Below are 115343 nucleotides of genomic sequence, written 5' to 3' on the forward strand. Positions count from 1 at the left end.
CGACCCAAAAGCAGCAGGGCAGCCCTGAGCCTCTACGCCGTCCTCCGGCACCTGCAATACCAACTCGCCACCTGGCTCGGCTTCTGCCCACACTGCCACCAGCCCGTCCCCACCTAACAAAGTCCTACTAGGTCAGCGTCTGCCTGCCACGTGGGCCTCTGGCTATACATGCTGCGAAGACTTGTGGTCGTCGTTGGCCAGCCGAGGTCGGCGAAGCCGCCCAGTGCAAGATCGTCTCCCAAATTTCTCCCACAGGCGGAATCCGATCGAGAGCTTGCTACCGCCACTGAACTGACGGTCTCTTCGCGCCGAATTGGACCCGGGGTCGTGGATGACCTTGCCGCTCTTCTATATGAGCTGGTGAGTGTTGCTGGTCGTTGGTCTGCGTTGGGCTTCGTCGGAGGTAGGTAAAAGATCCACTCCCCGGTCACTCCCCGATTTCACGACGGGGATCACCTGCGGCCTGTTCGGGCATCCCGTTGCGCAGGCGCGGTCTGGCTGCCTCCCGGTGTGCGACAGGTACCAGCCGGGCTTCGGCATCCCAGAGCCGCCTGGTCCAGGGCGGGTAGCCCGGCCGCCGGAGGCGCATCCCGGGTGCAGGGTCGGAGATCCTGCCCGCCGGAGGCTCGCCGGCCCGGGCCCAGACTGCGTGACAATCCAGCGGTGCATCTCGTTTGATAGATCGATACTCGTCATCTACCCCGGAGGCGCTGCGATGAATACGACTTGGGTCAACGGTGCTTTGAAGGAGCTTCGTGAGAGTAGCCAGCGGCCAGGGCAGGCAACACCAGCGCATGGCATCGCGACCGCGCAGGTGCTGGCGTTGATCGCACTTGCGGAGGAGCTAGGTCGGATCGCCGATGCCATGGAAGCAGGGAACAAGCAGGGCTAGCTTGTCACGGCTTCCTGCAACCTGACGAAGCCCCGGTCCTCTCAACGGAGGAATGCCGGGGCTTCGTGGCGTCCGGCTAGGCTTCCGCGTCTGCGCGGCCGGGTCTGCGCGTCGCCGCAGGCGTAAGCGCGGATCCCGGACCGCGCCGGGCCGCTCACTCCGTCGCCGAGGGCAGCGCACCGCCGTCCGCGGGGGATGCGGGCGGCGGCACGCTAACCGCTCCCCGGCGACACTCGTGGGAGCGCAAGAGAGTCGGGCCTGCCGAAGGACTGACGAAGTCCGGATGTGCGGGGGTGTCCCGGCGGCCGACCGGCACGGCTTGGACGACGCGGCCGAGTTGCCCAAGCCGTGCCGTGGGGCGCAGGCTGGGTAAGTGGTGGTTGGGGTTACTGCGCCTCCGGCGGGGGCACTCCGGCTCCGGGATGCCCAGCGTGCTGGCCGTGCGGAGCGTCCTATCTACCGCTCGGCGCTGTGGCGCGCTTCAGCTTCTGTCCTGAGCTCGTCGCTTCCGAGACCCGGGCGCGGGTGCTGGCCGCAGTCGATGATCTCGGCTATTTGCGCGGCCGACCAGCCGGGCAGCTCGCCTCACACTGGCGGCGCAACGGCTTCGCCACCTGGTTGTTCCAGCCCGCCACCACGGGACGGTATCCCGGGAAGGCTCCACGGCCAGTCAGCCCGGTCCCGATCCTCTCCGAACCGTGGCCGGGTGTCTCGGTGCGGGCAGGGGAGCGACGGCGAAGGCGGACGCGTGCTGGGTGCCGATCGCCCCGGGGCTGACGCCGCACGGGCTGAGGCACACCTACAAGACCCTGATGATCGAGTTGGGCACGCCCGCGACGTTGATGGATGCGCAGATGGGCCACGCCGACGGCTCCGTGCAGGCGATCTACTCCCACGTCACGCAAGGGATGACTGAGCGGCTTGTGGCCGGCCTGACCGCGAATGGGAGGGCGGCGCTGAAGGCTCGGCGTGAGCTCAGCCCGAGATCACCGGTCGCGGTGCTCGACTGGTTGCTGATAGAGCTGAGCGAATGAGCGGCCCAAGATTTTCTCCCAGGATTCTCCTGGCCACCCTGGTGACGAGAAACGGGCCCCGCTCGTGGTGAGCGAAACCCGCTGTGACCTGCTGATTCAGTTGGTGGGCGATACTGGGATCGAACCAGTGACCTCTTCCGTGTCAAGGAAGCGCGCTCCCGCTGCGCCAATCGCCCTCGGTAAACAACCTCTTGCGAGGTGGAGACGGGATTTGAACCCGTGTAGACGGCTTTGCAGGCCGTTGCCTCGCCTCTCGGCCACTCCACCGAGCCGGCCCAGCACGACTGTGAAGGCCTCTCCGAGCGGACGACGGGATTCGAACCCGCGACCCTCACCTTGGCAAGGTGATGCGCTACCAGCTGCGCTACGTCCGCACGTCGTGTCGGCCTGCCCTGTGTCAGGGCTTGCCTGGCGACGGAAGAAACATTAGCCGGTCACCAGGGGCCTTGCCAAACCGGGGTCCCCCGGCGCGTCGCGGGGCGGCGTTCACCAGGGCGTTCCGGGTTATCCACAGGCTGGAAATCAGGCGGGCGCCGGAGGGCCGCCTCAGTGTTGGATGAGTCCATGGAGATCCGACAGATCAGCGCGGCGGAGCGCACCGCGACCATGTTCCCCCTCCAGACCTATGCGTTCATGCCCTCGCCGTGGACCGAGGGCGACGAGGAGGCGTACGAGAAACGCATGCCCTTCTTCTCCACCGCGATCAGCCTGATTGCCGAGGAGCATGGGCAGACCCTGGCCTGCGCGGCCGCGCTGCGGATGCGGCAGAACGTGCGCGGCAAGGTGCACGACATGGCTGGTGTGGCCTCAGTCGCCTCGCATCCGTCCGCCCGGCGCCGGGGCATCGTGCGGGGCCTGCTCGAGCGGCTGTTGCGCCAGGCCCGCGACGACGGGAGCACGGTCAGCGCGCTCTACCCGTTCCGGCCGAGCTTCTATGCCCGGTTCGGTTATGTGGGGACGCCTCGCCACCGGATCGCGACCTTCGCCCCTGAGGGGCTCGCTCATCTCCACCGGGCCGAGCTGCCCGGTGAGGTGGAGCGGCTGTCGATGCGGGACGGCTTCGCCGAGTGGCAGCGGCTGCATGAGCGCCTGCTGGGGGAGCGGCACGGGTTCGCGGTGTACGACGAGACGCGCGCCGCCGAGTTCCGCGACGACAAGCGGTGGGTGGCCATCGCCCGGGTCGACGGTGAGGTGGTCGGTGCCGTGGATTACCGGGTGGGGTCGTATGGCGGGGACCTTTACGCCTCCGACCTGCTGGCGACCGGGCCCCTGGGGCGGGCGCTGCTGCTGCAATTCTTCGCGCGGCACGTCGATCAGGTGGCGCGGGTGCATGTGCGGGTGAGCACCGACGAGGTGCCTGAGTTGTGGGGCACCGATTTCACTGTGACCACCGAGGCCAAGGTCGACCAGCCCCGGCACGGCGGCGCGATGGTGCGCGTGCTCGACATGCCGGCGCTGACCGGCACGGCCGCGGGCTCCGGTGACGTCACGGTCGAGATCCCCGACGATCCGCTGGTGGGTGGCCTGTGGCGACTGACCGGCGAGGGCGGTCACCTGACGGTGACCAAGGGCACGGCGACGCCGGCGGCGACTCTCACGGTGGGCGGTCTGAGCGGCCTGCTGTACGGCGTACTGGATCCCATCGAGGTCGTGACCCGCGGCCTGGGCCAGGTCGACAGCGCCGCGGTGGCTCCGCTGTCCAGCCTGTTCCCGCGTCAGATGCCCTACATCTGCGCCGACTTCTGAGGGGGCGCGTCATGGGGGGACGGGGGCGATAATCACCGGATGAAGGACAGCTCGATCCTGTCGTACAAGTCCGAGGGTTCCGTGCTGAGCATCTACTCCAAGGGGTCGGTGTTGTCCATCGGGTCCGTCGGGTCGTCGCTCTCCATCGGGTCCATCGGCTCCAACCTGTCGATTCTGTCGGTCGGCTCCTGGCTGTCGATCGGCTCGATCATGTCGGCCGTGTCGATCGGCGCGGTCATGTCGTGGCGGTCCCGCTGGGGGATCATGGCGGCGCCACCGGAGGACCTGAAGCGGGTACGCGCCAAGCTCCGCAAGTGATGAGCCGGGGTATCGCGTAAGGCTTTGCAGCGGACGCCGTCCCGCTTTTCGGCGGGGCGGCGTCCGTGGTGTGGTGCGACTGGATGCGCGATGCGGGGTGACGTGCGCGGTGAGGTGCGGCGGGATGTGCGATCCCGGGCGGCGTCCGCAGTGTCGCTGGGATGGATGTGTGATGCGGCGGCGGCGCCTGGGGTGTCGCTGGGACAGATGTGCCGAGCGGTTGGTGTCAGCGGGTGGGTAGGTCCAGGTAGGAGCCGCCGGTGATGGTGATCGTGTTGTTCGGGGGGTTGGCGTCGTAGTAGAGCGGGTCGACGGTGTCGATCACCAGGGTCAGGGCGTGGCCGGCGGGGACGTCGTAGGCGGCTGCTGAGAGAGCCAGGTCGACCTCGCCGGGGGCGGACCACGTGATCGGGGCGTGCGTAATCAGGCGGGCGGTGCCGAGGGCGTCCAGGTCGTAGAGGTAGGCGACCAGGGAGCCCTGGGTGGGGCCGGTCAGGTTCAGGTGTACGCGGGGGATGCCGCGGATCTTGAGTGGGGCGCTGGGGCGGGCGGCGGCCCAGACGCCGGCTCGGGTGCGGCTGACCGTGGGCAGCCAGATGGACGGGCGCTGGTTGGTGAACGCCGACACCCCGTTGGTCAGCAGCACCACGCCGCCGTTGGCTGTCGTGTCTAAGTCGGTGGGCAGAGGCTTGGACCAGCCGGTGGTGGGGGCGCCGCCGAGCAGGCCGGTGCCGTCCAGCGCGCGGATGCGGCCGAGGCCGTAACGGGTGGTCGACGGGCTGAGGGCGGACCAGTCGGCGTACGACTCGGTGGGGGCGTTGTCGGGGCGTACCAGAACCGGCGGGCGCGCCTCGCCGGGACGCCCGGCCAAGTGCTGATCGAACCAATCCCGTACGCCGGACCAGACGTCGTTTTCGAAGCCGAAGATGCCGCCCAGCTCGGCAATCGCGTGATCGCCGGGACGCAGCTCCAGGCGCTTGGGACCGGTGAGCGCGCCATAGAAGTCGACCAACTGGTTGGGTGGGAAGAACGAGTCACCCCAGGCGTTGGCGATCAGCACGGCGGGGGCGTTGGCGTTGATCTGGGACAGGTAGGTGGCCGGGGAACGGACGCGCGCCCAGGCCATGACGTCGGCGATGTCCCGGTTGGCCTTGAAGTCGGCGAGCTTACCGCTGAGGTCGGGGCCGGAGTTGCCGAGCAGCGCGGCGGCCAGTTCGAGCAGGCCGGCCGACTGGCGATGGCGGGTCTGGTCGCTGTAGAGCGAATACACCAGGTCGGTCCAGCCGCTCATCATGGCCACGACGCGGATCCGCTTGTCGAAAGCCGCCCCGAGCAGGCTGATTCCGGCACCGTACGAGACCCCGGCCGCCCCGATGCGGGCCGGGTCGGCGGACGTGTTGGCGAGCGCCCAGTCGATCACCTTGGACAGGTCGGCCATGTCCTTGGGCCCCGCCGTGTCGATCTCGCCGCCGGAGGCCCACCAGCCGCGCGGCGTGTAGGAGACGACGACGTAGCCGCCCTCGGCCAGCTTCCTGGCCTGGGCCAGATATTCGAGGTCGTTGAGTCCCCAGCTCGCCGGGAGGATCACAGCCGGGTAGCGGCCCGCCGCCGACGGTGCGATGACGTTGGCCTTGAGCGTCACCCCGGCACCGGCGATGTCGACGAACCTGTAGCCGGTGGTGGCAACGGCCGCGGTGACGGGGGCGGCGATGACCGACGCGGCCGCGGTGGCTGGGGCGGTGGCGATGACCGACGCGGCGGGGGTGGCGGCGATGACCGACGCGGCGGCGGGGGTGGGGACTGCGCCGGAGAGGGCGAGGCCGGCGGAAAGGGCGAGGCTTAGCAGGATCTTGCGGCGTGGCTCCATGCGCACTCCTGAGGCAGAGCGAGGACGGCGAGCCGTGTCGGCGGGCGTGGTGGCACGTCCGGTCGGTTCGGCTTGGCGTATGGGAGGTGCTGGAGCGCTCCGGTTTCGGCAGCGTAGGAGCCTGTTCCGAGAAATTGAACTTCATGACATTATCGTTACCAGCCAGTAACGTAGGTCACTTCGGAGCGAGAAGACGCAGGCCACGGCGGTGGGAGGAGCGGTCCGATGCTGTACGGGGTGCAGGCGCCGCGCCGGCGGGACGCGGTGCGCAATCGGGCGGCTATCGTGCTGGCAGCCTGCGATCTGATGACCAGCGGGAACGCCGCGGTGGGCATGCCGGAGATCGCTCGGCGGGCCGGTGTCGGCCTGGCGACCCTGTATCGGCACTTCCCCGACCGGTACGCGATGACGGCTGCGGTGATCGCCCACCAGGTCGAGATTCTGGAGGCTTGCGTCGCCGCGAACAGTCAGCAGCCGGCCGCCTTCCGCGCGATGCTCGACGCCGTACTGCGCGCGCAGGTCAGCATGCGGCCGCTCGTTCATCTCGCTCGGCGGTTGGAGCCGGCGGTGCAGGGGCGCTACCTCCGGAGGATCGTCGCCCTGCTGGCCGAGCCGCTGCGCCAGGCCCAGGAACACGGTTACGTGCGCGGTGATCTGGAGCCTGGAGACCTCATCCTGATCTTCACCATGGTCGAGGGCGTCCTGGAAGGCGGTCTCGACGGTGAGCTCCAGACCCGCGCCGCCGCCGACCGTACGATCGACCTGGCCCTCGACGGTGTCTTCCGCACAGCCTGAGCACGCCGGGCGCATCCTGGGCACGGCGGGCGCGCCTTGGGCACGGCGGGCGCATCTTGGGCACGGCGAGCGCGCCCTGGGCACGGCGAGCATCTTGAGCACGGCGAGCGGGAGCCTGGGTAGGGCGGGCGCAGCTCAGCGCTGGGCTTCCCAGCGGGCCGTGAAGGACGTGGACTGACCTTGGGCGGCGTCGTCGCTCTGGACGATCCACTCGAGCTTCCAGGTGCGGGTCGTGTTGGTGGTCGCGGCCCAGTTGCCCACGCCGTTGGCCCAGGTGTTTCTGGCGGCGATGAAGGCGGCCAAGGTCTGCGACGCGGCGCGCATGCCGGTGGTGTTGTAGAGCGTATTGGTGGGGCTGAAATCGCTGCAGTCGGTGTTGCTTCCGGTGCCGATCTGAAGACGGAAGACCATGAACGAGCTGAGCGTGCCGGTCACGGCGGGCACATACATCTGCACCGTCGCCGGCAGGGAACCGGTGTAAGTCGTGATGACACAGGCGATGGCGGTGCTGCCAGGAATGGCGTTGCTGACGGTGAAGAACTGACTGCCCCCGGACACTGTGCCGGACAACACGACGGTGCCGGCCGCCAACATGTTGCCGTCGGTCGAGGTCGCAGCAGTGAAGCGCGCGTTGGCCGGGTACAGGTGAGCCGCCGCTGCCGCAAGAGCTGTAGCGGCGGCGTACCAGCGCAGGCGTCGCCAGAGGCGGTGCTGCGGCCGGCGGGAATGTTTGCCCACGGCTCCCGGCCTCCTCCATTGACCTTTCGGCAGCATGCCAACGACGCTGAACGCCAGTCGGCTCCGGCAGCTGAAAGCCACCGGAGCCGACTAGGGGTTTGCCGATCGGTTACTGCCGCGCCTCCCAGGTCACAGCGAACTGGACACCGTCACCCTGAACCGAGTTCGGGGCGGAGAGCGGAAGGTCGTAAGAAAACCGGAAGACACGCCACTTGTCCTTGGTCATGGCAGGCATCGTGAGCAAGGCTCCGGCGTAGGTGTTGTTGTTTTTGATGAGCGACTGGATGGTGCTGGTCGCTGGCGCCATTTCGGTCCAGGTGGTGAAACCGGCGGGCGCGCAGTCGTTGAAAGCGGGAGGGAGGATCAGTTCGTTGCTGTACTCGATGTGCATGGTGGTGTACTTGTCCATCTCCGACGCGTCGCTGTCGACCCAGTCGACGTAGGGGGCGCCCGCTGCACTTTCCATCGCGTGGGGGGCCAGGCCCGTCGTGGGGAAGTACATCTTGATCGCGGTGGGCGTCAGCGACCCGGTGTATGTGACGCCGATGCAGCCCGGCGTCCCTGCGGCGCCCGGAGTCATCGACGAAGCGGCGAACATCGCCTGTGAACCGCCGTCGTTGTCGCCGATGACGACTGTACCGGCGGCAAGTTCGTTGGCGTCATTGCTGGTGGTCGAGGAGAAGCTCGCGTGCGAGGACTGCCAGACCAGCGCGGAGCAGGCGACCAACCCCGTAGCCACGGCTACCCCCCGACCAAGACGACGACTCGCGCCGGCCGTACGGATTGCCTTGCTGATGATCCCCCGCATATTGGTTTCCCCTTCATCGTTCCCCCGTGGAAACCGCTGCGGCGGCTTCACCGGTCCAGTTCGGCCGCACGGCGGCGGGGTTCGAGTAGGGGAGCAGAGCAGCTGAGTTGCGAACCAGTTCACCGCTCGACACGCGGCAGAACCGGTACGGATCAGCGTCGACGGGACTGTTCAGGATCCGCCCCGGATCGGTGAGCGGCACGCTCCCGCAGCGGTACGTGTCCGCGTCCACCGGTCGGTTCAGGATCTTCCCGGGGTCGGTCAGCGGAATGGACTTGTCGTTCGACGGCCGCCAGAACAGAAGCGCCAGCAGCAGGACCCCGGCCGCGATGACCGGCAGGTACCTTCCCTGCCTGATCCACAGGTACGGCAACCCGATCCACGGAATGCGCATGCGCGGAACCCCGACCAGGTTGGCCATCGGCACCGGCGTTGTGTCGGCCGTCTGGTTGGCGTCGCCCTTGGTGATCATGCGGCCGTCGTCGTCCAACCGGACCACCCGGTGCAGGAGCAGCTCACCGGGGTGGGCCGGGTCGTCGACCAGCACGACGGTGCCCGCGGTGATCTTGTCCGGTGATGGAGCAGCCGAGATCACGTCACCCGGCCGGATCTTCGGCATCATCGACCCGGAGACCACCACAGTCGACTTCCACCCCAGCACCACCGGCGCCACCGAAACCAGCAGCAGCCCCACCAGACACGTGACGAAGGCGTCCCGGCAGTCAAGCAGCAGCCAGCGGGCCCGCGTCCGGGCGCGTTGCATCAGCGACCGGCCGCTCCCGGGTTGCTCATGCTTGCCCACGGCGCGCAATCCCCCTGTCTTCCCTGTGTCCTTTCGGCGCCCCGCGATGACGGCTGAGGCGCTCAGAAACGGCCGAAAGACGGAGCGCCTCAGTTGCAGACTGGTTGCGCCGAAGTGAGAACCATGCGGGCGAAGCGATGGAGAATCGCCTTGCCGGCCGCACTCATCAGCTTGATCGCCGCCGTGTTCCTGCTGCCGGAGTCGTCCGCGACCTTCACGTCCGCGGTGAACGCGCCGGCCACGGTCGCGGCATCGGCCGGTTTCCCCGGTCTGCCCGAGCTCATCAGTGACCAGGCCCCGGTGTTCCACCACCGGATGGAGGAGTCACAGACGGCGTCGGTAGCGGCAGACGCCCTGGGTCCGAGTCCGGGCGTCTACGGATCGCCCCCCGATGCCCCGTCGATGTGGTCGCGTTTCGACGAGTTCGCCGGGTCGACGTCGTTCAGCGACGTCTCGGGCGCGGTCAACACCGCTTCGCTCACCGGTACGGCGACCGCCGGCCAACCCGGACCGGCCGGTGGCGCCGTCACTCTGGGCGCCAACAGTTACCTGTCGTCGGCCGGTTCACCGTTCCGGGCCGATCGCGACTTCACGATGTCGGTCTGGTTCAACATCGGAAGCGTGGTGCCGTCGACCACCCGCATCGCCGTGCTCAGCATGACCGGCACCACCGGCGGCACACCGGACAACCGCAGCGATGCCATGATCATCGCCGAGCCGCCGGCCAACTGCCCGGTGCCGTCCAGCCCCTGCTGGGCCTTCGGCATGGCCGGTGACCCGCAGAGCCAGTCAGTTCCTTTCGACATGGCCCGCAGCACCAGCCCGGTGACGGCCAATACGTGGGTCCACCTGACGGCCGTCTTCGACAAGAACGCCGGGCTGATGTCGCTCTACGTCAACGGCTCGCCGGACGGGACCAACGCGCACACGCCTGCGGCGAACGCGGCCACCGATGCCGCTCTGGACGCGGGCCGTTACCGGGACGCCTCCTGGCTGGGCATGACCGGCGGGACGCGGCTGGGCGAGGAGCGGACCTGGCGGCGGGCACTGCCGGCGGCCGAGGTCACCGAGCTCTCGGTGCGGCCCACCGCCCGGTACGCCTTCAACGAATCCACCGCCACCGGCCCGACCTACACGACCACCGGCGCCAGCACCGGCACCCCCGGCACGGTCGCCCGATCCGCCGGCCTCGCTCTCGCCGGCGGCGCCACGCTCACCGCCGGCCGCGAGGGAAACGCCTTCACGACCGGCTACCTCGTCGGCCCGGACGCGCAGCTCAATACGAACGGCAGTTTCACCGTGGCGGCCTGGGTGAAACTGACCGACGACACCACCGACCGCACCTATTTCTCGGCGAGCAACGGGCTCGGCACCGTGGCCGGCTTCGGCTACAGCCAGAGCAGCAACAGGTGGATGGTGGGTGTCCTGACCGGGGTGCTCACCGAGACGGCGACAGCCGACGTCACTCCGCCCGTGCTGAACCAGTGGGTGCACCTGGTCGCCCTGTACGACCAGTTCCACAGCCGATTACGCCTGTACGTCGACGGAGTCCCGCAAACGCCGGTGACCATCGGCACCCCCAGCGATGCCGACAGCGCGGTCGCGGTCGGCGGGCGGCAGGCACTGGGTGTGGTCGACGACATCTGGCCGGGGCAGATCGACGACCTGCGCGTCTACAACGGCTACCCGCTCAACACCGCGGCCGGCTCCAGCAGCACCACCCTGCAGACCTTCGTCGACCTGCTGAATCCCGGTCTCTCCGGCGAGGTGCCCGGCGGACTCCAGGGCAGCACCAAAACGGGCCATGCCGGCTCGACCGCGGTCGCCTTCGGCGGCACCGCCAACGCCTACAACAGCAGATACTCGGCGACCGCGGCCACGACCGACTTCACCGTCGAATGCCTGATCCGGGTCGGCCCCGGGCACAGCGGCGTGATCGCGGGATTCACCCCGTCCGCCATCCCGACCGGGCTCGGCGGCACCACCAGCGATCGGCTGCTCTACGTCGACTCGGCCGGCAAGGTGCGCTTCGGCCTGCTGCATTCCGGCACCCCGGTGACCGTCGCGAGTGCCGCCACCGTCGACGACGGCGCCTGGCACCACATCACGGCGAGCGTGGGCCCGATCACCGGCACCGGAGCCATCGCGGCCGGCGGCCTCCGGCTGTCCCTCGACGGCACAGTCACCTCGAACGCGGCGGTCACCGCGGCCACCGCGTCGACCGGCATCTGGCGCTGGGGCGGCGCGCCGTTGCTCCCGCTCGACACCTGGCCGGCCGCACCCGCCAACCCCTATCTGACCGGCACGATCGACGAGCTCGCCGTCTACGACAAGCAGCTGACCGACCAGGACGACCTCTGGCGGGTCTACGGCAACTACTGACGGGCGGGAGCCCGACGACGAATCGTTCGGGACTGAGTCGCGTATCGGCATTTTACGAACGGCATGGGGCCGGTGACCGTATTGTCAGGCACAGGCACGTCCCCCGGAGCGCTCATGAATGACATCGCTGGTCCGCCGCTGCTCCTGACCGACAACCCGGTGACCGGCCGGGATGACGATCAATTCGGGTTCGCCACCCATGGCCGCATATTCTGCGACGCCATTCAGGCCACCGTTCACCTGCCCCTGACCGTGGGCGTCTTCGGGCCGTGGGGGACGGGCAAGTCCAGCTTCCTGAACATCTGCCGCGAGATATTGGACCGGCGCGACATTCCCACGATCGCTTTCAACCCGTGGAAGTACGACGACAAGGAAGCGATCTGGCACGCCCTGATCCAGACGATCCTCACCGAGATCGCCGGCGACGCCGAGGGGCGGCGGCACGATCTCGTGGCCAAGGCCCGGCGCTTGAGCAGCACCGCCACCTGGCTCCTTCTGCGCCACGCCTCGGGCCCGCTGACCGCGGGTTTCCTGGACGGTGACGACCTGACGGCGGCCCGGGACGCCTGGCAGACCAGAGGCGTCGAGAACTACCGGCACATCAATCACTTCGAAGCGGATTTCGCCGAGGTGGTGCGGGCCTTTGTCGGCGACCGGGGGCGCCTCGTGGTGTTCGTCGACGATCTGGACCGGTGTCACGGCGACACCGCCATCGCGGTGCTCGACGCCCTCAAGCTCTTTCTCGGCGAGGCCTCCTGCGTTTTTGTCCTGGCCATGGATTTCGACGTGATCTCGGCGGCGGCCGCCAAACGCGTCGACGGTGATCGGGCGCGCGGGCGTCAATATCTCGAAAAGCTGATCCACTTTCCCTATCACCTGCCCGAGGTGCGGTTCGAGGCGGTGTTCCGGCAATTGCAGGATTCCGTGGTGGCCGAGCTCAGCGGGGATCCGGCTCTGTGGCAGCTGGCCGAGGACGCGTTCGGCGACAACCCCCGGCGGATCCGCCGATTCGTCTCGGCGCTCAACCTCACGGCGGCGACACTCCGGCTGCACTCGCAGCCGAGCCGGGATCGGCTGATGCAGGCGGCGATCCTGCTCGCGCTCCGGATGCGTTTCCCCGACTTCTTCCGGCGGGTCCAGGCGAACCCGGCGGTCTGGGTCCGGCTGGACGAGGCCGCCCGCACCCAGAACAACGCCGGGCTCCGCCAGGACGAGGTGGAGCTGGCCACGGCCGAACCGGCCCTGCCGAACCTCCTGCTGACCATCACGCCGGGCGAGCGCAGCGGTTGCTCGTTCCCGCCCATCCCGACCAAGGCCCAGATCGAGGTCGTCACGCAGGTGCTGACGGTGACCGGCGGGCCGGGAGACGTCTCGTGACCGCCGAGGCCCGCTATGCGATCGGGCTGGACATCGGCGACGGCGAGAGCTGCCTCGGGTGGGCGCCTCTCGATCGCTCCGAGCCGACGCGGATCTATGCCCGGCCCCGTACCGGGGAACGCAGCATCGTCACCGCCTGGGCCGAGGCATCCGGCCCGGAACGGCGCCGGATCATCGGCGATGAGGCCGTGACGAGCCGCGGGGCGACTCACTTCAGCGTCACCTTCAAGGAGGCGCCGGACGCGCTCGCCGCGGAGACGCCGCCCGCCGTCATCTTCGCGCAATCGCTGCTGGCGGAGTTCCGGCAGCACCATCCGGAGGTCGTGCGGGACGGTACGGCATATGTCGGCCACCCGGCCGGCTGGCCGCCCGAAGCGGTCGCCGCCTACGCCCGGCACCTCAGCGTGCTGGGCCTGCCGGTGCGGCTCATGCCCGAGTCGCAGTCGGCCCTGCTGCAGGTGCGGGACCGGCGTCGTGACGACCGGCACCTCGAACAGGTCCTGGTCGTGGACATCGGCTCGTCCACCACCGACTTCACGATCGTCGAGGACCTCGCACCGAGGAACCTGCCGGTGGGCGCCATGCTCGGCTGCCGGCGGATCGACGAGCAACTGGCCGGCCTGGTCCGGGCGGCCCTGGGGCACGACGCGGCTCTGACGCGGGCGCTGGCCACCGACGGCGGCCCGGATTTCCTGCTCCTGGCCTGCCGGTGGGCCAAGGAGGCGCAGTTCTCCGGCGTGTCACGACGGATCATGGACCTGCGCGAGTCGTGCGACGAGCGCTTCCGGCCGATCGTCGCGACCGCGTGGACCTGGTTGCTCGACCTGGAGATTCCGCAGCTCGTAGCGGCGCCCGGTGGCTGGGGTGACGACTTCCGGTCAGTGCTCACCGAGGTGGCCGGCCTGCTCGGTGATCGGTGCCCGCAGCTGGTGGTGCTCACCGGAGGCGGGTCGCGCATGCCTCTCGCGGGCCGGTTGTGCCGCGAGGTCTTCCCGGCCTCGACCGTCGAGCACGACGAGGATCCGGCGTTCGCGGTCGCCCGGGGCCTGGTGAGCAACGGACAGCGCCGAGCCGACGTCGACCACTTCCGGCGTGACATGACCGATCTGGTCCGGGCTCCGCAGACCGAGGAGAAGGTCCGGACGGAGGCTGCGGCGGCCCTGGACAGCATGAAGGACAAGGTTGCCGCGCAGGTGATGGAGGCGCGCGGGTCGGCCGCCGACCTGACCAACCACATCAAGTTCGGCATGTTCGAGGCGAAGCGCGCCCTCGAGGACGCTCTCGTCTACTACCTGTCGATGCGGGTGGAGAGGATCTGCCGGCGTTACGGGGTGCCCACCGATCGCGTACGGCTCGAACTGACCCTGCCGAACCTGTTCGCCGACCAGCTGGACCGCATCGTCGAACGTGTCGGCCGGACCGGGCAACTCGCCGAACACACCAGCCCCGCGGCACTGGGTCAGCTCGGCCTTCCCGGGAACGTCGCCGGCCATCTCTTCAGCTCGGCCCTCGACCGGGTACGGCAGAGGTTCGCGCCCGCCGTGACCTCGGAGATCGCCACCTTCGCGATGAGCTTCGCCGCCGGCGGCTCGGGGTGGGCCACCGACCGGGTCGCCCGAGCCTGGATCCAGCACCTGCTCGGGCTCTTCGAATACTCACCGGAGTACCTCGACCGGATCACCGCCGAGGTGCTGGCCGCGGTCACCGAGCAGACCGGCGATCGAGCCCGCCACCTGGAGCGCTGGCTGGCCTGAACCGTGCGGCCCGGACGCCCTGTACGGCGGAACTCACCGGCGCCGCTTACCCTGGTGCGGTGACTGATCTTGGTGAAACCGTCGTCCAGCCCGAGCTCATTGCTACCCACTACCTGACCAGCGTCGACGACGTGGCCGAGCACCTGCGGGCGGCCAACCAGCTCGGGCTCGGCGTGCGGGTCCGCAGCTACGTCGAGGCGAGCGAGGACGGCGAGGAGCTGATCGAGGGCTGGGAGGTCGAGCTGCTCACGTCGTCCCCCCTCCAGGAGGCCGAGGCGGCCGAGATCGAGGCGGCCGAGGAGGAGTAGAGCCGGAGTCCCGTCGACACGGTGGGCGATGATTCAGGCATGCCCCAGCGCCTGTCCTATGCCGACGCCGTCCGGATCCTCGGCGGGACGGGACCGTTCGCCCAGGCGGCCGACACCCTGCTCGGTGGGGTGCTCAGCGTGGCCACGGCCGGCGGCAGCGATCTCGCGATCAGCCTGTTCGACGCCAAGACCGAGGTCGTCCGGCTGGGTGGTCTGGTCACGACCCGGATCAACGATTCCGTACGAGGTCTGGGCCGTCACGACCGCAGCGAGCGGCTCCAGGCCGCGCATGTGGTGCTGGTGGTGACCGCCTTCTTCGAGGCGCTCGACGACTGCCTGGCCGAGGCGGCCGTCGGTCATCCCGGGTTCGGGCGGGACGACCAGCTGCTGTTCGTGGCCGACCCGGCCGGTGGCACCCTGATGGGCCGTCTACTCAGGACGGCCGTGCCGATGCCCGCGCCCGAGGTCCCGTACGACAAGCTCCTGGACCGCCTGGAGAGCTGGTTCGCCGAGGCCGCCGCGCGGATGAAGACCCACCTCGCCGGCCTCGCCCCCTGGGACGACGCCGACGACCGCGCCCGCGTGGCGGTGACCGGCCTGATCGAGCTGCGGTTGCCGGGTGAGGCGACGAAGAAGTACGACGAGGCGCACCGGCGCCTGGCCGCCGAGATCCCGGAATTCGCCGTCTGGGCCGATCGGCTGGCCGACCGGGCCGCCACCCACGGCCTGGAACGTCTGGAATCCGTGCTGCTGCAAGCCACCTCGGGTCGCGATCCGAGCCGGCACCGCGCCGCCCTGGCCCGCGCCTACCGCGCTCACCTTGGCCGCCCGGTCCTCGGCGGCGACGCCGGTGAGGTGCTGCTGCCCGCGCTGGGCACCGCCTATCTCGATCCCCTCTTCCGGGTCCGCGCGTCAGCCGCGGGCGCCCGCCCGGCCGACGACCACTGGTGGCGTGACGCCCCCATCCGCACCGACCTGGCCGCGTTCCTCGCCTCCTTCCTGACCACCACGCAGGCCTGCGAAGCGCCGATGCTGCTGCTCGGTCAGCCGGGGGCCGGCAAGTCGTCGCTGACCCGCATCCTGGCCGCGCGGCTGCCCGCGAGCGACTTCTTCGTCTGCCGCGTCGCCCTGCGCGACGTGCCGGCCGAGGCCGAGATCCAGGATCAGATCGAGCTCGCGCTGCGGGCGGCGATCGGCGAGGCGGTGTCGTGGGCCGAGGTCTCCCGGGATGCTCAGGGGGCGCTGCCGGTCGTGCTGCTCGACGGCTTCGACGAGCTGCTGCAGGCCACCGGTCTGCACCAGTCGGACTACCTGCAACGGGTGGCGCTCTTCCAGCAGCGGGAGGCGTCGCTCGGGCGGCCGGTCGCGGTCATGGTCACCAGCCGGATCGCCGTGGCCGACCGGGCCCGCCTGCCCGGGGGCGCTCTCGTCGTACGGCTGGAGCCCTTTGACGACAACCAGATCGAGCGCTGGGTGCGGGTGTGGAACGAGACGAACCCGGGCCGGGAACCGCTGCCGCTGGCCGCCCTGCGGCGCTTGCGGCACCTCGCCGAGCAGCCGTTGCTGCTGCTCATGCTCGCGCTCTACGACGCCACCGGCAACGCGCTGCAGTCCGGCGATCTCGACGGCGGCCGGCTCTACGAGCGTCTGCTGGCGTCGTTCGCCGCGCGGGAGGTGCGCCGGGTGCACGCCGGGCAGCCCGACTCGGCGATTCCGGCGCTGGTCGAGCAGGAGTTGCTGCGGCTGTCGGTGGTGGCGTTCGCGATGTTCCACCGCCTGCGCCTGTGGGTCACCGAACGCGAGCTCGACGACGACCTGGCCGGCCTGGGCCTCAGCCCGTCGCGCCCGGGCCGCACCGAAGCCTTCCGCACCCCGCTCACCGCGGGGCAGGAGATGGTCGGGCGCTTCTTCTTCATCCAGCGCGCCCAGGCCGTCCAGGACGATCAAACCCTTCTGACGTACGAGTTCCTGCACGCCACCTTCGGCGAATACCTGGTGGCCCGCTTGGTCGTGCAGGCGGTCCGCGACACCGAGGCGCGCGAGGCGGCGGGCACGCTGGCGCTGCGCCTGGGCCCGGCCGCCGACGACGACCTGCTGCGCTCCCTGCTCGGCTTCACGTCCCTGACCGCGCGGGCGACGGTGCTGCCCTTCATCGCCGATCTGCTCGACGGTCCGGATCGCGACCGCTTGCGGACGTGGCTGGCCGGGCGCACGAGCCAGGCGGTGACCAGGCCGACGTACGCGGAAAGCCCCTACCGCCCGGTCGACAAGCGCATCGACCACTGGATGGCCACCTACTCGTTCAACCTGCTGCTGCTCACCCTGGCCTGCGGCGGCCCGGTCCGCGCCTCCGACCTCTTCACCCGGACCGACGACCCCGCGTACTGGCTACGCGGTTCCGCCCTGCAGTGGCGCGCGGCGATCCCCGGCGACATGTACCTCGACGCCATGCAGGTCCTCACGGTCGAGCGGGTCTGGCACCGCGGCCGCCGTGACATGGTGCTGACCCACCGCCCGGGCGGACTGCCGCAAGCCGTGGACGTCGGCTGGATCAACGACTTCCCGCCGGGGAGCGAGCCCGCACCGGTCTATCGGGCCCGCTACGAGATGCCGTCCGTGCTCAAGTCGATGCGGTTGAGCAACGGCGTCGGCGACGACACCGTCCTGCACGCGCTGGAACCGCTGGCCGGCCGGATGCCGGAATCGCTGACCACCTTCGTGCGGCACGACACCGGCGGCGACGAGTCCCTGGCCCGCAGCCTGATCGAACTGTGGCAGGCCTCCGCTTTCGAAGAATCGCCGGACACCTTGATCACTCGCTACGAGCGCTTGACGGCGGCGATCACCGCCATCGGCCCGGTTCCGGACAGTCCCGCCATCACCCTGATGATGCAGGCGCTGCGAGCCGACGCCGACCGCCTCCCGCCGGACCGCGTCATCGCCATCACCCGCATCCTGATCACCCACGGGCAGACAGCCACTCCCCGCGCCGCGGAACTGGCTCTGCGTAGCTTGCTGACCCCGGGCGTGACCGCGATCGGCTCCGCAGTCGCTCCCTTGTGGATGTTGCTCGCCGACTTCATGGAAACCCTCGACGACGACCTGCTGGCGCGCACCTTCCACGCCATCCTCACCACAACCGACGCCGGCGACGGCAAGGTCCGAGATCTCGTACGCCAACTGGACACCCTCGACGACGGCCGCCGAGCCGCCGCCCTGGAGCACCAAGACCCGAACCTGGCCGTACGCCTGGCCGCCTTCCGCTGACCGGCGGCCGGTCTCAGCCGCGTCGTTCGAGCCAGTCCACCGCGCACGGGGCGTACCCCGGCGAGGGCAGGAAGTCGGCCCGCAGGAACACGAAGTCGTCGTCCGGAAGCTTGATCACGAAGCGGCCGTCGGTGATCTCACCGACCACCGACAAGTGACGTTCGAAAGCCTCGGGTTCCACCGTGACCGTGACCACGACCCGGCCCGACGGCACCGGCCGGCGGTCGTCACTGGTCACGACCTGACCGACCACGACGTTGCCGTCGTTGCCGAACTCGCTCAGCTCGGTCGCCCGGCCGGTCGTGACCTGAAGGCCCGCGCCGCCGAGCAGCTCGAGCGTGTGGCGGGGGTCGTCGTCCGGGTTCTCCGCGTACGCGTGCAGGCCCAGGTCGTTCGGCACGCGGGTCAGCTTCTCGACGCTGCGACCGGCCAGGCCCCGCCGCACATCGTCGGGGATCCGGTCGTCCTTCGGGTCGAGCGCATACTCCATCAGCACGCTCACCGGACGGGTCTCACCCGGCTCGAGCCAGAGCCACCGGTTCTCCACATACGTGCGGTACAACGGATTGCTCTGCTCGCCGACGATCCACACCCGGGTCGGCTTGTCGTACGGGTTGCCCACCTCGACCACGGTCTCCTCCCGCGTCGACGCCGAACTGGTCGCCGTGTTGAACCGGTCGTAGTTGGACTGGGCGAAGTTGTTGAGCTCGGTCATCTCCACGACCGCCGGAGCCGTGGGCACCACGTAGAGCGGAATTCTGGCGATCACACAGAAATGGCCGGTGGCGGGCGGCACCCACGTGGTGGTGAACTCGACCGTCGCGCCGGGGGCGATGTCGCGGATGTCGGCACCGAGGAACACCTCCGGCGCTCCACCGAGGGTGAAATTCTTGATCGAGAAGACGACGCGCACCTGAGGCGCCATGATCGTGCCGGCGTTGCGGACCCGGGCGACGACCGTGTTGACGTTGCCCACCCACGGCACGTTCGCCCACGCGGGGTCGGCGAGGTTCTTGGCGTTGCGCACCTCGATGTCGGGGGACTGCCAGGGACGGCTCGGCGAGGCCGGCCATGGGCGGATCGACGGGTCGGGGCGGCCGTTGACGCCGTACCGGATCCGCAGGTCGGCCCGGTCGCCGTTGATCGCCGTCACATCGGCCCGGAACTCCACCGGGAACGGCGACGCGTCGATCTCCCGGTAGGTCTGCCCGGCGGCCAGCACCGCGCCGTTGTCGTCGCCGTCGCTCGGAAGCAGCAGGATCGCCGGCCTCGCGTAGGGGGAGACGAATACGCCGGAGGCGACGTCCGTACCGAGGACCCGGTCGTCGGTGGGCAGGGAGCGATCACCGATCTGAGGGTTCTCGCCGTTGCGGTATTCGAAGTAGTAGTTCAGCCCGTCGCCGATGCGCACCTCGACCGCGCTCGAGCGCCCGGCGGGCGGCAGGCCCCGCTCGATGGCGTGCAGGGTCACCGTCTGGTCGACAGGGCTGGCCCCGCCCGCGAAGTTGAAGCTGCGCACGGCCGAGCCCGGCGTCCAGCCGAGCATCATCCGGTGGGCCGCCGACACGTGCGGGAACGGGTCGTCGGCGTGCATCAGGTCCCAGCCGCCGACGTTGCGCCCGGCCACCGAGGGCGCGTACTGGTCCCACAGCCCCAGGTTGTGACCCAGCTCGTGGGCGAGCGTCTCGTGGATCTCACGGTCGCCGGCGACACCCCACTCGTTGGGCATCGACACGACGCCGAGGTTCTTCTGCCCTTCGGCGGTCGCGTACGGACCCCAGGACCCGATGCTCGCGTACGGCCAGGCCGAGCTCCCGTCGGCGCTCTGCGAGACGCACACCACCGAGTCGAAGTCGTCGTAGTCGATCAGCCCGTCGGCCGCCGTGATCGCGGCCTGGAAATAGGCGCCCTTCGGGGTGCCGTCCGCGTTGAAGTTGGTGCTCCAGTCCGTGCCGAGCGACACCGGCCCGAACACCTGGGCGCTGAGATCGAACTTCCCGTACGACATCTCCCGGAAGAACGCGCGCGTGCTGCGCGTCTGCCCACCCGAGACCACACCGTTGATCGTCTCGTCCATCCACCGGTCGCGGTGACCCTGCAGGGCCGCCGGGTCGGTGGTGAATCGCTCCGAGGTGGTGTCCACCAGCAGCAGGGCAATCCGGCGGGTGCCCAGCGCCGGCACGGTCCCGACGTTCTGCGGTCCCGACGGTCCACCGCCCCAGGCCGACCCCGCGAGGTGAGCGGTCGGCGACCCGCTGAACCAGACGCCGGGCCCGACGCGTTCCTCGACCCACACGGTGGTCAGCTCGTATTTCGCCTCGTCGACCACGGCGCCGGTCGCCTTCTCCAGCACCTGGACGACGTGCGTGCCCGGCTCGTAGCCGCCGAGAAGCATGATGGTCGGCTCGGTGGGCGTGTGTTTCGGCCCGCGGGCCGGCGAGACGATCCCACCCGCCGCCCCGGTCGGAACAACGAACTCGTAGTCGTCGACGGTCGTCTCACTGCCCGGGTCGATGCGCACCTCCACCGGCACGTAGGCCCCGACGAACAACGTTTCCCGGTCAAGCTTGATGGTGACAGCGGCTGCCATGCTTCCCCCTGAAGTCTCCGGCTGCCGGTTCAGAGCACGCCGGCCCCCGCCTGATACCTCACCGCGCGGCCGGCTCCCAAGCTGTCACGCCGGCGGCGCCAACGTGATGGGCGAGCAACTCGGGCACCTGATTGAGGGCGCTCGATAACCGAACATCATGGTTCAGGTTCGGCCGTTCCAAGTCGGTGAGCTCCCCTTCCTCGGCGGTGCGGCGCCCCTTTTGGAGTTCCGGGAGACCACCCATTTGGATGTTGCCTATCTTGGAGGCTCTGCGAGAGGCTTTCACCAGAACGGGTTACACCAGCGCTTCTCAGCCGGAGCCCGGCACGACCCTCAGCCAGGCCCACCCGCTCATAGGATGCGGCCCGCCCGCGTGCGGCAGGCGGACCGCGGATCCAACCCGGGCCGAAAACCTAAGGATGGTCCCCTTGTCTCGAACCAAGTCGGACAGAAAAAGCCTAACCAAGAGAAGGTCGGCGTACCAGTCGCCGAACGGTCGTCAGTCGCCCACCGCCAGGGTGGCCGTAGCAGCGTGCGGGCTCGGTGGTGCGGCCGTTGCCGCGCTCACCAACTTCGCAGCTCAGGCCGGCGTTCAGGGCAGTCTGGTGCAGCCGACCTACGGAGCCGTGTGCTTGATCGTGGCGATGACGCTCATGGTGATCGCCATTCTTATGAATCGCCGATACTGATCCGGTCGTCAAGAGGTGAGAGGGATGCGGCGGGCCGGAAACCCGTCGCATCCCTGGCCCGCGGCGAAGGCCGAAAAGGGGCAATCCACGCCGACTCCCACATGATCGAACAATGTGCATGGTGGCTTATCGATTGACGTCGAGACGTGCGGTCCGAGGTGGTCGTCCCAGAGGTGACCCACGGCCGTGAGCCGGTCGTCGGGGGTCACCCGAAACCTCGCCGGAACTGGACGGTGGCCAGGTGCGCCCCCGCTGCCGACAGGAAGGAACACTGTGAATTCTCGTCATCTGCGGATTGTGGCTGCTGCTGCTGCGGCATTTGTCCTCGTGATTCGACCTGGTTCCGGTGCCGCGGTCTACTCGGTGAGCTGGGCTGTCTCGTAGGAGCGGGCGACGATCTCGCGCAGGGCGGCCTGGTCGGCCCGGTCGACGCGCTTGAGGTAGAGGCAGCCCTTGCCGTGGGTGTGCGGGCCGAGGCGGTCGAGCAGGTCGGCGTACTCCTCGAGGTAGCCGGTCAGGTAAAGCACCGTCTGCGCTTTGCGGGGTGCGAAGCCGACCGCCGCCACGTCGCCCTCGCGGCCGGACTCGTATTTGTAGTGGCGTGAGCCGAAGCCGATGATGGTGCCCGGCCACATCGCCGGTGGGGTGCCGGTCACCTCGGTCATCAGCGTGACCAGCAGGCGTGCGTCGTTGCGGCGCTGCTCGTCGGCGATCGTGGCGAGGTAGGTCTCGACGTCGGTCACCTGCACAGCGTCCCACGACCGAGGGTCGCTGCGGCAGCTGGTAACCCGGGCGCTCTACTCTCTGCGGCATGACCCGCATCCTGCTGATCTCCGGCAGCACCCGCGAGGATTCGCTGCACACGGCTGCTCTGCGCACCGCGGCCTTCCACGCGCCGGAGGAGATCAACGCCGGGCTCTTCGAGGGGCTGCGCCAAGTTCCCGCGTACGTTCCGGGGGAACCGGATCCGCACGACACCGTCGTGTTGCTGCGCCACCAGGTTCGGATCGCCGACGCCGTGCTGATCAGCACACCGGAGTACTCCGGGTCGATCCCGGGCGCGCTCAAGAACCTGCTCGACTGGCTGATCGACGACAACCTGCTGGCCGGCAAGCCGGTCGCCTGGCTGTCGGTGGCTCACGCCAACGAGGACGACGGGGCTCGGGCCACGCTGGAGACCGTTTTGGATCACGCCAGTGCCAAAGTTCTGCGGGCCGCCTGCATCCGGCTGCCGATCGACCCGGGGGCGGTGGACGATCAGGGTCTGGTCACTGACCCCCGGCTGCATCAGGCCTTGATGGATGCCCTCCAGGGACTGGCCCGCCTGCTCGCCCTGACCGAGGCGCCACCCCGGCCGGCCTGGCAGCACTACTCCAGCGTTTTCCCGGTCATCGAGCGCCGGGATGCTCCGGGTTGGCAGACAGGCTGAGCATCCTGCCCGGTCGGAAGGTTGCCTCCTGTGCGGTTTGCCCAGGACAATGGCCGCCGACGGGGGGAGGATGGCAACGATGCGATCTCTGGACGCCACCGACGCGCGCATTCTGCTGGCGCTGGACGCCGACCCCGACGCCACCGTGGTCGCGCTGGCCGAGCGCCTCGCGATGTCGCGCAACACCGTCCAGGCCCGGCTGCGCCGCATGCGGGAGTCCGGGGCGCTGGGGGCTTATTCGCGCCGTGTCGAGCCGGCCGCCCTGGGTTATCCGCTGATGGCCTTCATGACGCTGTCGCTGAGCCAGCGCGAGGGTGACCGGGCCGCGCAGCAGATCGTCCGGATCCCCGAGGTCGTCGAGATCCTGGCCACCACCGGCGACGGTGACCTGCTCGTGCGCATCGTCGCCCAGGACACGGGCGACCTCTACCGCATCACCAATCTGGTCGTCGCCGCGCCGGGAGTGGTCCGCACCTCGACCTCGATCGTGCTGCACGAGGTGGCTCCGCACAGCGTCGACGGGCTGTTGCGCCGGCACACCGCGATGTAGTCACTCTCTGTTATCAAGGCACGGAATTCGCTACCCTGCATTGTGTGTCGTCCGGCAATTGATCAGGCTTTTCTCTTGATCGTCGAGCTCGGCGCCGATTGCCCGGCGGCGGTTGTCGCCGGTCGATCGAAGAGGGCCTGGACCAGCAGTAATGCGCACGGTGTCTAGTACTCCTGGTCATGAACGGTTTGCTGGACCGAGGGACGAATCCATGCCGGTCGCTGCAACTTGCAGACCAAATCGGTCAGTCGGCCTGTTCCGGCGATGAATTGGCACATTCAATCGGGCGCTACGCATTGTCGTATCGAGGTCACTCTTCGTACTCTGATGGTCAACAATCATCGATCAAGGTGAGTGCGACAAGCGGGCCGACCTGGCGGCGGCCTGCGGGGGAGCCGAGCATGCTTATCAAAGTCATCGACCGGATCACCGACCAAGCCGTCCACGAGACAATGTGGACCATGTACCGGGATGCTTTCGAGGAGCTGAATCACCTGGCTGTACAGCGGCATCTGATGACCCGCGAGGAGTTCGACGCGGTGATCGCGGATCCGCGAGTCGACAAGTACCTGGCCCTCGATGACGACGGCACGATCTGCGGCGTGGCCACGTACACAAATGATCTCGACGCAGTACCCCTGATTGCACCGCAATACTTCGAGCGGCACTGGCCCGAGCAGTACCACGCTCGCAAGATCTGGTACATCGGCTTCGTCGCGGTCAGCCCGCACGCGCAGGGCCGGGAGGCGTTCGCCCAGCTCGTGGAGCAGATGTACATGGTCGCCTCGGCCCAGAACGGCCTGGTCTGCCTGGACATCTGCAACCACAACGACGAGGTGCGGCGGATGTCGCGGGTCTTCCGGATGATGGTGAGCCGGCTCAGCGACAACATGAAGTTCACCCGCATCGACCAGCAGTCGTACTGGCTCTACGAATTCCCCTCGGCGGCGTAAGGCGGCAGCACATAGCGCGGCAGGCCGTCCCGAAAGGTGACGGTCTGCCGCGGAGCTGGGGGAAACCTTCAGTTCATAGGCAACTCCTCTGCTGTTCGGTCGGTGTTCTCTGCTTCCCGCGCGGTGGGGGAACCGGCGTGGGAAAACTCAGTAGGGATATCCGCTGCGGGCACCCACCGGATCGGCGTGCAGGGCCCGCAGCATTGAGCTATCGGGGACGACGTTCACCCGGCCCTCGGTGCCGCGACCGATCGCCGCGTAGACCTCGGGGCGGGCGGCCCGCATGATGATCGCCCAGACGAAGCCGACCAGGGCAATGGCCAGATACAGCGCCGGAATGAGCCACTGGAACGGTGAATCACCGTCGACCTGGAGCAGTTCACCGAATCCGATACAGGTGGCGGCCAGGACGATGGTCAGCAGCAGGAACGCGGTCGCCGGGGCGATGTACGCCTTCCAGATGCTTTCCCGGCGCCGGTTCCTCATGAAGAACGCCAGGACCGCGGCCGACGCCGCCCACATGAGAATCAGGACTCCGAGACCGCCGATCGTGGTGAGCCACGCGAAGACGAAGACCAGCGGATCCGAGCCGACCAGCGCGTAGAGGCTGAGCACGATGATCGCCAGCACGCTCTGGGTGATCGAGCCGAGGAGCGGAGCACCCGTACGGGGGTGGGTGCGCCCCCACGCGGCCGGCAGCACGCCCTCGCGCCCCAGGGCGAACTGGTAGCGCGACACCGCCGCGTGGAACGCCAGCAGCGCGGCGAAGACGCTGGTCAGGAACAGGACGTAGCCCAGGTCGACCATGAAGCCGGGCAGGTGCGGCCCGACCAGCGTGAAGACCAGGTCGGTCTCGTGCTGGGCGGCCTTCGCGGCGATCTGATCCGGCCCGGTGTTGACCGACATTGCCCATGCCGACAGCGAGCACAGCACGCCGGCCAGGATCACCGCGATGTGGGTGGCCCGGGCGATCGTCCGCTTGGGGTCCTTGGCCTCCTCGGAGAGCACGACCGTGGCCTCGAAGCCGACGAAGCCCGCAATCGCCAGCACCAGCAGGACGCCGACCACCGGGGTGGCCAGGGGTGCCGGGGAGAACTGGGAGAACGTGATGTGGCCGTCGGCCGGGTTGCTGACCATCACGAGGTCGTAGATGAGCACGACCGCGATCTCGAGCACCAGCAGGACCGCCAGCACCTTGCCGCTCAGGTCGACCCAGAGCAGGCCGAGCACCGCGACGGCGAACCAGGCCGCTATCGCGCAGGCGTACCAGGGAACGGCGAAGCCGAAGGCGCCGAGGATGCCACTGGCCACCGAGCCGAACAAGCCGAACAGGCCTATCTGCATGAGTGAGTAGGCGGGCAGGGCGACGAACGCCGCCCCCACGCCGACGATCCGGCCCAGGCCATGACTGATGTAGGAGTAGAAGGCCCCGGTGTTGACGATGTGCCGGCTCATGGCGACGAAGCCGACCGTGAACAGCGAGAGCAGCCCGGCCGTGACCAGATAGGCGATCGGCACCGCGGTGCTGCCGATGATGGCGTAGATCGTCGTGATCGAACCGATGATCACGGTGAGCGGAGCCGCGCCCGCCACGCCGAAGAACACCACCGAAGGAACACCCAGCCGGTTCTTGGCCAGCGCTTTCGAGACGATGTCCGGCTCTGCGGGTTCGATACGTGACACGAGCATCCTTCCAGCCCAATGATCAGAGTTGTCGCGCCCGAGGTGATGGCGCCCGGTGCCGCTCACCTGCGGCCGACAGTCACAACCGAACCCACGGAGGCCTCGGTGTATTCGACGAGCTCCCGGAGGTCGGACGGGAGCGACCCGACGGCGCTGGGCAGCGACTGGAACGCGTGCCGGTGTGCCTCGAAGTCGTAGAGGACGTGGCGGGTCAGGCCGGTGGAGGCCACCAGCCCGATCAGCAGCCGGTCGCTGATGCTCATGCCGATGCCGCGGACGAGCATGTTGGCCAGCCGGGCCGGCGCCCAGGCGGCGGCGTTGCGCTGAGCCGCGCTGTTGGGCATGTAGAGGGTCTCGGTGGAGGAGAACATGCGCCGCCGGGTGACCGGCTCGACCGCACCGAGGCGGGAGAGCCTCTCGCCGACCCGGATCGCCGCGTCCTGCGAGAGGAAGGCGAGCCAGATCCGGACGTCCCGGTGCTGCGGTTGCGCGATGAGCAGGTCGAGGATGTCGTGCGCCAGCGCATCGGTGGGAGGATGCCGGTCGAGCAGGATCAGGTCTCCGTCGGAGATCCCGATCCGTCCTTCCAGGATCAGCTCGCCGAGCAGTGCGGCGGCCAGGCCCAGGCCGGTCGCACGTGGATGGAGACGGGACCGGCCGGTGCGGTCCTCGTGTGCGATCAGGAAATACTGGTCAGCCAACACGCCGCCACGCCCCTTAGACAACGTCTTGTTCTCGGTCGGATCTCCAGTGACCACCATGGCCGCGATGATCACTGTGGGTAGAAAACGTTGTGACTCGATGTCCGCGCATCATGTACCCGGCCGAAGGGCCAATACAAGAAGGCTAGTACTTTTTGTTTGGTGCGCCGTGTTTGGATCATGGAGGCGTGACCCGTACTATCAGTCTCATCAGGACCGAGGGAGTCCAGGTGTCCGTTGATGAGGGGCCAACCCTGCGCCGTCGCCGTCTGGGCGCGGAACTCAAGCGGTGTCGTGAGGCCGCGGGGCTGACGCAAGAGAACGTCTCGAGACACTTCGAGTGGCACGCCGCGAAGGTCACGCGCATCGAGACCGCGCGAGTGGCCGTGACGCCACGCGACGTCAAGGATCTGCTGACGCTCTACGGCGTCGGTGATCAGGACTATCGGGAAGCGCTGGTCGAGCTGGCCCGGCTGTCCCGCGAGCGCACGTGGTGGACGGATTACCGGGACATCATGCGTCCCGGCAACTTCGTCGGCCTGGAGGCGGCGGCGGCCGCCATGCGGGCCTGGGAGCCGATCCTCGTGCCCGGGTTGTTGCAGACCGAGGCCTACATGCGCGCGTTGATCCGCACCGGCCGGTCGAACGAGTCGTCGCAGCAGGTCGACCGTCGCGTGAACCTCCGGATGACCCGGCAGAGCCGGCTGCGCGCCGAGCGCCCGCTCGAACTGACGGCCATCATCGACGAATCGGTGGTGCGCCGGGTGGTGGGCGGTGACGACGTGATGAACGAACAGTTGCGGCACGTCATCGAAGTCGCACAATTACCGAATGTGCTGGTGCAGATTCTGCCGTTCGGTGCTGGTGAACACACGTTCCTGGGCGGTTCAGCTGCGCTTTTGGAGTTCCGCGAGACCACCCATTTGGATGTTGTCTATCTTGAAGGTCTTGCGGGAGACTACTACGAAGAGCAACCCTCTGAGGTTGTCCGTTACCGGCAGGAGTTCGAGCGCTTGAGCGCTCGGGCGCTGGATGCTCGAATGACCATCAAGATGATCGAGAGCCTGCTCGTCGCGTAGTGCCCTCGTGAATCCGAAAGACAATCGCATAACGAAGGGAGGTGCTTGAGTTGCTCACGCACCAGCCAGATGCTGCAGTTCTCACCGCTGCGGTCTGGAAGAAGGCCAGCCGCAGCAACGGCAATGGCGGGAACAACTGTGTCGAGGTCGCGTTCCTCGACCAGGGGGTCGCTGTCCGGGACAGCAAGGACCGCTCCGGTCCTGCGCTGATGTTCACGACGGCGGAGTGGTCCGCCTTTGTGGACTCGGCCAAGGATGGCGAGTTCGACCTCCATTCCTGACGTCAGACATTACCTATAGGCACGCACCGATGGGAAGTGCCTACACAAAGTCAACTTCTCCGGTGCGTGTCTGGTGGGTGCCGCGGCACTACTCACCAGGAGTCGCGGCACCCTCACTCTGAATAGCCATTCCGCGCCATTTCGCCGGGCGCGGAATTTTTCGTGCCCTCACCCATTCCGGTGAATGTTCCGGCCGCCAACTAATCTGTCACGGCCCACCCTCGCGGGAAAGCGGAAATGCCGCACAGCCTGAGCTGTGCGGCATTTGCTGCAGGGGAGCACCGGTCAGACGCGGCCGAAGTCCTGGGTCCAGTAGGGAGCGCCCGACTTGGTGACGGCGATGCCGACGCCGATCGCGTTGTTGGCGCAGTTCAGGATGTTCTTGCGGTGGCCGGTGCTGTTCATCCAGCCGGTGACGACCTGCTGCGGGGTGCGGTATCCCCAGGCGATGTTCTCGGCGGCGGCGTCCTTCTTCGGGTAGCCGGCGCGGACCTCGCGGGTGACGAAGGTGCTGCCGTCGGAGCCGGTGTGGTCGAAGAAGTTGTTCTTCACCATGTCGTTGCTGTGGGCGCGGGCCGCCTCGACCAGGCGGGTGTCGATCCGCGCGGCCTTGCAGCCGCGGGCGGTGCGCTCGGCGTTGGTCAGCTTGACGACCTCGGTCTCGTACGCGGCCTGGTCGATGACCGCGGCGGTCTTCTTCGGGGCACCGGCGGTGGCGGCCGCGAACGCGGGGGCGCCGACCATCGTCGGGACGGCGATCAGAGCGGCGATGACGACGGCACGGCGGACGAAACGCTTCAAGGTGGGCCCTTTCGGTCGGTGTCTGTCGCTGGTCCTGATCGGGCCGGGCCGGCCGGGATGAAGAAAGGGAACCGGGAAGCAACGCGGGGCAACGCAGCCGCTCCCGTACGGGAAACGCGAAACGGGGCCGGGCGCAAGAGCGCCGGCCCCGTCCCGATCGGAGCTAGACCGTCAGGGTCCAGGTGTTGATGTAGCCGGTGTCGCGGGCGTACGTGTCCTGCACCCGCAGCTGCCAGGTGCCGTTCGCGGCCTCGCTCGACAGGTTCTTGCTGTACGTCGTGTTGACGTTGTCGGCGCTGTCCGAGGTCGAGCTCGGCTTGAGGCTGTAGACCGTGCCGTCCGGTGCCACCAGGTCGACCCTCAGGTCACCGCGGAAGGTGTGCGGGATGTTCACGGCAACGGTCGAGGTGGAGGAGGCGGCCCGGGCGCAGCCGCTGATCGTGATGCTGCTGGTCACCGCGGCGCCCGCGTCCGGGATGGTGACGTCGGTGCCGTTGGTGCCGGCGCAACCGGTGGGGTTGGGCGGCGGGGTGGTGGTGGGCGGCGGCGTGGTGCCCCCACCCGTACAGGTCGGGTCGGCCGACTGGGCGGGCACGCTGACCGCGTCCCAGGCCGCCTTGACCGTGTTGAACTCGGCGCAGCCGGTCGGGAAGAGGTTCTTGGCCGCGGCCAGCGTCCAGGTGCGGTACTTCAGGTACGACGAGCTGGACGTCTTGGTCAGCATCGCGTTGTACATGATCTTCATGGCGTTCTGGATGCCCAGGCCGGTCACCGTGCTGCCGTTGCAGGTCGTGCTGGACGGCTGGCCGGAGCCGCCGCCGCTCGAGCCCTGGGCGAGCAGGTAGAACCAGTGGTTGCCGGGACCGGCGGCCGCGTGCACCTCGTCGTTCGGCGTGCTGCTGGAGTAGCAGTTGTCGTCGCCGGCCAGCGACGGGTTGTACATGTACCGGATCGGGCCGCTGCCGACCAGGTTGACCTCCTCGCCGACCTGGTAGTCGGGGGCGTCGTTGGGGTTGTTGATGAACCACTCGGTGGCCGCGCCGATGGTGTCGGCGACGAACTCCTGGGTGCCGGCCTTGGAGATGCCGCCGGGGGTGGTGTCGTCGATGCCGTGGCCGAGTTCGTGACCGACCACGTCGGCCGAGGAGATCCACTGACCGGCGGTGTTCTTGCCGATCTGGATCTGGGTGCCGTCGTAGTAGGCGTTCTGCTGGTTGAGCCCGACCCGGATCGGCCAGGCGCCACCGCTGCCGTTCTGGCCGTTGCGGCCCAGCCACGACGAGAGCATCGCGTACTGCTTCTGGGCCACGTAGAAGGCGTCGACGCAGCCGGTCTCCTTGCTGGTGCCGGTGCCGTTGCCCCACACGTTGTCGGGGCCGCTGAACGTCGTGTTGTTCGCGGCGTCCTGGCACCGGATCGTGGTGTGGCTCGGATCCTGCAGCAGGTAGCTCGAGCCCGACTGGGTGGTGTCGATCGAGACCGAGCCGTTGATCCAGCCGGTGCCCGTGCCGGCCGCCTCGGTGACGTGCTCGGTGGTGCGCAGGACCTTGCCGGTGGCCGCGTCGACGTCGACAGTCAGCCGGCTGTCGCCCCGGGCGCCGGTGCCGGCGACGGTGGTCTCCCAGGCCAGGGCGGCGGGTGCGCCTTCCTCGGCGACCACCACGAGGTTCGTACCCTCGACGGTCTTGACGCTCTCGAGCTGCTGCCGGGCGATCGCCGCGGCGGCGGTGCCGGTTACCTTGGCCGCCGTCGAGAGCTCACCGATCGGGCTGCTCTGCGCGACCGAGGTGTATTTGGCCTGGCCGGCCGAGTCGGTCACCACGACGAAGTCGCCGCCGCGGACCGGGAGGCCGTTGTACGTACGTTCGTAGGCCACGTAGTTGAGACCGGAGGACTGGATGACCTTCTTCCGCAGGAAGGTCTCGGAGGAGCTGGCGTGCAGGATCGAGGGACGGCTGGCGACCAGGGCATCCGCCTTGTCGGCGGCGAGCTTGGCGGAGGCTGCGGGGTCCTGCGGCGCCGCTGTGGCGGGCCCGGTCACCGCGATCATGGCGCCGGCGGCCGCGGTTCCGGCCGCGAGCGCGATGATCAAGGGGGTTCGACGTTTCACGCGCTACTCCTCAGTCACTTCGGACGACTTGAGGAGAACCTAGGCATCGATGGGCGTCACCGAATCAGGGAAAACCCTTGCGCTGTGACGCGTGGCCATCGCTCTTGGTGATCTGAAGAATTCGTAAAGTGACACTGCTTCCACTGGCCGGGCGGTTTCCGGTGGGGCATCATGACCGGACAGCGTCCCTTCAGGAGTGTGTGATGACCTCACAACTCGAGCTCGCCGCCCGCGCGGCGTTCGCCCAGGTCCTGACCGCCTGGCGCACACGTCGCGGGCTGTCCAAGAAGCAGCTCGCCGCGTCGATGGGCTACCACCCGTCCTACATCAGCCACGTGGAGAGCCTGCGCCACCACCCGACCTTCGAGTTCGCCGGCCGCGCCGAGGCGGTCCTGGCGAGCGGAGGCGAGATCATCTCGCGGTACGAGGAGTGCCGGCAGGCCGCCGGCGAGCCCGCACCCGTCCAGCTCACGCGCAGCGACTACGAGCCCAGCCCGATGCTGCCCGCCACGCTCGTCATCGAGGAGGAGAACGCCACCCTGTCCTACGTCGACGGGTGGTATCTCGCCAAGGTCGAGCGCGTCGTGCGCAACGTGGGGGACCGGCCCGTCACGTGCTATCCCGTGCGCGTCGACGTCGACCGCTTCCCCGACCAGCCCGGCGTGTCCCGCCGGCTTTATCAGGAGAGCCCGCTGCAGCTCTCCGACCTCGACTTCGAGGCGTCGGTGGCTTCCGTGGGCGACGATCGCTCCGAGCCGATGGAGGTGCGGGTGACGCGCTCCTCCGACGCCTACCTCAAGATGGTCCTGGTGTTCGGCAACGCGCGGGCGAGGTTCCCGCTCTATCCGGGCGAGTGCACGCGGGTGACGTATTCCTATCGCGTGCCGGCCAGCCTCTGGGGTCAGTGGTTCCAGCGCGACATTCGTTTCCCGACCAGGGCGCTGACGATGTCGTTGCGGCTGCCGGCCTCGCTGGGCGCCGAGGTGAGTGCCGAGAGCCTCTCGTACGCGGGGATCAAGGGTTTCTCGCCGACCGAGTCACCGGGGGAGAACGACACCGTCGTCTACACGCTCCGGTTGCGCGAGCTGCTGCTGACCAGCCAGATCCGGATCCGCTGGCGGTTCGCCGAGCGCGCCCCGACCGGCTGGAGCCATCTCGCTGCCTAGGCCGGCGCGGAGCCGCGGACGGCCCAGGCGGCGGCCGTCAGGGCGATGGTGCCGTCAGCCGAGGTGGGCACGGTCGAGCGCAGCCGTTCGCGGATCGCGATCCGGTCGGTGCTGGGGAGCGTCGCCAGATAGGCGGGCGCCGCTCCCTGACCGCCGAGAAAGGGCCGCCACAGGTCGTCGAAGTCCGTGAAGATCGTGGGGATCTCGATCGACCGGGTGGTGACGCCGGTCAGGCCGGCCTCGCGCCACGCGGTGTGCAGGGCGGGCTCGTGGCAGATCGGGAAACGCGGGCTCTCGTCGTGGCCGGCGGCGGCCGGGACGACCTCGGTGGCGGCGTCCCAGAAGTAGCGCATCATGCGCATTCCGGTGGTGTAGTCCCAGATGTACGAGGCCACGAGCGCACCGGGGGCGGCGACCCGGGCGAACTCGGCGATCGCGTCGGCCGGGCGGGGCACGAAGTTGAGGGCCAGACCGCTGACCACGGCGTCGAAGCTCGCGTCGCGCAGCGGGAGAGCCGCCGCGTCGCCGACCGCCCGGCCGGCCTGCTCAGGGGCCTGCCGGAGGAAGCCTGGCGACCGGTCGACACCGATCACCGACTCCGGGGCGGCGGCCGTGAAGATCGCCTCGGTCAGGGCGCCCGTGCCGCAGCCGGCGTCGAGCCATCGTCCGCCGGGCGGCGCGCTCAGCCAGCGGACGAACTCGGCGGCCACCTTGCGGCTCCACCGGCCGACGTACGCCTCGTAGGCGTCCCCGACTTCCCAGACATCCGTGCTCATGGCCCGACTCTGCCGCACCGCGCCCCCGAAATCGACCGCCCCCGAAATCGACCGCCCGCGAAATCGACCGCCCCCGAATCGACCGCCCCCGAAATCGACCGCCCGCGAAATCGACCGCCGGCGAGCTCAGACCTGGCGGTCGCGGCCCGCCAGGTAGCCGGCGATGATCTGCGGGACCATCAGCAGGATCATCAGCATCAGCGGGGCCCGCCAGCCGTCGGTGGCGTCGTGCAGGGCGCCGACCAGGAACGGGCCCGGGATGGCGAAGATGTAGCCGACACTCTGGGCGAAGGCCGACAGGCGGACGACCGTGCCGGGGTTGCGGCCGCGCAGCGCGATCATCGTCAGCACCAGCGGGAACGCGGTGTTCACGATGCCCAGGAAGATCGCCCACAACCAGGGTGCGGCGGCCGGGTCGTACCAGAGTCCGCCGTAGCCGGCGAAGCCGAAGACACCCAGGCCGACCGCGATCCAGCTCTGCGAGCGCACCTTGCCGGCGAAGGCCGACAGCGCGAAGCCCAGCGGCACACCCAGGAACGACGTGACCGCGAAGAGGAGGCCGGCCTCCTCGGCCGAGATGCCGGCGTCGCGGTAGATCTGCGGCAGCCAGCCGATGATCACGTACGCCGAGGTGGACTGCATGCCGAAGTAGACCGCAAGCGCCCAGGCGACCGGGTTCCGGCCCACCCGTACGAGATCCTCGCTCCTGACCTCGGCCGGCCGGGCGAACGGCTCGCGGGCCAGCGGGAGCCAGGACGGCACGGCCAGGACGGCGATCACCGCCCAGCAGGCCAGACCCAGGCGCCAGTCGCCGCCGAAGGCTTGCGTGGTGAGCGGGACGGTGGTGGCCGCGGCGGTGGTGGCGCCCACGTTGAGCGCGACGGTGTAGAGGCCGGTGGTCGAACCCACCTGGTCACCGAAGCGGTCCTTGACGAACGACGGCAGCAGCACGTTGACCACCGCGATGCCGGCCAGCGCGACCAGGCTGAGCAGCAGGAACAGGGCCGTGCCGGGAGCGAACGGCCGCACCGCGAGCCCGGCCGCCAGCACGACCAGGCCGACCAGGATCACCCGCGACGACCCGAAGCGCCGGGCCAGGCGGGGCGCCGTCAGGCCGACGGCGGCGAAGCAGACCACCGGTACGGAGGTCAGCAACCCGGCCATGGTCGAGCTCATGCCGAGGCCGTCGCGGAGCTCGTCGAGCACCGGGCCGACGCTGGTCACGGCCAGCCGCAGATTTACCGCGGCCAGCAGCAGCGCCACCAGCGCGACGGCGCGGCTGCTTTTCTTGGTCAGGTCTTGCGAGGCAGTCACCACTTACACATCATCGACTGCCCGAAAATTCAGGTCACGCCTGGTCCTGCTCCTGTTCCACCTGCTGGTTCCACTCGCGCTTGGAGGTCTGCCAGCCGTCCTCATTCATGCCGTTGCGCCAGTAACCCGAGATCGACAGCTGGTCCATCGGGATGGCCCGCTCGACCTTCAGGTAACGGCGCAGATCCTTGACGAAATTCGCCTCGCCGTGCACGAACGCCTGCACCCGGCCGGTGGGGAACTCGTAACCGCGTACGGCCTCGATCAGCGCCTGGCCGACCGGGCGCCCGTCGCGGTGCAGCCAGGTGATCTCGGCGTCGCCCGGGCACTCGAGCTTCTGCTCCTCGGCCGCGCTCTCGACCTCGATGAACGCGCGGACCGGGGCGTCGACCGGCATGCCCTCGAGCGCGGCGGCGATGGCGGGCAGGGCGCTCTCGTCACCGGCGAGCAGATGCCACGCGGCCTCGGTGCTGGGTGCGTAACCGCCGCCGGGTCCCATGAACCGGAACGGGTCACCCGGCTTGGCCCCGACCGCCCACGGGCCGGCGATGCCCTCGTCGCCGTGCACCACGAAGTCGACCCACATCTCGGGCACCTCAGGGAGCCACTTGCGGATCGTGTACGTCCGGACCGCGGGCCAATCCGCCCGGGGCAACGTCTCGCGGATCTGACCCATGTCGAACGGCTCGGGGTAGGTGACCCCGGGCAGCGGGAACAAGGCCTTCACGTAATGGTCGGTGCAGGAGCCCGCCTCGATGCTCTTGAGCGCCTCGCCGCCGAGGACCACCCGGACCATGTGCGGGGTGAGCTGCTCCACGCGGGTGACGACGGCCTCGGTCGCCGCTCGTACCGGCCTGTTCGCCATGCTGAACCTCTTCCTTGTGCGGCAGGTGCCGGATGGTAAGGCTACCCTCACTTGACCAGTCGCACGGTCCCTGCTCCGCCGGACGCGAAAAGGGCGGCCCAGCGGGCCGCCCTTTCCTTGTCGACTGCTTACTCCCAGGTGCTGCTCGGGAGGCTTACTCCCAGGTGCTGCCCGGGAGGCGCCGGCGCCGGGTCAGCGCCATGATGATCAGGCCGATCATCAGCAGGACGGCCGCGCCGCCGACCACCGCGACCGTGTTGTTGCCGGTCTTGGCGAGGAGGCCGCCGTCGTCCTTCTTGGCGCTCTCCGCCTGCACCTGGGCGACCTGGTCGGCCACCGGGGCCTTGTTGCCCGAGTTGAACTGACCGTCGTCGTAGGTGTAGTCGGTGCCGCCGGCCGCGGGGGCGGCGCTGGTCTTGGTCGGCTTGGGCTTGGGCGCCTTGGTCGTGGCCGGGGCCTCGACCTCGTCGCCGGTGCCCGACTCGGTGTCGTCGCTCGTGTTGTCACCGGTGTTGCCGCCGTTGTTGCTGCCCGTGTTCGGCTTGCCGGTGGCGGGCGGCTGGGTCGCCGGCTTGTTGGGCTTGGCCGGCTTGGTCGGGTCGGGGGTGAAGTCGTCCTTCACCGTCGGCGCGGTCGTCGGGTTGTTGACCGGAGGCTTGGCCGGCTTCGTCGGGGTGACGGTGCTGTTGGGGTTGCCCGGCGTGACACCACCGTTGTCGCCGCCAGTGTTCCCGCCGTTGTCGCCGCCGGTGTTGCCACCATTGTCGCCGCCGTTGTCGCCGCCGCCAGTGTTCCCGCCGCCGCCAGTGTTGCCACCGTTGTTGCCGCCACCGCCGGTGTTGCCACCGTTGTCGCCACCGCCGGTGTTGCCGCCGTTGTCGCCACCGCCGGTGTTGCCACCGTTGTCGCCGCCAGTGTTGCCGCCACCGCCGTTGTCGCCGCCACCGCCGTTGTCGTCGCCGCCGCCGTTGTCGCCGCCGCCGGCGTTGCGGACGGTGATGCGGACCGAGTCGATCGCGGGAGTCTGGTTGGCGCGCACCATCATCGGGACGCGGTGGGAGCCGTCACCGGCCCACGAGGCGCACTGCGCGGTTCCCTCGGTCGGCACACCCGGGACCTGGATGACCACCTCGTCGGGGGTGCTGCCGCCCTTGCTGTCCTCGGTGGCGACGAAGAACGCGGGCACCGGTTCGGGCGCGGGCGCCTCGTTCGTGTTCTCCAGCATGCGGCACGCCGTGTGGAAGTGGCCGCGGACCAGACCGTCCCGCAGGACCGAGCTCTCCACGTAGTAGCCGCCCTTACCGGCCGCGAGGAAGCGGTCCCGGATCAGGTTGCGGGTGCTGATCTTCAAGGTGAACGGGGTGTTGGGCGCCACCGCGCTGGGCGACTCGGTGATCAGCAGCGTCGGGTTGTCCTTGGCCTCGCCGACCTCACCGAACTCGGTGGAGACACAGCGGCTGCCCAGCTGGAACCCGTCGTGCGGGGTCAGATTGCTGTCGACGCACGTGTCGGTCAGGATCACCTGGCCGTTCACGACCTTGCCGGCGCCACTGCCCTCGGGCTGGTCGTTCTCGGCGGCGCCCGACAGCGAGGCGAAGCCGACGGCCGCACCCAGGGCGGCGATCACGGCTCCGGCCGCGAACAACCGTCGGTTGCGTCCCGACGGCGTGGCGGCCGCGCGGCGGTAAGCAGACCTACGCATGCGTGATACCTCTTCTTCGAAGAATCCACCCGGCCCACATTCCGACCGGCTCCCAGACGGTATGAGCCGGACCGCTGGAATGCAATTCCGCCAGCGAACTTGATGAATTCTTAGCCCGAACTTAAAGAAGAAATATGGCGACGGCCTCGAACCGTCGACATCATCCGAACGGCTGATGTCCGAGGTTCAACCAAGATCACAAAAACTTCGCTGAGCTGGCACTTCTCTCCGAGCGGCTCCGGTCACGCTCCGGGGTCACTCGGAGACGCGTCTCCACCGAGAAATGTAAAGCAAGTTCCGCCGGATGCACCTGGGAGCATCCTGGGAAAACTGTTCCAGCAGCTTATCGTCACCTTTCCCCGGTTGCATTCGCCCGGTCGGTGGGCTGTGGACCCAGCTGGCCGGCGACATGATCACCTCAGCCGTCGACGGCGGCACACCGGTCCGTTGGGTCACCGCGGACGGGGCCTACGGCAACAACACCGTGCTGCGCGCTCAATTGCGGCGGCTGGGGTGGGGTTATGTGCCGGCGATTCCCGTGATCACTCGGTGCCGATCGACGGCGGTAAGACCCGCCGCCGGGCCGACCAGCTCACCGCCGGTCTGCCCGCCTGGGCGTGGACACGGCGTAGCGCCGGTTCCGGGTCGAAAGGGCCACGGTTCTACGACTGGGCGTGGCTCGCCGACGGCGACCCGGACAACAGCGGCCGGCCCAGCAACCAAACGAACCCCACTACGGCAGCCGCGTCGGCCTCGAACTCCAGCCATGATCACGAATGGCGGCTGCCATCAGGCGGTGAAGGGCGAGCAACGCATGGGGACACTCGGCGTTCGCAGCCGGGCTCCCTGCTCGATCAGGTCACCGAGCCGGGCATCGGCCGCACTCAGCTCATCGATCTTCGCGCGGATCCGGGCGCGCTCGGCGGCCAGCTGCGCGAGCATCGCGGGCGTGCTCATGCCGTCGTCCAGGAACGGCAGGAAACCCTTGATCGTCTTGCTGCCGAGGCCGGCGGCGAAGAGCAGCTGGATGAACCTCACCGAGTCCACCGCGTTCACCGGGTAGCGCCGATGACCGCCCGAGCTGCGTTCCGGTACGAGGAGCTCCTGTTCCTCGTAGTAACGCAGGGCCCGCACGCTCACTCCGGATCCTTGGGCCAGCTCCCCGATGCGCAAAAGATCCCCCAAATGTCTGACTTGAATCTCACGTCAGCGTGACGTTTTAGCCTAACCCCATGAAGATCAACGAAGCCACCGCGCTGGTCACCGGCGCCAACCGCGGCATCGGCCGCGCGTTGGCCAAGTCTCTGCTGGAGCGCGGAGCGAAGGTCTACGCGACCGCGCGACGTCCGGAAACCCTCGATCTGCCCGGTGCCCACCTCCTGGCCCTCGACATCACCGATCCGGAAGCCGTCGCCGACGCCTCCCGATCAGCGGGCGACGTCGACCTGCTGGTGAACAACGCCGGTGCGGGTTTCGGCGGCACCCTGCTGGGCGATCCGGACAGCCTGCGCGCGGAGATGGAGGTCAACTTCTGGGGCACCCTGTCGATGATCCGCGGTTTTGCCCCGGTCCTGGCCGCCAACGGTGGCGGCGCCGTCGTGAACATCGCGTCCGCCGCCTCCTGGTTCCCGCTGCCCGGCGCGACCGGCTACGCGGCGAGCAAGGCCGCGCAATGGAGCATGAGCAACGGCCTCCGGCATGAACTCGCCGGGCAGGGCACCCTGGTCACGTCGGTGCATCTCGGTTTGGCCGATACAGACCTGACCAAGGGCCTGGACCTGCCGAAGGTCGACCCCGCCGTCGTGGCGCGGGCAACCCTGGACGGCGTCGAGGCCGGACGGTACGAGGTTGTCGTCGACGACATCGCGGCCCTCTTCAAGTCGTCGGCCACCGCCGACCCCGAGGACTTCTACACGCGGCTCGCGCAGCTGATCTCACCTGGCGTGTCTGGGCCCTAGGCGTTACGTGACAGACGGTCATCCCCGGCTTCATGCGAGTCGACGGTGACAGCGATGGCCGGCTCGGCACCATCTGACGACTTTGCCGGGCCTTGCGCCGGCGGGCGGGTCGTGCGTTGTGCGCCAGGGAGATCAGGGCCAGAGGCCGCGGGCTTGGTAGACGTCTCGGAGGACGGTCAGGCGGTCGGTCATGATGCCGTCGACGCCCAGGTCGAGCAGGCGGTTCATCTCGGTGGGGTCGTCGATCGTCCAGACGTGGACCTGGAGACCCAGGCGGTGGCAGAGGGTCAGGAAACGCCGGTCGACCACCGGCAGCCGGCCCAGGCGGGGCGGGACCTGGACGGCGGCGACCGACGGGGGCAGGCGCAACGGGATGCCGGCCACGGAGGCCAGGCGCAGGCGAGCCACCGATCGGGAGCCGAGCGAGGTGGCCACCGATGGTCCGGCCAGTGACCGGGCCTGGGCCAGGCGGCGGTCGCTGAAGGAGGCCAGCAGCACACGCTCGGCGGCCTCGGAGCGCAGGATCGTGCCGACGGCCGGGGCGACGCCGGAGTCGGCCTTGATGTCGATGTTGAAGCGGATGCCGGGCCACGCGGCCAGCACGTCGTCGAGGCGGGGGACCAGGGCGGCGCCGGCTATCCGTACGGCTTGGAGGTCGGCCCACGTCAGCGAGGAGATGCGGCCGGCCTGCCCGGTGACGCGGTCGAGGGTGGCGTCGTGGAAGACGACCGCCACGCCGTCGGCGGTGGCGTGCACGTCGGTTTCGACGTAGCGGTAGCCGAGCTCGACGGCGCGCTCGAAGGCCTCGACCGTGTTCTCGTCGCCGTCGGCCGCGCCGCCGCGGTGGGCGAACGCCAGCGGGGTCGGGGCGTCGAGGAAGGGCACCAGCCGATCGTAGGGCCCCGCCGATCACCGCGGCGCGCCGCCGGGAAACCGGTGGCAAACCGGTGGAAAAGGCGATACGAAGAAGGTGATCAATGCAGCGGCCTTTGTTGCACTGAGGTAAAAGTCCGGTGTTGACATTGACCGGCGCCACCGTGGCTGATGATTCTTTCCTCAACGGTCCGGAAGGTGGAGCCCGCTGGAAACCATCGAGTACGACGTGGTGATCGTCGGTGGCGGCACGGCCGGATCGGTCGTCGCGTCCCGGCTGTCGGCCGACCCCGAGCTGCGGGTCGCCCTGATCGAGGGCGGTCCCTCCGACGTGGGTGACCAGGCGATCCTGCAATTGCGCAACTGGCTCAACCTGCTCGAGGGCGACTACGACTACGACTATCCGATCACCCCCCAGCCGCGCGGCAACTCGCATCTGCGGCATGCGCGGGCCCGGGTGCTGGGCGGCTGTTCGTCGCACAACACCATGATCAGCTTTCTGCCGCCGCCCGACGATTTCGCGGACTGGGTGAAAGCGGGGGCGACCGGCTGGTCGTACGAGGAAATGGTGCCCTTGTGGAAGCGGCTGGCGATCAGCATCACGCCGGTGGCCGAGCGTGACCGCAACCCGTTGGCCGAGGATTTCGTGACGGCCTGCCACACCGCGCTGGGCGTCCCGGTCCACCAGGACTTCAACGCCGCGCCGTTCGCCGACGGCACCGGCTTCTTCCCGGTCGGCTACCACCCGGAGACCGGCATCCGCTCCTCCGCCTCGGTCGCCTATCTGCACCCGCACCTCGACCGGCCCAACCTGACGATCCTGACCGAGCACTGGGCGTCCCATTTAGATCCCGACCGGGGGTCACGGTCCGCTCCCGCTCCGGGGTCAAGATCGTGAAGGCCCGGCACGAGTACGTGCTGTGCGCGGGCGCCATCGACACTCCGCGACTGCTGTTGCTCTCCGGCATCGGGCCGGCGGCCGACCTGGCCGCGCTCGGCATCGAGACGCGGATCGACGTGCCAGGTGTGGGCGAGAACCTGCTCGACCACCCCGAGTCGCTGATCCTCTGGGAGGCGAGCCGGCCGATCCCGCCGATGTCCGCCATGGACTCCGACGCCGGGCTCTTCGTGCGCCGCGAGCCGGGCGCCGCGCGTCCCGACCTGATGTTCCACCTCTATCAGATCCCGTTCACGTTCAACACCGAGCGGCTCGGCTACGACGTGCCCGAGCACGGCTTCGGGATGACCCCCAACGTGCCGCGCCCGCGCAGCACCGGCCGGCTCACCCTGGCCGATGCCCGCCCGGAGACCAAGCCGCTGCTCGACTTCCGCTACTTCACCGACCCGGACGGATACGACGAGCGGACCATCGTGGACGGTCTGCGCCTGGCCCGCGAGGTGGCCGCGACCGAGCCGTTCGCGTCGTGGATCGCGCGCGAGATCGCGCCCGGTCCCGCCCTGCGTTCCGATGAGGACCTTTCCGCGTACGGCCGAGCCGCCCACCACACCGTCTACCACCCCGCCGGCACGTGCCGGATGGGTTCCGCCACCGATGAACTGGCCGTGGTCGATCCCGAGCTGCGGCTGCGCGGGGCGCCCAACGTCCGGATCGCCGACGCCTCGATCTTCCCGCTGATGCCGTCGGTGAACCCGATGGTGACCGTGCTGATGATCGGCGAACGGGCGGCCGACCTGATCAGCGCCGACCTGACCGGCCGCCGCGAACAGACTGCCCAGCAAAGCCAACAGACCGCCCGGCAGAGCGAGCAGACCGCCCGGCAGAGCGAGCAGACCGCCCGGAAACGCGGACAGGGGAGCCGGGAATGACGCCGATGATCGAGATCGCCGCTCTGTGGAAGGTGTTCGGACCCCGGGCCGACCGCGTCGTCGGCACACCGCTGGCCGATCTGCCCCGGGCCGAGCTGCGGGCCCGCACGGGCTGTCTGGCCGCTGTCCGCGACGTCAGCTTCGACGTGCGCCCGGGTGAGGTCTTCGTGGTGATGGGCCTGTCCGGCAGCGGCAAGTCGACGCTGGTCCGCTGTCTGACCCGGCTGATCGAGCCGACCAGCGGCGACATCAGCATCGGCGGCGAGAGCGTGCGCGCGATGAACCCGAAGCGGCTGCGCGAGCTGCGCCGGCGCCAGGTCGCGATGGTGTTCCAGCACTTCGGGTTGCTGCCGCACCGGTCGGTGCTGGACAACGTGGCGTACGGCTTGGAGATCCAGGGCCGGTCGCGGGCCGAGCGGCACCGCCGCGCGGCCGAGACCCTGGCGCTGGTCGGCCTCCAGGAGCACGAGCACCAGTACCCGGATCAGCTCTCCGGCGGCATGCAGCAGCGGGTCGGCCTGGCCCGGGCGCTGGCCACCGACCCCGAGGTCCTGCTGTTCGACGAGCCGTTCAGCGCGCTCGACCCGCTGATCCGGCGTGACATGCAGGACGAGGTGCGGCGCCTGCACGCCGAGGTCGGCAAGACGCTGGTCTTCATCACTCACGACCTGGCCGAGGCGCTGACCCTGGGCGACCGGATAGCCGTGCTCCGCGACGGCGAGCTGGTGCAGGTGGGCACGCCGGAGGATCTGGTCGGCGCGCCGGCCGACTCCTATGTGGCCGACTTCGTGCGTGATGTGCCCCGCTCGGACGTGCTGACGCTGCGCTGGATCATGCGCGACCCGGCCCCGGGCGAGCTGTGCGAGGACGAACCCCTGAGCCACCGTACGGTCATCCGCGACGCCGTCCATCGGGTGCTGCGCGCCGAGCGCCCGATCGCGGTGGTCGACGGCACCGAGAGGCTCGGTGTGATCGACGCCGACCAGCTGCTGCCCGCGCTGATCAGCCACCACCGCCAGGTGCCGGTATGAGAAGCGGGGGATCCGGGGCATGACGGCGACCGTCCCGCCGCCTCCGGTGCTGCAACCGGGCGGGCGCGTGCTCGGAACCGCGCTCGACCCGCCCGCGCCGAGCCGGCGCGGGCGCGTACGAAGCCGTACGGTGGCCGCGGTTCTGCTGGTCCTGACGGTGGCCGCCTATCTGCTCTTCCGGACGGACGGGGCGGCCGACAGCAGCGACGCCGCGTCGTTCCGGTTCTTCGACAGCGTGCGCGACTGGGTGGATGCCAACCGCGACACCAGCCCGTTCTTCCTGTACGGCTTCAACTACGTGCGGCTGGGTGTGCGGCTGCTGGTCGACACGGTGCACGGCGCGCTGACCGGGCTCGGCTTCGCGGGCCTGGTCGCGGCGGTGACGGCGATCGGCGCGGTGCTGGCCGGGTGGCGCACGGGGTTGCTCGCGCTGGGCGGGTTTCTCGCCTTCGGCGTGCTCGGCCTGTGGGAGGAGAGCGTCGACACGCTCGTGCTGACGCTTTCCGCGGTGCTGCTGTCGGTGCTGATCGGGGTGCCGCTGGGGATTCTGGCGGCCCGGGTGCGCTGGGTCGGGGCGACGCTGCGGCCGGTGCTCGACGTCATGCAGATCATGCCGACCTTCGCCTATCTGGCGCCGATGACGCTGCTCTTCCTCATCGGTGAGCCGGCCGCGGTGATCGCCACGATGATCTATGCCGTGCCGGCCACCATCCGGATCACCGCGCTCGGCATCAGCGAGGTGCCGCCGACCGCGGTCGAGGCGGCCACGGCACTCGGCTCGACCCGGTGGCAGCTGCTCGGCAAGGTACGGCTGCCGATGGCCCGGACGACGATCGCCCTCGCGGTCAACCAGACGATCATGCTGGCGTTGTCGATGGTGGTCATCACCGCGCTGATCGACGCGCCCGGCCTGGGGCAGAACATCGTCAACGCGCTGCAGCGGGTGAACGTCGGCGCGGCCTTCGACGCCGGGGTGGCCATCGTGATCCTGGCCGTGGTGCTCGACCGGATCACCACCGGCGCCGCCCGCCGGACGCGGCTCCATCGCCCGGCCCGGCAGCGCCGGACGAGGTGGATCGTCGCCGGAGCGGCCCTGGCCGGTGTCGTGCTGATCGCGCTAGTGCCGGTGCGGGAGACCGATCTCCCGGCGTACTCCTTCGCGGCGCCGGTCAACGATCTCGTCGGCTGGATCGAACTGCACTGGTACGACGTCACCGAGGGCCTCAAGAACGGCATCAGCGCGGGCGTGCTCGACCCGCTCGAGACGGTGCTGGTGACGACGCCGTGGTGGCTCTTCGTGGCCGCCGTGGCCGCCTTCGGCACGCTGATCAGCGGCTGGCGGGCCGCCCTGATCGCCGCCCTGGCCGCGGCCGGCCCGGCCGCCCTGGGCCTCTGGCAGCACTCGATGCAGACGCTGGCCACGGTGCTGGTCGCGATCGTCATCACGATGGCCATCGGCGTGGCGATCGGGGTCTTCTGCGCCCGCCACGACCGGCTGGCCACCGGCATCCGGCCGCTGCTGGACGCGGCTCAGACCATGCCGTCCTTCGTGTACCTGTTGCCGGCCGTCGCGCTCTTCGGCGCGAGCCGGTTCACCGCGATCGTGGCCGCGGTCATCTTCGCCGTCCCGCCCGTCGTGCGCCTGGTCGAGCGGGGGCTGCGCGACGTGCCACCGACCGTGGTCGAGGCCGCGCTCTCGGCCGGGTCGACCCCACGGCAACTGCTCTGGAAGGTGCAGCTGCCGATGGCTCGCGGCGGCCTGCTGCTCGCGGCCAACCAGGGGATCGTGATGGTCCTGGCCATGGTGGTGGTGGGCGGCCTGGTCGGTGCGGGCGCCCTCGGATACGACGTCGTGGCCGGTTTCTCCCAGCGCGAGCTCTTCGGCCAGGGCCTGGCTGCCGGCCTGGCCATCGTGTTGCTCGGCATCCTGCTCGACCGCCTGACCCAGGGCTTCCACCACTCGAAGCGACCCCGCGGATGAGACGACTCGAAGGGACCTCATAGATGAGATCGATCCGAACGGCCGCCGCGGTGGCCCTGATAGCGACTCTGACCGCCTGCGGCGGCGCGACCTCGGGCGCCGGGGAGGACAAGCCCAGCGCCGGCGCCAAGGGCACGGTGAACCTGGCGATCAACCCGTGGGTCGGGTACGAGGCGAACGCCGCGGTCATCGCCCACCTGCTGGAGAAGAAGATGGGTTACACCGTCGAGAAGAAGGAGCTCAAGGAGGAGATCGCCTGGCAGGGCTTCGAGACCGGCGAGGTCGACACGATCGTCGAGAACTGGGGGCACCCGGATCTCAAGAAGACCTACATCGAGGACAAGAAGGTCGCCGTCGACGTCGGCCCGACCGGCAACCAGGGCGTGATCGGCTGGTACGTGCCGCAGTGGATGGCCGACAAATACCCGGACATCACGGACTGGAAGAACCTCAACAAGTACGCCGATCTCTTCAAGACCTCGGAGTCCAAGGGCAAGGGGCAGTTCCTGGCCGGCGACCCGTCCTTCGTCACCAACGACGAGGCCCTGGTCAGCAACCTGAAGCTGAACTACACCGTCGTCTACTCGGGCAGCGAGGCGGCGATCATCAAGGCCGCCCAGCAGGCCTCGGCGCAGAAGAAGCCGCTGCTCTTCTACTTCTACGAGCCGCAGTGGCTGTTCGCCAAGGAGAAATACGTCCGGGTGAAGCTGCCCGAGTACAAGGAGGGTTGCGACGCCGACCTGAAGAAGGTCGCCTGCGACTATCCCGACTACGTGCTCGACAAGATCGCCAGCAAGAAGTTCGCCGACGGCAACAGCACCGCCTATCAGCTCGTGAAGAACTTCACGTGGACCAACGACGACCAGAACCTCGTCTCGGACTACATCACCAACCAGGGCATGTCGGATGAGAAGGCGGCCGAGAAGTGGGTGAACGAGCACGAGGCCACCTGGAAGCCGTGGATCCCGGCCGGTAGCTGACCCATGGGACCGAAGGTCGTGATCATCGGCGCGGGCGTGGTCGGCTGCGCCCTCGCCGATGAGCTCACCCTGCGCGGCTGGACCGACGTGACCGTGCTCGAGCAGGGGCCGCTCTTCGTGACCGGCGGGTCGAGCTCGCACGCGCCCGGGCTGGTCTTCCAGACGAACCCGTCGCGGACCATGGCCCGGCTGGCCCGGTACACGGTCGAGAAGCTGACCGGGCTCGACTGCTTCCGTCAGGTCGGCAGCCTCGAGGTGGCGACCACGCCGGAACGCCTGCGCGAGCTGCACCGCCGCTTCGGGTTCGGCCAGTCGTGGGGGATCGGCTCCCAGGTGATCGACCCGGTCGCCTGCGCCGAACTGTTCCCCCTGCTCGACCAGGATCGAATCCTGGGCGGCCTGCACGTGCCGGCCGACGGGCTGGCCTCGGCGGTCAAGGCCGGTGAGGCGCAGGCGGCCCGGGCGCGGGAACGAGGCGCCCGGTTCATCGGGCACAGCCGCGTCACCGGCATCATCGGCGGCGCGCGGGTGAAGGGCGTTCGCACCGCCGGCACGACCTACGACGCGGACATCGTCGTGAGCTGTGCCGGGTTCTGGGGACCGAGGATCGGTGAGCTGGCCGGCGTCACGATCCCGCTGCTGCCGATGGCCCACCAGTACGTCCGGACGAGCGAGGTGGGGGCGGCCGACACCATGCCGATCCTGCGCCACCAGGATCGCGATCTGTATTTCCGGGCCCACGGTGCCGCCCTGGGCATCGGCTCCTATCTGCACGAGCCGATGCCGGTGAGCCTGGACGAGCTGTCGAGTGGTGAGCACCCGTCGATGCTCCCGTTCACCCCCGGCACTTTCGCCGAGTCGTGGGCGGCCGCCGCCGACCTTCTGCCCGTGGTCCGCGAGGCCGGGCGGGCGGACGGCTTCAACGGCGTCTTCTCGTTCACCGCCGACGGCTTCCCGCTGCTCGGCGAGGCCGCCGAGCTGCCCGGATTCTGGACGGCCGAGGCGATCTGGGTGACCCACTCGGCCGGCGCCGCCCGCGAGGTCGCCGAGTGGCTGGTCACTGGCCGCCCGAGCCTCGACCTGCACGAGTGCGACCTCAACCGCTTCGACGAGACCCAGCTGGCTCCGGCCTACGTCGAGGAACGGTCGATCCGTAGCTTCGTCGAGGTCTACGACATCGTCCATCCGCTCGACCCGCCCAGCGTCCGCGACGTCCGCACCTCGCCGTTCCACGCCCGGCAGGTCGAGCTGGGCGCGGTGTTCGGCGAGGCCGCCGGGTGGGAGCGACCCCTCTGGTACGCCGCCAACGCCACCCCGGCCGAGCCGGGACCCCGGGACGAGTGGTCGGCCCGCCACTGGTCCCCGATCGCCGGGACCGAGGCCCGGCTCACCCGCGAGAATGTCGCGCTCTATGACATGACCCCGCTGACGCGCCTCGCCATCGACGGCCCGGTCGACTTCCTTCAGGGCCTGACCAGCAACAACGTCGACAAGCCGGTCGGCTCGGTGACCTACACGATGCTGCTCGACGAGGCCGGCCGCATCCGCAGCGACGTCACCGTGGCCCGGCTTGGCGACCAGCGGTTCCAGGTCGGCGTCAACGGCCCCCTGGACCTGCACTGGCTGCGCCGGCATGCTCCCCACGGCGTGCGGATCCGGGACATCACCGGCGCCACCGGCGGCCTGGGGGTCTGGGGTCCGCGGGCCCGCGACCTGGTCGCTCCGCTCACCGACATCGACGTCTCGCGCGACGCCTTCCGCTACTTCCAGGCCCGCGAGGGCTACCTGGGCACGGTCCCGGTCACCATGCTCCGGCTCTCCTACGTCGGCGAGCTGGGCTGGGAGATCTACACGCGGGCCGACTGCGGCCTCAAGCTGTGGGACACCCTGTGGTCGGCCGGTCAGGAGCTCGGCATCATCGCCGCCGGGCGGGCCGCCTTCACGAGCCTGCGCCTGGAGAAGGGCTACCGGCTGTGGGGCACCGACATGACCGCGGAGGACACCCCGTACGAGGCCGGGGTTGGTTTTGCCGTGCGCCGCGACGCCGGTGACTTCCTCGGGAGGGCCGCGCTCGACGATCGGGAACCCGGGCGGCTGCTCACCTGCCTGCTGCTGGACGACGCCGGTCGGGTGCCGATGGGCCGCGAGCCGGTGTACGACGGGGACAGACCGGTCGGGTTCGTGACCAGCGCGGCCTTCGGCCACACCATAGAAGCGCCGATCGCGTACGCCTGGCTCCCGGCCGCCCTGGCCGGGCCCGGCACCCGGCTCTCGATCGGGTATTTCGACCACCGGCTGGGCGCCACCGTCGCCGCCGAGCCGCTCTTCGACCCCAAGCACGAACGGCTGCGCGCCTGACCCACCCTGGAGGCACCCTTGTCGGCGTATGACGTGATCGTTGTCGGTCTCGGCGGCATGGGCAGTGCCGCCGCCCTGCAGCTCGCCGCCCGCGGACAGCGGGTCCTCGGTCTGGAGAAGTACGGCCCGGCGCACGACCGGGGGGCCAGCCACGGCGGCTCCCGGGTCACCCGGCAGTCCTACTTCGAGGGCCCGGAGTACGTGCCGCTGCTGCTGCGCGCCTACGACCTGTTCGACCAGCTCGCCACCGACTCGGGGCGGGACGTGATCACGCTGACCGGTGGCGTGATGATCGGCCGTCCGGAGAGCCGGACGGTCGCCGGCAGCCGGGCCAGCGCCGAGCAGTGGGGTCTCGAGCACGAGATCCTCGACGCCCGGGAGCTGCGCCGCCGGTATCCGACGTTCGCTCCGCAGCCCGACGAGGTCGCGCTCTTCGAGGCCAAGGCGGGCTTCGTCCGGCCCGAGGCGACCGTCGCGGCCAACCTCCAGCTCGCCACGAAACACGGCGCCGACCTGCGCTTCGACGAGCCGATGAGCAGCTGGGAGCCGGCCGGCGACGGGGTCCGGGTGACCACCGGCCGGGGCCACTACACCGCCGGGCAGCTGGTGATCACGCCCGGGCCGTGGGCCCCCGAGCTGCTCGCCGACCTGGGCATCGAGTTCCGGATCGAGCGCCAGGTGCAGCACTGGTATCAGCCCCGGGGCGGGGTCGAGCCGTACTTGCCGGACCGGCACCCCATCTATGTCTGGGAGGATGCCGACGGCGGCCAGATCTACGGCTTCCCGGCGGTCGACGGTCCCGCCGGGGGCGCCAAGATCGCCTTCTTCCGCCGCGGCACACCCACCACGCCGGACACCCTCGACACCGAGGTGCACGACGACGAGGTGGCCGAGATGATGGCCTACGCCGGGCAACGGCTGCCCGACCTGCCCGGGCGGTTCCTGCGCGGCGAGCCCTGCATGTACAGCACCACACCCGACGAGCACTTCGTCATCGCCCGTCACCCCGCGCACGAGTCGGTGACCGTGGCCTGCGGTTTCTCCGGTCACGGGTTCAAGTTCGTGCCGGTCGTGGGGGAGATCCTGGCCGACCTGGCGACCTGCGGGGCGACCGTCCACCCGATCGGGCTCTTCGACCCGCGGCGGTTCCGGTGACGGCCTCGCTGATCCCGACGCTGGCCGGGAGCTACTACACCGACCCGTCGATCTTCGCGCGCGAGCAGGAGGCGATCTTCGAGAGCATGTGGTTCTGCGCCGTGCGCGGCGACGACGTCGGGGTGCCCGGGCGATTCCGTACGGTCGAGGTCGGGCGCGAGAGCGTGCTGGTGACCCGGGCCGCGGACGGCCGGGCGCGGGCCTTCCTCAACGTGTGCCGGCACCGGGGCGCCCGGCTCTGTGTGGAGGAGGCCGGCCAGGTCAAGCGCACCTTCAAGTGCACCTACCACGCCTGGGCCTACGGTCTCGACGGCACGCTCGTGGCCGCGCCCAACCTGGTCAAGATGCCCGATGTCGACCGGGTGGAGTACGGCCTGCGTACGGTCCACGTGCGCGAGTGGCTGGGCTACGTCTGGGTGTGCCTGGCCGACGATCCGCCGTCCTTCGAGCAGGAGGTCATGGCGGCCTGCGCCGAACGCCTGGGTGACCTCGACGCCATCGACCGCTACGGGCTGGACGGGCTCGAGGTGGGCCGCCGCCTCCGCTACGACGTCGCGGCCAACTGGAAGCTGATCATCGAGAACTTCATGGAGTGCTACCACTGCTCGACGATCCACCCCGAGCTGGTGCACGTGCTGCCGGAGTTCGCCGGTGGCTACGCCGCGCAGTACTACGTCGGTCACGGCGCCGAGTTCGGCCGGGACGTGGAGGGGTTCACCGTGGACGGCAGTCCCGGCGTGACCACCATCGGCACGATCGCCGCCGAGCAGGACCGCCGCTACTACGCGATCACGATCAAGCCCCAGGTGTTTGTCAACCTGGTGCCCGACCACGTGATCGTGCACCGGATGTATCCGGTGGCCGCGGATCGCACGATCGTCGAGTGCGACTGGCTGTTCCTGCCCGCGGTGGTGGCCTCGGGCGCGGACCTGAGCCGGTCGGTGGAGCTCTTCGACCGGGTCAACCGCCAGGATTTCGAGGCCTGTGAACGCTGCCAGCCGTCGATGTCCTCCCGGGCGTACGCGCAGGGGGGTGTTCTCGTCCCGAGCGAGCACCACATCGGCGCGTTCCATTCGTGGCTAACGGACCGACTGCATCCGATTCGGGATAAATAGCATCATCTCGCTCACGCGGTTCTGCGCGCTGCCTTACCTTGGGCCACGTCCTAGTGGGGCAAAATATCCGAAATGGAGCGCAGAACTGTGCTTTCCTCACGTTCCTCGAGATTGGCTCGCGGTGGACTCGCCGCCGCCCTGACCCTCTCGATAGCCGCCGCGGGCGCACCGGCCCGCGCCGCCGACGATCCGCTGATCGACTACCCGACCTTCAAGGGTGCCTCCCAGGCCCTGGACCGCAACGGCGCGGCCGACCTGATCCTGTCGTCCGGCGACAAGGCCCGGCAGAAGATCCTGCGGCTCACCCCGGGTGGCTACCGCCAGTCCGGCTCGGCCTGGTCGCTCACGAAACTCGACGTCACGCGGTCGTTCGAGTCCGAGTTCAAGGTCTACCTGCACCACTTCCGGCCGGGCGCGGACGGCATCGCGTTCGTCGTGCAGACCGAGGGCCCGCGGGCGCTCGGCGGGTGGGGCGGCGGCCTGGGCTACCGCGGCATCGAGCCCAGCCTGGCCGTCGAGTTCGACACCTACCAGAACTCGTACGACCCGAGCCGCAACCACCTCGCGGTCGTGCTGGGCGGCAACCCGGATTACCAGGCGGACACGGCTGAGGCGCCGATCCCGCTGTTCGGCAAGCCGTTCAACGCCCGGGTCGTCTACGACGCCGGCGCGTCGCTGCTGCGTGTCTACATCAAGTCGCTGAGCGCCGGGTCGACCGAGCAACTGGTGCTGGAGCACGAGGTGAATCTGGCCGGCCATGTCGGCGACACCGAGGCGTGGATCGGCTTCACCGCCTCGACCGGCACGGGCCTGTCGAAGCAGGACATCTACTCCTGGACCGTCCACGGTTCCGGGGTCTGACCAGGTTGTCCGCCGGTGCCCGCCGGGCACCGGCGGCACCTCCCGCACGTCCCCACCGAGTCTTGGAGTGAAGTCATGTCCACGGTCCCCTACGCTCGCCCCGAGGCCGGAGCGGGAACCGAACTGCCGCCGCCGGTCGTCGTCGGCGCCGGTGAGCCCCTGGTCAGCGTCATCATCCCCGCGCTCAACGAGGCGCTCAACCTGCCGCACGTGATGGCCGCGCTGCCCGCGGTCGACGAGGTCATCCTGGTCGACGGCGGGTCCACCGACGACACGGTCGACGTGGCCCGCCGGCTGATGCCGGGCATCCGCGTCGTCCAGCAGAACCGCCGCGGCAAGGGCAACGCGCTGGCCTGCGGCTTCGCCGCCGCCACGGGCGACATCATTGTCATGATCGACGCCGACGGGTCGACCGACCCGCGCGAGATCCCGAGTTTCATCGCCGAGCTGCGGTCCGGAGCCGACTTCGCCAAGGGCTCGCGCTTCGCCGGCACTGGCGGCAGCGCCGACCTCACCCGGCTGCGCCGAGCCGGCAACGGTTGCCTCAACCTGCTGGTCAACGTGCTCTTCGGCACCCGATACAGCGACCTCTGCTACGGCTACAACGCGTTCTGGGCCAAGCACCTCGACGTCTTCGCCCTGGACAGCACCACCCAGGCCGACGGCCGGCTCTGGGGTGACGGCTTCGAGATCGAGACGCTGCTGACCCTGCGCGCCGCCCGGGCCCGCCTGCGCATCGTCGAGGTGCCCAGCTACGAGCAGCAGCGCATCCACGGCGAGAGCAACCTCAACGCCTTCACCGACGGCCTGCGGGTGCTGCGCACGATCGCGCGCGAGTGGCCGCGACGGGGACGGGCCGCCGCCGTCCCCGCACCGGAGCGGGCACGGTGAGGATCGGCGTCGTCACGAGCGCCTACCACCCGGACATCGGCGGGGTGGAGACCCACGTCCGCCGGCTCTGTGCCGCGCTGGTGGCCACCGGTGACGAGGTCGAGGTGCTCACCCAGCACACCCACGGCTCGGTCGACTCGATCGACGGGGTGCTGGTCCGCCGGTTCCCGCTGACCGTCAAGGCGTCCAACTACCGCTGCTCACTGGCGATGTGGCGGTGGCTGCGGCGCAACGCCGGCCGCTACGACGTGCTGCACGCGCACAGCTATCACGCGCTGGCCGCGCTGCCGGCGGCGCTGACCAACCGGACGCCGCTGGTCTTCACGCCGCACTACCACGGCACCGGGCACAGCCGGCTGCGAGCCGCGTTGCACCCGCTCTATCGACCGCTGGGCCGGCGCATCGTGGCCCGCGCGGGCCGGATCATCTGTGTCACCCGGGCCGAGCGTGAGCTGCTGATCAGCCACTTCCCCGAGGCGCGGGAGCGCCTGGTGGTGGTGCCGAACGGGACCGACCCGGCGCCCCACCTGGTGGCCGGGCCCGAGCCGGGACGCAGCATCCTCTGCGTCGGGCGGCTCGAGCGCTACAAGCGGGTCGACCGGGTGATCCGGGCGATGACCCAGCTGCCGGCCGACCACCGGCTCGACGTGGTCGGCGCCGGGCCCGCTCGCGAGGAGTGGGAAGACCTGGCCGTACGGCTCGGCCTGGGGCCGGACCGGGTCGTCTTCCACGGCCGGCTGCCCGACGGCGCCTTCCACGCCCGGATGGCGTCGGCCGCCGCGGTGGTGTCGGCGTCCGAGCACGAGGCGTTCGGCATGGCGGTGGCCGACGCGCTGACCGCCGGCATCCCGACCGTGGCCAGCTTCATCCCGGCCCACCGGGAACTGGCCTCGATGGTCGCCCCGGGCGCGCCCTTGTGGCTGGTCAACCCGGACGACGAGGTGGCGCTGGCCGGGGCACTGCAGGTCGCGGCGAGCACCGACCGGGCCCAGCACGGCCGCAACGCGCTGCCCACGTGGAGCGACGTCGTCCTGGCCACCCGCGAGATCTACGCCGGCGTGGCGCCCCGCGTCCACGTCATCCAGCAGGCCAAGGCCGGTGCCGGAGCCGGCGACCGATGACCCTGACCCGGCCGGTGGCCGACGACCGCACCGTCGCGAGCACGCCCTCCTCGCCGGAGGTGCCCGCGACGGCGTCCCGCCGCGCGGCCGTGCTCTGCGCGGGCTCACTCGTGGTGGCCGGCGGGGCCGGAGCCGCGCTGCTGGTGGCGGCCAACCGGGCCGCGGAGTGGGACACCGGCCAGCAGTTCGCCTTCTTCTGGGCCGGGATGCTGATCTTCACGCTGCCGGCCGTCTTCTGGCTGGTGCGCCGCGGGTCGGGGGCCCGGCTGCGAGTGGCCGTCCTGACCGCGTACGCGGGCTTCACCTATCTGCCCAAACTGCTGCGCACGCCGGACGGGCCGCTCTATCACGACGAATTCGCGCACTGGCGCCAGGCGCGCGAGATCCTGCTCGACGGCCGCCTCTTCGAACAGAACCCGATCGTCAAGGTGGTCGGCGACTTCCCCGGCCTGCACTCGTCCGTCGCCGCGGTCTCCGGGCTCACCGGCGTCTCGATCTGGCACGGCGCGCTGTTCGTGCTGATCCTCGCGCACCTGCTCGTGGTGCTCGGGGTGGCCGCGCTGGCCCAGGAGATCTGGCACGACGCCCGGATCGCCGCCGTGGCCACGATCATCTACAGCCTGAACAGCTCGTTCCTGTTCTTCGACACCCAGTTCGGCTACGAGTCGCTGGCCATCGCGCTGCTGGTGTGGACGCTGGTCGCGCTGCACCGGGCGATGCGCGGGCCGGCCGGACGGGCCCGGCTCGGCTGGTCGGCCGTGACGGTCATGCTCTCGGCCGCGACCATCGCCACCCATCACCTGACCGCGCTCGGGCTGCTCGGCGTGATGCTGATCCTCTGCGCGGTGGCCACCGCCCGGGCCCTGCGCCGGATCAACCCGCGCGCCGTGACCTGGACCGCCTGGGGGCTCACGGCCGCGGCGGCCGTGCTGGTGGTGGCCTATCTGGCCGTGGTCGCGCCGCGGACCGCGGGTTACCTCGACCCCTATCTGGCCCGCGCGCTCGACCAGATCGCCGGGATGGCCGGCACCGGTGGAGGCAGCCGCACGCTCTTCCGCGAGTCGGTCGCGCCCTGGTGGGAGCGGTACGCGGCCTTCGGTGCCCAGGGCTTCGCCGGGATCGCCATGGCCACTGCCGCGTGGCGGCTGCGCCGCCGGCGCGAGGGCGACGCGGTGTCCCGCAACGGAGCGCTGGCCATGCTGGTGCTGGGCTCGCTCTATTTCCCGGCGGCACTGCTGATCCTGACCCCGTCCGGGGCCGAGGGCGCGCGGCGCACGTGGGCCTTCAGCTATCTCGGGATCGCGCTGGTCGTGGCCCCGGTCGTGGTGTGGTTGCTGGACCGGGGCCGTCGCTGGAGCGGCGGCGTGCTGCTCACGGTGTGCGCGGTGGTGATGGTCGGCAACACCGCGGCCGGCATGAACCCGTCCTACCGTTTCCCGGGGCCGCCCGTCTTCGGCTCGGACACCCGCTCGTCGATCCCCGAGGTGTCGGCCGCGTCGGCCTGGCTGCGCTCGACCCAGGGCCGCGACCTGCGGATCGTCGCCGACCGGTACTCCGGGTTGATCTTCGGCTCCTTCGGTGGGCAGCAGCCGGTCACCGGCTCGGTCTCGTTCCCGACCTACGAGCTCTACCTCGCCCAGCCCGGCCGGGACATCTCGCCCCGGCTGATCGAGCAGCTCAGCTCGTGGCGGTTCACCTATCTCGTCGTCGACCGGCGGATGGCCCGGGAGGTGCCGGAGATCCAGATCTACTTCGAGACCAACGAGCCGGTGCCGCACAGCGACCGGCCCGCGTTCACGCTCGGGCAGCTCACCAAGTTCGACCGGACGCCGTGGACGATCAAGATCTACGACAGCGGCAACATCGCGATCTACCGATTCGACTTCGCCTCCCTGCAGCCGGGCAAGGCGAGCCTGCAGCCGGGCAAGGCGGGCCGATGACGACCGTACGGCTTCTCGCCGGGATCTGTGCCGCGCTGGTCGTGCTGTCGCTCGGCCACCGGCTGCCGTGGCTCTTCGCGATCGTCCTGCTGACCGCGCTGCTCGCCCTGGGTGAGCTCTGGCTGCGCGCGCTGACCGGCGAGGCCATGCCGGCGATCGTCCGGATCGGCCTGGCCACCGCGTGCGGCCTGGTCAGCCTGCCCCTGGTGGCGATCGGGCTGCACGTCGCGGGCGTCGAGATCCGGCCCCGCGCGATCGTGGCCGGCCTCGGGATCCTGGTGACCGTGCTCGGCGTGATCGTGCTGCTGCGCGAGCGTGCCGCCGGATCCCCGGTCGACCCGCGCCTGCCGCACACGCTCGTCGCGGTGGCCGTGCCCGGTCTTCTCACGCTGGTCGCCGGGTTCGTCGCCCTTCAGGCGTACGGGCGGTTGCCGCACCCGCCCCAGCCGGGCTACACCAGCCTGGCCCTCAACGGCTGGGCCACCGACATCGCCCGCCCGGTGGCCATCCCCGCCCGCGGAGTACACGTTCCCGTACGGGTGAGCAGCGCCGGAATGCCCACCGCGACCCAGCCGCTGCGGGTGCGGGTCGGCACCCGGCTCGTCTCCGGCCGCCCGTTGACCGTCGAGCCGGACGCCACCCGCTCGGTCGACGTCTTCGTTCCGGCGCCGCCCGACGGCTGCCTGCACCGCATCGAGATCAGTCTCGGCGCCACCAGCACCGTCTTCTACGGCCGGGGGCCGGTCGTCCGCGGGCGGCCCGCATGCTGAAGACCGTCGCCCGCGATTCGCTGGCCCGCAACAGCGTCCTGATCATGGCGAGCACGGTCAGCACGGCCGGGCTCGGCTACCTCTACTGGATGCTGGCCGCGCGCGAGCTGACCCAGCCGGCGATCGGCACGGCGACCGCCCTGATCTCCGTCTCGGCCGTTGTGAGCATGGTGTCCAACCTCGGCCTCGGGCACATGTTCATCCAGCGGCTGCCCGGCACGAGCCCCGGCGAGTGGTCGCGGATCGTCAGCGCCGGGCTGCTGCTGGGCTGCGGCGCCACGGCGGTCGCCTCGTTCGTCGCGGCCGGGGTGCTGCCGTCGATGGGCGGCAACTTCGCCTTCCTGCGCAGCTCGTCGGGGGCCACCGCCCTGGTCGTTACGTCGGTCGCGCTGACCGCGTCGACGTTGCTCGACCACGTCTTCATCGCCCAGCGGGCCGGCCGGGGCATGTTCACCCGCAACCTCGCGCTGGCCGGCGGCAAGCTGGGCGCCCTCGCGGTGCTGACCGGGGCCGGGTACGGCGGATCCGGGGTCGTGCTGCTCGCCTGGACGCTCCCGTCGCTCGCCGTCACCGGCTACACCCTGATCTCGATGCTGACCCGGCTGCGGCCCGGCGCCCGGCTCGGCGGCCGGGGACTCGGCGCCGAACTGCGGCACGTCCAGGGCTCGCTCGGTGGCCATCATCTGATCAACCTGGCCCAGGCCGGCCCCACCGCGCTGCTGCCCGTGCTGGTCACCGCGCGGCTCGGCCCCGAGGCCAACGCGCACTTCTACGTGGCCTGGATGACGGCGTCGGTGCTGTTCATGGTCTCGCCCGCGGTGGCGTCGGCGCTGTATGCCGAGCGCACCAACGCCGGCACGGCCGCCCTGCCCAAGGCCGCCGCCGTCGTGCTGGTCGTGACCGGGATCCCGGCGCTGCTGCTGTTCTTCGCCGGTGACCGGGTGCTCGCCCTGTTCAGTCCCGGCTATGCGGCCGAGGGGGAGCTGCTGCTGCGCATCCTGGTGCTGGCCGCGCTGCCCGACGCGATCACCAACCTCGCCGTCGCGCACTGGCGCTCGCTCGGCCGGTATCGCCGGTGCCTGCGCCTCAACCTGCTGATGGCCACCACCTGTCTGACGCTGACCTGGCTCTGGCTGCCCGGCACGGGCATCGAGGCGGCCGGCATCGCGTGGCTGACCGGCCAGTCGGCCGGGGCGGTGGCGGTCGGCGCCCGCAGTGTGATGTCCCGACGAAAGGCCCCCACCGGATGAAGATCCTGCACCTGTCCAACCTGTACGCGCCGGTCATCGGCGGGCTCGAGCGCAGCATCGCCACCAGCAGCGAGGAGCTGGTGCGGCGTGGGCACGAGGTCACCGTGCTCACGCTGGCCACACCGCTCGCCGAGCACGACGAGACGATCCACGGCGTACGGGTCAAGCGCGTCCGCAGTGTGGCCAACACCCTGCTGCCGGGGATGAACGCCGACGCCACCAAGCCGTTCCACCCGACCACGGCCGACCCGCTCACCACCGCGGCCATCCGGCGGGTGCTGCGCGCCGATGACTACGACGTCGTGCACAGCCACGACTGGATGATGTACAGCTACCTGCCGCTGCGCTTCGGCCGCGACGGGGTGCCGCACGTGCACACGGCGCACGACTTCGGCTTCACGTGCGTCAAGAAGACGTACGCGCGCAACGGCCGCCCGTGCGGCGGGCCCCGGCTGAGCCGCTGTGTTCCGTGCGCGAGCGAGCAGTACGGGCGGCCGCGGGCGGCCCTGCTCACCAGCGCGCTGCGGGCCCAGCGCCACCAAGGCATCGACGCGCTCACCGCGATCTCACCGGCCGTCGCCGACGGGGTCATCACCGGGCGGCTGCCGGGCGACGTGCCGGTCCGGGTGATCAGCAGCCTGGTGCCGGACGGCCTCGACGAGCTGGCCCGCAACACCGCGCGGCCGGCGTGGCTGCCGGCCGGGCGATACCTGCTCTTCGTCGGGCAACTCGGGCCGCACAAAGGCATCGACGCGCTCTTCACCGCGTACACCCGGCTGCGGGCCGGATGGCAGCAGCCGGACCCACCGCCCGCCCTGGTCTGTCTCGGGACGCCGCGGGCGGACACGCCGCCGATCCCGCCCGGCGTCCTGGTGCGGCACAACGTGGCCCATCCCGAGGTGATGGCGGCGTGGCACCACGCGGCGGCCGGCGTGGTGCCGTCGGTCCTCGAGCCGATGGGTCAGGTGGCGGTCGAGGCCCTGCTGGCCGGCACGCCGCTGATCGCCACCGCGGCCGGCGGGCTGGCCGACATGATCCGGGACGGCGAGAGCGGCCTGCAGGTGCCGGTCGGCGATCCCGAGGCGCTCGTGGCCGCCCTGCTGCGGGTGCTGACCGACCCGGTCCTGGCCGCGCGGCTGCGCTCGGCCGGGCACCAGCGCGGGCTCGACTACACCGCCGCGCGCGTCGTCCCCCAGATCGAGGAGGTCTACCGTGACTGCATCGCCGCCGCCGTCCGCTGACGAGCGCACCCGGATCGTGGTCGTCGGCTCCGGCTGGCGGTTCCTCTCCGGCATCAGCTATTACACCTGCCGGCTCAGCAACGCGCTGGCCACCCGCTACGAGGTCGGCACGATCCTGATGCGACAGCTGCTGCCGACCCGGCTCTATCCCGGGCGCGGCCGCGTGGGTCGACGGCTCAACGACCTCTCGTACGACCCCGCGGTGACCGTCTTCGACGGGGTGGACTGGTGGGCGGTGCCGAGCCTGATCCGGGCGGTGCGGTTCCTGCGCGAGTTCCGGCCCGAGGTGATCGTGTTCCAGTGGTGGACGGGCACAGTGCTGCACTCCTATCTGGTGCTGTGCTTGGTCGCGCGGCTGGCCGGGATCAAGGTCGTGGTCGAGTTCCACGAGGTGCAGGACACCGGCGAGGCGCAGCACCGGTGGGCGTCGCTCTATTGCCGCAAACTGATCAAACCGTTGCTGCGGCGCACCAGCGGGGTCGTCGTCCACTCGCGCTTCGACCGGGTCGCGCTGCGAGCGACGTACGACCTGACGGGCGTCCCGGACGAGATCGCCCTGCACGGCCCGTTCGACCACCACGACAGTCCCACCCCACCGGCGCCCCGGCCCCGGGCCGCCGGGGAGGCCTGCCGGCTGCTGTTCTTCGGCACCATCCGGCCGTACAAGGGCTTGGAAGATCTTGTCGAAGCGTTCGGGCGGCTGCCTACGCACTACACGCTGACCGTCGTGGGGGAGACGTGGGAGGGCTGGACGCTTCCGGCGTCGATGATCGCCGGGTCGCCGGCCGCCTCCCGCATCACGTTCGTCAACCGCTACGTCGCCGACTCCGAAGTGGACGACTTCTTCGGCGCGGCCGACCTGGTGGTGCTGCCCTATCGGCGCAGCTCGGCCAGCGGGCCCCTGCACATCGCGATGAGTCACGGGTTGCCCGTCGTGGTCACCGCGGTCGGCGGTCTGGTGGAGGCGGCCGAGCGATACTCCGGAACCACTTTTGTGCCCGCCGCCGCGCCCGCCGCGCTGGCCGACGCGATCGTCACCGCGACCGGAAAAGCCGGAAGGCGGCACACCGACCCCTCCTCGTGGGAGCAGTCGGTGGCCGCCTTCTCGCGTTTGTTCGCCCGGATGGGCGTGCTCGTCGCGGCTCCCTCAGCCGCCGGGCCGTCGCCTTCAGTCGCCGGGCCGTCGCACGCGGAGCCGGTGGCTCAGGAGACGGAGATCGTGGCGTCGTCGAACCAGACGGTGCCCTTGTTCTCGCCCGACTTGAGGTGAACCTGGAGGCTGGTCGCGCCGGCCGGGGCGACCTGGTCGACGACCAGCTTGGTCCAGCCGGTGGTGCCGACCGGCAGCCACGCCGACGAGGCGCCGCCGAGCCACTTGTCGTTGATGTCGAAGAAGCTCAGCGCGATCTGCGTGGTGCCGGTGGCCGCGTTGCCCTTGGCCCAGACCTCGCCGTGCCACTTCTGGCCGGCCTTGACCGGGTCGATCGGGGAGACCCGGTAGGACGGCGAGCCCGACGAGTTCTTGCCGGTGTTGGTCAGGCTGATCGACCACTTGCCGGTGCGGGCCGCCGACTGCGTCTTGACCGCCAGGCCCAGCTCCGGCATGTACGCCCGCCACGGGGTCTGGCCCGCGCTCGACTCGAAACTCGGGTCCATGACCGACGCCGGCGTCATGCCGGTGGTCCAGCCGGCCTTGACGACCGCGGCGGCCGGCTTGGCCGAGCCGTCGACCCGGTAGAGGCCATAGCTGTACTGGGCCGGGATGCGCGAGACGGCCGAGGACGGGATGGCGCCCGGGGTGAAGTCGTTCAGCGTCCACGGGGCCACCGACTTCACGCCGGCCGCCTCCGACGCCTCGAAGACGCGGGCCAGGAAGGCGGCCTGCTCGCCCTCGGTGTTCTGCAGCGTGTTCAGGCCGACCTCGCCGATGACCATCGGGTACGGCGCGACCGTGGCCTGCGCGTTCTTGATGGTCGCGAGGGCGCGCTCCGAGTTGCCGTAGAAGTGGAAGTCGAAGTAGTCGATCGGGGTCGAGGCCAGGGCTGACTTGATCCTGGCCATGCCCGGGGCGCCGGCCGTGCCGTCGACCGAGAAGCTCAGCGGCATGGTCGGGAACGACGAGCGCATGGCCGGGATCAGCTTCTTGGCCCAGGCCACCGCCGCGGCGTCGTTCGCGTTGAACTCGTTCTGCAGCTCGAACGCGATGACCCGCTTGTCGTCCCGGTAACGGCTGAGCACGGTGCTGGTCCAGGAGATGCTGTTGGCGATCTCCTCGTAGCCGTCCCACCAGTCGAAGAGCGTGAACTTGACGGTCATGCCGTGGGCCTCGGCCAGGTCGACGAACGCGGCCAGGCGGTCCTGGTATCCGTTCCACGGCTTGGGCCAGCCGAACTGGGTCGGGAAGATGATGATCCGGACGTTGTCGGCGCCGAGCGCGCGGGCCTTGGCCAGGTCGGCGTCGATCCGGGCCGGGTCCCAGTCGGTCCACATCTTCGACCAGCCGGCGGTGGACGGGTAGTAGTTCAGCGTCTTGGCGGTCTGCACCGCGGCCAGGCGGGACGCCCGGGTGGGGACGGTCTCGGCGTCCTTGGCGACGGTCTTGGCCGGCGTGGCGACGGTCTTGGCCGGCGTGGCGCCGGTCTTCGCAGGCGTGGCGGGGGCGCTGGTCGTCATGACGGACTTGACGGTGACCGTCTTCGCCGGGGCGGCGGCGGAGGCGGGAGCGTGGGGGAGGGCGAGGCCCAGGAGCAGCGTCGAGGCCAGGGAGGCGGCGCAGCGGCGAGGCGAGATCACGGTGGGTCGTTGCCCTTCGGTCAGGTGCGGAAATGGTCTGTGGGAGCGGCCCCTCCAATCGGTCGGACGGTTCGGGTGAAGAAAGTTTGCTGATTGCATTGCCGTTGCCCTGGGGTGCGGGCAGGGTGCATCGGCCGGACACCCCGATCGGTGCCGGCTTCTTGTGCTGGGGCCCTATCCGGCGGGGTAGTGGCGCGGGGTGTAGACGAACGTGCTGCCGTCGCCGCGCTGCACGGCCCGGGTCTGCGACGAGCCGATGATCAGCAGACAGCGCATGTCGACGGTGGCCGGGTCGAGCTCGCCCAGGGTGGTGACGCGGACGGTCTCCTCGGGACCGCCGACATCGCGGCCGACGATCACCGGCGTCTCCGCCGAGCGGTGCTCGAGCAGCAGCTCGCGGGCGTTGACGAGTTGCTCGCGGCGGGTCTTGGAGGCCGGGTTGTAGAGCGCGATCACCAGGTCGGCGCCGGCCGCCGCGGTGAGCCGGCCGGCGATGACCGGCCACGGCTTGAGCCGGTCGGAGAGCGACACGACACAGAAGTCGTGGCCGAGCGGCGCCCCGGCCCGGCTCGCCACGGCCTGCGCCGCGGTGAGCCCCGGGACGACCCGCACCGGCACGTCCTTCCACTGCGGGTCCTCGCTGACCTCGAGCACGGCCGCCGCCATCGCGAACACCCCGGGATCCCCCGACGAGACGACGGCGACGCGCCGGCCCCGCTTGGCCAGGTCGAGCGCGAACGCGGCCCGCTCGGCCTCGACCCGGTTGTCGGACGGGTGCTTGCGCTGGTGGGCCCCGGTGGCCACCCGCTCGAGGTAGGGCAGGTAACCGACCAGGTCATCGGCCTGCGCCAGGGCCGCGCGGGCCTCGGGCGTCAGCCACAGCGGATCACCCGGCCCCAGGCCGACGACGGTCACGCTGCCGCCCCCGCCCGGCTCGCCCTGCTCCCCGCGCCCGGTCTCCTCGACGAAGGCGGTGGCGGCGGGGCTGGGCAGCAGGGCCAGCGAGAAGTACGGCACGGAGTCGGCGTCGACCTCGGCCAGAGGAGCGTGGCGTTCCCGGTCGGTGGTGGCCCGTTCGACGTACCAGGCGTCGTCGAGGCGGCCCGCCTTGGTCAGGGCCTGGCGGACACCGTCGAAGGTCCGGCCGAGTTTCATCACGGCGGCCGAATCGGTGCCGGCCAGACGGGCGGCCAGCTCGGCCGGCGGCAACGTGCCGGGGAGCACGGTCAGCACCTCGTCGCGTTCCATCAGCGGGCGGCCGAGCACCGCCGAGGCGGCGCTGACCGAGGTGACGCCGGGGACGACCTCGGTCGGATAGCGGTGAGCCAGGCGCTTGTGCATGTGCATGTAGGAGCCGTAGAAGAACGGGTCGCCCTCCGCGAGCACCACCACGTCGCGGCCCGCGTCGAGGTGGGCCGCGAGCCGGGCCGCGGCCTCGGTGTAGAACTCGTCGATCGCGCCCTGGTATCCGCCCGGGTGGTCGGTGTCCCCGGTCGTGACCGGGTAGATCAGCGGCTCCTCGATCTGCCCGTCCCGCAGCAGACCGGCGGCGATCGCCCTGGCGTTGCTCCGCCCGTGCCGGGCCGCGTGGAAGGCCACCACATCGGCGCCCTCGATCAGCCGCGCGGCCTTGAGGGTGATCAGCTCGGGGTCACCGGGCCCGACGCCGACCCCGTAGAGGCGGCCGCCGCTCGGGGGAGTGAGATCGGTGGTCACTTACTCCGCCTCCGAAGCCAGGGCGTTGACGGCGGCGGCGGTGATGGCGCTTCCACCGCGGCGGCCGCGGACGATCAGGTGTTCCAGGTCGGTCGTGGCCAGGGCCTGCTTGGACTCGGCGGCGCCGATGAAGCCGACCGGGATGCCCAGGATCGCGGCCGGGCGCGGGGCGCCGGCGGCGATCATCTCGAGCAGGCGGAACAGGGCGGTGGGGGCGTTGCCGATCGCGACCACCGAGCCCTCCAGGTGGTCGAGCCAGAGGTCGAGGGCGGCCGCGCTGCGGGTCGTGCCCAGCCGCTCGGCGAGCGCGGGCACCCGGGAGTCGCGGAGGGTGCAGACGACCTCGTTGGCCGCGGGGAGACGCTTGCGGGTGATGCCGGACGCGACCATCTCGGCGTCGCACAGCACCGGGGCGCCGGACAGCAGCGCCTTGCGGGCGACCGTGGCCACCTGGGGGCTGTAGGCCAGATCGTGCACCAGGTCGACCATGCCGCAGGCGTGGATCATCCGGACCGCGACCCGGGCCACGTCGGCCGGGAGACCGCTCAGGTCGGCCTCGGCCCGGATCGTGGCGAAGGAACGCCGGTAGATCTCGGCGCCGTCCTTCTCGTACTCCATCAGTTCCTCCTCGCGGCGGCGACCGCGGATGCCGGGTCGCCGGTGAATGTCTCCCCGTCCGGCTGCCGGGTCACGGCGTAGCCGGTCGGGGTGGCCTCGACCCGCACGTGCGGGCCGGAGGGGCTGCCGCACCCGCGGGCGCAGCCGATCCAGTGAACGGGCAGGCCGTCCGCATACGCGCTGGTGCCATCGGCATCGGCGCGCACATCAGCCAGGGATTTCGCACAACCGGGGCGGCCGGCGCAGGCGGTCACCCCTACCCAGCGCGAAGTGTCGTCAATCGGAAGGCCGGCCTCGGACAGGGCGCGCGCCCAGCGGCGGGCGGCCTCCGGCGTCAGGTCGGGCACCACGACGCCGCGCCACGGGGTGACGACGAGCCGGGGCGCGGTGGCGAGCAGGCGCAGTGCCTCCCCGCCGAGCCGGCCCAGCGGGACCAGAGCGCTCACCGCGACCAGCCCGTCGTCCTGCCGCACGACACCGACAGTCGGCCGATCACCGCCGGCCGGGATGGTCGGCGGGCAGGCCGGGGGCATGCCGGGTGCGGCGAGGGTGGCCGGGGGCATGCCGGGTGCGGCGAGGGTGGCCGGGGGCATGCCGGGTGCGGCGAGGGCGGCCGGGGGCATGCCGGGTGCGGCTGGAGGGATCGGTGTGGGGGCGAGGGGATGGCCGAGGGCGGCGGCGGTGCGCTCGGCCACGCGGGACGGGCCGTCGGTCAGCTCGTGCAGGCGCCAGGCCGGCGCGCCCGGGGTGCCGGCGGCCCGCTCGGTGAGGAAGGCGCCGGCCGCGGCGATCAGGGCGGGCACGACCCGGTCGGCGGGCACCCGCAGCCCGAGGTCGTGACCGGCGAAGAGGATCGCGAACTCGGTGGCCACGGGAACGGCGGCCACGTCGGTGGCCAGGGCGACGTCGCCGATCGCGAACAGGAAACGGCCGGGCAGGGCGGCCAAGGCCGGGGTGGCGCACAACGAGGTATCGAGCTCCTCGGTCAGAGCGCGGAGTGTCGCATCGGCCCACGGCGGCGAGACGATGTTTCGTACGGTCTCGTGGGTCTCCGACGGCAGCAGGCCGGCCGCCGACAGCCGGGCCGCGAGCACCGCTGGGTCGGCTTTTGTCAGGGCTCTGAGCTGCACATTTGCCCGGGACGTCAGCTCGAGCCAGCCGTCGCCGAACGCTGCCGCGAGCTCACCCAGGACGGCCAGCCGGGCCCCGGTCAGAAGCCCGCCGGGCAGCCGGACGCGGGCCAGCGGACCGTCGGCGGCGGCGTGCAGGCGCAGCGCGCCGGGGCAGGCATCGACGTCATGGGCTCGGGCGGGCACGAGCCGGATACTACGGTCGACCACCGACCGGACTGCATGCTCGGGTCGGGATAGTCACACCAGGGGCCCCTCCTTGACGCCGCCCCCGGCCGCCGGGAAGGGTGGGAGGTCACGAGCGGCGACGCCGCGGAGGAAGCCGGTGTGAATCCGGCGCGGTCCCGCCACTGTCACCAGGCCCGCCAGGGTCCGGGAGCCAGGAACTCCGGTCGCCGTGATCTCTACTACCCGGGGCGCGGACCCCGAGGGGAGCTTGGCGTGTTCCTGCTGCTGTCGACCTCTGACACCGACCTGCTCAGCGCCCGGGCCAGCGGCTCGCCGTGGCGCCTGGCCAACCCGGCCCGCACCGGTGCCGGCGATCTGCCCGCGCTGCTCGACGGGGTGGAGCTGGTCGTCGTGCGCATCCTGGGCGGGCGCCGGGCCTGGGAGGAAGGGCTCGACGCGCTGCTGGCCGGGCCGATCCCGGTGGTGGTCCTCGGTGGTGAGCAGGCACCGGACGCCGAGCTGATGAAGCTGTCGACCGTGCCGGCCGGGGTGGCCGCCGAGACGCACACCTACCTGGCCCAGGGCGGCTCGGACAATCTGGCCGCGGTGCACGACTTCCTGTCCGACACCGTGCTGCTGACCGGGCACGGGTTCGCGCCGCCGCAGGCTGCGCCCGACTGGGGGCCGCTGCCCCGCGAGACCACGGCCACCGGGCCGACGGTCGCGGTGCTCTATTACCGGGCCCACCACATGGCCGGCAACACGGCTTTCATCGAGGCGCTGTGCCGGGCGGTCGAGGCCAAGGGCGGGCGGCCGCTCCCGTTGTTCACGTCGTCCTTGCGTACGGCGTCGGAGGAGCTCCTGACCGAGCTGCGCAAGGCCGACGCCCTGGTCGTGACCGTGCTCGCCGCCGGCGGCACCAAGCCGGCCACCGCCGGGGCCGGCGGTGACGACGAGGCCTGGGACGTCGGCGTGCTGGCCGGGCTCGACGTGCCGATCCTGCAGGGGCTGTGCCTGACCAGCAGCCGCGCGACCTGGGAGGCCAGCGACGACGGGCTGTCCCCGCTGGACGCGGCGACCCAGGTGGCGATCCCCGAGTTCGACGGGCGGATCATCACGGTGCCGTTCTCGTTCAAGGAGATCGACGCGGACGGGCTGTCGGTCTACGTCGCCGACGAGGAGCGGGCGGCGCGGGTCGCGGGCATCGCGGTGGCGCACGCGCGGCTGCGGCACATCCCGGCCGCCGAGCGGCGCATCGTGCTGATGCTCTCGGCCTACCCGACCAAGCACTCGCGCATCGGCAACGCGGTCGGCCTGGACACCCCGGCCTCGACGGTCGCGCTGATCGAGGCGATGCGCGCGCGGGGCTACCGGACCGGGTCGTTCGGCCAGTACGACGGCGACGGCCTCATCCACGCGCTGATCGCGGCGGGCGGGCAGGACCCCGACTGGCTCACCGAGGAGCAACTCAGCGGCAACCCCGTCCGGATCCCGGGGGACGCCTACGCGACGTGGTTCGCGACGCTGCCCGACGACCTGCGCGCCTCGGTCGAGCGGCACTGGGGGCCGGCGCCGGGCGAGCTTTATGTGGACGGTGGCGACATCGTGCTGGCCGCCCTGCGCGACGAGAACGTCGTGGTCATGGTGCAGCCGCCGCGCGGGTTCGGGGCCAACCCGGTCGCCATCTATCACGACCCCGACCTGCCGCCGAGCCACCACTACCTGGCCGCTTACCGCTGGGTGGCCGACGATTTCGGCGCGCACGCGGTGGTGCACGTCGGCAAGCACGGCAACCTCGAATGGCTGCCGGGCAAGAACGTCGGCATGTCGGCCTCGGACGGCACCGACGCGGCGCTGGGCGACCTGCCGTTGATCTACCCGTTCCTGGTCAACGACCCGGGCGAGGGCACCCAGGCCAAACGCCGGGCGCACGCCACCCTGGTCGACCACCTGATCCCGCCGATGGCCCGGGCCGAGTCGTACGGCGACATCGCGCGCCTGGAGCAGCTGCTGGACGAGCACGCCAACATCGCGGCCCTGGACCCGGCGAAGCTGCCGGCCATCCGGTCGCAGATCTGGACCCTGATCCAGGCCGCCCGGATGGACCACGACCTGGGGCTGGACAACCGCCCCGGCGACGAGGACTTCGACGAGTTCATCCTGCACGTGGACGGCTGGCTGTGCGAGGTCAAGGACGTCCAGATCCGCGACGGTCTGCACGTATTGGGTGCCGCCCCGTCGGGCGAGGCGCGGGTCAACCTCGTGCTGGCGATGCTGCGCGCCAAGCAGATGTGGGCCGGTAAGGTCGCGGCGCTGCCGGGCCTGCGCGAGGCCCTCGGCCTGCCCGAGGGTGCCTCCACCGCCGAGACGGACCGGGTCGAGGGTGAGGCCCGGGCGCTCGTCGGGGCGATGGAGGAGGCCGGCTGGCCGGCTGACACCGGTCGCATCGCCGAGATCGTCGACGTCGTGCTGGCTGGGATCCTGGCCGGACCCGGTGATGCAGCCGACCTGGCCGCGGTGCGCGACGTGCTCGCCTTCGCGGCAACCGAGGTGGTGCCGCGGCTCGAGCGCACGACGGACGAGCTCGGCAACCTGCTGCACGCGCTCGACGGTGGCTATGTGCCGGCCGGGCCGAGCGGGTCGCCGCTGCGCGGGCTGATCAACGTGCTGCCGACCGGACGCAACTTCTACTCGGTCGACCCCAAGGCGATCCCGAGCGCGCTCGCCTGGGAGACCGGTCAGGCGATGGCCGAGTCGCTGCTCCAGCGCTACCGCCAGGACTACGGCGACTGGCCCCGCTCGGTCGGGCTCTCGGCCTGGGGCACCAGCGCCATGCGCACGGCCGGCGACGACATCGCCGAGATCCTCGCGCTCATCGGCGTCCGCCCGATCTGGGACCCGGCCTCGCGCCGGGTCACCGGCCTCGAGCCCATCGGCCGCGATGAGCTGGCCCGCCCGCGGATCGACGTCACCGTGCGCATCTCGGGCTTCTTCCGCGACGCGTTCCCGCACGTCGTGGCCATGATGGACGACGCTTTCCGGATGATCGCCGAGCTCGACGAGCCGGACAACTTCGTCCGCCAGCACGCCCTGGCCGACCGCGACGAGCACGGCGACTGGCGCCGGGCCACCGCCCGCATCTTCGGCTCCCGGCCGGGCGCTTACGGCGCCGGCATCCTGCCGCTGATCGACAGCCGCAACTGGCGGGACGACAAGGACCTGGCCGAGGTTTACGCGGTGTGGGGCGGATTCGCCTACGGCCGGGACCTGGACGGGGTGCCGGCCCGGGCCGACATGGAGAACGCCTACCGCCGGATCGACATCGCCGCCAAGAACATCGACACCCGCGAGCACGACATCGCCGACTCGGACGACTACTTCCAATACCACGGCGGCATGATCGCCACGGTGCGCGCGCTGACCGGCAAGGCCCCCGCGGCATACGTCGGTGACTCGACCAACCCGGACGCCACCCGCACCCGCAGCCTGACCGAGGAGACCGCCCGGATCTTCCGCGCGCGGGTGGTGAACCCGCGCTGGATCGCCGCGATGCGCCGGCACGGTTACAAGGGTGCCTTCGAGCTGGCGGCCACGGTCGACTACCTGTTCGGCTTCGACGCGACCGCCGGCGTGGTCACCGATTACATGTACGAGCAGCTGGCCACGACGTACGCCCTGGACCCGGAGAACCAGCAGTTCTTCCAGCAGTCCAACCCGTGGGCGCTGCACAGCATCACCGAGCGCCTGCTGGAGGCGGCCGAGCGCAAGCTCTGGGACTCCCCGTCCACCGACACGCTGAGCGCCCTGCAGGAGCTCTACCTGGCTACCGAGGGCGATCTGGAAGACCACTGATGCCGGCGGCGTGGCCCGGCGTGGACCAGGATCGCGGCGCCATGCGCTTCACCAAGGCCAAGCCGGGTGCTCGGATCGCCTGCTGCTGAGTCTCAGCCGGCCTCGGGCTTGTCCTCCGGGGCGGCGTGGCGGCCTGCGGCCTGGCGCTCGAGCGCCTCGTCCTTCTCCAAGTACTTCTTGATGTTGACAGTGGAGCGAGCGCCCAGGTCGTCCTGCTTGGCGGCGTGACGGCCGTTCGGTTGGTCGGTGTCGGTCATGGCCCGAAACTGTACCTGCTCCGGGTTCCGGAGCGAACAGGACGGACGACGGTTCCGGAACCGTCCGGGCCGAGTCGGCCCCCACCTGCAAGAACCCGCGAGAAAGCGCTTCCCGGCCCGCTACCAGGCATTGACACGTGCCGACACGCCGGTTAACAGTGTCGTTACAAAGAGCGCTTCCCCAGCCGATCCCCAGGCCGGAATCGCTCGACACACCTCCGATCCCCAGGAGTCCCCTCCATGACATCCCCGGTCACGGACGGGCTCGGGACGCCTCGCAAACGGCTGTCCCCGGCCCGGTTCCTCACTCTCGGCGCGGCCGTCTTCGGCTTGCTCGCCGCCTATTTCGTCGCTACCACCAACGCCGCTTCGGCCGCCGAGGTGGTCGTCTCGCAGGGCAAGACCGCCACCGCGTCGTCCACCGAGGCGGCCGGCGCCTACCAGCCCGGTGAGGCCGTCGACGGCAACAACGGCACGCGTTGGGCCAGTGCCTTCTCGGCCAGTCAGTGGTGGCAGGTCGACCTGGGCGCGCCGACCGCGGTCAGCCGGATCGCGATCAACTGGGAGGGCGCCTACGCCAAGGCGTTCACGATCCAGTTCTCGGCCAACGGCAGTTCCTACACCCAGGCCTACGCCACCACGACCGGCACCGGCGGCCAGCAGAGCATCGCGGTCAGCGGCACGGCCCGGTACGTGCGGATCAACCTGACCCAGCGCGCGCTCGACATCTACGGCTACTCGTTCTGGGAGTTCCAGGTCTTCTCGGGCGGCACGACCCCGACCGACCCGCCGCCCACGACCACCCCGCCGCCGACGACCACGCCGCCGCCGGGCACCGCGCGGCTGCTCTCCTACAACAAGCCGGCGCTCGCCTCGACGTCGCAGAACGACGTCAACTGCAACCCGTGCACGCCGGAGAAGGCGTTCGACAACGACCCGGCCAGCCGCTGGGCCACGAGCTCGACGAACGGCTGGGTGGACCCGGGCTGGATCTCGGTCGACCTGGGCGCCACGGCTCAGATCAGCCAGGTCGTCCTGCAGTGGGATCCGGCCTATGCCCGCGCCTACCAGATCCAGGTGTCCAACGACAACGCGACCTGGTCGTCGATCTACTCCACGACCACCGGTGACGGCCTCAAGGACGTCATCAACGCCACCGGCACCGGCCGCTACGTGCGGATGTACGGCACCGCCCGCAGCAGCGCCTACGGCTACTCGCTGTGGGAGTTCAGCGTCTACGGCACCGGCGGCGCCCCGGTGAACCCGCCGGCCAAGCCGGCCGACCCGGCCTTCCCGGCCACCCGCCTGGTCTTCGAGGACAACTTCAACGAGGGTGCCGGCACCAAGCCGAGCACGGCCAAGTGGACCTACGACCCGGGCGTCCCGCAGAACGGCGAGATCCAGTACTACACGCCCAACAGCGAGAACGCGCAGACCGACGGCCAGGGCAACCTGGTGATGGAGGCCCGCCGGCAGGACTACCAGGGCCGGCAGTACACCTCGGCCCGGATGAACACCGGCGGCAAGTTCAGCACCCAGTACGGCCGGTTCGAGGCCCGGATCAAGGTGCCGAAGGGCAACGGCCTGTGGCCGGCGTTCTGGATGATGGGTGACGACTTCCTCAGCGGACGCCCGTGGCCCTACAACGGCGAGATCGACATCATGGAGGTCCTCGGCCGCAACACCAGCGAGATGTACACGACGCTGCACGCCCCGGCCTACAACGGCGGTGGCGGGTACGGCCAGAAGAACGCGGCCGGGGTGGACCTGTCGCAGGACTTCCACGTCTACGCCGCCGAGTGGGACAGCAAGGGCATCCGGTTCTTCCTGGACGGCCGGCTGGTCTTCGACGCCAAGAAGGACACCGTGGAGAACACCCGCGGTCCGTGGATCTTCGACCACAAGTTCTACCTGATCCTCAACCTGGCCGTCGGCGGCGATTTCCCCGGCCCGATCGACGCCACCACCCCGTTCCCGTCCCGCATGCTCGTCGACTACGTGCGCGTCTACCAGTGAGTGCCGGCCGGGGGTGAAAGCCCCCGGCCCCTTTCCCCCAGGACGGCAGTCATGAGAAAAAGTCCCCTTCTGGCCACAGCGGCAGCCGCCCTGCTGGCCACCTATCTGATCGTCAACGCCACCACCGCGAGCGCCGCCGATTCCCTGATTTCCCAGGGCAAGACGGCCACCGCGTCGTCGACCGAGTCCGCGGCCTTCCCCGCCTCGAACGCCGTCGACGGCAACCTCGGCACCCGCTGGTCGAGCGCCTTCAGCGATCCCCAATGGCTGCAGGTCGACCTGGGCGCGAGCGCCACCGTCTCGTCGGTGGTGCTCAACTGGGAGTCCGCCTACGCCCGCGCTTTCAGCGTCAAGGTGTCGGCCAACGGCTCGTCCTGGACCACGATCCACAGCACCACGAACGGCACGGGCGGCCGCCAGACGATCACCGCCACGGGCACCGGCCGCTACGTCCGGCTCGAGACCACGGCTCGGGCCACGCAGTGGGGCGTCTCGCTGACCGAGTTCCAGGTGTACGGCAGTGGTGGCGGCACGACCACGCCGACCATCCCGCCGGGCGCCGTCCGGGTCGCGGAGTTCCTGGCCGACTGCCCGTACAGCCACCGGCTGCCGGACGACCCGATCATCTTCCCCGGCCTGCCCGGCGCCTCGCACATGCACAGCTTCTTCGGCAGCGAGGTGACCAACGCCTTCTCGACCACGCAGGACCTGCTCAACGCGAACAGCAACTGCAACCCGTCCATCGACAAGTCGTCGTACTGGATTCCGACCTTCTACAACGGCAACACCCCGGTCGAGCCGACCACGGGCATCTTCTACTACCTGGGGGAGGGTGTGCGGGACGACCTGATCGCGCAGACCCAGCCGTTCCCGCTGGGCCTGCGGATCGTGGCCGGCAACGCCAAGGCGACCGGGCCGAACGACAACACCCTCTCGCGCTGGTCGTGCCTGCACGCCGGTGAGGTGGGCTCGTCGCACGACTTCGTGACCTGTCCGCCGGGCACGATGCTGGAGTCCTACCTGGACTTCCCGCACTGCTGGGACGGCGTCAACCTGGACTCGCCCGACCACAAGAGCCACATGGCGTACCCGGTCGGCAACGCCTGCCCGCCCAGCCACCCGGTCGTGGTGCCGAAGCTGCGGCAGGTCATGCGGTACCCGGTCAACGGCAACCCGGCCAACTTCCGGCTGGCGTCCGGCGCCGGCTACACGATGCACGGTGACTTCTTCAACGCCTGGCCGGTGGAGGAGCTCGCGCGGCGGGTGAACGACTGCATCCGCCCGATCGTCAAGTGCGGCACCAACGGACGTCCCTGATGACCACGGGTGTCGCCGGCGGAGGATCTGACGGCGGCGGCACCCGTCCCCATCACCCCCGGAGCCGTGAGAGCGCTCTTTCCCACATTTCACCCGGTGCTATAACGGACCGCATGACAACCCGGCCCGCGCGCGGTGGGCATCATCCGACGATGGACCAGGTCGCCGAGGCGGCCGGGGTGTCCCGCGCGACCGTCTCCCGGGTGATCAACGGCGCCCCCAGCGTGGACGCCAAGATCCGCGAGATGGTGCAGCGGGCGATCGCCGAGACCGGCTACGTGCCCAACGTGGCCGCCCGCAGCCTGGTCACCCGCCGGTCCAACTCGGTGGCGCTGGTGATCAGCGAGCCCGACCGGCCCGACAACCACTCATTCCTCAACCGGATCTTCACCGACCCCTACTTCGGCCGCATCACCGCCGGCGCCACCGGGGCGCTGCGCCCGCACGACATCCACCTGGTCGTCATCCCGACCGACTCCACCGACCATCACCAGGTCATCCGCTATCTGCGCCAGGGCCACGTGGACGGCGTCCTGCTGATCAGCAGCCACGAGCAGGACACGCTGCCCCGTCAGGTGCACGAGCTCGGCATCCCCGCGGTGGTGTCGGCCCGGCCGACCTCGCCCATCGCGGTCAGCTTCGTCGACGTCGACCAGCGGCTGGGCGCCCGGCTGGCCGCCGAGCGCCTGCTCACGCGGGGCTGCCGCCGGCCGGCCACGATCAGCGGCCCGCTCGACATCCCGTCCGGCCTGGACCGCCTCGACGGCTTCCGGTCGTTCCTGGCCCAGCGCGGCTTCACCGATGTGCCGGCGGTCGAGGGCGACTTCACCCGGGCCGGTGGCGAGGCGGCGGCCCGGCGGCTGCTGGCCGAGCACCCCGAGCTCGACGGCCTCTTCGTGGCCAGCGACCTGATGGCCGAGGGCGCGCTGCGCGCGGTGCAGGATCTGGGCCGCCGCGTCCCCGACGACCTGGCCGTGGTCGGCTTCGACGACAGCAGTGCCGCACTCGACTGCCGCCCGCTGCTGACCACCGTGCGCCAGCCGGTCGAGGAGATGGCCGCCGAGATGGCCGAGGTGCTGATGGCCCACATCGCCACCCCGGGCCGCCTGCCGCGCTCGGTGACCTTCCAGCCGACCCTGGTGGTGCGCGACTCGGCCTGAGACGGGGTATGACTGGTTCATGGACATCCTCGTCGCCGGCGGCCATGGCCAGGTCGCCCTCCGCCTCCTCAAGCTCCTGGCCGACCAGGGGCACACCGCTCGCGGGCTGATCCGCAAGCCCGAGCAGGCCGCCGACCTGCAGGCCGCCGGCGCCGTCGCGGTGATCGGCGACCTCGAGAACGAAGAGTCGCTCTCCGCGTACGTCAAGGGGGCCGACGCCGTCGTCTTCGCGGCCGGCGCCGGTCCGGGCAGCGGGGACGCGCGCAAGCGGACCGTCGACCTCGGCGGCGCCGTCAAGCTGGCCGACGCCGCGGTCGACCAGGGCGTGCGCCGCTACGTGATGATCTCGTCGGTCGGCGCCCACGACCCGGCCGCGGGCGGCGACACGATGGGCGCCTATTTCGCGGCCAAGGGCGAGGCCGACGCGTACGTCACCGGGCTCGGCACCCTCGACTGGACCATCGTGCGGCCGGGCCACCTCGTCGACGAGCCCGGCACCGGACTGGTCACCGTCCGCCGTGAGCCGGGCGGCCGCGGCCAGGTCCCGCGCGACGACGTGGCCGCCGTGGTGGCGGCCTGTCTCACCACGCCGGCCACGATCGGCGTGACCTTCGAGCTGTTCGCCGGGCCTGATCCCATCGACGAAGCTCTCCGTCACATCGGAGGGTGATGAGCAGCTAACGTAGCGTCCATGGAGACCGCAGGTGCGCTGCTCGCCGCCGGCACCGAGGCGATGATCGAGGCGGCGTTCCGCACGGGTGACTTCCTCCCCGCCTGGCAGATGCTCGAGGGTGCGCGGCGGCAGGCCTGTGACGCCGATCAGCCGGTCGAGGAGGCCGCCGCGCTGACCCGGCTGGGCATGCTGGCCCATTTCGCCGCTCTGGGCGGCGACCTGACCCGGGCCGACTGGGCCACCGAGGAGCAGCTGTTCACCGCGGCGCTGCGCATCCAGCGCGAGATCGGTGACGCGTCCGGCGCGGCCGAGTCCCTGTTCGGTCTCGGACTGGTCCACCAGGTGCTGCGGGGCGACTGGACCACCGCGATGCCGTTCTACACCGAGGCGCTGGCGCTGGCCGAGAGCTATGCCGACGAGATGGTGCGCTCCGAGGTGCACCGGCACATCGGCTTCTTCCACGTCTTCGTGGCCGGTGACACCGAGCGCGGGCTGCGCCATCTGCGCATGTCGCAGGTGCTGCGGGAGCGCTACGGCGACCCGCGCCGGGTCGCCACCGGCACGCTGGCGCTGGGCGAGGCCGAGCTGGCCGCGGGCAACGTGCCCGAGGCGCTGCGCCTGCTGCGGGAGGCCGTCCACCAGGCCCGCCAGGCCGGCCTCACCCCGCAGCGGATCAGCTGGGCCGAGCACGCGCTGGCCGACGCCGAGCGCGCCGCCGCCTGACCCGTCCGGCGTCGCGGGGCTGACCCGTCCGGCGTCGCGGGGCTGACCCGTCCGGCGTCGCGGGCTGACCGGAGTGTCCAGCGTCAGTCGGATGTCCGACGGATCGATCGCGATCATTCCGGCTGGGTCGCTAATTTGACGGTCAGCAGCACTGAGCATTGCTGGTCACAGGGGGCGGCCTTGACCGAGCTGGGCGACGCGTATCCGTCTTTCCACCGGGTGATCGGGATCGACCTCGGCACCAGCTCGTGTGCGGTCTCGGTCTGGGACGGCGCCAAGCCGCTCGTCGTCCGCGGCCCGACCGGCGCCCCGACCATGCCGGCCACGGTGAGCCAGGACCGATCCGGTCAGGTGATCGCCGGAGTGCCCGCGGCCGGCGACCCCCAGAACGTCATCGCCGGCATCAAGCGCCGGCTGGGCAGCGGCGACCGGGTCCGGTTCCGCGGCCGCACCTATCTGCCCCGCGACATCTGCGCCTTCCTGCTCATCGAGCTGAAGCGTCAGGCCGAGGCGTTCGTCGGCGAGCTGATCCACGATGCGGTGATCACCGTGTCGGCGGCGGCCGGCGAGGCCCAGCGGCGGGCGTTGCGCGAGGCGGCCGGGCTGGCCCAGCTCAACGTGCGCCGGCTGGTCGAGGATCCGGTGGCCGCGGCGATGGTGCTCGGGGTGGACGCCCCGCCCGGCACGTATGCCGTCTACGACCTGGGCGGAGGCACCTTCGACGCCTCGATCGTGCGGGTCGCCGACGGCACGGTCGAGGTCCTCGGCACCGCCGGCGACCAGGTGCTCGGGGGCGACGACTTCGACGAGCTGATCGTCGGTCACGTGCTGCGCCAGATCCGCGAGCGGCACCACGTCGACCTCAGCCAGGACCGGGCGATCCGCCGGCGGGTCCGGTGGGAGGCCGAGATCCGCAAACGCGAGCTGTCGTCGGCCGACTCCACGACGCTCGAGCTGCCGCTGCTCACCGCCACGGTCAGCGCCGGTGTGCCGCTGAGCCGGCGGGCCTTCGAGGCGATGATCGAGCCGGACGTGCAGCGCTCGCTCGACCTGCTCAGCGAGGCCATCGCGGCGGCCCGCGCGGCGCACGGCGTGGGCTGGGCCGACATCGACCAGGTGGTGCTGGCCGGCGGCTCGACGCGGATCCCGGCGATCCGCGAGCGGCTGGCCGCCTACCTCGGCTGGGGCGCGGCCCGCATCCGCACCGACCTCGACCCGGACGAGATGGTCGCCCGGGGCGCCGGGCTGGTGGCCCGCGACTACGAGCCGGCGCCGGTGTTCGAGGGCTCCCCGGTCGGTCTGCTCAGCGCCAGCCTGCGGCTGCGGGCCGAGATGGCGGTGCCCGAGGCCGGGCCGGTCGCGGACGAGCAGGCCGAGGAGCCGGAGTCGCCCGGTCCGGCCGGGCCGCCCGCCGAGACCCCGGCCGACTTCCGCCGCACAGCCGACGCGGCATACATGTTGCTCCTGCAGGACGACGATCTGACCGCCCTGGCCGCCGCTTACGGCGCCTTCATCGCGGCCGTTCAGGCGGCTGCCCCGGACGCCCGGCTGGCTGAGCTCGGCCGGGCGCTGAAAGCGGAGTACGACCGGGCGTCCGGCTAGCCTGGCCTGATGCTGATCAGTTGTGGCGCGCCGGTGGCCGGAGCCTGGGCCGGCCCGGATTCGCTGGGCGGGTTCGCCGAGCGGGCCGAGCAGCTCGGCTATCACGGGTTGTGGACGTTCCAGCGCCTGCTGGTCGGCACGGAGCAGCGGGTGCTCCCCGTCTATCGCAGCGTGCTCGACCCCCTGATCGCCCTGACCTGGGCCGCCGCGCGCACCAGCCGGGTCCGGCTCGGTGTCGCGGTGCTCAACATCCCGTACGTCTCCCCGGCCCACCTGGCCAAGCAGGCCGCCACCCTCGACCGGCTCTCCGGCGGCCGTCTCGACCTGGGGCTGGGCACCGGCTGGTCGGGGCCCGAGTTCATCGCCACCGGCTCCGATCCGCATCCGCGGGGCCGGCGTGTCACCGAATACCTCGAGGTGCTGCGCACGTTGTGGAACGACCCGGTGGCGTCGTTCGAGGGCGAGCTCTACCGTGTCCCGCCGAGCACGATGGCGCCCCCGCCGGTGCAGCCGGGCGGTCCGCCGGTGCTGCTCGGGGGCACAGCCGACAGCGCCCTGCGCCGGGCCGGGCGGCTCGCCGCGGGCTGGGTGAGCAGCAGCAGCTCGACGCTCGACGAGGTTGCGCGGGGTGCTCAGATCGTGCGGCGGGCGGCCGAGGAGGCCGGGCGGGACCCCGATGCCGTCCGGATCGTGGTGCGCGCCGTCGTGCGGCCCGGGCAGCGCGACGACAGTGATCCCTTGTCCGGCGACTGGGCCCAGATCCGGGCCGGCGCCGAGCGGTACGCCGAGTCCGGCGTGACCGAGTTGTTCTACGACCTCAACTGGGACCCTCTGATCGGGGCGCCGGACGCGGACCCGCGGGTGGCCGGTGAGCGGGCCGACGAGATCCTCACCGCGCTGGCCCCGCCGGGCTAAGACCGCCTTCGAAGTCTGAATGGGCCCGAATGGTGAGCCCGATTCGTTATCGGAATGGCCGTCGTCATCGTATGACGACCTTTCCCGGGTTTACCAGGAGTAGTCCTGGGAACACGCCTGGGCATCCGGGCGGACCATGGAACAACGGTCCGATGGGTGGGATGGCCGTCGATACGGCCCCGTGCAAGCGCTCTGACCGAAGATCTTGCGTTACCTGATCGCCTACACCGCAGAATCCGACGGTGGTCACCAGCCAAGATCGACACGGTCAGGAAACGGGGACGAAACAGCGGGCGACCGGACGGCGGGGCTGACTTCAATGACTTTGCGCAACAGTACGATTGCCCTCTGGTACTCCATTACGGACATTGGTGGCGAAGATGAGCGACGATACGGGCGATTTGTACGCTCAAGTACTACTTCAGAGCGGCCGAAGGTGGGCACAGTTGTGACACCTGCCATCCCCGTCTTTCAGCTGGCTGTTATTCATTCGATGCGTCAACTCATTTCCTACGCCCGAGATCCGGGCTACCTTTCCCAGCGCAGCATCCGAATGCCTCTCACGCACGGCGCATGTGAGGTGTGTCGTCCGATGGAGGTGACCGACGCTTGGAACCGCTGATCGAAGAGGCCGAGCTCGCCCGTAAGGGTGCGCCGACCGACCCGATTGCAGCGCCGACCGGCGAGTCCGTGAAGAAGGTGGACACCCGCCGGAAGTCGCCGACTCAGATCGCCCTCGCGCGCCTGCGCAAGGACAAGGTCGCGGTCATCTGCGCGAGCATCTTCCTCTTCTTCATCCTGATCGCGATCTTCGCGCCGCTGCTGGCCAAGCTCGAGGGTCAGGACCCGACGACGCTGAACCAGAACCTGATCGACCGGTACGGCTATCCGACCGTCGCCCCCAACGGCGAGCACTGGTTCGGCGTCGAGCCGCGCCTGGGCCGCGACCTGTTCGCGCGCTGGGTCTACGGCGCGCGGCCGTCGCTGATCGTCGCCGGCTCGGTCACGGTGGTGACCACGCTCGTCGGTGTGGTCGTCGGTCTGATCGCCGGGTTCATGGGTGGCTGGATCGACCGGATCCTCTCCTGGATCATCGACTTCGTCCTGAGCCTGCCCTACCTCCTGTTCGCCATCGCCGTCCCGGCCGCGCTGCTGGCGGTATTCGTCGGCAACACGGAGGCGGCCGGCAACGAAGAGGTCGCCTCGGTGCGCTTCTACGCCCTGATCATCGTGCTCTCCTTCTTCGGCTGGGCCAGCCTCGCGCGACTGATCCGCGGCGAGGTGCTCACCCTGCGCGAGCGAGAGTTCATCGCTGCGGCCAAGGTGCTCGGTGTACCGACCCGCAAGGTGCTCTTCAAAGAGCTGCTGCCCAACCTGGTGGCGCCCATTGTCATCTCGGTCTCGATGGCTCTACCGACCTACATCGTCACCGAGGCAGGCCTGACCTACCTCGGCGTCGGGCTCACCGAGCCGACGCCGTCCTGGGGCCTGACCATCGCCGCCGCACAAAGCTGGTACCGGGCCGATCCGCTCTACCTGTGGATCCCGGTAGCCGCCATCACGATCCTCGTGCTCGCGCTGAGCCTGCTCGGCGACTCGATTCGTGACGCATTCGATCCCCGCACCCGCAGGTGACGAGGTGACGCCCAGTATGAGAAGAGGAGAAATGGCAAGGCGATTTAACGTTGCCATTGCGGCCACCGCCGCCTTGGCGCTCGGTGTGGCCGGCTGCAGCAGCCCGTCGTCGAACAACGACGCGGAGGGCGGCTCGTCCGACGCCGGCAAGATCGAGTCCCAGGTCAACGCGACCGACCCCAACGCCAAGGGCCCGGCCAAGGAGGTCGAGGGTGCCCGTCCGGGTGGTGTGCTCAACGTCGTTGCGCAGACCACGCCGAACACCTTCGACCCGACGGACATCTACTACGTCGACTCGAACGAGATCGGCAAGCTGATGTTCCGCACGCCGACCCAGTTCGACATCCGTGACGGCAAGGCCGTTCTCGTCCCGGACCTCACCGACCTGGGCACCCCGTCGGCCGACAAGCTGACGTGGACCTTCAAGATGCAGCCGAACATCAAGTACGAGGACGGCACGCCCGTCAAGGTCGAGGACCTGGCGTACGCGATCAAGCGGTCGTTCGCCCACGACGTCTACGTCAACGGCCCGACCTACCAGCAGCAGTACTTCAAGGACGGCGACAAGTACAAGGGTCCCTACAAGGACGGCGACACCTACTCCGGCGTGGAGACCCAGGGCACCGACACCCTGGTCATCCACCTGGCCCGCCAGTTCTCGGACCTGCCGTTCTACATGACCTTCCCGATGTTCACGCCGATCCCCAAGGCGAAGGACAACCGGCAGGACTACAAGAACAAGCCGCTGTCGACCGGCCCCTACAAGTTCAAGACCTACCAGGCCGGTACGTCGCTGGTGCTCGAGAAGAACACCAACTGGGACCCGGCCACCGACGCGGTGCGCCACCAGTACCTGGACGGCTACAACTTCCAGTGGGGCGGCGACGCGGTCAAGTCGCAGCAGGCGGTGCTCAACAGCAACGGCCAGGACGCCAACTCGATCAACTACGACGACCTGGACGCCTCGCTGATCCCGCAGCTGACCGGCGACAAGCGTGAGCAGCTGGTCCAGGGCCAGAGCTCCTGCAACATCGTGTGGCAGCTCGACACCCGGAAGATCCCGCTGGAGGTCCGCAAGGCGATCGCCAAGGCGTACCCCAACGACCAGATCTACAAGGCCGGTGGCTTCAACGACTACGTGGCCGAGCCGTCCAGCACGGTCATGCCGCCCTCGGTGCAGGGCTACGAGAAGTACTCCCCGGTCCCCGACCTGACCGGCACCGGTGCCGGTGACCCGGCTGCCGCCAAGGCGATGCTCGAGGCGGCGGGCAAGAGCGGCTTCGAGCTGTCGTACTACTTCGACAACACCAAGCCGATCACGCAGCAGGTCAGCCAGATCCGGTCCGACGCGCTCACCAAGGCCGGCTTCAAGGTCAAGGCGATCGGCGTCTCCACCGCCGACCTGCGCACCAAGAAGGGCGACTACGACGCTCCGGTCAACATGGGCCAGAGCCCGGGTGGCTGGTGCTCCGACTGGCCGACCGGTGGTTCGTGGTTCCCGGTGCTCTTCCAGACCCACAGCATCGCCGACGGCCAGAGCTGGGGCATGCTGAGCGACAAGGCGCTGGACGCCGAGATCACCGCCGTGGCCGACCTGCCGGCCGAGGAGTCGACCTCTAAGTGGGCCGCCCTCGACAAGAAGGTCATGGAGCTGTACGTCGCGATCCCGCAGTACTACGACAAGATGGCCGTGGTCAAGGGAACGAACGTCGGCACCACCACCGGTGACCCGACCATGGGTATGCCGAACTTCGCGAACATGTTCCTGAAGAGCTGACGCAGTAAATCGCTGAAAACCGGGGTGGTCCGGCCTGCCGTTCGGCCGGCCGGGCCACCCCGGGCGCAAGAATGAGACCTCCGGCGCCGCGGCTACCGACGCGCGTCCGATCGAACTCCCGGGCCCACCCCCGGCGCCGTGATGAAAGAGGAGCAAGCGGTGCTGCTGTACATCCTGCGACGCGTCCTGAGCGCGATCTCCGTCGTGATCGTGACGCTGGTGGCCAGCTTCGCGCTGTTCTTCTTCGCGCCGACCGACCCGGCCGGCGTCATCTGCGGCCCCCGCTGCACCCCCGAGCGGGTCGCCGACATCGAGTCGAGCCTCGGCCTCGACCAGCCCAAGGTCGAGCAGATCGCCCTCTACATGAAGGGCATCGTCGCCGGGCGTGAGTACTCCACCGGCGGCGTCGTCCGGCACTGCGACGCCCCCTGCCTCGGCTACTCCTACACGCTGGGCCAGCCGGTGACCAAGCTGATCGCCGCGGCCCTGCCCGTGACGGTCTCCATCGTCCTCGGTGGCGCCGTCGTTTACCTCATCGTCGGCATCATGGCCGGCACGATCGCGGCTCAGGTACGAGGCACCTCGCTCGACCGGTTCGTGGTCGGCTCCACGCTGGTCGTCCAGGCCATCCCGTACTTCGTCTTCGCCCTGCTGATCGCCCTCTACGCGACCTTCCTGCCGGACTCGGGCTATCACCCGTTCCTGGACAACCCGTTCGCCTGGGCCAGCGGTCTGCTCGCGGCCTGGCTGACGATCGGCGTCACCAACGCGGCGTCCTACACCCGATATTCGCGCGCCTCCATGATCGAGGCGCTCGGGCAGGACTTCGTCCGCACCGCGACCTCCAAGGGCATCAGCCGGCGGCGGGTCGTCTACCGCCACGGCCTGCGGGCCGGCCTCACCCCGGTCGTCACGATCTTCGGCATCGACCTGGCCTTCCAGCTGACCGGTGCGATCTTCACCGAGAGCATCTTCAACCTGCCGGGCATCGGCCTGCTGACGCTGCGCGCCTTCAACCAGTACGACCTGCCGGTGCTCATGGGCGGCGTGCTCATCGGCTCGGTGGTACTAGTTGTGATGAACCTCGTCGTGGACATCGTCTACACGGTCCTCGACCCCCGGGTGCGGCTCGGATGATCCCGGCCCGCACCCCGCTATCCACTTCCCGCAGCACGAAGGCGGCAGCATGAGCGACCAGACCCCCGGGGCCCCCACCACGGTGACCCGCGTCCCCCGCGACCCGTCGGCCAACGAGGAGGCCTACCTCGAGGTCAACGACCTCCAGGTGCAGTTCCCCACGGCCGACGGCCTGGTCCGGGCGGTGCAGGGCCTGAGCTACTCGGTGCCGCTGCGCCGCACGCTGGCGATCGTCGGCGAGTCGGGCTCCGGCAAGAGCGTCTCCAGCATGGCTGTCCTGGGCCTGCACGACCGCAAGGTCGCCCGGATCACCGGCTCGATCAAGGTCGGCGGCCGTGAGGTCGTCAACATGAGCGACAAGGACCTCGAGGGTTTCCGCGGGGGCGACGCCGCGATGATCTTCCAGGACCCGCAGTCCTCGCTGCACCCCTACTTCACGGTCGGCAACCAGATCATGGAGTCGTACCGGGCGCACAACAACGTCAGCAAGCGCGCGGCCAAGGAGCGGGCGGTCGACATGCTCGGCCGGGTCGGCATCCCCAACCCGCGCCGGCGCGTCGACCAGTACCCGCACGAGTTCTCGGGCGGCATGCGGCAGCGCGCGATGATCGCGATGGCGCTGGTCAACGACCCCAAGCTGCTGATCGCCGACGAGCCGACGACCGCGCTCGACGTGACCGTGCAGGCGCAGATCCTCGACCTGATCGCCGACCTCCAGCGCGACTTCGGCTCCGCGGTCGTCTTCATCACCCACGACCTGGGTGTGGTGGCCGAGATCGCCGACGACATCCTGGTGATGTACGCGGGCACGGCGGTCGAACACGGCCCGGTCAACAAGATCCTCGGTCAACCCCTGCACCCGTACGCCTGGGGTCTGCTCGAAAGCATCCCGGCGCTCACCGGCGACCCGCAGCCGCTGCACCCGATCCCCGGCTCGCCGCCCAGCCTGCTGGCCGTGCCGTCGGGCTGCCCGTTCCACCCGCGCTGCGAGTTCAAGGACCGCGTGCCCGACGACTGGTGCACGACGCTGCGGCCCGACCTCATCCCGCGGACGGCAGATCTGGGCCGCTCCTCGCGGTGCCATCTGAAGGATCCCGACAGGATCTTCGAGACCGAAATCCTGCCCCGGCTGCCGTAAGAGAGACCACTGCGATGACCGAAACCACGACCCCCGCCAAGTCCGGCGTCCGCACGGTGCCCGGGGCTCCGCTGCTCGAGCTCGACGGCGTCAAGATGCACTTCAAGACCAAGGGCGAGGGCTTCCTGGCCCGCCGCACCCAGTGGGTGCAGGCCGTCGACGGTGTCGACCTGACCGTCGGCGCGGGTGAGACGATCGGCCTGGTCGGCGAGTCCGGCTGTGGCAAGTCGACCACCGCCCGCCTGATCACGCGGCTGCTCGAGCCGACCGCGGGCGAGATCCGATACCAGGGCGTCGACATCGCGCACATGTCGGAGCGCCAGCTGCGTCCCTACCGCCGCGAGATCCAGCTGATCTTCCAGGACCCGTACTCGTCGCTGAACCCGCGGCACACGGTCGGCACGATCGTCGGCACGGCGCTGCGGACGCACGGCATGGTCGCCAAGAGCGGCGAGCTGTCCCGGGTGCAGGAGCTGCTCGAGGTCGTCGGTCTCAACCCGGAGCACTACAACCGCTACCCGCACGAGTTCTCCGGCGGCCAGCGCCAGCGCATCGGCATCGCCCGCGCGCTCGCGGCCCGGCCGAAGATCATCGTGGCCGACGAGCCGGTGTCGGCGCTCGACGTGTCGATCCAGGCCCAGGTGATGAACCTGCTCGAGAGCCTGCGCTCGGAGCTGGGCATCGCGTTCGTCTTCATCGCGCACGACCTCGGCGTGGTGCGGCACTTCTGCGACCGGGTCGCGGTCATGTATCTCGGCCGGGTCGTCGAGGAGGGCCCGCGCGACGCGCTCTACCAGAAGCCGCAGCACCCGTACACGCAGGCGCTGCTCTCGGCGGTGCCGGACATCGGCGTGGTCCGCGGCGTCCCCCCGAAGAACCGGATCCGCCTGGTCGGCGACGTGCCCAGCCCGGTCGACCCGCCCTCGGGCTGCCGCTTCCGCACCCGCTGCTGGAAGGCGCAGGACATCTGCGCCACCGAGGACCCGGCCCTCATCGAGCGCGCCCCGGCCCAGCGGGTGGCCTGCCACTTCGCCGAGCCGCCGGCCGAGTCGATCCTCGCGGAGACGGCCTGACCTTGGTCCCGCCGCCCCGCCAATCCGTCTATCGCACCAAGGCCTACCGGGTCCGGCAGCGCTCGCTCATCGCGCTGGCCGGGCTCGCCCTGTTGCTGACCGGGTACGGTCTCGGTCGCTGGCAGGACACGCCGGCCCCGTCGGCGGCGGCTCTGCCGGTTCCGGTGGCGCCGTCGTCGGTCTCCCCGCCACCCGGGCCGGCCAGCGAACCGCCCGAGCCGACGGTCTATCCGGCGTTGCAGGCCGAGGCGGCCGACGGCACCATGGGCACTGAGGCGCAGCCGACCGAGGACGAGGGCGGCGGGCAGAACGTCGGCTGGATCGCCAACGGCGACCAGCTGCGGTTCGACGATGTCGACTTCGGACCGGTGGCGGCGACCAAGCTCGACGTGCGGGTGGCGTCGGACGCCGAGGGCGGGCGGATGGAGATCCGGCTCGACGGGGCCGACCAGGCGCCGATCGGCACGCTGAACGTCACCAGGACGGGCGGCTGGCAGAAATGGCGGACCGACCAGGTCGACATCACGCCGACGACCGGTAACCACACGGTCTTCCTGGTCTTCGTGCGCGGCGACGGCGCCGAGTTCGTGAACCTGAACTGGTTGCAGTTCGTCCACTGAGAAAGCCGCGCGGGGAACGCGCGGCTTGTCTCGTCAGGCGGCTGCGGCCGCCAGCTCACTCGTACGGGGCTCGTGGACGACCGGAATGTGCAAGGTGACCACTCCGTTGTCGCAGCGGGCCTCGAGGCGATCGGTGTCCAGCGACTCGGACTCGCTCAGATCGACCTCGCGGGTCACCGGGCCCGCGGCCGGCGTGCCGGCCTCGGCCGTGTCCGCGCGACGCTGCACGCGAACGGTCAGAACACCGTCGTCGACGGAGATGTCGATACCGGCCTTGTCGATTCCCGGCAGGTCGATGTCGACGTAGAAGGTCCCGTCGATCCGGTACGCGGCGAGCCGTGCCCCGGAGTGGCGGGTGCTGTCGAACACGCGGCAGGTGAGCTGGTCGAGCTCACGAACCGTCGCGCCGTGAGGCGACATGGTGGTTCCTCCAGGCGGAGTTCTTCTCTGCGTTCGGCCCGGGCGGGGTGAGCTCGGGTCCGGTCTGGCCAACGGAGATTCTGGCCTCCGAATTCCCATAGGGACATGACCGGCGTCACGATCCGGACGAAACTTTCGTTACGATCTGTTGTCGTCGAGCCGAAATTCGACTACCTCTCAGGCGTGCCCTCACCACCACCAATTCTCTGGTGGCAGGTGCTGCCGCTGACCAGGCGCGGGTCAGCGGGCGGTGGCCCACCCTGGCACTCAGCGTGACGGTTCTCTCGTAGCCCGGGTGCTCACCGTCACCACCGTTCCGACGGTTCTCGTCGTCGAACAAGTGTTCTATAGTGACGGCGTGGTGATCCTGCACGCCGACCTCGACGCCTTCTACGCGTCGGTCGAGCAGCGTGACGACCCGGCGTTGCGCGGTCGCCCGGTGCTGGTCGGCGGCGGGGTCGTGCTGGCCGCCAGCTACGAGGCGAAAGCGCGGGGTGTGCGCACCCCGATGGGCATCGCCCAGGCCCGCGCGATCTGCCCGGCGGCGATCCTGGTGTCCCCGCGCATGACGGCCTACTCCACCGCCAGCAAGGCCGTCTTCGAGATCTTCCGGGACACGACTCCGCTGGTCGAGGGCATCTCCATCGACGAGGCGTTCCTCGACGTGGGCGGCCTGCTGCGGGTCAGCGGCACCCCGCGCGAGATCGCCACCCGCCTGCGGGCCGAGGTGCGCGACCAGGTCGGCCTGCCCATCACGGTGGGCATCGCCGGCACGAAGTTCCTGGCCAAGGTGGCGAGCGCGGCCGGCAAGCCGGACGGTCTGCTCGAGGTGCCGGCCGGCGGCGAGCTGGCGTTCCTGCATCCGCTGCCGGTCGAGCGGCTGTGGGGCGTCGGCCCGGTGACCTCGGCCAAGCTGCGCGAGCACCGCATCACCACGGTGGCCGACGTGGCCCGCATCGGCGAGGCCGCACTGGTGTCGATGCTCGGCCCGGGCGCCGGCCGCCATCTGAACGCGCTCGCCCACAACCGTGACCCCCGCCGCGTCCGGGTGGGGCACCGGCGCGGCTCGATCGGTGCGCAGTGTGCCCTGGGCCGGCGCCCCCGCCCGTTCACCGAGATCGAGGCCACCCTCGACGCACTGGTCGACCGCGTGACCCGGCGGATGCGCGGCGCCCACCGGGCCGGCCGCACGATCACGGTGCGCCTGCGGTTCGACGACTTCGGCCGCGCCACCCGCTCCCGGTCCCTGCTCAAGGCGACCATGCAGACCCGGGCCATCCAGACCACGGCCCGCGACCTGCTCCACGAGGCCCGCCCGCTGATCGCCGAACGCGGCCTCACCCTGGTCGGCGTGGCCGTCAGCAACCTGGACGGCGACGGCCACGTGCAGCCGTCCCTCTTCGACGAGGCCGACGACGACCGTCTCGACGTGGCCGTCGACGCGGTCCGCGACCGCTTCGGCTCGTCGTCGCTCTCCCGAGCAGCCACAATCGGCCGCGAGCTGGGCCCCTCAGTCCCGATCCTGCCCGACTGACCCCCGGCCCGCCGCACCGATGGAGGCTGACAACGGCGGTTTTCCCGGGCCGGCCGGGAGGTGATCCCGGAGGGGCCGGGGGCGTCGGGCACACTGGTGCGGGTGCGGAAGATCAGTCTGATCGGGATCGGCGCGGGCGACCCGGACCACCTCACCCTGCAAGCGGCCAAGGCGATCGGGCGGACCGACGTCTTCTTCCTGCTCGACAAGGGCGAGACCAAGCAGAGCATGATCGATCTGCGGGAGCGGATCGTACGCGGCTATTCGAAGCCGACCCGCCGCATGGTGTCCGGCCGCGACCCCGACCGTGACCGCACGCCGGCCGACTACGAGGGCACGGTCGAGGACTGGCGGCACCGCCGGGCCCTGGTGATCGAGGAGATGCTGGTCGAGCACCTGCGCGAGGACGAGACCGGCTCCTTCCTGGTCTGGGGAGACCCTTCCCTGTACGACTCGTCGATGGCGATCCTCGACGAGGTGCTGGCCCGGGGGAACATCGTTTTCGAGTACGAGGTGATCCCCGGTATCAGCAGCGTGTCGGCGCTCGCGGCCAAGCACCGGGTGCCGCTCAACCGGGTCGGCCGGCCGTTCCAGGTGACGACCGGCCGCCGGTTGGCCGAGGGGTGGCCCGAGGGCGTCGACGACGTGGTCGTGATGCTCGACGCCCAGCAGGCCTTCACCGCGTTCCCCGACGTGGACATCTTCTGGGGCGCCTACGTGAGCACGCCCGACGAGATCCTGCGCTCCGGCCGCGTCTCCGAGGTCGCCGACGACATCGTGGAGACGCGAACCGCCGCCCGTGACCAGCACGGCTGGATCATGGACACGTACCTGCTGCGCCGGCCCTCCTTCTAGAGTTCGTCCGCGGCTTCGCGGCCGGCCAAGCTGTGCTCGTGGTCGCGTCCGGCCGCGGGTTCACGGGTGGTCGCCGGTTCCGCGGCTGAATCGGGCTGTGGTGTCGGGGCACGTCTCGCGGCCAGGGCGTAGAGCGCGACGGCGGGCAGCACGAACAGGCCGGCCACCGAGATGCCGGCGCCGAGCGCGCGGCGCTGGGCCACGAGACCGACGGGTGGGCCGCCCGCCACCTGGCCGAGCGCGTCGGCCTGGGACACGATCGAGAACACCGTGGCCCGGGACTGCGGCGCGGTCGCGGAGACGAGCCAGACGTTGAGGATCGGCGCGGCTGTGTTGCGCAGGAGACGTACGCCCAGATAGAGCCCGACCGCCGCCCACCAGTGACCGGCCCAGCCGAGGCTGATCATGCCGGCCGCGATGAGCGCCTGGATCACCGCCAGCACGCGGCCGACCCGCTGCGGGCGGACGACGTCGATCCACCGCCCGGCCAGACCGGTCACCGCCATCGAGCCGAGCGCCGCGATCATCGAGAGCCCGCCGAAGACCAGCTCGACCGGGTGGTCACCGAGGAACGGCAGCAGGAACGGCTGGCTCAGGCGGTCGAAGCCCTCGCTGCTCGCCCCCGCGAACAGGGTGGCGCCGAGGATGCCGGCCAGGATGGCGCTGTGCCGGACGATCCGCGCGCCGTCGATGACCTGGCGGTGCATCGAACGCCAGGAGCCGACGGGGGCCGGGCTCCAGTTGTTCTCGGTCATGGCGAACCTCAGGAGTACGCCGAGAGCCAGCGTCACGACGCCGCCGACCACGATGGGCAGGGCCGGTGCGATCGCGGTGAGCCCGACGGCCGCGACGATGCCCAGCAGGGAGCCGGCTTGGTAGAGCTGTCCACCGCGTACGAAAGCCTTGGTCACCCGCTCGGGCGCGATCTCGTCGGCGGCCCAGGCCTCCTCGGCACCGTCGACGCAGACCACGCCGATCGACCAGATGACGGTGCCGGCCAGGATCGCGGCGTAGGTGGGCACCGAACCCCAGACGAGCAGGCCGGCCCCCATCAGCAGGTATCCGGTGATGACGCTGAGGCGGCGGCTGTAGCGGTCGGCGATCACCCCGGTCGGCACCTGGGCGACGAAGCAGACGGCTTCCATGAGCGTGCCGACGAGCACGAGCTGAAGCGGCGACAGCCCGACGACGGTCGCCTGATAGAGGAGATTGAGGGTGAACGCGGTGGTCGACGCGAACGAGCCGACACCGTTGATCAACAGGTAGAGACGATACGAGGACATGCGTGAGCGCTCCGGGATCGAGAAGTCGACCCGGTGCCGGGGTGGTTCGCTGCTGTTAGGGGGTCATCAACCCGCAGTCGTCACAGGGCACCGGACAAACGAAGCGATGCCGCACGCAGTTGTCATGCGCTCATGCTCATGGCGGATGTCGGGACGGTCAAGCGAATTGGCGCGCTGGTCGCCCGCGGTGGGCAGCGCGGGTGCTGTGGGCAGCGCGGTGCTGTGGGCAGCGCGGTGCTGTGGGCAGCGCGGTGCTGTGGGCAGCGCGGCGTGGTGGGGAGCGGGGTGCGGCGGTGCGGCAGAGCGGCGCAGCGGCGCACCAGGGCAGACCGGCGCATCGGGGCCAATGGGCAGAGTGGCCCCACTAGCCATACCCCGCCCACCCTGGGGGACGAGCCCGCTTCAGTTTATCGGGGATGAGCGCCGGTTCGGCGGGTTGTCCACAGGGGCGGTCGGTCAGGGGTGGGCTGGGCGGCGGAACAGGCGGGGGGCTGTGGACAGGCCCGCCCAGAGGACGAGGGTGACTGTGCCGAGGATCAGGGCCGAGGCGCTCGCGGCAAGACCGATGGCCGGGGCGGCCACGACCATGGGGAGCAGGCGTACGGAGAGCGCGCCGCCCATCGCCCGCACCGACGCGCTGTAGGCGAGATCGCGGGTCAGGGACTCCGGTTTGGCCTCGGCGGCGACCCGGGCATCCATGTCGCCTTCGAAAGCGGTCTGGCTCAGGCCGGCGGCGAACTGGGCCACCAGCACCATGGGCGCGTAGACGGGGGCCAGGATCCAGCCGGCGAGCATGCCGAGGCCCCACAGGCACCAGCGCAGGACGGCGGGGAGCCGCAGGCGGCTGAGGGAGGCTACGGCGCGGGTGGCCAGCAGCGTGCCGAGGCAGAAGGCGATCGCTGAGAGGGCGACCCAGCCGTTGCCGTGGAGCTGGGAGATCACGGGGATGGCGAGCAGGGTCGGGCCGGACGCCAGGACCATGACGCCGGCACCGGCGATCAGCATGCGGGGCTGGGGCAGGTGCCAGCTGACCGGCGACGCGGGCGCCGACGCCCGGTGCCGCCACCGTGTCGGCACCGACCCGCGCGCTTCGTGGGCGGCGAACGCGGGCGACGGGCTGGGGAGGACGGGCGACGGGCCGGGGAGGGTGGTGGCGCGGGCTCCGGCGGAGAGGGCGCCGGTGTGAGCGAGGACCGGGGACGCGTGGGGGCGGGACGACGGTGACGGGTTGGGGGTGATGCGGGCTCGGCGGGCCACCAGCACCGTCGGGAGCAGGGAACCCAGGTAGACAGCGAAGACCGTGATCAGCAGCCAGCCCGTGGGGTAACCCAGCGTGCCCGTCGGCAGCAGGGCGGCGATGGCCGTGCCGGCCGCTTCGACGCCGGCGATCGCCACCGCGTAGCGCGTCATCGAGCGCGGTGAGGCGTCCACCGCGGACACCTCGGCCCGCATGCCCGCGAAACCGGCCCAGGCCGCCACGTGTTGCAGGCCGACCAGCAGCGCGATCAGCCAGGCCGGCCAGCCCGCGATGAGGCCGTGGAGCGTGCCGAAGCGCAGCACCACCTCGATGGCGGCGGCACCCCGCAGCAGCGTCCGGCCGTCCAGGTGGCGGGCCAGCCAGCCGGTGACGGGGGCCGAGAGCACGACGCCGACCAGCATGGCCGCGTTGTAGAGGGCGGCCTCGGCCAGCCCGCCCCGGGCGGTGGCGATGAGCACGACGAAGGTCCAGCCCAGGGCCATGCCGAACGAGTCGACGACACCCGAGAGGACCAGTTCGCGCAGGCGGCCGGCGCGGCGCATGCCCCCGGGACCGGCCCGGCGGCGGCCGCGTCGGGCCACCAGCACGTCAGACACGGGCATGGAGCCCGACGAACAGCGGGATCGGCTGGTCGAAGCCGTTGAAGTTCGAGGCGTAGGCCAGGGTGTAGGCGCCGGTCGTGCCGATGTAGAGCACGTCGCTCGTCCGGAGGCCGGCCGGCAGCATGATCCCGTAGCCGATGGTGTCGCTGCTGTCGCAGGTCGGGCCGGTGACCGTGTAGGGCACGAGCTCGCGGACCTCGGTGAGCGAGGTCCGGATCGGGAAGTCCCAGCCACCCGGCGTCTGCAGCACCTCCATCAAACCGTTGAAGGCACCCACCTCGAGGTAGAGCCAGTTCTCCTCGTCGCGGCGCTCGTGCCCGATGACCGTCGCGGCCAGCACGCCCGACTCGGCCACCAGGTGGCGGCCGGGCTCGGCCACGATCAGCTGCGGGCGGTACGGCAGCGCGTCCAGCGCCTCGGTCGTGGCCGCGCCGATCTGCTCGATCGTGGGCACGTCCGTGGTGTAGCGGGCCGGGAAGCCGCCGCCCAGGTCGAGCATCTCGAGGTGGATGCCGTCGTGCCGCAGCCGGTCCAGGAGCTTGCCCGCGGTGTCGATCGCCTCGGCCCACGCGCCGGGGCGCCCGCACTGGGATCCCACGTGGAAGGTCACCCCGTACGCCCGCAGGCCGAGCCGCTCGGCCAGCAGGAGAAGGTCGTACGCGTCCTCGGGGTCCGTGCCGAATTTGCGGGACAGCGGGAAGACGCTGGCCTCGTCGTCGACGCGCAGCCGGACGTAGACGGCCGAGCCGGGGGCGTGCTCGGCGATCTTGGCGAGTTCGTTGGGGGAGTCGAAGCTGAACCGCCACAGGCCGGCCGCGTGCGCCGCGGCGATGTGCGAGGGCGGCTTGACCGGGTTGCTGTAGAGCACGTCGGCCGGGTCGACCCCGATCGCCTGGAGCATGCGCAGCTCGCCGATCGAGGCGACCTCGAAGCCGGCACCCTCGGCGTGCAGGGTCCGCAGGATCTCCTCCGACGGGTTGCACTTCATCGCGTAGTGCACGGCCACGCCGGGCAGCGCGGCCCGGAAGGCGGTGTGCCGGGCGGCGACCGTGTCGAGGTCGGTCACCAGATAGGGCGTCGGCACGTCGACGATCCCGCCGAGCGTCGCGGGGGCGAGCGGGGTGGGCCACGAGGTCATGCGGAGAGCTCCAAACGGGGGTCGGCGCCTTCGAGGAACAGCCGTCCGGCCTCGGCGGCCGGGACGGGGCGGGAGAAGTAGTAGCCCTGGGCGAAGTGGCAGCCCATGTCGCGGAGCGCGGCCAGCTGGCCGAACTCCTCGATGCCTTCGGCCACCGTGGCCATGCCGAGGCTCTTGCCGAGCTGCACGATGGTGTCGGCCAGCGCGGTGTCGTCGGTCAGGGCGCCCAGCCGCTCGACGAACGAGCGGTCGATCTTGAGGGTGTCCACCGGGAAGCGCCGCAGGTAGGCCAGCGACGAGTAGCCGGTGCCGAAGTCGTCGATGGCCAGCGTCACGCCGAGCGCCTTGAGCCGCAGCAGCTGCTCGAGGTTGTCGTCGGTGTCGGTCATCAGCACGCTCTCGGTCATCTCGAGGCAGAGCTGGTCGGCCGGCATGCCGGTCTCGGCGAGGATCCCGGCGACCACGTCGACCAGGTCCTCGCGGTCGAACTGACGGACCGAGACGTTGACGGCCATCTTGACCGGGCGGCCGTCGCCGGCGTTGCTCCACTCGACGGCCTGGCGGCACGCCTCGCGCAGCACCCAGCGGCCGATCGGCACGATGAGCCCGGTGGCCTCGGCGATCGGGATGAACTCGGCCGGCGGGATGAGCCCGCGGGTCGGGTGCGCCCACCGGGCCAGCGCCTCGAACCCGATGACCTCGCTGCTGGCCAGGTCGACGGTCGGCTGGTAGTGCAGCTTGAGCTGGTCGCGCTCGAGGGCCAGGCGCAGGTCGGCCTCGAGTTCGAGCCGGGCGACCAGGCCCGAGAGCATCTCGGGGTCGTAGCTGGCGTAGTCGCTGCCGCCGGCCGACTTGGCCTTGTACATGGCCAGGTCGGCGTTGCGCATGAGCTGCTCGGCCCCGTCGGCCTCGCCGTCGGCGAGCAGGCCGGCCGCGGCCAGGCCGATGCTGGCCTGCACGTGGATGGCCCGGCTGTCGCTGGCGAACGGCTCCTCGAGGACGTCGATGATGCGCTGCGCGACCTGCTCGGCGTCGTCGCCGCCGAGGTCCGACTCGATGAGGACGGCGAACTCGTCCCCGCCGAAGCGGGCCACCACGTCGCCCTCGCGGACCGAGGAGCGCAGCCGGTCGGCGACCTGCACGAGCAGCTGGTCACCGGCCAGGTGGCCGAGGCTGTCGTTGACCTCCTTGAACCCGTCGAGGTCGAGGAAGAGCACGGTGACCTCGCCACCGGCCGGGCGGGCGCGCAGCGCCTCGCTGACCCGCTCGCGGAACAGCGCGCGGTTGGCCAGCTGGGTCAGCGCGTCGTGGTAGGCCTCGTGGACGAGCTGGTCCTGCAGTTCCTTGCGCTCGCTGATGTCGCGGGTGTTGAGCACCAGGCCGGCCACGCTGGGGTCGCTGAGCAGGTTGGTGATGGTCATCTCGGCCTGGCGGTGCCGGCCGTCGCGGTGCTGGACGGTCAGCTCGAGCACGGTCGTCGCGTACGGCCGGCCGGCGACCTGCCGCAGCGCCTGGGCCAGCCGGATGCCCGACTCGGGGTCGAGCAGCTTGGTCAGGCGGCGGCCGTGCAGGAAGCGGGCCGGGTAGCCGAAGACACGGTGCACCGACTCGCTCTGGTAGAGGACGTCGGCCTCGGGGCTGACCACGGTGACCACGTCGGAGCTGTGCTGCACCAGGGCCTTGAACCGCTGCTCGCTGGCGAACAGCTCGGCCGTGCGGGCGGCCACCCGGGCCTCGAGCGTCCGGGTCAGGTTGCGGTTCTCGCGCAGCGTGAGCAGCTGACGGCCGACGATCAGCAGGATGATGACCGAGCGGGTGTAGGCGACGAAGCCGTTGCTGGCGCCCGTCGTGGCGTACCAGACGACCGAGGTGAACAGGGCCGCGAGCACCGCGACGTACGGGAGCAGGATGCCCACCGGCTGCCCGCTGTCGGTCTCGGCGGTGTCCTCGGTGCGCCGGAGCGGCTTGAGCGCGGCCAGCAGGATCAGCGAGAAGCCGGTGAACCAGCCGATGTCGGTGACGCCACCGGAGCTGTAGCTGCCCAGCAGGTTGAGGTAGGCGTACCCGATGTCGGAGACCGCGAAGGCGGCGATGCCGACGCCGACCAGCGCGACCTGGTTGAAGGTGCGGCCGCTGCGGCGCTGCTGGGCGAGCATGTAGAGGACCATCGTCACGATGACGACGTCGCCCAGCGGGTAGGCCAGGCTGACGTAGAGGGCGAGCGGCCCGCTCTGGCCGGCGTCGAGCAGCGGCTGCACCACGAAGATCCAGGCCATCAGGACGAGCGAGGCGGCGATCATCAGTCCGTCGAGGACGCTGCGCACGCGGCCGGCCAGCGCCTGGGCCCGGCTGGGCAGGACGAGCAGGCCGATCGGGGTGAGCACCACCATGCCGAGGTAGCCGATGTCGGCCTGCGACGGCAGGTGCACCTCGTCGCCCAGGACAGTCTGGATGTAGCAGGCCGCGGCCTGACCCAGCCCCCAGCTCAGCACACCGAGGCCGATCAGGGCCCAGCCCCAGCGCATCCGGCCGGTGAACAGCCGGGCGCGGCCCAGACAGGCCACCGCCGCGGCGATCGCCGCGAAGCAGAGGCCGAAGTTGGAGAGGAGCAGACCGAAGCCGGCGCCTCCGGCCCCGGTGCTCAGGATGAACGCGAAGGCCACGACGAACGCGCCGACCAGGAAGCAGAGCGCGTACCACCCCGTGGGGCGGCGGCTCTGGGTCCGCGATTCGATGCCGGCTGTCATCAGACGTGTCTCCGGTCCGCCAAGAACCGCCCCGAGATGGGCGGTCGTAGGGCCTAGATCGGGACCGGACGGGCTGCCATGAGCAGTTCTCCAGGGCAATTCGGGTGCAGAGGCATTGACGTACGTCTCTGGGAGGTGACAACGTTGTCACGGCCTCGTCACATCGGTCACGGGAGGTTCATCCCATGCACTTGCTGCTCAGCGCCGTTCTGGCCCTGACTCCCGGGGCCGCCCCGGCGGTGCGGGCCGCCGAGCCGGTGGACCTGGTCCGGCCCTTCGTCGGCACCGAGAACTTCGGCAACACGTTTCCCGGGGCGAGCGCGCCCTTCGGGATGGTGCAGGTCAGCCCGGACACCGGTGGGCAGGGCGGATACGACTACCGGCAGTCCTCGATCTACGGCTTCAGCCAGACGCACCTGTCCGGGGTGGGCTGCGGCGTGGCCGGTGAGCTGCCGATCATGCCGACCACCGGCGCGATCACCAGCGTCGACCCGGCGGCCTACAAGTCGGCCTACAGCCACGACGACGAAGAGGCTTCGCCCGGCTATTACCGGGTCGGTCTGCCGACGTACGGGGTGAAGGCCGAGCTCACCGCGACCGAGCGCACGGGGTGGCAGCGCTACACGTTCCCCTCCACCGCGGCGGCCAACGTCCTGTTCAACACGGGCAAGGCCAACCAGTCGGTCTTCGACTCCGAGATCCACGTCGTGGGGGACCGGACGCTCGAGGGGCGGGTCGAGGCGGGCAACTTCTGCGCCGGCCAGGACGACCACACGGTCTACTTCACGGCCTCGTTCGACCGGCCGTTCGCCGCGTTCGGGACGTGGCGCGGAACCACCCGCACCGCGGGCAGCCGGGACGCGGCCGGGGCGGGCTCGAACGGCGCGTACGTGACCTTCGACGCCGCCTCGGATCGCGACGTGGTGGTGAAGGTGGGGCTGTCGTACACGGGTGCGGCCGGCGCGCGGGCCAACCTGGCGGCCGAGACCGCGGGCTACGACTTCGACGCGACCCGGGCCGCGCTGCGGGCCAAGTGGGTGGCCGCTCTGGACAAGGTCAAGATCGGCGGCGGTACGGAGGAGAGGCGCGCGGCGTTCTACACGGCGCTCTACCACTCGCTGCTGCACCCGAACCTGGCCGGGGACGTCGACGGGTCGTACGTCGGCTTCGACCGGGCCGTGCACAAGGCGGCGGGCTATACGCCGTACCAGAACTTCTCCTTGTGGGACACCTATCGGCCGCAGAACCAGCTGCTGGAGCTGCTGACCCCCGGCGTGGCGCGGGACGTGGCACTCAGCGTGCTGGCGATCGGGCGCGACGGCGGCTGGCTGCCGCGCTGGGCGCTGGTCAACAGCGAGACCAACATCATGACGGGTGATCCGGTCACGCCGTTCCTGGTCGAGGCGTGGTCGAAGGGGCTGCTGGCCGGGCACGAGGCCGAGGCCTACACGCTGCTGCGGGCCAACGCGACGAGCGAGCCGCCGGCCGGGTCGCCCTACAACGGGCGTACCGGGGTCCGGTATTACAGCGACCGCGGGTACGTCCCGTCCGGGCTCGAGCTCGGGAAGGACTGCGTGCACAAAGGCGGCGACAACGACTGCGTGCACCCGGCGTCGGCCACCCTGGAATACGCGGCGGCGGACGCCTCGCTGGCCCTGATGGCGGCCGGGCTGGGCCGGACGGCCGACGCTCAGCTCTTCGCCGGGCGCGGGCAGTGGTACCGCAACCTCTGGGACTCCTCGATCAAGCAGTTCCGGCCGCGCACGGTCGACGGCACGTGGCTGACCCCGTACGACCCGGTGGAAGCGAACCGGCAGTTCCACGAGGGCGGGGCCTACCAGTACCAGTGGCTGGTGCCGCAGGACCCGGCCGGGCTCGTGCGGCTGATGGGCGGGCGGCCGGCCACCGAGCGCCGGCTGGACGACTTCTTCGCGTACGCCAAGCTCCTGACCGACCCGGCGGGGACCGCCCGCAACGACTGGATCGCCTCGCCCTACGACTACTACGCGAAGGCGACCTACAACCCGAACAACGAGCCCGATCTGCTCGCGCCGTACATGTACCACTGGGCCGGCGCACCGGCCAAGACGGCGACCGTGGTGCGGGCGGCGATGACGCTCTTCACGACCGGGCCCGACGGCATGACCGGCAACGACGACCTGGGCACGATGAGCGCCTGGTACGTGTTCTCGTCGCTCGGCCTCTATCCCACGATGAGCGGCGCGAACTTCCTGGCCGTGTCGAGCCCGCAGTTCCCCTCGGCGTCGCTCGCTCTGGCGGGCGGCACCCTGACGATCAACGCGCCCGGCGCCTCGGATCACAATCGGTACATCCAACGCGTACGGGTCAACGGCGCCGCGCTGACCAGGAACTGGCTGCCGTGGTCGGCCGTCGGGGCGGGCGGGACGATCACGCACACCCTGGGCACATCCCCGTCGACGTGGGGCACCGCGGCCGCGGCCGAGCCGCCGTCGGTCAACCAGGCGCCGCCCGACAACCGCACGCACCTCGACGCCGCCCTCCGCCCGGCCACCGCGGCCCTGCCACCCGGCGGCTCCGTGGTGCTGACGGTTGATCTGGTGGGCCAGGCGCCGGGCACCCTGCAGCCTCAGGTGACGGCGGCGGCGCCGGCCGGCTGGACGGCGGCCGTTCGCCAGCCGGCCGCCCTGGTGTCCGGCAGCCAGCCGGTGTCGGGCACGTCGGCGGTGACCGTGACCGCCCCCGCCGGCACCGCCGCCGGGACGTATCCGCTGACCGTCACGGTGACCGGGGCCGGCCAGACCCTGACGAAGAAGGCGAACCTCGTCGTGACGACGCCCGCCACCTGCGCCGCGTCGTCGGCGGCGAACCAGTGCGCGGTCAACCTGTCGTCGTCACGCACCCGCGACGGGACAGCCACGGTCGCGGCCACCGCCGAGGGCAACTTCGACGGCGGCGGCTGGAGCTACGACGCGGGCCTGCTGCCCGCGGCCGGCCCGGTGACGTGGGGCGGTGTCACCTACGACGCTCCCGACCCGACTGGCACCAAGCCCAACTTCGTACCCGCCACCGGTCAGACCCTGCTGCTGCCCGCCGCCTCCCGCACCGCGGCCAACGTCGTGCTCACCAGCCACAACGGACCGATCGGCACCTCGGTCACCATCGGTTACACCGACGGGACCTACGCCTCCACCCCGGTCACCGTGGCCGACTGGTGCGGCTCGGCGGCCACCGGAACCACGACGGTGCTGTCCATGCCCCACCGCATCAAGGCCGGCCAGGGCGTGGACGGCCCACCGGTCTCCCTCTTCGGCGCCCGCATCCCGGTGACCCAGGGCAAGCAGATCCGCACGATCACCCTTCCCTCCGACCCCCGCGTCTACGTCTATGCCGTGACCCTGAGCTGAACCGTCACTCGGCGGCGAACTGGGTCCCGGTGACGGCTGTGGTGTAACGCAGGACCGCCTCCAGGCTGTCGTCGACGAAGCGGCTGTTGACCGGCTCGGCCAGCGGTCCGGCGTCACCGGGCAGCAGGAAGGCGCGGATCAGCCAGTCGCCGCGGGCCGCCATGATGATGAAGTCGCCGTCGGGGTCGCCGGCCCGGGTCTGGACGACCATCCTGGCCGCCACGTCCTTGGCCACCGGGGGACCCTTGACGGTGCTCTGCCGGAAGATGCCGTTGAAGCAGTCGGCCTTGGCCGTCCGGATGTAGGTGGCCAGCGCCGACTGCTGCGCGTCCTTGACCTTGACGACGTTGAAGATCGCGGTGGCGCGCCGCACCCCGCCGTCGACCAGGTCGTAGCTCGCCACGCCGACCGGGGTTCCGTCGCTGCCGCCCTCGAACCAGCTGAGCGCGGGCGCGGGGGCGGCCGGCTTGCACTGAGGCAGGAACTGGAAGTCGGCGTCGTCCTCGCCGGGCAGGACCGCTCGGGGAGCGGTCGCCACGAACCGGCCACCGGGCGGCGGCAGGATGTGGGCCAGGTTGGCGAGGAACGGCCGCAGATCGACCGTGGGCCGGTAGTCGCCGTCGAAGGCGCCCAGGGCGTTGCGCCACGAATGGCTGTTGACCGCGGCGAACTCCCGGATGGCGTCGGCGATGTCCGGTGCTTTGAGCGCGAGGGTCAGCGACTTCTTCACCGACCGTACGAAGAACCGGGCGGCGCTCCGGGCCTTGCTCAACAGGTCGTTGGCCAGATCCAGCACCGCGCCGAGGCAGTCGTTCACGATCGACTGGGCGGCCGAGGCCAGCTTGCCCGGCAGCTCCTTCGCCTTGGCCCGGGCCAGGTCGCTCTCGACGGTCTCGGCCACCTTGTGCATGCAGGTGAGGGTGTCCTTGTTGCGCGCGGCCTCGTCCAAGTACTTGCTCTTGTCGGCGGTGGCCTTCGCGGAGTTGTCCTCGGCGGCGAAGTCGAACATGGTGAGCGCGAGGTCCATCAGGAAAGTGGTGAAGTCGAGGTCGCCGCGCATCTGGAACTCGCTGACCAGATCGGCCTGCTTCACGGTGAACCGGCGCTTCTCGCGCGGCTGGAACCGGGCGTTGTCCTTGTCCTCGGTGGCCAGCCGGTAGAGGTCCTTGAAGAGCGTGGTGTCCGCGTTGGGCTCGTCCAGCTTGGTGACCGACGCCGGCAGGTCGAGGACAAGCGGGAAGTCGTGCGGGTTGGAGATCTCCACGTAGTAGCCCGGCGTGCCGGAACCGGACTCCTTGGCCGTCAGATAGAGGTCGCAGATCTCGAGCGGCGGCGGGGCCGGGTCGGCGATGCGGATCGGCACCAGGATCGGGTTCTTGACGCCCAGCTCCTCGAGCGTCTTGGGGGAGGTGCAGGCCGGTGGCGCGTACTTGCCGATCAGGGTCTCGGTGAGCTGGCGGGACAGGTAGTTGCTGTCAGCCGACTTCTTGACGGCCAAGTCGCGCCGGATGATCTCCGGGTCGGTGACCGACAGGGTCCACTCCGAGAAGTGCGTCGTCTCGGTGGACATGACGCGGGTCGCCGGGTCGTAGACGCCGCCCGCGTCCTCCCACGAGGCGTCCGGGGCGTCGGAGCGGCTCGCGATGAAGACCACATCCTCCAGACGCTCGCCCGCCGGCACCTGGACGTCGGCCGGCACGGTGAAGCTGACGGTGGCCTTGCCCTTGAGCCGGCCGCCCTCGACCCCGAGCCGGACCACGTCGCTGATCGGCCGGAGGAACGGCAGGGTCTTCGCCGCCCCCGGCACCGCCTCGTGGGTCAGCGAGCCGTCGCCGAGGTCCGCTCGCACGGTCATCACCACTCCGCCGCCCAGCTTGATCGACTCAGTGCTCGCATGGTCGCGCGACCAGAAGCACCCGCCGGCACTCAGCACGAGGGAAACGGCGGTGACAGCGGCCACAGTGACGCGGCGGCGACGTCCAGTGATCGGAGGCACTGCCCGAGAGTCACACGGGATTAATGTCAGACCTATCCGCCGAACGTCCGACCGGCACTGGTACCGGGCGTCAGTCGCGGTCCTGCCAGGTGGTCACGCAGGCCTCGTTGCCCTCGGGGTCGGCCAGCACCCAGAACGCGGAGGCGCGGGCGTCGGAGACCATCCGGCCGCCGGCGGCCAGGGCGGCCTCGATGCGCCGGAGCGCCTCGTCGTGCGGGACCGAGATGTCGAAGTGCAGGCGGTTGCGCTGCGGGCGTGGGGCATCCATCTGCTGGAACCAGAGGACCGGGCCCTGACCGAGCGGGTCGACCAGGGGGCCGTCGGCCGGGGCGCCCGGCTCGTCGGCATAGGCCAGCACCGCCCGCCAGAACGGCCGGACCGCGGGGATGTCGAGGGCGTCGACCGCGATCTCGATCAGCTGGACTGAGCGGGGTGATGGCGCGCCGAGGCCGGGCTCGGTCTTCAAGCCGGTCGCCGTGATCGCCCGGGCCAGCTCGGCGTCGACATCGGTCACCGCGGCGACGGCGAGTGCTTGCAGACTGAGCAGCACCCGGTCGGCCCGCACCTCGAGACGCAGGTGGCCGTCGGCGCGCTCACCGCAGGCCGCCACCGCCCGCGCGGCGACCTCGACCGCCTCGGCCAGCGAGCTCACCGCCACCGAGCTGCACAACACTCCCAGCACCAGCCGCCACCCGTGCTCACCGACGGCGTCGGACGCCGCCCGGCCGCTCAGCTTCGTTTCCATGCCGCGCATCCTCGCAGAGCCCTACGACACTTTCCGGTGCCCGAAAGCACTGCCGGGGCCGGGCTTTGTGGTGCTGACGGCCTCAACGGTGCTGGCGGCACCGTCCGTGGTGACGTCGGTGGCTTGGCCGGTCTCGGGCCTTGTCGGGGTGGGGCGGGCGAACGCGGCCAGCAGGAGGGCCATGAAGATCAGCAGGTTGAGGGCCCAGCGCGGGTCGTTCAAGTGGAGGCCGGCCTCGAACTGGGTGCGTTCAGCGGCGGTGAGCGGGGTGGTGGAGCGTTCGGCGGTGGCGAAGTCGAGGCGGTCGTGGGCGAAGACCAGGTAGGTCCAGATGCGGAGGACGAAGTAGAGGGCGGCGGCCAGCACGATGAGGAGGCGGCGCCGGCCGGGGCGCCAGCCGAGGATCAACAGGGCCGGGATGATGACCAGCTCGGTGGGAACGTTGGCCGCGATGGCGATCGGGATGCTGGGCAGGAACATCCTGATCATGGTTTCGCCGGTGATGGAGGGGCTTTCGAGGGCGGTGTTCAGCATGAGGAGCCCGATGGCCCCGCCGAAGGCGAACAGCGCCATCGTGGTGATGCCCGAGCCGATGAGGATCGCCTCGGCTCGAGCGCCCGTGACCGGCCGGCGACGGATCGCGCGGGCCGCGAGGCAGACGAGAGCCGCCCAGCCGGCGCCGATCAGCAGCGCCACCGGCACGGGCACGAACTCCGTCAGGGACAGCGCCTGGACCACGATGACGAACACCGCGGCCAAGGCGTAGGGCAGATGAGGTCTCATGGGGGCCGACGCTAGGAAGCGGGGCACCGGCCGGGCATCTGCCGAAGGGGATAGGCCGGGTTTAATCTCGCGGCGGACCGGCCGGCCGGGGTGCCGGGTCGAGGAGGCCGGCCTCGCGGGCATGCGCCACGGCCTCCAGCCGGCTTCCGGCGTCCAGCTTGCGGAAGATGTGGCTGAGGTGAGCTTTCACCGTGCCCGGGGCCACGAAGAGGGCCTCGGCGATCTCGCGGTTGGACCGGCCGGCGGCCAGCTGATCCAGCACTTCCCGCTCGCGCGGACTGAGCAGCTCGGCCGGGCCCATCACGGTGTCGGTAGCAAGCCCAGCATCATCCATCCGGGCACCCGGACCAGCATCGGCCGCACGCGCACCGGCAAGAGGAGCGCTGTCGGCTGCATGCCCTGAGGGGAGAGGAACGGCGCCCGCCGCCGGCGTGCTGGAGACAGGCGCGGCGTCGGGAAAGCACGCGCTGGGATCGGAATCGGGGTCGGGGACACGCGCGTCAGGACCAGAATCGGCCTTGGCGATACGCGCCTGAGGGATGGACGCGGCGCCGGGGAGGGGCGGTGGGGGTGGGCGGCGGAGGGCCAGCACGGCGGCCAGCAGGATCAGGGCGCCGAAGGGAGGAATGACCCACCACTCGCGGGCGCCTCGGTCGACCATGGCGAACGACAGCCCGACGACGACCATCGCCCAGGTGAAGCAGCCGCCCAGGACGGTCGCCGTCAGCAGCGCGCGGCGAGTGCGGTCAGTCATCCGCGGACCAGGCGCCCGCCTTGTCCCAGCGTTCGAGGTCGCGCAGCCAGGCGTTGGCGTTGCCGTCCGACGGCGCCCGCCAGTCGCCGCGCGGGGAGAGGGAGCCGCCGGCCGAGACCTTGGGGCCGTTGGGCATGGCGGAGCGTTTGAACTGGGCGAAGGCGAAGAAGCGGCGGCAGAACTGTTCGAGCCAGTGGCGGATCTCGGGCAGGTCGTAGGCCACCCGCTTGGGGTCCGGGAAGTTGGGCGGCCACGCGCCCTCGGCCGCGTCGCGCCAGGCGTGCCAGGCCAGGAAGCCGATCTTCGACGGGCGCAGGCCGTAGCGGAGGACGTGGAACAGGGCGAAGTCGTGCAACGCGTACGGGCCGATCGTGCTCTCGGTGGACTGCAGCTCCGCGCCGGGCACCAGTTCGGGGCTGATCTCGGTGTCGAGCACCGACGTGAGCACCGCGCCGACCTCAGCGTCGAAGATCTTCTCGCTGACCACCCAGCGGATCAGATGCTGCATCAGGGTCTTGGGCACGCCGCTGTTGACGTTGTAGTGGCTCATCTGGTCGCCCACGCCGTAGGTGCACCAGCCCAGCGCCAGCTCCGACAGGTCGCCCGTGCCCAGCACGATGCCGCCGCGCTGGTTGGCCAGCCGGAACAGGTAGTCGGTGCGCAGCCCGGCCTGAACGTTCTCGAACGTGACGTCGTAGACCGGCTCGCCCGACGCGAACGGGTGGTCCATCTCGGTCAGCATCAGCTTGGCCGTCGAGGTGATGTCGAGCTCGGCGGCGGTCACCCCCAGCGCCCGCATCAGCCGGTGCGCGTTCTCCTTCGTACCGGAACTGGTCGCGAAGCCGGGCATGGTGAAACCGAGGATGTCGCTGCGCGGGCGCCCGGCCCGGTCCATCGCCCGCGCCGCCACGATGAGCGCGTGGGTCGAGTCGAGCCCGCCCGAGACGCCGATGACGACCTTGGGGTTGCCGATCGCCCCGAGCCGCTGCTGCAGACCGGCGACCTGGATGTTGTAGGCCTCGTAGCAGTCGAGCGCGAGCCGCCGCACGTCGGCCGGCACGAACGGGAAGCGCTCGACCCGCCGCCGCAGGCCGAGGTCCGTGGCCGGCGGGTCCAGCTCGAACCGTACGTGCCGGAAGCCGCCGATCCGGTCGGTGTGCGTGCGGCGGTTGTCGTCGAAGCTGCCCATCCGGATCCGCTCCTGGCGCAGCCGGTCGAGATCCACGTCGGCCACCGAGGCCAGGTCACCGAGCGGGAACCGCTCCGACTCGGCGAGCAGCACCCCGTTCTCGAAGATCATCGTCTGCCCGTCCCAGGACAGGTCGGTGCTCGACTCGCCCAGGCCGGCGGCGGCATAGACGTACGCGGCCAGGCAGCGCGATGACGCCGACTGGCACAGCAGCTTGCGGTCCTCGGCCCGGCCCACCGTGATCGGGCTGCCCGAGAGGTTGAGCAGCACCGTGGCCCCGGCCAGCGCGGCCTCGGCGCTCGGCGGGATCGGGACCCACATGTCCTCGCAGATCTCGACGTGCACGACGAGGCCGGGCACGTCCTCGGCCTCGAACAGCAGATCCGGACCGAAGGGAAGCTCCTGCCCGTCGAACGTGTAGACGCCGCCGCGCTCGTCGTCGCCCGCGGCGATCTGACGCTTCTCGTAGAACTCGCGGTAGTTCGGCAGGTACGACTTGGGTGCGATGCCCAGGATGCGGCCGCGGTGCACGACGACCGCGCAGTTGTAGATGCGGTTGCGATGCCGCAGCGGCGCCCCGACGACCAGCACCGGCAGCAGGTCGGCCGACCCGGCCACGACCGTCCGCAGGCCGGCCACCACGTCGTCGAGCAGCGCGTCCTGCAGCAGCAGGTCCTCGATCGAGTAACCGCACAGGCCGAGCTCGGGGAAGAGGGCGACGGCCACCCCCTGCTCCGAGCACTCGCGGGCCGTGCGGAGGATCGCTTCGGCGTTCGCGGCGGGGTCGGCGATGGCGGCGTGGTTGGTGCACGCGGCGACCCGCGCGAACCCGTGCTGGTAGATCGACCGGAAGTTCACCGGTCCATCATCCGTCACGGTCCCGGGGAAAATCTTCCGGAGCCGCAACGGCGGGGCGGTCGCCCGCCCCGCCGTCACCCCCGTTCACCGCGCGGCCGGGCTCATCGGCCGGCCGGCGGCGCCTTCAACTCGGCGTGCCGCACCGTGTAGCCGCCGCGGGTCACGCTCGCGAAGGCGGCCGGCGCCAGACAGGTGCCGACGCGGGACTCACCCCACTGGCCGCTCTCGTCCTGGTCGGCGCTGGCCGACCAGGAGAAGCCGACGCGATCGCCGTTCCGGCCGCCGTCCTGCACGCTGAAGCCGACCCGCTTGCCCACGAAGTCGGCTGCCTGCGGGTCGGCCCGGGTGACGACGGCGGTCAGGCTCGCGTGCCCCGGGCTCGTGATCATGCAGTCGACGGCCGCTTCGAACCGCACCGTGATGTTCTGTGCCGCCACCCGGTGGGCGACCCGGACCGTGCCGGTCGCATCAGCGGGCGATCCCTGTTCCCCGCCGGGAACCGGGATCGGCCGGGTCCAGGGCACCGCCCGGGCGTCGAAGGCGAAAGACCGTACGTCGGCGTCCTGTCCGTAGGGCAGCGCGAACTCCGCCCAGCCGGTCACCCGGGCCGGTCCGCGGGCTCCCGCCACGGCGGGTGCCGCGGCCGCCGTGACCGCCAGGGCGGCTGCCGCGGTGATGCCCCATAGCAACGTCTTTCGCATGTCGTTCCCCTCGTCCGTCGCCGCGTCGCGGCGCTGCGCCCTCCACATTGGGCGATGGCGGGGAGCGGTGGATCCCTCCCGTGGGGGAGCCGGGTCCCTCGCACACGGGAACGTCAGGTGGACGGGCGCCGCGCATCTCGATGGCGATCCGGGACGTGTCGAGGTCGGCCAGGGCGAGGACGTCCGCGTCGGCCGGGCTGACGATCGCGCACAGGGAGGCGCCCCAGGCGAAGCCGAGATCGGGATGACCAGCGGGAAGAAGAGGCCGAGGGTGAGCGCAGGTGGCGATCGGAACCGCACACGAATCAACACCGGGGGGAGCTCGCACTCAGGGCCCGGATCGACCATATAGCGAGGCAAGATGGGGCACAAGCCCATCGCTGACATCGATGTCAGCCGCTGCGCGATCGTGTTGGATCGAGGCTTGCCCATCCATGGATTTACCGGTAACGATGTGTTGCGCACGTTACGCGGAAACTGGGGAGGGTGGATGCGCCGACCACGATGGCTAGTCGCGGCAGTGCCTCTGGCAGTCATGGGAGCGATGATGATCGGGTTGCCGGCGAACGCCGCGGCGGCCGCGGATTTCGCCTCCTCGTTCGAGACCGGCCAGCCGCAACCCGACTGGACCGACACGACCGACCGGGCGGCCGGCGTCGACGGCACGGTGACCGCCGGCATGCCGGGCAGCCTCCGCGGCCGGGTCACCGCGATCGCGGTGAACGCCGAGCCCAACAGCAACGAGGGCGCCACCAACCTCAACGACGGCGACGCCGCCACCAAGTGGCTCGTCGACACCCCGGCGAGCTGGGCGCAGTACACGCTGGATGCCCCGGCCGAGGTTGTCAAATACGCTCTGACCAGCGCCAACGATGCCCCCGAGCGCGACCCCCGCGACTGGACCCTGGAAGGCTCGGCCGACGGCACCGGCTGGACCACGGTCGACACCCGGACGGGTGAGACCTTCGACGAGCGGTTCCGGACCAAGACGTACGAGGTGGCCACGCCGGGCAGCTACCAGGTCTACCGCCTGAGCATCTCGGCCCACGGCAGTGGCAACCTGACGCAGCTGGCCGACCTCGAACTGGCCGACGCGAACACGACACCGCCACCCACCGGGCCCATGCAGAGCCGGATCGGCAACGGACCGGCCGGCTCGCCGACCGCGAAGGCGAACGCCGGCTACACGGGCCTCAAGGCGTTCCAGATCGCCGGGCGCCACACCGCCGAGGGGCGCGGATACGCGTACAACAAGGTCTTCGACGTTGATCTGGCCGTTGCGGACGACACCGAGCTCAGCTATCTGGTGTTCCCCGAGTTCAACCGCACCGATCTGAGCAACCCGGCCACGTACACCGCGGTGGATCTGGCCTTCACCGACGGCACCTACCTGTCCGACCTGAAGGCCGAGGACCAGCACGGCTTCGTCCTGAGCCCGGCCGCGCAGGGTGCCTCGCAGAGCCTCTACACCGCACAGTGGAACCTCAAGAAGGCACGCATCGGCGCGGTGGCCAAGGGCAAGACGATCGACCGCATCCTGGTCGGCTATGACAAGCCGGGCGGCCCCACCAGTTTCCGGGCCTGGTTCGACGACCTCACGATCAGCCAGGTCGCGCCGGCCAAGCCCAGAGCCCACCTTTCCGAGTACGTGGACACGCGCCGCGGAACGCAGTCGTCCGGCGACTTCTCGCGGGGCAACAACTTCCCCGCGACCGCCGTCCCGCACGGTTTCAACTTCTGGACGCCGGTGACCGACGCCGGCTCGACGAGCTGGCTCTACCAGTGGTCGCGGCAGAACAACGCGGGCAACAAGCCCACCATCCAGGCGTTCTCGACCAGCCACGAGCCCAGTCCATGGATGGGTGACCGGCAGACGTTCCAGGTGATGCCCTCGACCGGCCTCGACCCGTCCCGCACGGCCCGCGCGCTGCCGTTCTCGCACGACAACGAGGTGGCCAAGCCCTACTACTACGGCGTCACGTTCGACAACGGGCTCGAGACCGAGCTCGCGCCGACCGACCACGCCGCGCTCTACCGGTTCACCTTCCCGGGGGACAACGGCAACCTGATCCTCGACAACGTCAACAACAACGCCGGCCTGACCATCGACGCCGCCGGCCGGTCGATCAGCGGCTGGTCCGATGTGAACAGTGGTGGCCTCTCGGCCGGCTGGACGCGGATGTTCGTCTACGCGACGTTCGACCGCGCGGTGACCGCGAGCGGCTCGCTGGCCGCGGGCAACCGGCCGTCCACCGGCTACGTGAGCTTCGGCGACAAGACGGTGACCATGCGGATCGCCACGTCGCTGATCAGCGTCGCCCAGGCCAAGCACAACCTGGATCTCGAGATCGCCCCGGACGCCTCCCTGGAATCCGTACGGGATCGGGCCCGGACGTTGTGGGACGACAAGATGCACACGGTCGAGGTCGAAGGCGCGTCCGAGGACCAGCTCGCCACGCTCTACGGCAACCTCTATCGCCTGTTCCTCTACCCCAATTCGGCGTACGAGAACACGGGCACGACCGAAGCGCCGGCCTACAAGCACACCGTGCAGTCCGCGGTGACCAGCCCGGCGAGCACGCCGACCGAAACCGGGGCGCCGGTCAAGGACGGCAAGGTGTACGTCAACAACGGGTTCTGGGACACCTATCGCACCACCTGGCCGGCGTACTCGTTGCTGACGCCCGCAAAAGCCGGCGAGATGGTCGACGGGTTCGTCCAGCAGTACCGCGACGGCGGCTGGATCTCGCGCTGGTCGTCACCGGGCTACGCCAACCTGATGGTCGGCACCAGCTCGGATGTCGCGTTCGCCGACGCGTACCGCAAGGGGGTCAAGGGTTTCGACGTCGAACAGGCCTATGCCGCCGCGGTGAAGAACGCGACCGTCACGCCGCCCAACCAGAACGTCGGCCGCAAGGGCCTGGCCAGTTCGATCTTCAAGGGCTACACCCCGAGCGACGCCACCGGCGAGGCGATGAGCTGGGCCATGGACGGCTACATCAACGACTTCGGCATCAGCGAGATGGCGTCGGCGCTCGCCGAGAAGACCGGCAAGAAGCGGTATGCCGAGGAGGCCGAGTACTTCCGCAACCGGGCGCTGAACTACGTCAACATGTTCGACAAATCGGTCGGCTTCTTCCAAGGCAAGAGCTCGGCCGGAGCTTGGCGGCAGACACCCGGGAACTACGACCCGCGGGTCTGGGGTTACGACTACACCGAGACCAACGGGTGGAACATGGCGTTCCACGTGCCGCAGGACGGACAGGGCCTGGCCAACCTGTACGGCGGTAAGGCCGGGCTCGGCAAGAAGCTCGACGAGTTCTTCGCGACGCCCGAGACGGCTACGTTCCCCGGCTCGTACGGCGGCACGATCCACGAGATGCTCGAGGCCCGCGACGTCCGGATGGGCCAGTACGGCCACAGCAACCAGCCGTCGCACCACATCATCTACATGTACGACTACGCCGGCCGGCCCGCGAAGGCGCAGAAGCTCGCGCGGGAGGCGTTGTCCCGGCTCTACCTGGGCAGCGAGATCGGGCAGGGCTACCCCGGCGACGAGGACAACGGCGAGATGTCGGCCTGGCAGATCTTCTCGGCGCTCGGCTTCTATCCGCTGCAGATGGGCTCGCCGGCCTATGCGGTCGGGTCGCCGCTCTTCACGAAGGCCACGGTCAACCTGGAGAACGGCAAGAAGATCGTCGTCAACGCCCCGAAGAACAGCGCCACCAACGTCTACGTCCAGGGCCTGAAGATCAACGGCAAGGCGTACGGGTCCACGTCCATCCCGCACGCGACGCTGGCCGGCGGGGCGACACTCGACTTCGCCATGGGTCCGAAGCCGTCGTCGTGGGGTGCGAGCTCGCCGCCGCCGTCGCTCACGACCGGTGACGCGCCGGCCAACCCGCTGCGCGACCTGACCGGGCCCGACAACGGGACCGCCTCGGTGCCGGCACTGGTCGACGACACGACGGCCACCCGGGCCACGGTCGACGGCGCGTTCACCTACGAATTCGCGTCGGCTCAGCTCGCGCCGGTTTCGCACTACACGCTGACGTCGGCCGACACGGCCGGATCCGACCCGTCGTCGTGGACGGTGCGCGGCTCCTACGACGGCACCACGTGGACGACGATCGACAAGCGGACCGACGAGAAGTTCGACTGGCGGCTGCAGACCCGCCCGTTCAAGGTCGCGTCACCGGGGCGGTACAAGTTCTACTCGATCGCCTTCGACGGCGCGGCCGGGCTGGCCGAGGTGGAGCTGCTCGGGAAGCCCGCGCCGGCCTGCACGACCACGGTGGCCGACAAGGTGACCGGGGCGCTGACGGTGTCGTCCGGCGTGACCTGCCTGGCGCCCGGTTCATCGGTGACCGGTCTGGTCACCGTACGCAAGGGGGCCTCGCTGTATGCCACGGGCGCGACCTTCAAGGCGGCGCTGACCGCCAGCGGGGCCGGCACGGTGTCGCTGCTCTCCTCGACGGTGACCGGGGCGATCACGGCGAGCGGCTCGGGACCGGTCACGATCGAGGACTCGACCGTGCGCGGGCCGGTCACGGTGCTGACCGGCAGGACCGCGACCGTGGTGGCCGGCAACACGATCAACGGACCACTCACCTGCGCGGGCAACCGGCCCGCGCCGGTGGACAACGGCCTGAAGAACGCGGGCTCGGGTCCTCGCCTCGGGCAGTGCGCGAAGTTGTAGATCCCCTACAGTCGGCAGGATGGGAGCCGTCGTCGAGCTGAGCCGCCAGGAGGCGCGCCGGATCGCCGTCCGGGCCCAGTTGCTCGACCGGCGTCAGCCGGCTGACCTGTACGAGATGGTCAGCCGGCTGACGTTCCTGCAGTACGACCAGACGGCCGCGGTGGCGCCCAGCGCCGACCTGGTGGCCTGGAGCCGGCTGGGTTCGGCCTACCGCCCGGCCGAGCTGGCCGAGGGACTCGCCGACCGCACGTACGTCGAGTTGCGCGGCCTGATCCGGCCGATGGCGGACATCCCGCTGTTCCGGGCCGACATGCAGGCGTGGGCGGCCCCCGACTCGCAGTTCGGCCACCCCGGCGCCCAGCACTGGGTCGACGCCAACGATCGTTTCCGGCAGGACGTCCTGGCCCTGCTCGACGTCGACGGCCCGGTGCCGCAGACGTCCATCCCCGACACCGCGCAGGTGCCGTGGGGATCGTCGGGCTGGAACAACAACCGCAACGTGGGCACGATGCTCGAATGCCTCATCGTGCGGGGCGAGGTCGCGGTGGCCGACCGCGACGGCCGGGAGCGCCTGTTCGACCTGGCCCACCGCGTCTACCCCGACGAGGTGGTCCCGGCCGAGGTGGCGCACCGGATCCGCGCCGAGCGGCTGCTGCGGTCACTGGGCCTCGTCCGCAAGATCAGCCCCGAGGTCGGTGAGCGCGCGGTCGTCGACGGTGTCCGCGGCCACTGGCGGGTGGACCCCGCTTTCCTCGACGGTGCCTTCGAGGGGCGTACGGCTCTGCTTTCCCCGCTCGACCGGCTGATCTTCGACCGCAAGCGGATGGCCGACATCTTCGCGTTCGACTACAACCTCGAGATGTACAAGCCGGCTGCCCAGCGCCGCTGGGGCTATTACGCCCTGCCGATCCTCAGCGGTGACCGCCTGATCGGCAAGCTCGACGCCACCGCCGACCGCAAACAGGGAGTCCTGCGAGTCGACGCTATCCACGAGGACATCCCCTTCGACGCCGAGACCTCGACCGCCGTGCACGACGAGATCCAGGACCTGGCCCGCCGGCTGCACCTGGGCCTCGACCTCCCCGCCTGACGGCTCGCGGTCCCGGCTACGTGACCAGGAGTTCCAGGGCGGTGCGGGGGTGGCGGAAGGTGCCGGTGAAGGTCATCGAGTGCTCGGTCAGGGCGCCGGTCAGGGTCACCAGGGTGTCGTCGCTGAGGTCCAGCTCCAGCGGCTCGCTGCGTTGCCAGTCCATCCGGGCCTGGACCGTGTGACGGCCGGCGGGCACCTCGATGCGGGCCGTTGCCCCGCGCCTCAGCCGGGCGACCAGCCGGCCGTCGACCCGGAACGTCATGCGGCGGGCGATGGCGCCGACGTCATGGGCGCGTTTCAGCTCTATCCAGGGCACAGCCGAGGCCTTTCGCCGGTGACCGCGGGCTGCGGCGGGAGGGTCGTACCCCGTACGCTCCGCGGGGAATCCTGGAGGGGGAGGGGCCCGTGGGGGAAGTGGCGCTGCGGCCGCTCGAGGACGGCGACCTCGACGCGTTGTTCGAGCTGATGCGGGATCCCGAGTCGGTGCGGATGGCGGCCTTCGTCGCCGAGGATCCGGACGACCGGGCCGCCTTCGACGCGCACCAGGCCAGGATCCGGGCCCGGGCCGACGTGACCAACCGCGTCGTCACCCTCGACGGGCGGCTGGTCGGCAGCATCGCGGCCTTCGTCATCGAGGGCGACACCGAGGTCACCTACTGGATCGACCGGTCCGTGTGGGGGGCAGGGCATCGCCGGGCGGGCACTCGCCCTGCTGCTCGAGCTGGTTCCCGTCCGGCCGCTGTTCGCCCGCGCCGCCAGCGACAACGCGGGGTCGCTGCGGGTGTTGCGGCGGGCCGGGTTCGAGGTCGTCGGCACCGACACCGGGTACGCCAACGGGCGGCGCGCCGAGATCGAGGAAACCATCCTGCGGCTCGCATGATCGTCAACATCACGGCGCTGATCGATCCGGCCCATCACACGGCCGGCCGGCGGCTGGCCTGGGTGGCGGCCGGCCTCGACCTGCGGCCGCTCGGCACCGCCTTCCTGTGGATCCCGGTGGCCGGTGACGTGGCCGAGCTCGACATCCAGGTGCACCCGGCCGAACGCCGGGCCGGGGTCGGGAGCCAGCTGCTCGAGGCGGCCGCCGGGTCCGCGGCCGAGGAGGGCATGCGGAGATTGCGGACGGAAGCGGTGGCGCAAGCCTCGGACGGCGAGCATTTCTGCCGGGCACACCAGTTGCGGCCCGTCCTGGCCCTGACCTACACCCGGCTCTCCCTCGGCGGCGACCGCACGGCCGGCCGGCCGGCGCCGGGCTATCGCCTGGTCCACTGGGACGGGACGGTGCCCGGCGACCTGGCCGCGACGTTCGCCCACGCCCGCAAGGCCATGGACGACATGCCGATGGGCGAGACCGCCGGCATCCCGCAACCCTGGACCGTCGAGCGCCTGCACGCGGTCGCGGCCGCCGTCGCCGGCCGCGGCGAGCATTTGGTCACCACGGCCGTGCTCGACGCCGACGGGGAGATCGCCGGCTTCACCGAGCTGGTCGTGCCGGGCGACGGCACCGGCGACGCTCAGCACTACGGCACGGGCGTCCTGCCCGCCCACCGCGGCCGCGGCCTGGCCGGCTGGATGAAGGCCGAGCAGATCCACCGGGTGCGCGACCGGTTCCCCGGCCTGGCCGGCCTGGTCGCCGACACCGCCGACGACAACGCCGCGATGCGCCGGGTCAACCACGCCCTCGGTTACCGGCCGACGCATCGCAGCGCACTCTACGAGCGCCGGCTCAGCCGAAGTTGAGCTCGCCCGTACGGGTCCGCTTGAGCTCGAAGAAGTCGGGATAACCGGCCAGGGCCACGGCGCCGTCGAACACCTTCACGGCCTGCTCGCCGCGCGGGATGCTGGTGAGCACCGGCCCGAAGAACGCGACCCCGTCGATGTGAATGGTCGGCGTGCCGACGTCCTCGCCGACCGGGTCCATGCCCTCGTGGTGGCTCTTGCGCAGCGCCTCGTCGTATTCGGTGCTGGTGGCCGCCTCAGCCAGTGACGCGGGCAGACCGACCTCGGCCAGCGCCTCCCGGATCACGACCTCGAAGTCCTTGTTGCCCTGGTTGTGGATGCGGGTGCCGAGAGCGGTGTAGAGGTCGCGCAGCACCCCGTCACCGTGCTGCTGTGCGGCCGCGATGATCACCCGGACCGTGCCCAGGGAACGGTCGATCAGGTCGCGGTACCACTCGTCGAGCTCGCGGTTCTCGTTCAGCACATAGAGGCTCATCACCCGGAAGTTCAGGTCGAGGTCGCGCTGCTTCTCGACCTCGAGGATCCAGCGCGAGCTGATCCAGGCGAACGGGCAGGCAGGGTCGAAGAAGAAGTCAACTTTCGTCACCACTTCACCCTACGAAGCGATCAGCCGACCGAACACGCCAATCGCGTGCTGATTGTCTGGGCCACTCTCGCGCAGGTGGTCCGGTGACTTCTCACGCGGGGACGACGACGACCTTGCCGGGCACGGCGCGGGCCTCGGCCAGCGTCATCGCCTCCCCGATGCGGGCCAGGGGCACCCGGGCGGCGACCTGCGCGGTGATCCGGCCCTCGGCCAGCAGGGTCAGCACGGTGGTCAGATCCTTACGCGTACGGGATTGGAAGGCCGCCCGATCGCGCCGGCCCGACCACAGGTCGTAGAAGGACGCCCGCTTGCCGTTGGGCAGCACGTTCCAGAGGCCGAGGCGGGCCAGGGTGACCAGGAAGGCGGGCACCATCGGGCCGGACTCGTGCGCCGCGATGGAGTAGCAGACCAGCGCACCGCCCGGGGCCAGCAGGCGCCACGCGCGGGTCAGGTGCACGCCGCCCAGGTTGTCGAAGGCCGCGTCGACGCCGCCGGGGGCCAGCTCGCGGATCCGCTCGGCCAGCCGCGGGTCCTGGTGGTCGAGCGGGATGACGCCGAAGGCGCGCAGCGCGTCGTGGTGGCGCCGGTTGGCCGTGCCGATGACCCGGATGCCGTCGAGCCGGGCCAGCTGGGCCAGCGTGACCCCGACCCCGCCGTTGGCCCCGTGCACGAGGATCGTCTGCCCCGGGCGCACGCGGGCCGTGCGGTGCAGCATCTGCCACGCGGTGACCCCGTTGACGACCAGCGTCTCGGCGTCGCCCGGGTCGAGCCCGTCGGGCACGGCGACCAGGTCACCGGCGGGCAGCACCAGGTGGGTGGCCCAGCCGCCGGTCTTGGTCATCGCCGCGACCCGCTGCCCGACCAGCGAGGCGTCGACGTCGGCGCCGACGCTGTGGACGATGCCGACGACGTCGTAGCCGGGCACGAACGGAAACTTCGGCTGACCGGGATAGCGGCCGCGCCGCATGGCCTGCTCGGCGAACGACACCCCGCTCGCCTCGACGGTGACCAGTGCCTGACCCGGCCCGGCCGGCGGCAGCTCCCGGGTGCGCAGCTGAAGGCCACTGGGCTCGACGACCCCGGGCAGGACAACTTCGGTGGCTTCCATGGCATGAGCTCCGATCGCTAGGCTTACAACCGTTAACTTACTCGCTAAGGCAACGGTTGTAAACCTAGGGTTCAGCCGGCCACGCGGTAGCCGACGCCCGCCTCCTCGATGCGGGCCACGTCGGCCTCGGTGATGCCCCGGCCGGTGAAGCGCTCCACCGCCACCAGACCCTTTCCGATGCGCTCGCCCGAGTCGTCGAAGTCGAGGCCGGCCAGGACGGCGTCGATCTCGGGCGGCAGGGCATCGTTGTCATCGAGGTATTCGAACGCGGCGAGAAGCCGGCCGCCCTCAGCGAACGAGAGCCGGGTCAGCATGTTGACGTTCCAGTACATGCTGGCCGCGCGGCCGCCGGAGGACGCGGCCCGCAGCACCCCCTCGTCCGAGCCGACATAGCCGTTGAACTCGACGACCAGCACGACTCCGTCGACCTCGAGCGCGGTGACCCACGGCCCGGCGCCGTACTGGAAAGTCTCGTTCAGCTCGCGTTCGATCTCGTCGAACGGCTGCGGGCGCCCGGGGTCGGCCCCGAAGGTCCGCAGCACCTGAGGCAGTGCCGAGCCGGTGACGACCGTGACGGTCGCCGCCTGGGAGAGCGATCCGCGGTCCACCCAGCGGTAGGCGTGCTCGGGACGGGACGGACGGGCCGGCGGTTCCGGTTCGCCGCGGAGCCGGTGGCCCAGCCGGTCGGTGCGCTTGTGCACGGTGTCCGGTGCGGCGGGTGCGCTCCAGACGGCGAGGTTGTAGGCCTCGTAGTGGGCGTCCGCCTCGTCACGGCCGCGAGCCCGCACGCGGATCCGGTAGTCCCCGGGCCACGGCGGCGTCACCCGGTCGAGCCCGCGGGCTCGGGGGCCGGGCCCGATGATCGACGCGGCGCCCTCGGTGGCCGGCCAGCTGACGTCCACGATCTCCTCCCAGTCGTCGTCCTGGAAGTCCTCGTCGTCGTCGGACGGCGCCTCGGCGAGCACGGCCACCTGGACCTGGACGTGACCGTCGGCGGTGCCGGTGCGGATCACGACACCGCCGGCGGTCGCGTCGGCCAGTCCGTTGCCGGAGAAGTCGGCCCGCTCGGGGAACTCGTGCTCGATCAGCCCGAAGCGGTGGCCGGCCACGGCCACGTGGGCGGACGAACGGCTCGGCAACTGGTACTCCGCGCGACGCTTGGCCAGCAGCGCCTCGGCGTACCGGGGAGGCATGGGCACCTCGCCCAACAGCAACGCGGCCGCTCCGGCGCCCAGGCCGACCGTGGCGGCGGTCTCGTCGAGCATGGTCGCGGCTCCCGCCTGATGCACCACGGCGCCCGCGACGGCCACGGCCAGTGCGAGGTAGGCCGAGCCATGAGCGGCCGCGACCCCGTCCTCGTCCGTCACGCCGGCTGGGACCATTAGCAGCGGCGCGGTCACCGGGTGGGCGGCCATCTCGCGG

At 70.5% G+C, this 115343-nt stretch carries 88 protein-coding genes, 3 tRNA genes, 2 pseudogenes and 1 riboswitch (1 of these 94 running past the window's edge); of the genes and pseudogenes, 54 read left to right on the plus strand and 39 right to left on the minus strand.

Annotation, left to right across the window (positions count from 1 at the left end):
* Positions 1–715: 715 nt before the first annotated feature.
* Both NAG42_RS22990 and NAG42_RS45575 read left to right on the plus strand, forming a co-directional pair.
* Complete coding sequence (locus tag NAG42_RS22990) at positions 716–892, plus strand: hypothetical protein (protein ID WP_250032926.1); 177 nt, start codon at positions 716–718, stop codon at positions 890–892.
* A 492-nt stretch (positions 893–1384) separates the two neighbouring features.
* Positions 1385–1908 (plus strand): annotated as a pseudogene (locus NAG42_RS45575) (tyrosine-type recombinase/integrase); the annotation flags it as partial.
* Positions 1909–2027: 119 nt separating this feature from the next.
* Here the strand turns inward: NAG42_RS45575 and NAG42_RS23000 are convergent.
* The 3 genes from NAG42_RS23000 to NAG42_RS23010 all read right to left on the minus strand — a co-directional run bounded on the left by NAG42_RS23000 (position 2028) and on the right by NAG42_RS23010 (position 2300).
* Positions 2028–2102 (minus strand) — tRNA-Val (locus NAG42_RS23000).
* A 20-nt stretch (positions 2103–2122) separates the two neighbouring features.
* A tRNA-Cys gene (locus NAG42_RS23005) sits at positions 2123–2193 on the minus strand.
* Positions 2194–2227: 34 nt separating this feature from the next.
* A tRNA-Gly gene (locus tag NAG42_RS23010) sits at positions 2228–2300 on the minus strand.
* Positions 2301–2490: 190 nt separating this feature from the next.
* Between NAG42_RS23010 and NAG42_RS23015 the strand changes: the two genes are divergently transcribed.
* Positions 2491–3672, plus strand: a complete 1182-nt coding sequence (locus NAG42_RS23015; protein ID WP_250032928.1) for a GNAT family N-acetyltransferase — start codon at positions 2491–2493, stop codon at positions 3670–3672.
* A gap of 39 nt (positions 3673–3711) precedes the next feature.
* The gene (locus NAG42_RS23020; RefSeq protein ID WP_250032930.1) at positions 3712–3990 is read left to right on the plus strand and encodes a hypothetical protein; all 279 of its coding nucleotides are present in this window, start codon (positions 3712–3714) and stop codon (positions 3988–3990) included.
* Between the two features lie 226 nt (positions 3991–4216).
* Here the strand turns inward: NAG42_RS23020 and NAG42_RS23025 are convergent, their stop codons facing one another.
* A complete protein-coding gene (locus NAG42_RS23025) occupies positions 4217–5857 on the minus strand; it encodes a CocE/NonD family hydrolase (protein WP_250032932.1) in 1641 nt (546 codons plus the stop codon).
* A gap of 225 nt (positions 5858–6082) precedes the next feature.
* On the opposite strand from NAG42_RS23025, the gene NAG42_RS23030 reads away from it, so the two are divergent.
* Complete coding sequence (locus NAG42_RS23030) at positions 6083–6652, plus strand: TetR/AcrR family transcriptional regulator (protein ID WP_250032934.1); 570 nt, start codon at positions 6083–6085, stop codon at positions 6650–6652.
* 135 nt (positions 6653–6787) lie between these two features.
* On the opposite strand, the gene NAG42_RS23035 is transcribed toward NAG42_RS23030, so the two are convergent.
* The 3 genes from NAG42_RS23035 to NAG42_RS23045 all read right to left on the minus strand — a co-directional run bounded on the left by NAG42_RS23035 (position 6788) and on the right by NAG42_RS23045 (position 9000).
* Positions 6788–7426, minus strand: a complete 639-nt coding sequence (locus NAG42_RS23035) for a hypothetical protein (protein ID WP_250032936.1) — start codon at positions 7424–7426, stop codon at positions 6788–6790.
* Positions 7427–7499: 73 nt separating this feature from the next.
* Complete coding sequence (locus tag NAG42_RS23040; RefSeq protein ID WP_250032938.1) at positions 7500–8129, minus strand: hypothetical protein; 630 nt, start codon at positions 8127–8129, stop codon at positions 7500–7502.
* Positions 8130–8211: 82 nt separating this feature from the next.
* Positions 8212–9000, minus strand: a complete 789-nt coding sequence (locus NAG42_RS23045) for a signal peptidase I (RefSeq protein WP_250032939.1) — start codon at positions 8998–9000, stop codon at positions 8212–8214.
* Between the two features lie 150 nt (positions 9001–9150).
* Here NAG42_RS23045 and NAG42_RS23050 point away from each other — a divergent pair, with 150 nt between their 5' ends.
* The 5 genes from NAG42_RS23050 to NAG42_RS23070 all read left to right on the plus strand — a co-directional run bounded on the left by NAG42_RS23050 (position 9151) and on the right by NAG42_RS23070 (position 18088).
* The gene (locus tag NAG42_RS23050; protein ID WP_250032941.1) at positions 9151–11382 is read left to right on the plus strand and encodes a LamG domain-containing protein; all 2232 of its coding nucleotides are present in this window, start codon (positions 9151–9153) and stop codon (positions 11380–11382) included.
* Between the two features lie 114 nt (positions 11383–11496).
* Positions 11497–12759, plus strand: coding sequence for a KAP family P-loop NTPase fold protein (locus tag NAG42_RS23055; RefSeq protein ID WP_250032942.1), 1263 nt, complete (start codon positions 11497–11499; stop codon positions 12757–12759).
* A complete protein-coding gene (locus tag NAG42_RS23060) occupies positions 12756–14513 on the plus strand; it encodes an Hsp70 family protein (RefSeq protein WP_250032944.1) in 1758 nt (585 codons plus the stop codon). Before NAG42_RS23055 ends, NAG42_RS23060 begins: the two co-directional genes overlap by 4 nt.
* 59 nt (positions 14514–14572) lie before the next feature.
* Positions 14573–14821, plus strand: a complete 249-nt coding sequence (locus NAG42_RS23065; RefSeq protein WP_250032951.1) for a hypothetical protein — start codon at positions 14573–14575, stop codon at positions 14819–14821.
* A gap of 39 nt (positions 14822–14860) precedes the next feature.
* The gene (locus tag NAG42_RS23070) at positions 14861–18088 is read left to right on the plus strand and encodes an NACHT domain-containing protein (RefSeq protein ID WP_250032953.1); all 3228 of its coding nucleotides are present in this window, start codon (positions 14861–14863) and stop codon (positions 18086–18088) included.
* A 13-nt stretch (positions 18089–18101) separates the two neighbouring features.
* Here the strand turns inward: NAG42_RS23070 and NAG42_RS23075 are convergent, their stop codons facing one another.
* Positions 18102–20678 carry a CARDB domain-containing protein gene (locus NAG42_RS23075; protein WP_250032954.1) on the minus strand — a complete coding sequence of 859 codons (2577 nt, stop codon included), beginning with the start codon at positions 20676–20678 and terminating at the stop codon, positions 18102–18104.
* Positions 20679–21723: 1045 nt separating this feature from the next.
* Positions 21724–22110: a DUF1801 domain-containing protein gene (locus tag NAG42_RS23080; protein WP_250032956.1), complete on the minus strand. Its 387-nt coding sequence runs from the start codon at positions 22108–22110 to the stop codon at positions 21724–21726.
* Between the two features lie 68 nt (positions 22111–22178).
* Here NAG42_RS23080 and NAG42_RS23085 point away from each other — a divergent pair, with 68 nt between their 5' ends.
* The 3 genes from NAG42_RS23085 to NAG42_RS23095 all read left to right on the plus strand — a co-directional run bounded on the left by NAG42_RS23085 (position 22179) and on the right by NAG42_RS23095 (position 24299).
* On the plus strand, positions 22179–22796 hold the full coding sequence (locus tag NAG42_RS23085; RefSeq protein ID WP_250032958.1) for an NADPH-dependent FMN reductase: 618 nt from the start codon (positions 22179–22181) through the stop codon (positions 22794–22796).
* Between the two features lie 79 nt (positions 22797–22875).
* A complete protein-coding gene (locus NAG42_RS23090) occupies positions 22876–23346 on the plus strand; it encodes an Lrp/AsnC family transcriptional regulator (protein WP_250032959.1) in 471 nt (156 codons plus the stop codon).
* A gap of 401 nt (positions 23347–23747) precedes the next feature.
* Positions 23748–24299: a GNAT family N-acetyltransferase gene (locus NAG42_RS23095; protein ID WP_250032961.1), complete on the plus strand. Its 552-nt coding sequence runs from the start codon at positions 23748–23750 to the stop codon at positions 24297–24299.
* Between the two features lie 147 nt (positions 24300–24446).
* Here the strand turns inward: NAG42_RS23095 and NAG42_RS23100 are convergent, their stop codons facing one another.
* Both NAG42_RS23100 and NAG42_RS23105 read right to left on the minus strand, forming a co-directional pair.
* A complete protein-coding gene (locus tag NAG42_RS23100; RefSeq protein ID WP_250032963.1) occupies positions 24447–25988 on the minus strand; it encodes an APC family permease in 1542 nt (513 codons plus the stop codon).
* A 56-nt stretch (positions 25989–26044) separates the two neighbouring features.
* Complete coding sequence (locus NAG42_RS23105; RefSeq protein WP_250032964.1) at positions 26045–26743, minus strand: GOLPH3/VPS74 family protein; 699 nt, start codon at positions 26741–26743, stop codon at positions 26045–26047.
* A gap of 170 nt (positions 26744–26913) precedes the next feature.
* Here NAG42_RS23105 and NAG42_RS23110 point away from each other — a divergent pair, with 170 nt between their 5' ends.
* Positions 26914–27762: a helix-turn-helix domain-containing protein gene (locus NAG42_RS23110; protein WP_250032966.1), complete on the plus strand. Its 849-nt coding sequence runs from the start codon at positions 26914–26916 to the stop codon at positions 27760–27762.
* A gap of 41 nt (positions 27763–27803) precedes the next feature.
* Complete coding sequence (locus tag NAG42_RS23115) at positions 27804–28043, plus strand: DUF397 domain-containing protein (protein WP_250032968.1); 240 nt, start codon at positions 27804–27806, stop codon at positions 28041–28043.
* A 285-nt stretch (positions 28044–28328) separates the two neighbouring features.
* On the opposite strand, the gene NAG42_RS23120 is transcribed toward NAG42_RS23115, so the two are convergent.
* Together NAG42_RS23120 and NAG42_RS23125 are read right to left on the minus strand one after the other, a co-directional pair.
* Positions 28329–28844: a CAP domain-containing protein gene (locus NAG42_RS23120; protein WP_250032969.1), complete on the minus strand. Its 516-nt coding sequence runs from the start codon at positions 28842–28844 to the stop codon at positions 28329–28331.
* Between the two features lie 163 nt (positions 28845–29007).
* Positions 29008–30894: a M4 family metallopeptidase gene (locus NAG42_RS23125; RefSeq protein WP_250033478.1), complete on the minus strand. Its 1887-nt coding sequence runs from the start codon at positions 30892–30894 to the stop codon at positions 29008–29010.
* Between the two features lie 263 nt (positions 30895–31157).
* Between NAG42_RS23125 and NAG42_RS23130 the strand changes: the two genes are divergently transcribed.
* Entirely contained in the window at positions 31158–32120 is a 963-nt protein-coding gene (locus NAG42_RS23130) for a helix-turn-helix domain-containing protein (protein WP_250032971.1), read from the plus strand.
* Here the strand turns inward: NAG42_RS23130 and NAG42_RS23135 are convergent.
* The 4 genes from NAG42_RS23135 to NAG42_RS45015 all read right to left on the minus strand — a co-directional run bounded on the left by NAG42_RS23135 (position 32117) and on the right by NAG42_RS45015 (position 36777).
* Positions 32117–32896 carry a class I SAM-dependent methyltransferase gene (locus NAG42_RS23135; RefSeq protein ID WP_250032972.1) on the minus strand — a complete coding sequence of 260 codons (780 nt, stop codon included), beginning with the start codon at positions 32894–32896 and terminating at the stop codon, positions 32117–32119. The genes NAG42_RS23130 and NAG42_RS23135 overlap by 4 nt on opposite strands.
* A gap of 126 nt (positions 32897–33022) precedes the next feature.
* Positions 33023–34213: a CynX/NimT family MFS transporter gene (locus NAG42_RS23140; protein ID WP_250032974.1), complete on the minus strand. Its 1191-nt coding sequence runs from the start codon at positions 34211–34213 to the stop codon at positions 33023–33025.
* 31 nt (positions 34214–34244) lie between these two features.
* Positions 34245–35075 (minus strand): siderophore-interacting protein, encoded by an 831-nt coding sequence (locus NAG42_RS23145; RefSeq protein WP_250032976.1) that lies wholly within the window; start codon positions 35073–35075, stop codon positions 34245–34247.
* Between the two features lie 154 nt (positions 35076–35229).
* The gene (locus tag NAG42_RS45015) at positions 35230–36777 is read right to left on the minus strand and encodes a hypothetical protein (RefSeq protein WP_308201176.1); all 1548 of its coding nucleotides are present in this window, start codon (positions 36775–36777) and stop codon (positions 35230–35232) included.
* A gap of 409 nt (positions 36778–37186) precedes the next feature.
* Here NAG42_RS45015 and NAG42_RS45365 point away from each other — a divergent pair.
* Positions 37187–37330 (plus strand): annotated as a pseudogene (locus NAG42_RS45365) (transposase); the annotation flags it as partial.
* A gap of 236 nt (positions 37331–37566) precedes the next feature.
* Here the strand turns inward: NAG42_RS45365 and NAG42_RS23155 are convergent.
* Positions 37567–37950, minus strand: coding sequence for a MerR family transcriptional regulator (locus NAG42_RS23155; RefSeq protein ID WP_250033479.1), 384 nt, complete (start codon positions 37948–37950; stop codon positions 37567–37569).
* A 59-nt stretch (positions 37951–38009) separates the two neighbouring features.
* On the opposite strand from NAG42_RS23155, the gene NAG42_RS23160 reads away from it, so the two are divergent.
* The gene (locus tag NAG42_RS23160) at positions 38010–38735 is read left to right on the plus strand and encodes an SDR family oxidoreductase (RefSeq protein ID WP_250032978.1); all 726 of its coding nucleotides are present in this window, start codon (positions 38010–38012) and stop codon (positions 38733–38735) included.
* Positions 38736–38867: 132 nt separating this feature from the next.
* Here NAG42_RS23160 and NAG42_RS23165 read toward each other — a convergent pair whose 3' ends face one another.
* A complete protein-coding gene (locus tag NAG42_RS23165) occupies positions 38868–39623 on the minus strand; it encodes a glycerophosphodiester phosphodiesterase family protein (protein ID WP_250033480.1) in 756 nt (251 codons plus the stop codon).
* A gap of 214 nt (positions 39624–39837) precedes the next feature.
* Between NAG42_RS23165 and NAG42_RS23170 the strand changes: the two genes are divergently transcribed.
* The 16 genes from NAG42_RS23170 (at position 39838) to NAG42_RS45025 (ending at position 59399) form a co-directional block, all read left to right on the plus strand.
* Positions 39838–40506, plus strand: coding sequence for a GMC family oxidoreductase N-terminal domain-containing protein (locus tag NAG42_RS23170; protein ID WP_308201177.1), 669 nt, complete (start codon positions 39838–39840; stop codon positions 40504–40506).
* Complete coding sequence (locus NAG42_RS44295) at positions 40503–41435, plus strand: GMC family oxidoreductase (RefSeq protein WP_308201178.1); 933 nt, start codon at positions 40503–40505, stop codon at positions 41433–41435. Before NAG42_RS23170 ends, NAG42_RS44295 begins: the two co-directional genes overlap by 4 nt.
* A complete protein-coding gene (locus NAG42_RS23180) occupies positions 41432–42466 on the plus strand; it encodes a quaternary amine ABC transporter ATP-binding protein (RefSeq protein ID WP_250032980.1) in 1035 nt (344 codons plus the stop codon). The genes NAG42_RS44295 and NAG42_RS23180 overlap by 4 nt, the downstream gene beginning before the upstream one ends.
* A 19-nt stretch (positions 42467–42485) precedes the next feature.
* Positions 42486–44447, plus strand: a complete 1962-nt coding sequence (locus tag NAG42_RS23185) for an ABC transporter permease (RefSeq protein WP_250032981.1) — start codon at positions 42486–42488, stop codon at positions 44445–44447.
* A 23-nt stretch (positions 44448–44470) separates the two neighbouring features.
* On the plus strand, positions 44471–45427 hold the full coding sequence (locus tag NAG42_RS23190) for an ABC transporter substrate-binding protein (RefSeq protein WP_250032983.1): 957 nt from the start codon (positions 44471–44473) through the stop codon (positions 45425–45427).
* Between the two features lie 3 nt (positions 45428–45430).
* Positions 45431–47785, plus strand: a complete 2355-nt coding sequence (locus NAG42_RS23195; protein WP_250032984.1) for a GcvT family protein — start codon at positions 45431–45433, stop codon at positions 47783–47785.
* Positions 47786–47803: 18 nt separating this feature from the next.
* Positions 47804–48940, plus strand: a complete 1137-nt coding sequence (solA, locus tag NAG42_RS23200) for an N-methyl-L-tryptophan oxidase (protein WP_250032986.1) — start codon at positions 47804–47806, stop codon at positions 48938–48940.
* Positions 48937–50055, plus strand: a complete 1119-nt coding sequence (locus tag NAG42_RS23205; protein ID WP_250032988.1) for an aromatic ring-hydroxylating oxygenase subunit alpha — start codon at positions 48937–48939, stop codon at positions 50053–50055. Before solA ends, NAG42_RS23205 begins: the two co-directional genes overlap by 4 nt.
* Positions 50056–50166: 111 nt before the next feature.
* A complete protein-coding gene (locus NAG42_RS23210; protein WP_250032989.1) occupies positions 50167–50916 on the plus strand; it encodes an L-type lectin-domain containing protein in 750 nt (249 codons plus the stop codon).
* Between the two features lie 75 nt (positions 50917–50991).
* On the plus strand, positions 50992–51807 hold the full coding sequence (locus NAG42_RS23215; protein ID WP_250032991.1) for a glycosyltransferase family 2 protein: 816 nt from the start codon (positions 50992–50994) through the stop codon (positions 51805–51807).
* On the plus strand, positions 51804–52928 hold the full coding sequence (locus NAG42_RS45020) for a glycosyltransferase family 4 protein (RefSeq protein WP_250032992.1): 1125 nt from the start codon (positions 51804–51806) through the stop codon (positions 52926–52928). Before NAG42_RS23215 ends, NAG42_RS45020 begins: the two co-directional genes overlap by 4 nt.
* On the plus strand, positions 52925–54868 hold the full coding sequence (locus tag NAG42_RS23225) for a putative glycosyltransferase family protein (protein WP_250032994.1): 1944 nt from the start codon (positions 52925–52927) through the stop codon (positions 54866–54868). The genes NAG42_RS45020 and NAG42_RS23225 overlap by 4 nt, the downstream gene beginning before the upstream one ends.
* On the plus strand, positions 54865–55638 hold the full coding sequence (locus NAG42_RS23230; RefSeq protein WP_250032996.1) for a hypothetical protein: 774 nt from the start codon (positions 54865–54867) through the stop codon (positions 55636–55638). Before NAG42_RS23225 ends, NAG42_RS23230 begins: the two co-directional genes overlap by 4 nt.
* Positions 55632–56888 carry a lipopolysaccharide biosynthesis protein gene (locus tag NAG42_RS23235; RefSeq protein ID WP_250032997.1) on the plus strand — a complete coding sequence of 419 codons (1257 nt, stop codon included), beginning with the start codon at positions 55632–55634 and terminating at the stop codon, positions 56886–56888. The genes NAG42_RS23230 and NAG42_RS23235 overlap by 7 nt, the downstream gene beginning before the upstream one ends.
* Positions 56885–58129 carry a glycosyltransferase family 4 protein gene (locus NAG42_RS23240; protein WP_250032999.1) on the plus strand — a complete coding sequence of 415 codons (1245 nt, stop codon included), beginning with the start codon at positions 56885–56887 and terminating at the stop codon, positions 58127–58129. The genes NAG42_RS23235 and NAG42_RS23240 overlap by 4 nt, the downstream gene beginning before the upstream one ends.
* The gene (locus NAG42_RS45025; protein ID WP_250033001.1) at positions 58101–59399 is read left to right on the plus strand and encodes a glycosyltransferase; all 1299 of its coding nucleotides are present in this window, start codon (positions 58101–58103) and stop codon (positions 59397–59399) included. The genes NAG42_RS23240 and NAG42_RS45025 overlap by 29 nt, the downstream gene beginning before the upstream one ends.
* Here NAG42_RS45025 and NAG42_RS23250 read toward each other — a convergent pair.
* The 4 genes from NAG42_RS23250 to NAG42_RS23265 form a co-directional block, all read right to left on the minus strand.
* Positions 59333–60922 (minus strand): cellulase family glycosylhydrolase, encoded by a 1590-nt coding sequence (locus tag NAG42_RS23250; RefSeq protein WP_250033003.1) that lies wholly within the window; start codon positions 60920–60922, stop codon positions 59333–59335. The genes NAG42_RS45025 and NAG42_RS23250 overlap by 67 nt on opposite strands.
* Positions 60923–61096: 174 nt before the next feature.
* Positions 61097–62638 (minus strand): precorrin-2 C(20)-methyltransferase, encoded by a 1542-nt coding sequence (locus NAG42_RS45030; RefSeq protein ID WP_250033006.1) that lies wholly within the window; start codon positions 62636–62638, stop codon positions 61097–61099.
* Positions 62639–63256: a precorrin-8X methylmutase gene (locus NAG42_RS23260; RefSeq protein ID WP_250033008.1), complete on the minus strand. Its 618-nt coding sequence runs from the start codon at positions 63254–63256 to the stop codon at positions 62639–62641.
* Positions 63256–64572, minus strand: a complete 1317-nt coding sequence (locus NAG42_RS23265; protein ID WP_250033010.1) for a ferredoxin-like domain-containing protein — start codon at positions 64570–64572, stop codon at positions 63256–63258. Before NAG42_RS23265 ends, NAG42_RS23260 begins: the two co-directional genes overlap by 1 nt.
* A 129-nt stretch (positions 64573–64701) precedes the next feature.
* Positions 64702–64775, plus strand: a riboswitch (cobalamin riboswitch).
* A 52-nt stretch (positions 64776–64827) separates the two neighbouring features.
* Here NAG42_RS23265 and cobN point away from each other — a divergent pair.
* Positions 64828–68406: a cobaltochelatase subunit CobN gene (cobN, locus tag NAG42_RS23270; protein ID WP_250033012.1), complete on the plus strand. Its 3579-nt coding sequence runs from the start codon at positions 64828–64830 to the stop codon at positions 68404–68406.
* A gap of 92 nt (positions 68407–68498) precedes the next feature.
* On the opposite strand, the gene NAG42_RS23275 is transcribed toward cobN, so the two are convergent.
* Positions 68499–68663, minus strand: coding sequence for a hypothetical protein (locus tag NAG42_RS23275; RefSeq protein ID WP_250033014.1), 165 nt, complete (start codon positions 68661–68663; stop codon positions 68499–68501).
* A gap of 240 nt (positions 68664–68903) precedes the next feature.
* Here NAG42_RS23275 and NAG42_RS23280 point away from each other — a divergent pair, with 240 nt between their 5' ends.
* From NAG42_RS23280 to NAG42_RS23340, 13 genes are all read left to right on the plus strand, one after another.
* Positions 68904–70679 carry a galactose-binding domain-containing protein gene (locus tag NAG42_RS23280; RefSeq protein ID WP_250033016.1) on the plus strand — a complete coding sequence of 592 codons (1776 nt, stop codon included), beginning with the start codon at positions 68904–68906 and terminating at the stop codon, positions 70677–70679.
* A gap of 51 nt (positions 70680–70730) precedes the next feature.
* Complete coding sequence (locus NAG42_RS23285; protein WP_250033018.1) at positions 70731–71996, plus strand: DUF1996 domain-containing protein; 1266 nt, start codon at positions 70731–70733, stop codon at positions 71994–71996.
* Positions 71997–72148: 152 nt separating this feature from the next.
* Entirely contained in the window at positions 72149–73156 is a 1008-nt protein-coding gene (locus NAG42_RS23290) for a LacI family DNA-binding transcriptional regulator (RefSeq protein ID WP_250033023.1), read from the plus strand.
* A gap of 19 nt (positions 73157–73175) precedes the next feature.
* Positions 73176–73826: an SDR family oxidoreductase gene (locus tag NAG42_RS23295; RefSeq protein WP_250033025.1), complete on the plus strand. Its 651-nt coding sequence runs from the start codon at positions 73176–73178 to the stop codon at positions 73824–73826.
* A gap of 21 nt (positions 73827–73847) precedes the next feature.
* Positions 73848–74552 carry a tetratricopeptide repeat protein gene (locus NAG42_RS23300; RefSeq protein ID WP_250033027.1) on the plus strand — a complete coding sequence of 235 codons (705 nt, stop codon included), beginning with the start codon at positions 73848–73850 and terminating at the stop codon, positions 74550–74552.
* Between the two features lie 180 nt (positions 74553–74732).
* Positions 74733–76154, plus strand: coding sequence for an Hsp70 family protein (locus NAG42_RS23305; protein WP_250033029.1), 1422 nt, complete (start codon positions 74733–74735; stop codon positions 76152–76154).
* Between the two features lie 9 nt (positions 76155–76163).
* Positions 76164–77069: a TIGR03619 family F420-dependent LLM class oxidoreductase gene (locus NAG42_RS23310; RefSeq protein ID WP_250033031.1), complete on the plus strand. Its 906-nt coding sequence runs from the start codon at positions 76164–76166 to the stop codon at positions 77067–77069.
* Positions 77070–77678: 609 nt separating this feature from the next.
* Complete coding sequence (locus NAG42_RS23315) at positions 77679–78704, plus strand: ABC transporter permease (RefSeq protein ID WP_250033033.1); 1026 nt, start codon at positions 77679–77681, stop codon at positions 78702–78704.
* Between the two features lie 31 nt (positions 78705–78735).
* Positions 78736–80481 carry an ABC transporter substrate-binding protein gene (locus tag NAG42_RS23320; RefSeq protein ID WP_250033034.1) on the plus strand — a complete coding sequence of 582 codons (1746 nt, stop codon included), beginning with the start codon at positions 78736–78738 and terminating at the stop codon, positions 80479–80481.
* A 159-nt stretch (positions 80482–80640) separates the two neighbouring features.
* Positions 80641–81618, plus strand: coding sequence for an ABC transporter permease (locus NAG42_RS23325; RefSeq protein WP_250033036.1), 978 nt, complete (start codon positions 80641–80643; stop codon positions 81616–81618).
* 49 nt (positions 81619–81667) lie between these two features.
* Positions 81668–82756 (plus strand): ABC transporter ATP-binding protein, encoded by a 1089-nt coding sequence (locus NAG42_RS23330; RefSeq protein ID WP_250033038.1) that lies wholly within the window; start codon positions 81668–81670, stop codon positions 82754–82756.
* 14 nt (positions 82757–82770) lie between these two features.
* Positions 82771–83829: an ABC transporter ATP-binding protein gene (locus NAG42_RS23335; RefSeq protein ID WP_250033040.1), complete on the plus strand. Its 1059-nt coding sequence runs from the start codon at positions 82771–82773 to the stop codon at positions 83827–83829.
* Positions 83830–83831: 2 nt separating this feature from the next.
* Positions 83832–84449, plus strand: coding sequence for a carbohydrate-binding protein (locus NAG42_RS23340; RefSeq protein ID WP_250033042.1), 618 nt, complete (start codon positions 83832–83834; stop codon positions 84447–84449).
* Between the two features lie 33 nt (positions 84450–84482).
* Here NAG42_RS23340 and NAG42_RS23345 read toward each other — a convergent pair whose 3' ends face one another.
* Complete coding sequence (locus NAG42_RS23345; protein ID WP_250033043.1) at positions 84483–84869, minus strand: Hsp20/alpha crystallin family protein; 387 nt, start codon at positions 84867–84869, stop codon at positions 84483–84485.
* A gap of 361 nt (positions 84870–85230) precedes the next feature.
* Between NAG42_RS23345 and dinB the strand changes: the two genes are divergently transcribed.
* Together dinB and cobF are read left to right on the plus strand one after the other, a co-directional pair.
* Positions 85231–86403: a DNA polymerase IV gene (dinB, locus tag NAG42_RS23350; RefSeq protein ID WP_250033482.1), complete on the plus strand. Its 1173-nt coding sequence runs from the start codon at positions 85231–85233 to the stop codon at positions 86401–86403.
* Positions 86404–86505: 102 nt separating this feature from the next.
* Positions 86506–87258, plus strand: a complete 753-nt coding sequence (gene cobF, locus NAG42_RS23355) for a precorrin-6A synthase (deacetylating) (protein WP_250033045.1) — start codon at positions 86506–86508, stop codon at positions 87256–87258.
* Here the strand turns inward: cobF and NAG42_RS23360 are convergent.
* From NAG42_RS23360 to NAG42_RS23375, 4 genes are all read right to left on the minus strand, one after another.
* Complete coding sequence (locus tag NAG42_RS23360; protein WP_250033047.1) at positions 87255–88541, minus strand: MFS transporter; 1287 nt, start codon at positions 88539–88541, stop codon at positions 87255–87257. The two genes, cobF and NAG42_RS23360, sit on opposite strands and share 4 nt — an antisense overlap.
* A 456-nt stretch (positions 88542–88997) precedes the next feature.
* Entirely contained in the window at positions 88998–90395 is a 1398-nt protein-coding gene (locus NAG42_RS23365) for a hypothetical protein (protein WP_250033049.1), read from the minus strand.
* Positions 90388–91539, minus strand: a complete 1152-nt coding sequence (locus NAG42_RS23370) for a type III PLP-dependent enzyme (protein ID WP_250033050.1) — start codon at positions 91537–91539, stop codon at positions 90388–90390. The genes NAG42_RS23365 and NAG42_RS23370 overlap by 8 nt, the downstream gene beginning before the upstream one ends.
* On the minus strand, positions 91536–94286 hold the full coding sequence (locus NAG42_RS23375; protein WP_250033052.1) for a putative bifunctional diguanylate cyclase/phosphodiesterase: 2751 nt from the start codon (positions 94284–94286) through the stop codon (positions 91536–91538). The genes NAG42_RS23370 and NAG42_RS23375 overlap by 4 nt, the downstream gene beginning before the upstream one ends.
* 185 nt (positions 94287–94471) lie before the next feature.
* Here NAG42_RS23375 and NAG42_RS23380 point away from each other — a divergent pair, with 185 nt between their 5' ends.
* Entirely contained in the window at positions 94472–97672 is a 3201-nt protein-coding gene (locus NAG42_RS23380) for a GH92 family glycosyl hydrolase (RefSeq protein WP_250033053.1), read from the plus strand.
* A gap of 4 nt (positions 97673–97676) precedes the next feature.
* Here the strand turns inward: NAG42_RS23380 and NAG42_RS23385 are convergent, their stop codons facing one another.
* The 6 genes from NAG42_RS23385 to NAG42_RS23410 all read right to left on the minus strand — a co-directional run bounded on the left by NAG42_RS23385 (position 97677) and on the right by NAG42_RS23410 (position 104698).
* Positions 97677–99527 (minus strand): hypothetical protein, encoded by a 1851-nt coding sequence (locus tag NAG42_RS23385; protein WP_250033055.1) that lies wholly within the window; start codon positions 99525–99527, stop codon positions 97677–97679.
* A gap of 211 nt (positions 99528–99738) precedes the next feature.
* Positions 99739–100413, minus strand: coding sequence for a VOC family protein (locus NAG42_RS23390; RefSeq protein WP_250033061.1), 675 nt, complete (start codon positions 100411–100413; stop codon positions 99739–99741).
* 21 nt (positions 100414–100434) lie between these two features.
* Positions 100435–101196 (minus strand): hypothetical protein, encoded by a 762-nt coding sequence (locus NAG42_RS23395; protein WP_250033063.1) that lies wholly within the window; start codon positions 101194–101196, stop codon positions 100435–100437.
* Between the two features lie 61 nt (positions 101197–101257).
* The gene (locus tag NAG42_RS23400; protein WP_250033065.1) at positions 101258–101950 is read right to left on the minus strand and encodes a helix-turn-helix transcriptional regulator; all 693 of its coding nucleotides are present in this window, start codon (positions 101948–101950) and stop codon (positions 101258–101260) included.
* Entirely contained in the window at positions 101943–103997 is a 2055-nt protein-coding gene (locus NAG42_RS23405) for an NAD(+) synthase (RefSeq protein ID WP_250033067.1), read from the minus strand. The genes NAG42_RS23400 and NAG42_RS23405 overlap by 8 nt, the downstream gene beginning before the upstream one ends.
* Positions 103998–104098: 101 nt before the next feature.
* On the minus strand, positions 104099–104698 hold the full coding sequence (locus NAG42_RS23410; RefSeq protein ID WP_250033069.1) for a hypothetical protein: 600 nt from the start codon (positions 104696–104698) through the stop codon (positions 104099–104101).
* A gap of 526 nt (positions 104699–105224) precedes the next feature.
* Here NAG42_RS23410 and NAG42_RS23415 point away from each other — a divergent pair.
* Together NAG42_RS23415 and NAG42_RS23420 are read left to right on the plus strand one after the other, a co-directional pair.
* Positions 105225–109397: a GH92 family glycosyl hydrolase gene (locus NAG42_RS23415; protein ID WP_438872443.1), complete on the plus strand. Its 4173-nt coding sequence runs from the start codon at positions 105225–105227 to the stop codon at positions 109395–109397.
* Between the two features lie 19 nt (positions 109398–109416).
* The gene (locus NAG42_RS23420) at positions 109417–110487 is read left to right on the plus strand and encodes a DNA glycosylase AlkZ-like family protein (protein ID WP_250033072.1); all 1071 of its coding nucleotides are present in this window, start codon (positions 109417–109419) and stop codon (positions 110485–110487) included.
* Positions 110488–110503: 16 nt separating this feature from the next.
* Here the strand turns inward: NAG42_RS23420 and NAG42_RS23425 are convergent, their stop codons facing one another.
* Positions 110504–110803 (minus strand): hypothetical protein, encoded by a 300-nt coding sequence (locus tag NAG42_RS23425; RefSeq protein WP_250033073.1) that lies wholly within the window; start codon positions 110801–110803, stop codon positions 110504–110506.
* An 89-nt stretch (positions 110804–110892) separates the two neighbouring features.
* On the opposite strand from NAG42_RS23425, the gene NAG42_RS23430 reads away from it, so the two are divergent.
* The gene (locus NAG42_RS23430; RefSeq protein WP_250033075.1) at positions 110893–112227 is read left to right on the plus strand and encodes a GNAT family N-acetyltransferase; all 1335 of its coding nucleotides are present in this window, start codon (positions 110893–110895) and stop codon (positions 112225–112227) included.
* Here NAG42_RS23430 and NAG42_RS23435 read toward each other — a convergent pair.
* The 3 genes from NAG42_RS23435 to NAG42_RS23445 all read right to left on the minus strand — a co-directional run.
* Entirely contained in the window at positions 112214–112813 is a 600-nt protein-coding gene (locus tag NAG42_RS23435) for a mycothiol-dependent nitroreductase Rv2466c family protein (protein WP_308201179.1), read from the minus strand. The genes NAG42_RS23430 and NAG42_RS23435 overlap by 14 nt on opposite strands.
* Positions 112814–112904: 91 nt before the next feature.
* Complete coding sequence (locus tag NAG42_RS23440; RefSeq protein ID WP_250033083.1) at positions 112905–113921, minus strand: medium chain dehydrogenase/reductase family protein; 1017 nt, start codon at positions 113919–113921, stop codon at positions 112905–112907.
* Between the two features lie 71 nt (positions 113922–113992).
* Positions 113993–115343, minus strand: partial view of a DUF6461 domain-containing protein gene (locus tag NAG42_RS23445; RefSeq protein ID WP_250033085.1) — the 3' portion only. It continues 404 nt past the right edge of the window; the window shows 1351 of its 1755 coding nt (coding positions 405–1755); the start codon falls outside the window, past its right edge; the stop codon is at positions 113993–113995.

The sequence above is a fragment of the Paractinoplanes maris genome (assembly GCF_023544465.1).
GTDB classification, from domain to species: Bacteria; Actinomycetota; Actinomycetes; order Mycobacteriales; family Micromonosporaceae; genus Actinoplanes; species Actinoplanes maris.

Bases quoted from the DNA above. Each gene is read 5' to 3' on its own strand.
- NAG42_RS22990 (WP_250032926.1), top strand. From the start codon at position 716: ATGAATACGACTTGGGTCAACGGTGCTTTGAAGGAGCTTCGTGAGAGT.
- NAG42_RS23015 (WP_250032928.1), top strand. From the start codon at position 2,491: ATGGAGATCCGACAGATCAGCGCGGCGGAGCGCACCGCGACCATGTTC.
- NAG42_RS23020 (WP_250032930.1), top strand. From the start codon at position 3,712: ATGAAGGACAGCTCGATCCTGTCGTACAAGTCCGAGGGTTCCGTGCTG.
- NAG42_RS23025 (WP_250032932.1), bottom strand. From the start codon at position 5,857: ATGGAGCCACGCCGCAAGATCCTGCTAAGCCTCGCCCTTTCCGCCGGC.
- NAG42_RS23030 (WP_250032934.1), top strand. From the start codon at position 6,083: ATGCTGTACGGGGTGCAGGCGCCGCGCCGGCGGGACGCGGTGCGCAAT.
- NAG42_RS23035 (WP_250032936.1), bottom strand. From the start codon at position 7,426: ATGCTGCCGAAAGGTCAATGGAGGAGGCCGGGAGCCGTGGGCAAACAT.
- NAG42_RS23055 (WP_250032942.1), top strand. From the start codon at position 11,497: ATGAATGACATCGCTGGTCCGCCGCTGCTCCTGACCGACAACCCGGTG.
- NAG42_RS23070 (WP_250032953.1), top strand. From the start codon at position 14,861: ATGCCCCAGCGCCTGTCCTATGCCGACGCCGTCCGGATCCTCGGCGGG.
- NAG42_RS23075 (WP_250032954.1), bottom strand. From the start codon at position 20,678: ATGGCAGCCGCTGTCACCATCAAGCTTGACCGGGAAACGTTGTTCGTC.
- NAG42_RS23085 (WP_250032958.1), top strand. From the start codon at position 22,179: ATGACCCGCATCCTGCTGATCTCCGGCAGCACCCGCGAGGATTCGCTG.
- NAG42_RS23090 (WP_250032959.1), top strand. From the start codon at position 22,876: ATGCGATCTCTGGACGCCACCGACGCGCGCATTCTGCTGGCGCTGGAC.
- NAG42_RS23095 (WP_250032961.1), top strand. From the start codon at position 23,748: ATGCTTATCAAAGTCATCGACCGGATCACCGACCAAGCCGTCCACGAG.
- NAG42_RS23100 (WP_250032963.1), bottom strand. From the start codon at position 25,988: ATGCTCGTGTCACGTATCGAACCCGCAGAGCCGGACATCGTCTCGAAA.
- NAG42_RS23105 (WP_250032964.1), bottom strand. From the start codon at position 26,743: ATGGTGGTCACTGGAGATCCGACCGAGAACAAGACGTTGTCTAAGGGG.
- NAG42_RS23125 (WP_250033478.1), bottom strand. From the start codon at position 30,894: ATGATCGCGGTGACCGGGCCCGCCACAGCGGCGCCGCAGGACCCCGCA.
- NAG42_RS23130 (WP_250032971.1), top strand. From the start codon at position 31,158: ATGACCTCACAACTCGAGCTCGCCGCCCGCGCGGCGTTCGCCCAGGTC.
- NAG42_RS23135 (WP_250032972.1), bottom strand. From the start codon at position 32,896: ATGAGCACGGATGTCTGGGAAGTCGGGGACGCCTACGAGGCGTACGTC.
- NAG42_RS23145 (WP_250032976.1), bottom strand. From the start codon at position 35,075: ATGGCGAACAGGCCGGTACGAGCGGCGACCGAGGCCGTCGTCACCCGC.
- NAG42_RS45015 (WP_308201176.1), bottom strand. From the start codon at position 36,777: ATGCGTAGGTCTGCTTACCGCCGCGCGGCCGCCACGCCGTCGGGACGC.
- NAG42_RS23160 (WP_250032978.1), top strand. From the start codon at position 38,010: ATGAAGATCAACGAAGCCACCGCGCTGGTCACCGGCGCCAACCGCGGC.
- NAG42_RS23180 (WP_250032980.1), top strand. From the start codon at position 41,432: ATGACGCCGATGATCGAGATCGCCGCTCTGTGGAAGGTGTTCGGACCC.
- NAG42_RS23185 (WP_250032981.1), top strand. From the start codon at position 42,486: ATGACGGCGACCGTCCCGCCGCCTCCGGTGCTGCAACCGGGCGGGCGC.
- NAG42_RS23190 (WP_250032983.1), top strand. From the start codon at position 44,471: ATGAGATCGATCCGAACGGCCGCCGCGGTGGCCCTGATAGCGACTCTG.
- NAG42_RS23195 (WP_250032984.1), top strand. From the start codon at position 45,431: ATGGGACCGAAGGTCGTGATCATCGGCGCGGGCGTGGTCGGCTGCGCC.
- NAG42_RS23215 (WP_250032991.1), top strand. From the start codon at position 50,992: ATGTCCACGGTCCCCTACGCTCGCCCCGAGGCCGGAGCGGGAACCGAA.
- NAG42_RS23225 (WP_250032994.1), top strand. From the start codon at position 52,925: ATGACCCTGACCCGGCCGGTGGCCGACGACCGCACCGTCGCGAGCACG.
- NAG42_RS23230 (WP_250032996.1), top strand. From the start codon at position 54,865: ATGACGACCGTACGGCTTCTCGCCGGGATCTGTGCCGCGCTGGTCGTG.
- NAG42_RS23235 (WP_250032997.1), top strand. From the start codon at position 55,632: ATGCTGAAGACCGTCGCCCGCGATTCGCTGGCCCGCAACAGCGTCCTG.
- NAG42_RS23240 (WP_250032999.1), top strand. From the start codon at position 56,885: ATGAAGATCCTGCACCTGTCCAACCTGTACGCGCCGGTCATCGGCGGG.
- NAG42_RS23260 (WP_250033008.1), bottom strand. From the start codon at position 63,256: ATGGAGTACGAGAAGGACGGCGCCGAGATCTACCGGCGTTCCTTCGCC.
- NAG42_RS23275 (WP_250033014.1), bottom strand. From the start codon at position 68,663: ATGACCGACACCGACCAACCGAACGGCCGTCACGCCGCCAAGCAGGAC.
- NAG42_RS23280 (WP_250033016.1), top strand. From the start codon at position 68,904: ATGACATCCCCGGTCACGGACGGGCTCGGGACGCCTCGCAAACGGCTG.
- NAG42_RS23285 (WP_250033018.1), top strand. From the start codon at position 70,731: ATGAGAAAAAGTCCCCTTCTGGCCACAGCGGCAGCCGCCCTGCTGGCC.
- NAG42_RS23290 (WP_250033023.1), top strand. From the start codon at position 72,149: ATGGACCAGGTCGCCGAGGCGGCCGGGGTGTCCCGCGCGACCGTCTCC.
- NAG42_RS23295 (WP_250033025.1), top strand. From the start codon at position 73,176: ATGGACATCCTCGTCGCCGGCGGCCATGGCCAGGTCGCCCTCCGCCTC.
- NAG42_RS23300 (WP_250033027.1), top strand. From the start codon at position 73,848: ATGGAGACCGCAGGTGCGCTGCTCGCCGCCGGCACCGAGGCGATGATC.
- NAG42_RS23310 (WP_250033031.1), top strand. From the start codon at position 76,164: ATGCTGATCAGTTGTGGCGCGCCGGTGGCCGGAGCCTGGGCCGGCCCG.
- NAG42_RS23320 (WP_250033034.1), top strand. From the start codon at position 78,736: ATGGCAAGGCGATTTAACGTTGCCATTGCGGCCACCGCCGCCTTGGCG.
- NAG42_RS23330 (WP_250033038.1), top strand. From the start codon at position 81,668: ATGAGCGACCAGACCCCCGGGGCCCCCACCACGGTGACCCGCGTCCCC.
- NAG42_RS23335 (WP_250033040.1), top strand. From the start codon at position 82,771: ATGACCGAAACCACGACCCCCGCCAAGTCCGGCGTCCGCACGGTGCCC.
- NAG42_RS23345 (WP_250033043.1), bottom strand. From the start codon at position 84,869: ATGTCGCCTCACGGCGCGACGGTTCGTGAGCTCGACCAGCTCACCTGC.
- NAG42_RS23360 (WP_250033047.1), bottom strand. From the start codon at position 88,541: ATGTCCTCGTATCGTCTCTACCTGTTGATCAACGGTGTCGGCTCGTTC.
- NAG42_RS23370 (WP_250033050.1), bottom strand. From the start codon at position 91,539: ATGACCTCGTGGCCCACCCCGCTCGCCCCCGCGACGCTCGGCGGGATC.
- NAG42_RS23375 (WP_250033052.1), bottom strand. From the start codon at position 94,286: ATGACAGCCGGCATCGAATCGCGGACCCAGAGCCGCCGCCCCACGGGG.
- NAG42_RS23380 (WP_250033053.1), top strand. From the start codon at position 94,472: ATGCACTTGCTGCTCAGCGCCGTTCTGGCCCTGACTCCCGGGGCCGCC.
- NAG42_RS23385 (WP_250033055.1), bottom strand. From the start codon at position 99,527: ATGACCGTGCGAGCGGACCTCGGCGACGGCTCGCTGACCCACGAGGCG.
- NAG42_RS23390 (WP_250033061.1), bottom strand. From the start codon at position 100,413: ATGGAAACGAAGCTGAGCGGCCGGGCGGCGTCCGACGCCGTCGGTGAG.
- NAG42_RS23395 (WP_250033063.1), bottom strand. From the start codon at position 101,196: ATGAGACCTCATCTGCCCTACGCCTTGGCCGCGGTGTTCGTCATCGTG.
- NAG42_RS23400 (WP_250033065.1), bottom strand. From the start codon at position 101,950: ATGACTGACCGCACTCGCCGCGCGCTGCTGACGGCGACCGTCCTGGGC.
- NAG42_RS23410 (WP_250033069.1), bottom strand. From the start codon at position 104,698: ATGCGAAAGACGTTGCTATGGGGCATCACCGCGGCAGCCGCCCTGGCG.
- NAG42_RS23420 (WP_250033072.1), top strand. From the start codon at position 109,417: ATGGGAGCCGTCGTCGAGCTGAGCCGCCAGGAGGCGCGCCGGATCGCC.
- NAG42_RS23440 (WP_250033083.1), bottom strand. From the start codon at position 113,921: ATGGAAGCCACCGAAGTTGTCCTGCCCGGGGTCGTCGAGCCCAGTGGC.